The organism is Streptococcus sp. 27098_8_73 (genome assembly GCF_041432495.1).
Taxonomy (GTDB): Bacteria; Bacillota; Bacilli; order Lactobacillales; family Streptococcaceae; genus Streptococcus.
Window position 1 is genome coordinate 57,672 of sequence record NZ_JAPVZT010000004.1, and the last position, 115,343, is coordinate 173,014.

The 115,343-nt window shown below is 40.3% G+C and carries 113 protein-coding genes and 3 pseudogenes (2 of these 116 cut by a window edge); 88 read left to right on the forward strand and 28 right to left on the reverse strand.

Features of this window, described 5'->3' with window-relative positions:
* Positions 1–873 carry the 3' portion of a carbohydrate-binding domain-containing protein gene (locus tag O3651_RS03860; RefSeq protein WP_371609621.1) on the forward strand. It extends 378 nt beyond the left edge of the window, so only the last 873 of its 1,251 coding nucleotides appear in the window; the start codon falls outside the window, past its left edge; it ends in the stop codon at positions 871–873.
* A gap of 77 nt (positions 874–950) precedes the next feature.
* On the opposite strand, the gene O3651_RS03865 is transcribed toward O3651_RS03860, so the two are convergent.
* The 4 genes from O3651_RS03865 to O3651_RS03880 form a co-directional block, all read right to left on the reverse strand.
* Positions 951–1,904: a S66 peptidase family protein gene (locus tag O3651_RS03865; RefSeq protein WP_371609622.1), complete on the reverse strand. Its 954-nt coding sequence runs from the start codon at positions 1,902–1,904 to the stop codon at positions 951–953.
* 118 nt (positions 1,905–2,022) lie between these two features.
* Positions 2,023–2,922: a DUF4097 family beta strand repeat-containing protein gene (locus O3651_RS03870; RefSeq protein ID WP_313962766.1), complete on the reverse strand. Its 900-nt coding sequence runs from the start codon at positions 2,920–2,922 to the stop codon at positions 2,023–2,025.
* Positions 2,915–3,514, reverse strand: coding sequence for an HAAS domain-containing protein (locus O3651_RS03875; protein ID WP_313962765.1), 600 nt, complete (start codon positions 3,512–3,514; stop codon positions 2,915–2,917). The genes O3651_RS03870 and O3651_RS03875 overlap by 8 nt, the downstream gene beginning before the upstream one ends.
* Positions 3,501–3,827 carry a PadR family transcriptional regulator gene (locus tag O3651_RS03880; RefSeq protein ID WP_125379145.1) on the reverse strand — a complete coding sequence of 109 codons (327 nt, stop codon included), beginning with the start codon at positions 3,825–3,827 and terminating at the stop codon, positions 3,501–3,503. The genes O3651_RS03875 and O3651_RS03880 overlap by 14 nt, the downstream gene beginning before the upstream one ends.
* A gap of 266 nt (positions 3,828–4,093) precedes the next feature.
* On the opposite strand from O3651_RS03880, the gene O3651_RS03885 reads away from it, so the two are divergent.
* From O3651_RS03885 to esaA, 31 genes are all read left to right on the forward strand, one after another.
* A complete protein-coding gene (locus O3651_RS03885; RefSeq protein ID WP_005591428.1) occupies positions 4,094–4,225 on the forward strand; it encodes a teichoic acid D-Ala incorporation-associated protein DltX in 132 nt (43 codons plus the stop codon).
* Between the two features lie 22 nt (positions 4,226–4,247).
* The gene (gene dltA, locus O3651_RS03890; RefSeq protein ID WP_371609623.1) at positions 4,248–5,798 is read left to right on the forward strand and encodes a D-alanine--poly(phosphoribitol) ligase subunit DltA; all 1,551 of its coding nucleotides are present in this window, start codon (positions 4,248–4,250) and stop codon (positions 5,796–5,798) included.
* The gene (dltB, locus tag O3651_RS03895) at positions 5,795–7,039 is read left to right on the forward strand and encodes a D-alanyl-lipoteichoic acid biosynthesis protein DltB (RefSeq protein ID WP_371609624.1); all 1,245 of its coding nucleotides are present in this window, start codon (positions 5,795–5,797) and stop codon (positions 7,037–7,039) included. Before dltA ends, dltB begins: the two co-directional genes overlap by 4 nt.
* Positions 7,040–7,060: 21 nt before the next feature.
* The gene (gene dltC / locus O3651_RS03900) at positions 7,061–7,300 is read left to right on the forward strand and encodes a D-alanine--poly(phosphoribitol) ligase subunit DltC (RefSeq protein WP_005591431.1); all 240 of its coding nucleotides are present in this window, start codon (positions 7,061–7,063) and stop codon (positions 7,298–7,300) included.
* Entirely contained in the window at positions 7,293–8,564 is a 1,272-nt protein-coding gene (gene dltD, locus O3651_RS03905; protein WP_125370746.1) for a D-alanyl-lipoteichoic acid biosynthesis protein DltD, read from the forward strand. Before dltC ends, dltD begins: the two co-directional genes overlap by 8 nt.
* A gap of 24 nt (positions 8,565–8,588) precedes the next feature.
* Complete coding sequence (locus O3651_RS03910) at positions 8,589–9,068, forward strand: GNAT family N-acetyltransferase (protein WP_371609625.1); 480 nt, start codon at positions 8,589–8,591, stop codon at positions 9,066–9,068.
* Positions 9,069–9,772: 704 nt separating this feature from the next.
* Positions 9,773–10,063 (forward strand): WXG100 family type VII secretion target, encoded by a 291-nt coding sequence (locus tag O3651_RS03915; protein ID WP_061421940.1) that lies wholly within the window; start codon positions 9,773–9,775, stop codon positions 10,061–10,063.
* Between the two features lie 26 nt (positions 10,064–10,089).
* Positions 10,090–10,599 carry a type VII secretion protein EssA gene (locus O3651_RS03920; RefSeq protein WP_371609626.1) on the forward strand — a complete coding sequence of 170 codons (510 nt, stop codon included), beginning with the start codon at positions 10,090–10,092 and terminating at the stop codon, positions 10,597–10,599.
* Positions 10,562–10,813, forward strand: coding sequence for an EsaB/YukD family protein (locus tag O3651_RS03925; RefSeq protein WP_061421942.1), 252 nt, complete (start codon positions 10,562–10,564; stop codon positions 10,811–10,813). Before O3651_RS03920 ends, O3651_RS03925 begins: the two co-directional genes overlap by 38 nt.
* A 28-nt stretch (positions 10,814–10,841) precedes the next feature.
* Complete coding sequence (gene essB, locus O3651_RS03930) at positions 10,842–12,017, forward strand: type VII secretion protein EssB (protein ID WP_371609627.1); 1,176 nt, start codon at positions 10,842–10,844, stop codon at positions 12,015–12,017.
* A 3-nt stretch (positions 12,018–12,020) separates the two neighbouring features.
* Positions 12,021–16,460 carry a type VII secretion protein EssC gene (essC, locus tag O3651_RS03935; RefSeq protein WP_371609628.1) on the forward strand — a complete coding sequence of 1,480 codons (4,440 nt, stop codon included), beginning with the start codon at positions 12,021–12,023 and terminating at the stop codon, positions 16,458–16,460.
* Between the two features lie 133 nt (positions 16,461–16,593).
* The gene (locus O3651_RS03940) at positions 16,594–16,986 is read left to right on the forward strand and encodes a DUF5082 family protein (protein ID WP_371609629.1); all 393 of its coding nucleotides are present in this window, start codon (positions 16,594–16,596) and stop codon (positions 16,984–16,986) included.
* A gap of 9 nt (positions 16,987–16,995) precedes the next feature.
* A complete protein-coding gene (locus O3651_RS03945; RefSeq protein WP_371609630.1) occupies positions 16,996–17,280 on the forward strand; it encodes a variable surface protein mvspG in 285 nt (94 codons plus the stop codon).
* Complete coding sequence (locus tag O3651_RS03950; protein ID WP_061421947.1) at positions 17,277–17,930, forward strand: DUF4176 domain-containing protein; 654 nt, start codon at positions 17,277–17,279, stop codon at positions 17,928–17,930. Before O3651_RS03945 ends, O3651_RS03950 begins: the two co-directional genes overlap by 4 nt.
* Positions 17,920–19,344 (forward strand): T7SS effector LXG polymorphic toxin, encoded by a 1,425-nt coding sequence (locus O3651_RS03955; protein ID WP_371609631.1) that lies wholly within the window; start codon positions 17,920–17,922, stop codon positions 19,342–19,344. Before O3651_RS03950 ends, O3651_RS03955 begins: the two co-directional genes overlap by 11 nt.
* 565 nt (positions 19,345–19,909) lie before the next feature.
* Positions 19,910–20,452, forward strand: coding sequence for a hypothetical protein (locus tag O3651_RS03960; RefSeq protein ID WP_371609632.1), 543 nt, complete (start codon positions 19,910–19,912; stop codon positions 20,450–20,452).
* A gap of 577 nt (positions 20,453–21,029) precedes the next feature.
* Entirely contained in the window at positions 21,030–21,347 is a 318-nt protein-coding gene (locus O3651_RS03965; RefSeq protein WP_371609633.1) for a DUF4176 domain-containing protein, read from the forward strand.
* Positions 21,348–21,475: 128 nt separating this feature from the next.
* Positions 21,476–22,999 (forward strand): T7SS effector LXG polymorphic toxin, encoded by a 1,524-nt coding sequence (locus O3651_RS03970; protein WP_371609634.1) that lies wholly within the window; start codon positions 21,476–21,478, stop codon positions 22,997–22,999.
* Between the two features lies 1 nt (position 23,000).
* Complete coding sequence (locus O3651_RS03975) at positions 23,001–23,975, forward strand: hypothetical protein (protein WP_371609635.1); 975 nt, start codon at positions 23,001–23,003, stop codon at positions 23,973–23,975.
* Positions 23,972–24,424 (forward strand): hypothetical protein, encoded by a 453-nt coding sequence (locus O3651_RS03980; protein ID WP_371609636.1) that lies wholly within the window; start codon positions 23,972–23,974, stop codon positions 24,422–24,424. The genes O3651_RS03975 and O3651_RS03980 overlap by 4 nt, the downstream gene beginning before the upstream one ends.
* A complete protein-coding gene (locus tag O3651_RS03985) occupies positions 24,421–24,879 on the forward strand; it encodes a DUF5085 family protein (protein ID WP_125387141.1) in 459 nt (152 codons plus the stop codon). The genes O3651_RS03980 and O3651_RS03985 overlap by 4 nt, the downstream gene beginning before the upstream one ends.
* Before the next feature lie 95 nt (positions 24,880–24,974).
* On the forward strand, positions 24,975–25,313 hold the full coding sequence (locus tag O3651_RS03990) for a hypothetical protein (protein ID WP_371609637.1): 339 nt from the start codon (positions 24,975–24,977) through the stop codon (positions 25,311–25,313).
* Positions 25,314–25,321: 8 nt separating this feature from the next.
* Entirely contained in the window at positions 25,322–26,284 is a 963-nt protein-coding gene (locus O3651_RS03995; RefSeq protein WP_371609638.1) for a hypothetical protein, read from the forward strand.
* A complete protein-coding gene (locus O3651_RS04000; protein WP_371609639.1) occupies positions 26,281–26,895 on the forward strand; it encodes a hypothetical protein in 615 nt (204 codons plus the stop codon). The genes O3651_RS03995 and O3651_RS04000 overlap by 4 nt, the downstream gene beginning before the upstream one ends.
* A 49-nt stretch (positions 26,896–26,944) precedes the next feature.
* Positions 26,945–27,670, forward strand: coding sequence for a hypothetical protein (locus tag O3651_RS04005; protein WP_371609640.1), 726 nt, complete (start codon positions 26,945–26,947; stop codon positions 27,668–27,670).
* The gene (locus O3651_RS04010) at positions 27,663–28,091 is read left to right on the forward strand and encodes a hypothetical protein (protein ID WP_125389964.1); all 429 of its coding nucleotides are present in this window, start codon (positions 27,663–27,665) and stop codon (positions 28,089–28,091) included. The genes O3651_RS04005 and O3651_RS04010 overlap by 8 nt, the downstream gene beginning before the upstream one ends.
* Before the next feature lies 1 nt (position 28,092).
* Positions 28,093–28,563 (forward strand): DUF5085 family protein, encoded by a 471-nt coding sequence (locus O3651_RS04015; RefSeq protein ID WP_061421954.1) that lies wholly within the window; start codon positions 28,093–28,095, stop codon positions 28,561–28,563.
* A 175-nt stretch (positions 28,564–28,738) separates the two neighbouring features.
* Positions 28,739–29,416 carry a hypothetical protein gene (locus tag O3651_RS04020; protein ID WP_371609641.1) on the forward strand — a complete coding sequence of 226 codons (678 nt, stop codon included), beginning with the start codon at positions 28,739–28,741 and terminating at the stop codon, positions 29,414–29,416.
* 14 nt (positions 29,417–29,430) lie between these two features.
* The gene (locus O3651_RS04025) at positions 29,431–30,249 is read left to right on the forward strand and encodes a hypothetical protein (RefSeq protein WP_371609642.1); all 819 of its coding nucleotides are present in this window, start codon (positions 29,431–29,433) and stop codon (positions 30,247–30,249) included.
* The gene (locus O3651_RS04030) at positions 30,249–30,560 is read left to right on the forward strand and encodes a DUF4176 domain-containing protein (protein WP_371609643.1); all 312 of its coding nucleotides are present in this window, start codon (positions 30,249–30,251) and stop codon (positions 30,558–30,560) included. Before O3651_RS04025 ends, O3651_RS04030 begins: the two co-directional genes overlap by 1 nt.
* A 152-nt stretch (positions 30,561–30,712) precedes the next feature.
* Entirely contained in the window at positions 30,713–33,556 is a 2,844-nt protein-coding gene (gene esaA, locus O3651_RS04035; protein WP_371609644.1) for a type VII secretion protein EsaA, read from the forward strand.
* A gap of 172 nt (positions 33,557–33,728) precedes the next feature.
* On the opposite strand, the pseudogene O3651_RS04040 reads toward esaA, so the two are convergent.
* The 5 genes and pseudogenes from O3651_RS04040 to O3651_RS04060 form a co-directional block, all read right to left on the reverse strand.
* Positions 33,729–35,009: pseudogene (locus O3651_RS04040) on the reverse strand (ISL3 family transposase).
* Between the two features lie 133 nt (positions 35,010–35,142).
* Positions 35,143–35,970: a Cof-type HAD-IIB family hydrolase gene (locus tag O3651_RS04045; protein ID WP_371609645.1), complete on the reverse strand. Its 828-nt coding sequence runs from the start codon at positions 35,968–35,970 to the stop codon at positions 35,143–35,145.
* Between the two features lie 40 nt (positions 35,971–36,010).
* Positions 36,011–36,757 (reverse strand): DeoR/GlpR family DNA-binding transcription regulator, encoded by a 747-nt coding sequence (locus O3651_RS04050; RefSeq protein ID WP_371609646.1) that lies wholly within the window; start codon positions 36,755–36,757, stop codon positions 36,011–36,013.
* A 232-nt stretch (positions 36,758–36,989) separates the two neighbouring features.
* Positions 36,990–38,162, reverse strand: a complete 1,173-nt coding sequence (locus O3651_RS04055; RefSeq protein WP_371609647.1) for a CynX/NimT family MFS transporter — start codon at positions 38,160–38,162, stop codon at positions 36,990–36,992.
* A gap of 76 nt (positions 38,163–38,238) precedes the next feature.
* Entirely contained in the window at positions 38,239–38,760 is a 522-nt protein-coding gene (locus tag O3651_RS04060) for a TetR/AcrR family transcriptional regulator (protein ID WP_371609648.1), read from the reverse strand.
* 169 nt (positions 38,761–38,929) lie between these two features.
* Here O3651_RS04060 and O3651_RS04065 point away from each other — a divergent pair, with 169 nt between their 5' ends.
* The 4 genes from O3651_RS04065 (at position 38,930) to O3651_RS04080 (ending at position 41,416) form a co-directional block, all read left to right on the forward strand.
* Positions 38,930–39,790, forward strand: coding sequence for a cation diffusion facilitator family transporter (locus O3651_RS04065; RefSeq protein ID WP_371609649.1), 861 nt, complete (start codon positions 38,930–38,932; stop codon positions 39,788–39,790).
* A gap of 149 nt (positions 39,791–39,939) precedes the next feature.
* On the forward strand, positions 39,940–40,542 hold the full coding sequence (locus tag O3651_RS04070) for a DUF3796 domain-containing protein (protein ID WP_247950929.1): 603 nt from the start codon (positions 39,940–39,942) through the stop codon (positions 40,540–40,542).
* A gap of 2 nt (positions 40,543–40,544) precedes the next feature.
* A complete protein-coding gene (locus tag O3651_RS04075) occupies positions 40,545–40,772 on the forward strand; it encodes a helix-turn-helix transcriptional regulator (RefSeq protein WP_247950930.1) in 228 nt (75 codons plus the stop codon).
* Positions 40,769–41,416 carry a nucleoside triphosphate pyrophosphatase gene (locus tag O3651_RS04080; protein ID WP_371609650.1) on the forward strand — a complete coding sequence of 216 codons (648 nt, stop codon included), beginning with the start codon at positions 40,769–40,771 and terminating at the stop codon, positions 41,414–41,416. Before O3651_RS04075 ends, O3651_RS04080 begins: the two co-directional genes overlap by 4 nt.
* Positions 41,417–41,516: 100 nt before the next feature.
* Here the strand turns inward: O3651_RS04080 and O3651_RS04085 are convergent, their stop codons facing one another.
* Together O3651_RS04085 and O3651_RS04090 are read right to left on the reverse strand one after the other, a co-directional pair.
* Positions 41,517–42,689, reverse strand: coding sequence for a family 1 glycosylhydrolase (locus O3651_RS04085; RefSeq protein ID WP_371609651.1), 1,173 nt, complete (start codon positions 42,687–42,689; stop codon positions 41,517–41,519).
* Positions 42,690–42,729: 40 nt separating this feature from the next.
* Entirely contained in the window at positions 42,730–45,255 is a 2,526-nt protein-coding gene (locus O3651_RS04090) for a hypothetical protein (protein ID WP_371609652.1), read from the reverse strand.
* Between the two features lie 280 nt (positions 45,256–45,535).
* Here O3651_RS04090 and O3651_RS04095 point away from each other — a divergent pair, with 280 nt between their 5' ends.
* Together O3651_RS04095 and O3651_RS04100 are read left to right on the forward strand one after the other, a co-directional pair.
* Positions 45,536–46,054 carry an AAA family ATPase gene (locus tag O3651_RS04095; protein ID WP_311164891.1) on the forward strand — a complete coding sequence of 173 codons (519 nt, stop codon included), beginning with the start codon at positions 45,536–45,538 and terminating at the stop codon, positions 46,052–46,054.
* Between the two features lie 150 nt (positions 46,055–46,204).
* A complete protein-coding gene (locus tag O3651_RS04100; RefSeq protein WP_311164890.1) occupies positions 46,205–46,657 on the forward strand; it encodes a hypothetical protein in 453 nt (150 codons plus the stop codon).
* Positions 46,658–47,039: 382 nt separating this feature from the next.
* Here the strand turns inward: O3651_RS04100 and rpmG are convergent, their stop codons facing one another.
* On the reverse strand, positions 47,040–47,189 hold the full coding sequence (gene rpmG / locus O3651_RS04105; RefSeq protein WP_001265622.1) for a 50S ribosomal protein L33: 150 nt from the start codon (positions 47,187–47,189) through the stop codon (positions 47,040–47,042).
* 15 nt (positions 47,190–47,204) lie between these two features.
* Positions 47,205–47,387, reverse strand: coding sequence for a 50S ribosomal protein L32 (gene rpmF, locus O3651_RS04110; protein WP_000290416.1), 183 nt, complete (start codon positions 47,385–47,387; stop codon positions 47,205–47,207).
* A gap of 252 nt (positions 47,388–47,639) precedes the next feature.
* On the opposite strand from rpmF, the gene ilvD reads away from it, so the two are divergent.
* Positions 47,640–49,361, forward strand: coding sequence for a dihydroxy-acid dehydratase (gene ilvD, locus O3651_RS04115; protein WP_371259085.1), 1,722 nt, complete (start codon positions 47,640–47,642; stop codon positions 49,359–49,361).
* 79 nt (positions 49,362–49,440) lie between these two features.
* Here ilvD and O3651_RS04120 read toward each other — a convergent pair whose 3' ends face one another.
* Positions 49,441–49,782 (reverse strand): metal-sulfur cluster assembly factor, encoded by a 342-nt coding sequence (locus O3651_RS04120; RefSeq protein WP_005591447.1) that lies wholly within the window; start codon positions 49,780–49,782, stop codon positions 49,441–49,443.
* A 184-nt stretch (positions 49,783–49,966) separates the two neighbouring features.
* Between O3651_RS04120 and hisS the strand changes: the two genes are divergently transcribed.
* The 4 genes from hisS to O3651_RS04140 all read left to right on the forward strand — a co-directional run bounded on the left by hisS (position 49,967) and on the right by O3651_RS04140 (position 54,736).
* Positions 49,967–51,247, forward strand: a complete 1,281-nt coding sequence (gene hisS / locus O3651_RS04125; RefSeq protein WP_371609653.1) for a histidine--tRNA ligase — start codon at positions 49,967–49,969, stop codon at positions 51,245–51,247.
* A 432-nt stretch (positions 51,248–51,679) separates the two neighbouring features.
* Positions 51,680–51,892: a hypothetical protein gene (locus O3651_RS04130; protein ID WP_005591462.1), complete on the forward strand. Its 213-nt coding sequence runs from the start codon at positions 51,680–51,682 to the stop codon at positions 51,890–51,892.
* 167 nt (positions 51,893–52,059) lie between these two features.
* On the forward strand, positions 52,060–53,814 hold the full coding sequence (gene aspS, locus O3651_RS04135) for an aspartate--tRNA ligase (RefSeq protein WP_371609654.1): 1,755 nt from the start codon (positions 52,060–52,062) through the stop codon (positions 53,812–53,814).
* The gene (locus tag O3651_RS04140) at positions 53,801–54,736 is read left to right on the forward strand and encodes a YitT family protein (protein WP_149517650.1); all 936 of its coding nucleotides are present in this window, start codon (positions 53,801–53,803) and stop codon (positions 54,734–54,736) included. The genes aspS and O3651_RS04140 overlap by 14 nt, the downstream gene beginning before the upstream one ends.
* Positions 54,737–54,864: 128 nt before the next feature.
* Here the strand turns inward: O3651_RS04140 and pulA are convergent, their stop codons facing one another.
* The 6 genes from pulA to O3651_RS04170 all read right to left on the reverse strand — a co-directional run bounded on the left by pulA (position 54,865) and on the right by O3651_RS04170 (position 62,404).
* Positions 54,865–56,940 (reverse strand): type I pullulanase, encoded by a 2,076-nt coding sequence (gene pulA, locus O3651_RS04145; RefSeq protein ID WP_371609655.1) that lies wholly within the window; start codon positions 56,938–56,940, stop codon positions 54,865–54,867.
* 15 nt (positions 56,941–56,955) lie between these two features.
* Positions 56,956–57,939, reverse strand: a complete 984-nt coding sequence (locus O3651_RS04150) for a LacI family DNA-binding transcriptional regulator (RefSeq protein ID WP_285874230.1) — start codon at positions 57,937–57,939, stop codon at positions 56,956–56,958.
* A 9-nt stretch (positions 57,940–57,948) separates the two neighbouring features.
* Positions 57,949–58,761 carry a DUF1189 family protein gene (locus tag O3651_RS04155; protein WP_371609656.1) on the reverse strand — a complete coding sequence of 271 codons (813 nt, stop codon included), beginning with the start codon at positions 58,759–58,761 and terminating at the stop codon, positions 57,949–57,951.
* Between the two features lie 104 nt (positions 58,762–58,865).
* Positions 58,866–59,708, reverse strand: coding sequence for a sugar ABC transporter permease (locus O3651_RS04160; RefSeq protein ID WP_125379106.1), 843 nt, complete (start codon positions 59,706–59,708; stop codon positions 58,866–58,868).
* 1 nt (position 59,709) lies between these two features.
* Positions 59,710–60,999, reverse strand: coding sequence for a carbohydrate ABC transporter permease (locus tag O3651_RS04165; protein WP_125387170.1), 1,290 nt, complete (start codon positions 60,997–60,999; stop codon positions 59,710–59,712).
* 145 nt (positions 61,000–61,144) lie between these two features.
* Entirely contained in the window at positions 61,145–62,404 is a 1,260-nt protein-coding gene (locus tag O3651_RS04170) for an extracellular solute-binding protein (RefSeq protein ID WP_005591470.1), read from the reverse strand.
* Between the two features lie 317 nt (positions 62,405–62,721).
* Here O3651_RS04170 and malQ point away from each other — a divergent pair, with 317 nt between their 5' ends.
* From malQ to nrdI, 4 genes are all read left to right on the forward strand, one after another.
* A complete protein-coding gene (gene malQ, locus O3651_RS04175; protein WP_371609657.1) occupies positions 62,722–64,239 on the forward strand; it encodes a 4-alpha-glucanotransferase in 1,518 nt (505 codons plus the stop codon).
* Between the two features lie 39 nt (positions 64,240–64,278).
* Positions 64,279–66,540 (forward strand): glycogen/starch/alpha-glucan family phosphorylase, encoded by a 2,262-nt coding sequence (glgP, locus tag O3651_RS04180; protein ID WP_371609658.1) that lies wholly within the window; start codon positions 64,279–64,281, stop codon positions 66,538–66,540.
* Between the two features lie 192 nt (positions 66,541–66,732).
* Positions 66,733–67,251: a lantibiotic ABC transporter permease gene (locus tag O3651_RS04185; protein ID WP_371609659.1), complete on the forward strand. Its 519-nt coding sequence runs from the start codon at positions 66,733–66,735 to the stop codon at positions 67,249–67,251.
* A gap of 63 nt (positions 67,252–67,314) precedes the next feature.
* Positions 67,315–67,791, forward strand: coding sequence for a class Ib ribonucleoside-diphosphate reductase assembly flavoprotein NrdI (nrdI, locus tag O3651_RS04190; RefSeq protein ID WP_371595190.1), 477 nt, complete (start codon positions 67,315–67,317; stop codon positions 67,789–67,791).
* 50 nt (positions 67,792–67,841) lie between these two features.
* Here the strand turns inward: nrdI and O3651_RS04195 are convergent, their stop codons facing one another.
* Positions 67,842–68,105, reverse strand: coding sequence for a MarR family transcriptional regulator (locus O3651_RS04195; RefSeq protein ID WP_371609660.1), 264 nt, complete (start codon positions 68,103–68,105; stop codon positions 67,842–67,844).
* A 51-nt stretch (positions 68,106–68,156) separates the two neighbouring features.
* Positions 68,157–69,845, reverse strand: a complete 1,689-nt coding sequence (gene argS / locus O3651_RS04200; RefSeq protein ID WP_371609661.1) for an arginine--tRNA ligase — start codon at positions 69,843–69,845, stop codon at positions 68,157–68,159.
* A 125-nt stretch (positions 69,846–69,970) separates the two neighbouring features.
* Between argS and argR the strand changes: the two genes are divergently transcribed.
* Both argR and mutS read left to right on the forward strand, forming a co-directional pair.
* Entirely contained in the window at positions 69,971–70,411 is a 441-nt protein-coding gene (argR, locus tag O3651_RS04205) for an arginine repressor (RefSeq protein WP_045500171.1), read from the forward strand.
* Positions 70,412–70,484: 73 nt separating this feature from the next.
* On the forward strand, positions 70,485–73,034 hold the full coding sequence (gene mutS, locus O3651_RS04210) for a DNA mismatch repair protein MutS (protein ID WP_371609662.1): 2,550 nt from the start codon (positions 70,485–70,487) through the stop codon (positions 73,032–73,034).
* Positions 73,035–73,225: 191 nt separating this feature from the next.
* On the opposite strand, the gene O3651_RS04215 is transcribed toward mutS, so the two are convergent.
* Together O3651_RS04215 and O3651_RS04220 are read right to left on the reverse strand one after the other, a co-directional pair.
* A complete protein-coding gene (locus O3651_RS04215) occupies positions 73,226–73,696 on the reverse strand; it encodes a DUF3021 family protein (protein WP_005591479.1) in 471 nt (156 codons plus the stop codon).
* Positions 73,693–74,133, reverse strand: coding sequence for a LytTR family DNA-binding domain-containing protein (locus tag O3651_RS04220; RefSeq protein WP_371609663.1), 441 nt, complete (start codon positions 74,131–74,133; stop codon positions 73,693–73,695). The genes O3651_RS04215 and O3651_RS04220 overlap by 4 nt, the downstream gene beginning before the upstream one ends.
* Positions 74,134–74,317: 184 nt before the next feature.
* Between O3651_RS04220 and mutL the strand changes: the two genes are divergently transcribed.
* Positions 74,318–76,261, forward strand: a complete 1,944-nt coding sequence (mutL, locus tag O3651_RS04225) for a DNA mismatch repair endonuclease MutL (RefSeq protein ID WP_371609664.1) — start codon at positions 74,318–74,320, stop codon at positions 76,259–76,261.
* Positions 76,262–76,296: 35 nt separating this feature from the next.
* On the opposite strand, the pseudogene O3651_RS04230 reads toward mutL, so the two are convergent.
* Together O3651_RS04230 and O3651_RS04235 are read right to left on the reverse strand one after the other, a co-directional pair.
* A pseudogene (locus O3651_RS04230) lies at positions 76,297–76,829 on the reverse strand (RDD family protein).
* Positions 76,813–77,316, reverse strand: coding sequence for a helix-turn-helix domain-containing protein (locus tag O3651_RS04235; protein ID WP_371609665.1), 504 nt, complete (start codon positions 77,314–77,316; stop codon positions 76,813–76,815). The pseudogene O3651_RS04230 and the gene O3651_RS04235 overlap by 17 nt, the downstream one beginning before the upstream one ends.
* A gap of 169 nt (positions 77,317–77,485) precedes the next feature.
* On the opposite strand from O3651_RS04235, the gene ruvA reads away from it, so the two are divergent.
* The 4 genes from ruvA (at position 77,486) to O3651_RS04255 (ending at position 79,933) form a co-directional block, all read left to right on the forward strand.
* The gene (gene ruvA, locus O3651_RS04240; protein ID WP_371609666.1) at positions 77,486–78,076 is read left to right on the forward strand and encodes a Holliday junction branch migration protein RuvA; all 591 of its coding nucleotides are present in this window, start codon (positions 77,486–77,488) and stop codon (positions 78,074–78,076) included.
* A gap of 9 nt (positions 78,077–78,085) precedes the next feature.
* A complete protein-coding gene (locus O3651_RS04245) occupies positions 78,086–78,640 on the forward strand; it encodes a DNA-3-methyladenine glycosylase I (protein WP_371609667.1) in 555 nt (184 codons plus the stop codon).
* A gap of 4 nt (positions 78,641–78,644) precedes the next feature.
* Complete coding sequence (locus O3651_RS04250; RefSeq protein ID WP_371609668.1) at positions 78,645–79,304, forward strand: type II CAAX prenyl endopeptidase Rce1 family protein; 660 nt, start codon at positions 78,645–78,647, stop codon at positions 79,302–79,304.
* A gap of 71 nt (positions 79,305–79,375) precedes the next feature.
* Positions 79,376–79,933 (forward strand): GNAT family N-acetyltransferase, encoded by a 558-nt coding sequence (locus tag O3651_RS04255; RefSeq protein WP_223368470.1) that lies wholly within the window; start codon positions 79,376–79,378, stop codon positions 79,931–79,933.
* Positions 79,934–79,976: 43 nt separating this feature from the next.
* Here O3651_RS04255 and O3651_RS04260 read toward each other — a convergent pair whose 3' ends face one another.
* Complete coding sequence (locus O3651_RS04260) at positions 79,977–80,387, reverse strand: helix-turn-helix domain-containing protein (protein WP_223368469.1); 411 nt, start codon at positions 80,385–80,387, stop codon at positions 79,977–79,979.
* Between the two features lie 269 nt (positions 80,388–80,656).
* On the opposite strand from O3651_RS04260, the gene O3651_RS04265 reads away from it, so the two are divergent.
* The 33 genes from O3651_RS04265 (at position 80,657) to O3651_RS04425 (ending at position 112,129) form a co-directional block, all read left to right on the forward strand.
* Positions 80,657–81,913 carry a competence/damage-inducible protein A gene (locus tag O3651_RS04265; RefSeq protein WP_371609669.1) on the forward strand — a complete coding sequence of 419 codons (1,257 nt, stop codon included), beginning with the start codon at positions 80,657–80,659 and terminating at the stop codon, positions 81,911–81,913.
* A 58-nt stretch (positions 81,914–81,971) separates the two neighbouring features.
* Positions 81,972–83,120 (forward strand): recombinase RecA, encoded by a 1,149-nt coding sequence (recA, locus tag O3651_RS04270; protein WP_048763545.1) that lies wholly within the window; start codon positions 81,972–81,974, stop codon positions 83,118–83,120.
* Positions 83,121–83,205: 85 nt separating this feature from the next.
* Positions 83,206–83,604: a transcriptional regulator Spx gene (gene spx / locus O3651_RS04275; protein WP_223368467.1), complete on the forward strand. Its 399-nt coding sequence runs from the start codon at positions 83,206–83,208 to the stop codon at positions 83,602–83,604.
* Between the two features lie 107 nt (positions 83,605–83,711).
* Positions 83,712–84,278: an SP0191 family lipoprotein gene (locus O3651_RS04280; RefSeq protein WP_285874256.1), complete on the forward strand. Its 567-nt coding sequence runs from the start codon at positions 83,712–83,714 to the stop codon at positions 84,276–84,278.
* Between the two features lie 43 nt (positions 84,279–84,321).
* The gene (locus O3651_RS04285) at positions 84,322–84,879 is read left to right on the forward strand and encodes an SP0191 family lipoprotein (protein WP_045500214.1); all 558 of its coding nucleotides are present in this window, start codon (positions 84,322–84,324) and stop codon (positions 84,877–84,879) included.
* A 168-nt stretch (positions 84,880–85,047) separates the two neighbouring features.
* Positions 85,048–85,314 (forward strand): IreB family regulatory phosphoprotein, encoded by a 267-nt coding sequence (locus tag O3651_RS04290; RefSeq protein ID WP_005592119.1) that lies wholly within the window; start codon positions 85,048–85,050, stop codon positions 85,312–85,314.
* Positions 85,314–85,733 carry a Holliday junction resolvase RuvX gene (ruvX, locus tag O3651_RS04295; RefSeq protein WP_371609670.1) on the forward strand — a complete coding sequence of 140 codons (420 nt, stop codon included), beginning with the start codon at positions 85,314–85,316 and terminating at the stop codon, positions 85,731–85,733. Before O3651_RS04290 ends, ruvX begins: the two co-directional genes overlap by 1 nt.
* A 19-nt stretch (positions 85,734–85,752) precedes the next feature.
* Positions 85,753–86,064 (forward strand): DUF1292 domain-containing protein, encoded by a 312-nt coding sequence (locus O3651_RS04300; RefSeq protein ID WP_005591498.1) that lies wholly within the window; start codon positions 85,753–85,755, stop codon positions 86,062–86,064.
* 265 nt (positions 86,065–86,329) lie between these two features.
* Positions 86,330–87,562 carry a folylpolyglutamate synthase/dihydrofolate synthase family protein gene (locus tag O3651_RS04305; RefSeq protein WP_371609697.1) on the forward strand — a complete coding sequence of 411 codons (1,233 nt, stop codon included), beginning with the start codon at positions 86,330–86,332 and terminating at the stop codon, positions 87,560–87,562.
* Between the two features lie 60 nt (positions 87,563–87,622).
* Positions 87,623–88,120 carry an SP_0198 family lipoprotein gene (locus O3651_RS04310; RefSeq protein WP_371609671.1) on the forward strand — a complete coding sequence of 166 codons (498 nt, stop codon included), beginning with the start codon at positions 87,623–87,625 and terminating at the stop codon, positions 88,118–88,120.
* A gap of 181 nt (positions 88,121–88,301) precedes the next feature.
* Complete coding sequence (gene cls / locus O3651_RS04315; protein ID WP_371609672.1) at positions 88,302–89,837, forward strand: cardiolipin synthase; 1,536 nt, start codon at positions 88,302–88,304, stop codon at positions 89,835–89,837.
* 296 nt (positions 89,838–90,133) lie between these two features.
* Positions 90,134–90,280: a hypothetical protein gene (locus O3651_RS04320; protein ID WP_185761877.1), complete on the forward strand. Its 147-nt coding sequence runs from the start codon at positions 90,134–90,136 to the stop codon at positions 90,278–90,280.
* Between the two features lie 35 nt (positions 90,281–90,315).
* Positions 90,316–91,872, forward strand: a complete 1,557-nt coding sequence (locus O3651_RS04325; RefSeq protein ID WP_371609673.1) for a heme transporter CcmD — start codon at positions 90,316–90,318, stop codon at positions 91,870–91,872.
* Between the two features lie 121 nt (positions 91,873–91,993).
* Positions 91,994–94,189, forward strand: coding sequence for an anaerobic ribonucleoside-triphosphate reductase (nrdD, locus tag O3651_RS04330; RefSeq protein WP_371609698.1), 2,196 nt, complete (start codon positions 91,994–91,996; stop codon positions 94,187–94,189).
* A 1-nt stretch (position 94,190) separates the two neighbouring features.
* Positions 94,191–94,328: a hypothetical protein gene (locus tag O3651_RS04335; protein ID WP_239191042.1), complete on the forward strand. Its 138-nt coding sequence runs from the start codon at positions 94,191–94,193 to the stop codon at positions 94,326–94,328.
* Positions 94,329–94,383: 55 nt separating this feature from the next.
* Entirely contained in the window at positions 94,384–94,881 is a 498-nt protein-coding gene (locus O3651_RS04340) for a GNAT family N-acetyltransferase (protein ID WP_371609674.1), read from the forward strand.
* A gap of 9 nt (positions 94,882–94,890) precedes the next feature.
* The gene (locus O3651_RS04345) at positions 94,891–95,436 is read left to right on the forward strand and encodes a GNAT family N-acetyltransferase (RefSeq protein ID WP_371609675.1); all 546 of its coding nucleotides are present in this window, start codon (positions 94,891–94,893) and stop codon (positions 95,434–95,436) included.
* A complete protein-coding gene (gene nrdG / locus O3651_RS04350) occupies positions 95,402–96,001 on the forward strand; it encodes an anaerobic ribonucleoside-triphosphate reductase activating protein (protein WP_148878204.1) in 600 nt (199 codons plus the stop codon). Before O3651_RS04345 ends, nrdG begins: the two co-directional genes overlap by 35 nt.
* Before the next feature lie 332 nt (positions 96,002–96,333).
* Positions 96,334–97,791 carry an LCP family protein gene (locus O3651_RS04355; RefSeq protein WP_371609676.1) on the forward strand — a complete coding sequence of 486 codons (1,458 nt, stop codon included), beginning with the start codon at positions 96,334–96,336 and terminating at the stop codon, positions 97,789–97,791.
* A gap of 3 nt (positions 97,792–97,794) precedes the next feature.
* On the forward strand, positions 97,795–98,526 hold the full coding sequence (gene cps4B, locus O3651_RS04360; RefSeq protein ID WP_371609677.1) for a capsular polysaccharide biosynthesis protein Cps4B: 732 nt from the start codon (positions 97,795–97,797) through the stop codon (positions 98,524–98,526).
* A 28-nt stretch (positions 98,527–98,554) separates the two neighbouring features.
* Entirely contained in the window at positions 98,555–99,250 is a 696-nt protein-coding gene (locus O3651_RS04365) for a Wzz/FepE/Etk N-terminal domain-containing protein (protein WP_371609678.1), read from the forward strand.
* A gap of 8 nt (positions 99,251–99,258) precedes the next feature.
* Positions 99,259–99,972, forward strand: coding sequence for a tyrosine-protein kinase (locus tag O3651_RS04370; RefSeq protein ID WP_371609679.1), 714 nt, complete (start codon positions 99,259–99,261; stop codon positions 99,970–99,972).
* A 3-nt stretch (positions 99,973–99,975) separates the two neighbouring features.
* Positions 99,976–101,352 (forward strand): sugar transferase, encoded by a 1,377-nt coding sequence (locus O3651_RS04375; RefSeq protein WP_371609680.1) that lies wholly within the window; start codon positions 99,976–99,978, stop codon positions 101,350–101,352.
* The gene (locus O3651_RS04380) at positions 101,339–102,145 is read left to right on the forward strand and encodes a DUF4422 domain-containing protein (protein WP_371609681.1); all 807 of its coding nucleotides are present in this window, start codon (positions 101,339–101,341) and stop codon (positions 102,143–102,145) included. The genes O3651_RS04375 and O3651_RS04380 overlap by 14 nt, the downstream gene beginning before the upstream one ends.
* 8 nt (positions 102,146–102,153) lie before the next feature.
* Positions 102,154–103,341 (forward strand): polymerase, encoded by a 1,188-nt coding sequence (locus O3651_RS04385; RefSeq protein WP_371609682.1) that lies wholly within the window; start codon positions 102,154–102,156, stop codon positions 103,339–103,341.
* Positions 103,342–103,357: 16 nt separating this feature from the next.
* Entirely contained in the window at positions 103,358–104,350 is a 993-nt protein-coding gene (locus tag O3651_RS04390) for a glycosyltransferase (protein WP_125389914.1), read from the forward strand.
* Complete coding sequence (locus tag O3651_RS04395) at positions 104,340–105,278, forward strand: beta-1,6-N-acetylglucosaminyltransferase (protein ID WP_125389913.1); 939 nt, start codon at positions 104,340–104,342, stop codon at positions 105,276–105,278. The genes O3651_RS04390 and O3651_RS04395 overlap by 11 nt, the downstream gene beginning before the upstream one ends.
* Positions 105,278–106,423: a glycosyltransferase family 1 protein gene (locus O3651_RS04400; protein WP_371609683.1), complete on the forward strand. Its 1,146-nt coding sequence runs from the start codon at positions 105,278–105,280 to the stop codon at positions 106,421–106,423. Before O3651_RS04395 ends, O3651_RS04400 begins: the two co-directional genes overlap by 1 nt.
* Positions 106,401–107,441, forward strand: a complete 1,041-nt coding sequence (locus tag O3651_RS04405; RefSeq protein ID WP_371609684.1) for a sugar transferase — start codon at positions 106,401–106,403, stop codon at positions 107,439–107,441. The genes O3651_RS04400 and O3651_RS04405 overlap by 23 nt, the downstream gene beginning before the upstream one ends.
* 17 nt (positions 107,442–107,458) lie before the next feature.
* The gene (locus tag O3651_RS04410) at positions 107,459–108,448 is read left to right on the forward strand and encodes a Stealth CR1 domain-containing protein (protein ID WP_371609685.1); all 990 of its coding nucleotides are present in this window, start codon (positions 107,459–107,461) and stop codon (positions 108,446–108,448) included.
* A gap of 40 nt (positions 108,449–108,488) precedes the next feature.
* Positions 108,489–109,901: a flippase gene (locus tag O3651_RS04415; RefSeq protein ID WP_371609686.1), complete on the forward strand. Its 1,413-nt coding sequence runs from the start codon at positions 108,489–108,491 to the stop codon at positions 109,899–109,901.
* A gap of 11 nt (positions 109,902–109,912) precedes the next feature.
* Positions 109,913–111,013, forward strand: coding sequence for a UDP-galactopyranose mutase (gene glf / locus O3651_RS04420; protein ID WP_371609687.1), 1,101 nt, complete (start codon positions 109,913–109,915; stop codon positions 111,011–111,013).
* A gap of 72 nt (positions 111,014–111,085) precedes the next feature.
* Positions 111,086–112,129, forward strand: coding sequence for an acyltransferase family protein (locus O3651_RS04425; RefSeq protein ID WP_371609688.1), 1,044 nt, complete (start codon positions 111,086–111,088; stop codon positions 112,127–112,129).
* A 71-nt stretch (positions 112,130–112,200) separates the two neighbouring features.
* On the opposite strand, the pseudogene O3651_RS04430 reads toward O3651_RS04425, so the two are convergent.
* Positions 112,201–113,360 (reverse strand): annotated as a pseudogene (locus tag O3651_RS04430) (IS256 family transposase); the annotation flags it as partial.
* A gap of 159 nt (positions 113,361–113,519) precedes the next feature.
* Between O3651_RS04430 and O3651_RS04435 the strand changes: the two are divergent.
* Positions 113,520–115,343, forward strand: partial view of an SEC10/PgrA surface exclusion domain-containing protein gene (locus O3651_RS04435; protein WP_371609689.1) — the 5' portion only. The gene runs 1,101 nt beyond the window's last position; the window shows 1,824 of its 2,925 coding nt (coding positions 1–1,824); it begins with the start codon at positions 113,520–113,522; its stop codon lies beyond the right edge, outside the window.

A 115,343-nucleotide genomic window follows, 5' to 3' on the forward strand; every position in this document is an offset into this window, starting at 1 on the left:
GTGCAAATCGTTTTGGATGGTGTGACCATGACAGGGACGGATGCAGCGATTGTGGTAGAAAATGCGGATAAAACCTTCATTACCCTAGCTGAAGGCAGCAAGAATAGCATTTCTGACTCAGCCAATCACACCAATACTGACTACGATGCGGCCATTTACAGTAAGGACGACTTGACTTTCAACGGCTCAGGCAGTCTGACCATCGAAGGAAAATATGGTAACGCAGTCGAGTCTAATGATGACCTGCGCATCACAGGCGGGACTTATACGATTAAAGGTTACAAGAATGGTTTGTCAGCCAATGATGCCATCAACATCAAGGAGGCTAGTCTAGATATTACCGCGACGGAGGATGCGATCCACGCTGATAATGATGAGGACACTTCGCTCGGAAATCTCTATATCCAGTCTGGTACCATTACGATTAATGCTGGTGATGACGGCCTTCATGCTAGCAATGCAGCGGTGATTGACGGTGGCACCATCACAGTCAAGTCCAGTGTCGAAGCCCTAGAGGGAACAAATGTTACGATTAACGGCGGTACACTTGACCTTTATGCGACTGATGATGGGATCAATGCAGCTAGTACAGCGACTGGAGCTGAGATTTTCATCAAGATTACTGGTGGTGATATCAAGGTTGAGGTCGGCCAAGGCGATACAGACGCCCTTGATTCCAACGGCGATATCATCATGACAGGTGGAAACTTAGCTATCACGTCCACTGTGTCTGCCTTTGACTTTGATGGTAAGGCTACCTATACGGGCGGGACTATCACGGTCAATGGGCAAACCCGAACCGAAATCACAGCAGATGGCCCTGGTGACGGTGGTGCCCCAGGCGGACAAGGTGGCGGTCCCGGTGGACATTAAGCCCAATCATGACAGTTTAATGCAATAAGATCTAAATAGAGAAATCCCTCCTTCCAGCTGGAAGGAGGGATTCTTGTTTATTCGTCAATTCTGATAGACATCGTCTCCGTATCCACGGTCACTTGAGCACCGATGGTAATGGTAAAGAGTGGCTGAGTATGGGCAAAGTCCAAGTCGTAGAGGACGGGAATCGTCTTTAGAATTGGATGTTTATCCAAGATATAAAAGAGCAGCTCCTCTGTCATCTGGCATTCTTTTGGAAAGCGGCCGATGAGAAGGGCCTGCGGGTTGGGATAGGCCTGAAGGAGGGCAGCTAGATTGCGGTCAAACTCCACATAATTATCTTCCTCGGCCTCTTCAACAAAGAGGACGTAGTTTTCATCTGTCGGGGTATAGGGTGTCCCACGCAGAAGTGAGAAGGTAGAGAGATTGCCGCCGATAGCAGTGGCTTGGGCTTTTCCATGGTTGTAGACTTTCCACTCTGTCTCATGGAAGGTCAGCGGTGCATCTGGCAGATACCAAGCATTACTGCCCCATTTTTCACTAGGAGTCAATTCATAAGAAGTCTGGCTGACGGCCTTGAGCCAGCTCTCGGTCTGATAGTCCTGCAGGGCATCCATTTTAAAGCTGGAGTAGGACGGTCCCATGTAGGTTTTCATGCCGGTCTTACTATAGATAGCGTTGAGCAAGGCTGTTGTGTCTGAGTAGCCGCAGAAAATCTTAGGATTTTTAGCAATCAATTCAAAGTCCAGATAGGGCAGGAGTTCATTACAGTTGAAACCGCCGATAGTAGCCAGAATAGCATCAACGGAGTCATCTGCGAAGGCAGCATGGATGTCTGCCACTCGGCTTTCGATGGAGGCAGAGTCTAGCATATCATTTTCCAGATAATGCTCCGAAAAAGACACGGTAAATCCTAGCTTTTCCAAGCGCTCCTTGGCGGCTAGATTGGCCTCAAAGCCACCAAGGCGTTCGATTGACGACGAGGGACTGACGACCCGAATGTGCATGCCAGATGTAAGTTTTTTCATAGGGACCTCCTTATGATAATTTTTTATAGAGTATCATAACATAAAGGATATAGGAAGTAAAGGTAGGGTTAGAGAAAATAACCATAAAAAACGGAACCAATCAGGCTCCGTTCTATTTTTAATGACTAATCTCAATACTACCGGTGCTGGTGCTGGCGGTCAGCTTGGCTTGAGCCTGTTCATTGGTGTGGATGACTCGATCTCCGATAAAGTCCTCTTGGTCGTGGCTCGTCTGCATGTCCTTGGGCACTTCAATGTCACCTAGGTCTGTTTGCAGGTCCAGTGAGATGGCTTTGAAGGTCTCTTCGGTGAGATGGAGATCGATGGAGCCATTGTCGCTGGACATGTTGATATTGCCCTTGAGGGTTAGTTTATCACTAGTGATACTGCCGTTGGAGAGACTGATTTGAGTATCGGTCAGGCTGGTTTGGACTAGCTCGATGCTACCATTGTCATTTTCGATACTGCCAGTCTCAATCTGGCTATGACTGAGTTCGATTGAACCATTGCTGAGATCGGCTTTTAATTTTTTGATTGTCAGGTCATTGATTGATAGGCTGCCGTTAGCTAAACTGGCCTTAACCTGCTCCAAGTTCCTTCCCTTAGGTAGGCTTAGAGTGATTTGTTGAGTCCTTTCCAAATCTCCATTTATCAAGCCTAGTAAAGAGCGTAGGCTGCTGTTAATGTTGATAAAAAAGCTGGATTCCTTAATGTATAGACTACCGTTTTCAGCCTTGGTACTGATTTTTTCAGTTGTCTTGCCGTCTCCTTGATAATAGGTCAAGTGAACCTTATCATCGGGCGATTCTTCAATCACAACCGAGCGGTTGCTCAGGTCTAGATTTAAGGAATGGATATTGCCATAGGTTTCTTCTTGCTTGGCCATCTTGGTGCTAGCGGCTGAGCTCCTCACCAGATCCTGCAGACCACCACTGGCTAGACCGACCAATATCAGGCCTACTCCTAGTAGACAGGCGGCGACAGTAATACTGAGTATGGTTTTTCTTACTTTAGACATGACGGCCTCCTTTCCGTGCCAAGGCTTGGGCGAGTTTGACAAAACTCAGTTTGATAAAGCGAAGGATAGGACCAATGCTGAGATAGAAGAGTCCAGCCAGCCCCAAGGTTAAAAGGCTCATACCCAAACTAAGGGCAAAAGCAGGAATCGAAGTGGTCATGCCGAGAGTCAGGCTGTCCCAAATCAGACTCGCCCCCATGACAAACATAGCAAAAGCAAAGACGGCTATAACAAAAGCAAAGACACTGATGAGGAGGAAGAAAGTAAAAATCAAAGTCAAAGCCAAAATTAATAGAGGAATTGCTAGTGGAGCTGCCAAGATGGACAGAATAGCAATCTGGACGATCTGCTTGCTATTTTTGACGGAGCTAGCTTCTTGACTGTCTTCTTCTATTTTCTTGTCCAGAAGATTGATGATAATCTCGTGAGCCGCTTCTTTGGGACTACCAAGCTCAGCTATAGCTGCTGTCTCTCCCTCTGGACCGACCTCGTCAAAGTACTCGGTGAAGTAGTCCATGGCTTCTTGATAGTCTTTTGCTGGCAACTTTTTTAAATATTTTTCTAGCTGGGCTAGATATTCAGTTCTTGTCATGGCGAACACTCCCTTCGATAATGCCCTTAATCATGCTGGTATAAAGCTCCCATTCATTTTTGAGCCGAACCAGTTGTTTCTGACCTGTTGGGGTCAGAGAGTAATATTTTCGTTTTCGACCTTGATATTCCTGAGAGTAAGTCGCTAAATACTGACTCTTTTCCAATTTTTTCAGGATAGGATAAAGCGTGGACTCCTTGATATCGGCAATGAGCTTGATGGTTTGGCTAATCTCGTAGCCGTAGGAATCTTCTTTATCTAAAATCGCTAAAATCAGAAATTCTATCAGGGTAGAAGATGTAGGGAAATACATGCACTACCTCCTATATATAAAAATATTATATATAAAATTTCTACATATAGGATACCGCCCTTTGAACAAAAAGTCAAGTAATATATAGAAATTTTACTTATAGATATTGAAAAGGATTTCATCCTTGAAAGATAAGGGAAGTAACTCTTTTTCTCCTTATTTCCTTACAAGAACTTTACACAATTGATAGCTTTTATATTGAAATCTTTCTCTATAAAATGGTAAAATAATCTATGTCTATCTAAAAAAAGATAAGAGTGAATGAAATGACGAAATATAAGACGATTTATAAGTTTGTAGGGCAGACATTGCTATACTTTGTGATTTTCGTAGCCCTGCTTTATTTCTTTAGTTATCTTGGTCAAGGTCAAGGTGGCTTTATCTACAATGAATTTTAATGTAAGAGAGAGTACTATACACATGTCAAATACAGCAATTACAGATATGATTGAAGCGATTGAGCACTTTGCTCAGACGCAGCCAGATTTCCCTGTCTACAATGTCCTCGGACAAGTTCATACTTACGGGGATCTAAAGGCCGACTCCGATGCACTGGCAGCCAAGATTGATAGCTTGGGGCTGGCTCCCAAGTCACCCGTCGTGGTCTACGGTGGTCAGGAGTACGAAATGCTGGCTACTTTTGTGGCCTTGACCAAGGCAGGTCATGCCTATATTCCTATTGATAGTCATTCAGCCTTGGAGCGCGTGACGGCTATCGTGGAAGTAGCTGAACCAAGCTTGATTATCGCCATTGCAGATTTTCCGCTGGCGGATACAGATGCAGCCATTCTCAGTCTGGATCAGGTTAGAGCGGCTTACGCAGAAAAGACTGCCTATGAGCTGAGCCATCCAGTCAAGGGTGATGACAATTACTACATCATCTTTACTTCTGGTACGACTGGTAAACCTAAAGGTGTGCAAATCTCTCATGATAATCTGCTCAGCTTTACCAACTGGATGATTACAGACAAGGAATTTGCGACACCGAGCCGTCCGCAAATGCTGGCGCAACCGCCTTATTCTTTCGACTTGTCAGTTATGTACTGGGCACCGACTTTGGCACTAGGAGGAACTCTCTATGCCCTGCCGTCTAGTCTGACTCAGGACTTCAAGCAGCTATTTGAAGCGATTCTCAGCCTGCCTGTAGCAATCTGGACTTCTACACCGTCCTTTGCGGATATGGCCATGCTTTCGGAAGATTTTAACAGCCAAAAGATGCCAGGCATTACTCATTTTTACTTTGATGGGGAGGAGCTGACGGTCAAGACAGCTCAAAAATTGCGGGAGCGTTTCCCTGAGGCTCGTATTATCAATGCCTATGGTCCGACTGAGGCAACGGTGGCTCTGTCTGCAGTTGCCATCACGGATGAGATGCTAGCGACCCTCAAGCGTTTGCCAATCGGCTATACCAAGGCGGATTCACCAACCTTTGTCATTGATGAGAATGGGCAAAAATTGCCAAATGGTCAGCAGGGTGAAATTATTGTCTGCGGACCAGCCGTATCCAAGGGTTACCTCAACAATCCTGAAAAGACAGCTGAAGCCTTCTTTGAATTTGAAGGGCTGCCAGCCTATCATACAGGTGATGTGGGTACAATGACTGATGAAGGACTCCTACTCTACGGCGGTCGTATGGACTTCCAGATTAAGTTTAATGGCTATCGCATCGAGTTAGAGGACGTATCTCAAAACCTCAACAAATCCAAGTATATCGAGGCGGCAGTAGCAGTGCCACGTTATAATAAGGACCACAAGGTTCAAAACTTATTAGCCTACGTTATTTTGAAAGACGGTGTTGCAGAGCAATTTGACCGCGAAATCGATATTACCAAGGCTATCAAAGAGGATCTACAGGATATCATGATGTCTTATATGATGCCATCGAAGTTCCTCTATCGGGAATCTCTGCCCCTAACACCAAACGGCAAGATTGATATCAAGGGGCTGATTAGTGAGGTCAACAAGTCATGATGGATTTCTTGAAACAGCTTCCTCACCTGGAGCCTTACGGAGACCCACAGTATTTCCTTTATCTTATCTTGGCTGTTTTGCCAATCTTTATCGGACTTTTCTTTAAGAAACGCTTCCCAGTCTACGAAGCCTTAGTCAGCTTGGCCTTTATTGTCTTGATGCTGACGGGCCCTAGTCTGGCGCAGCTCTATGCCCTGCTCTTTTATGTCGTCTGGCAGACGGTCTGGGTTTATTCTTATAAATTCTACCGCAAAAAGCGGGACAGCAAGTGGATATTTTATTTGCATACAGCATTGGCGGTTCTGCCCTTATTCTGGGTTAAGGTCGAGCCAGCTATCAGTGGCCATCAATCACTCTTTGGCTTTCTGGGAATTTCCTATCTGACCTTCCGCTCAGTTGGGATGATTATTGAGCTGAGGGATGGTGTGCTGACTGATTTCAGCCTCTGGGAATTCCTCCGCTTTATGCTCTTTATGCCCACTTTTTCGAGTGGTCCCATTGATCGTTTTAAGCGTTTCAATGAAAATTATCTTCAAATTCCAGAGCGTGATGAGCTTCTAGATATGCTGGAGCAGTCGGTCAAGTATATCATGCTGGGCTTTCTCTATAAGTTTGTCCTGGCTCATATCTTTGGCCACATGATTTTAGGGCATGTCAAGACCTATGCCCTCTATACTGGCGGTTTCTTCAATCTAGGAACGCTAGGCGTCATGTATGTCTTTGGTCTGGATCTCTTCTTTGACTTTGCCGGTTATTCGATGTTTGCGCTAGCTATTTCCAATCTCATGGGAATCAAGAGCCCTATCAACTTTGACAAGCCTTTTGTTTCACGCGATTTGAAGGAATTTTGGAATCGCTGGCACATGAGTCTGTCCTTCTGGTTCCGTGACTTTGTCTTTATGCGCCTGGTCATGGTGCTTATGCGCAACAAGGTCTTTAAAAACCGCAATACGACTTCTAGTGTGGCCTATCTGATCAATATGTTGATCATGGGCTTCTGGCATGGTGTGACCTGGTATTATATCGCCTATGGTCTTTTCCACGGTCTGGGCTTGGTGGTCAATGACGCTTGGCTACGTAAGAAAAAGACCATCAATAAAGAGCGTAAAAGCAAGGGATTACCGGCCCTGCCTGACAACAAGTGGACCCAAGCGCTGGGGGTTATTATCACCTTCCATGTTGTCATGTTCTCATTCTTGATCTTCTCAGGATTTTTGAATGACCTTTGGTTTAAAAAATAAAATGTAAACGAGGAAACTATAATGGATGTAAAAGCAGAAGTAATTGAAATTATTGACGAATTATTTATGGAAGATGTTTCGGACATGATGGACGAGGATTTGTTTGATGCTGGTGTTTTGGACAGTATGGGAACAGTAGAGCTGATTGTTGAGCTGGAAAACCGTTTTGACATCCGTGTGCCAGTATCAGAATTTGGCCGCGATGACTGGAATACAGCCAATAAAATCGTTGAAGGCGTAACGGAGCTTCGTAATGCTTAAACGACTCTGGCTGATTCTGGGGCCAGTCTTCTGCGCCTTGGTCATGGTCGCCCTGCTCTTTTTCTTCTATCCGCTTGAGAAAAAGCATGATGTGGAAGCAGAGAAGCGGGCGGCTGTGACCCTTACAGCAGAAACGTTCAAAAGCCGTAGCAAAAAAATGACGGCCCTGACAGATCAAGATACCCGTTTTGTGCCCTACTTTGGCTCCAGCGAATGGCTGCGTTTTGACAGTATGCACCCAGCTGTTTTGGCTGAGAAGTATGACCGCAATTACCGACCTTATTTTCTAGGGCAGCGGGGGGCAGCTTCGCTCAACCAATATTTTGGGATGCAGCAGATGACCTCTGAGCTGGAAAATAAGACGGCTGTCTATGTCGTTTCTCCGCAATGGTTTACTAAAAAAGGCTATGATGCAGCAGCTTTTCAGCAGTATTTCAATAGCGACCAGCTAGCTGGTTTTCTTAGCTGGCAGGACGGTGGAGTAGGCGCTCAGTATGCAGCTCAGCGGCTTTTGCAGCTCTATCCCAACATTGCTATGGGGGATATTGTCAGGAAAGTGGCCGATGGAAGCCAACTGACTTCTTTTGAGCAGCAGTATATCAATACTATGAGCCGGATTTATCAGCGGGAGGATGCATTTTTCAGTACATTTGCTGCTGGTAATAATGGCAATTATGACACGAAGGTCTTGCCTCAGCTTTCCCGACTTCCAGATGAATTCTCCTATGAAGAATTGGAAAAACTGGCTACGGCAGATGCTGTCAAGCAGACCAATAACAATGATTTAGGCATTGATAACGACTTTTATAAGAAGCGTTTGGCTAGAAAAATCAAGAAGTTCAAAGGCTTCCAATCCAAACAGTCTTACGAAAAGTCTCCTGAGTACAATGATTTGCAGCTGGTTTTGGAACAATTTGCCAAATCCCATACGAATGTTATCTTTGTCATTCCACCGGTCAATGCCAAATGGATGGCCTATACTGGACTGAGCGAAGAGATGTACCAGCGGACAGTTGAGAAGATTAAGTTCCAGCTGGAGAGTCAAGGTTTTACAAATATTGCTGACTTTTCTAAGGACGGCGACAAGCCCTACTTCATGCAGGACACGATCCACATGGGCTGGAATGGCTGGCTGGCTTTCGACAAGGCTGTCGATCCTTTTGTGTCTAATCCTCAACCTGCTCCGAATTATCAGATCAATGAAAAATTCTTCAGTAAGGAGTGGGCTAATTACACGGGTAACTACGAGGAATTTGTCAAATAAGGTAATAGGCTGGAAGGAGGCGACATGATTCGCTTGGCGGAAATGCAGGATATCCCAGCGATTTTAGCAATTTTTGATCAGGCTAGGGAGTTTATGCGGACTATGGGAAATCCCAGTCAGTGGCCAGCTTCCTACCCGAATCGTCAGCTGGTAGAGGAAGATATTCGGGCAGGTCACTGCTATGTCTTTGAAGAGGCTGGGCAGGTTGTTGGAATCTTTGCGTTCATCATCGGACCAGATCCGACCTACCAAGAGATTGAAGGTGCTTGGCATTTTTCAGAGCCTTACGGTACAATCCACCGTATCGCTTCAAATGGACAAGTCAAGGGTCTGGCTTACCTGTGTTTTGACTTTTGCTTGCAGCAGATTTCCTATCTCCGCATTGATACGCATGAAGATAACCATCCGATGCAGGCAGCCATTCGCCGCTACGGTTTTAGCCAGTGTGGCACGATTTATTTGCCAGATGGTAGCCCTCGGCTTGCCTACGATTATCATCAATAAAAAATCTGCTTATTGGGATTATCGAGGATTCTTAATGAATTAATTAGTTCCATATGATTCTTTTCAATGTGTTATAGTCACAATTAGACTATAATTCGTATAGGATCTTTTGTTTATACTAAAATACTCCACAATACCTCTATGTTATAGAGATGATAGGTTCTATAGCTATAGCGCTTGATAGAAATGCAAAAATAGATGTGGATAAAATTGTGATTCATTTAATGAGAGTAGTGACAATAGACGACAGTTTAAATGGATTGTATAGTCTTTATAAGAATAAGTAATTTCTCATATGGAATTATCTCCTGATAATTGTTGCAATAAGTATTTATAATTCAAATATGCTGAATAGTTGGACAAATATGCTATTTACGTTAGCTTAGAAGGCGCCTAATATGTAAAGATTTTATAGGATACCATAAGGATGTTGATTTATGAGAAAAGGTAGGATGTGGCGTACTATTGCCTTAATGCCTTATATAAAATGAAAAGAAAGTTTCTACTGGAAGTATAAAGTGGTAAATAGATTCTACTGTCTAAGGATAGGTACGAAAAGAGACTTAAGAAATAATAGATATAGTTTAATTATTTAATAAGTAACATGGGAATCTGTTTTTAGCAGTACTTTGTACTTCAAAATTGACAAACTCTTATAAATATGATAAATTAAAGAAGTAATAAAAACACAAAAGGAGACACCTATGTCAGTTATTAGTTTAACCCCAGAACAGCTAAAAGAACAAGCACGTATTTATACTAGTGCTAAAGATCAGATTGAACAAGCAATTCAAACTGTTAATAAAACAAACGGTGAAATTGCATCACAGTGGAAAGGTCAAGCTTTTAATGCTTACCTCGAACAGTATAATCAACTATATACTCATGTTCAAAAATTTGAAGAACTTTTAGTAAGTATTAATCAACAATTGAACAACTATGCTCAAACTGTTGCTGAACGCGACCAACATGATGCGCAAAGTTTTGGTTTGTAAAAAGAATTGAGGGGCGTCAGGGAAACTTGACGCTTATTTTTGTTATGAAAAAAAAATCAAAATTACAGATTCTATTTATATGTTGTTTGTTACTACCTCAATTAGTGTTTGCAGATGATGGGAAGTTAAAGCTAGACACAGATATTATTACAAATGGTACTCAGGAAAATAATAATGCCAATCTAATCGAATCAAAGTATGCACCTAACTTGTTCTTAAATCGAACAAAAAAAGCGGTAGATGAAAGAAATCGGACAACTAAAGAGTTACTGCAAGAAGCAGAAATAAATAATTTTAAGCAAGAGAAAAGTTTTTCTATTTATGGATTAGATACACTTCAATTAAAAAAATCACTATTTACAGATTATAAATTAGCTGAAGGTTTTTCTGTAACTAAACATAATAACAAAAAAATTGGAAAAGGAGTATTTAATATATTGATTACTGTTTTTTTAATTTTTATGACTACTGCAGGAATATTTTTAGGAAGGAAATGGCATGGACTTAGGAAAAGTAGAGATAACAATAGAATATAAACAGAGAGAATTAGATATTAGAGTTTCAAAGTCTCTAACTTGGATAAATTTTAAGAAGATATTGAATAATAGAGTGATTAGAACAAAACTGGGGTTGCCAGTTGATGATCAATTTTGGTTTAAAGTAAAAAATAAACATATTCATATAGAAGGAAATGATATTTTAGCCAATTATCCTATTAGTAATGGAGATATACTAGAAATTATCGGTTAGAAAGAAGAATTAGGAAGGGTAGTAATATATGTTTGACGGGGATAAGCTAATTTTTTTGAAGGCGGAGAATAAAGTTACTGTTCAAGTTTCCTCTTCAGGATATGACAGAGAACGGCTAGATGCTATCAAAGAATACTGTCGTGTTGCGATAAGACAAGAAGATGTTTCGCTGTATTTAGATTATGAAATACCTGCATATTTTAAAACAGTTACAGAGGAGTTGTTATCATTAAAGACAGAATTGGAGCGATTTGCTCTAGCCCAAAAAATGACTTCTATAGAATTAGGAGAAAATAATTTTAAAATTCCTTATATACATCCAGAAAATATTGTTATTTTAGGTGGGAAAGTGAAGATGCTTCATCGAGGGATTGAGAAGTTATTGTCTCCACGGATATATGATGAAGAATTTTGTCTAGCATCCTACAAAGCATTGATGGTATCTATTTTAGTGCCAAAAGTAGATTTTGAGTTGGCTGTTAGTGGGTTAGATGCTGTTAAAGATAAAATTGCTCAGGATATTATTCCCTTAAGGACTTTGGAAGAAATCAATCAGTATGTTTCTGAAAAATATTATACATTGTCAAAAAAGAGTTCGATAGAGAATATTTTGGTCAATACTAAAAAATGGAAAGGTCTATTGATTGCTACTTCGGTTCTAGCTGTTGTTTCTGCGGTTCTTAGTTTCACAACTTATCAATCTATGTTCAAGGATGGACCTTTAAAATCTGCAGTCATCATGGCACAATCAAACTTTATGAGAAAAGATTTTTCTGAGACAGTCGAATCGCTAAAGGCTTATAGTGTAGATTCATTACCTAAAGAGGCGAAATACATTCTAGCAGCTAGTTATGTTCGTTTAGATAGTTTGAGTGATAAGCAAAAAGAAACAGTATTAAATACGATTACGGAATCTAGTGATGATACTATTTTGAATTATTGGATTTATTTGGGTCGTGGAAAATTTGAAAAGGCACTGGATGTAGCCCAGAATATTGGAGATACCCAACTTATTCTGCATGCTTATACAAATCTTTATGAATCAGTCAGGTCAAATGTAAATATGAATGGTTCAGAGAAACAGAAAAAATTGAGTGAATATGAGAAAAAAATAAAGGAATTATCCTCAGAAATTGGTGAAAAAAGTACGGATGACAGTAGTCACTCTAAAGATACTTCTTCATCAAAAGGAAATGGTGAGTAGTTGATGGAAGAAAATAAGAACGTATACTATCACCAGCTAGGTGATCAACTTTTCGAAGAGTATCATCCCCTCTACACGTTACTAATAGAAACGAGAGAACTCTTAACTGCTAATCTAGTAGATTCACAGTCTATTTTACTGAATGGTAGTGCATATAAATTGGAGAACCAGACTGTTTATCGAAATGGAGATATCTTAAAGTTAGGAGAGACAGTTTTTGGTGGGGAAAAAGTCACTTTATTAGAGTCTGAAAAAGAAATCTTTACGACCTATATTTTTCCTCCGACAGAGCTTTTCATGTGCAGTAGTCAGGAAGAAGCTGATTTGAAGATTAGTTCTTCAACAGTTTTGATTTTCTCCGATAAACAAGTACAGATTGAAATTGGTGATAAGCCAGTTTATCTTAATTATAAACTAATTGAAGAAAGTGGGTTATTTCCATTTGAAATAGGAGATATGATTGCTACTGCTCAGCATTTCATTGAAAAGCGAAAGTTACAATGGAAAATTTCTTCTCTCTACTCAATTCCTATTTTTAATCTAGAGAAAATATTAGTTGAAGAGTGTGCAAGCGAATATCCTCAAGATTTTCCAGCATATCGCAGAAGCCCTCGGATTAATCCCTCCATTTATAGTTCAAAAATTCATATTAATCAACCTCCTTTGCCGATAAAACCAGCCAAAAATTCATTAGTAAGAGCGATTGTCCCTGCACTTGGGATGTTCGCAATTACAGCTTTTAGTAGTTTTGTTTTCAAAGGTAACCCGTTGATGATGATTGGTATGGGTGGGTTTAGCCTGCTAACTGCTGGTACAACCATGAGCCAGTATTTTGAAGAAAGAAAAGATAATAAAGAGCAGGAGCGTATTCGGGTAGAAGATTATGAAAAATACTTGCTTAAGCAAGTTTCAGAATTAAATCGATATTATCAAGAAGAGGCAGCGATTCTAAGGTATAATCAACCAGAAATTCAAGTTTTAGCAGATATGATTGCTCGGTATGATTCTCGTATTTACGAACGCTTAGATTACAATGAGGATTTTTTGCAACTTTCTCTTGGGCTTGGTAATAAAGTAAGTCAGCTCCAATTGCAAACGAATTTTGATATTCAAAGTAAAGATGAGTCATCTAAATTTGCACAAAAGGTTCTTCAAAAATATCAGATGCAAAGACAGGTTCCTATTACTGTCAATATTGCACAAGCGACGGTCGGATTGATTGGTAATCAAGAAGTTACCAAGACAGCTATTTATAATTTGCTCTTGCAGTTGGCAATTTTTCATAGTTATTTAGATGTGAACTTTATTAATTTGGTTCATGAGCATGATTATGAGAAAGATTGGTCAGAATGGCGTTTTTTACCTCATTTCAAAATGCAGGAACGAAATATTCGAGGTTTTGTGCATGATGCTCGAAGTCGTGATGCAGTTTTAAATTCTTTTTATCGTATTATCCAAAAGCGCTCTCAGCTAAAAAAAGAGATGGGTGAGAAAGATGCACGATTTAAGCCTCACTATGTTTTAACCATTTTAGATGACTCACATCTTTTAGGGCATAGTTTAAACGAATATCTTGCAAAAGATTTGACAGAACTTGGTGTTACTGTTATTTGGGTAAAAGAAGCTCAGCGTTTATTGCCTGAAACAGTCACAACATTGATTGAATATAAAAATCAGAATGCTGGGCAGATTATCAATGACGGTCGAAATTACAGCGCTCAGACATTTTGTCCATATTCAGCTTTGCCGACTTACGAACAATGCGTTCGGACATTGGCAAATTTAGAACACCTTGAAGTTGAAAAAAATACGATTCCTAAGTCTGTTTCTTTCTTAGAGCTGTATAAGGTTAAAACAGTAGAAGAAATAGATTTAGGTTCGAATTGGCGAAGGGCTGATACTTCAAAGACATTGGCAGTTCCTTTAGGACTGCGTGGGAAAGATGATGTTGTTGAGTTGAACCTTCATGAGCGAGCTCATGGGCCGCACGGACTCGTGGCCGGAACCACGGGTTCAGGGAAATCAGAAATTCTTCAATCCTATATTCTATCTTTAGCAGTAAATTTCAGTCCAGAGGATGTTGGCTTCCTTACCATTGACTTTAAAGGTGGAGGAATGGCCAATCTTTTCAACAATCTTCCTCATATGCTTGGGGCAATTACGAATTTAGATGGGGCTTCAAGTGCACGTGCTTTAGCCTCTATTAAGGCGGAACTGCAAAAGCGTCAAAGATTGTTTAGTCAATTTGGAGTGAACCATATCAATGGTTATACTAAATTGTATAAAGAAGGACAGTTAGCTGCTGATAAGGATTCTTTTCCAAGCAAGCCTTTACCACATCTATTTCTTATCAGTGATGAATTTGCAGAGTTGAAACAGCATGAGCCAGAATTTATGACAGAACTTGTATCAACTGCTCGTATTGGACGCTCTCTTGGGGTTCACCTTATCCTCGCGACTCAAAAACCGTCAGGTGTTGTTAATGACCAAATATGGTCTAACTCGCGTTTTAAATTAGCCTTAAAAGTTTCAGATGCATCAGATTCGTCTGAAATTATAAAAACACCAGATGCAGCAAGTATCAAAGAACCAGGACGTGCTTATCTACAAGTTGGAAATAATGAAATATACGAATTATTCCAATCCGCTTGGAGTGGTGCAGCCTATGCTCCGCAGGGAGATGATAAAAAAGAGACGGTTGATGAACGGATTTGGCTGATTAATGATTTAGGACAATATGAGCTGCTATCTGAGGATTTATCAATTGATGAGGATTATACAACTACAGAGTCTGAAGAAATCACTGAGCTTGATGCACTTGTGAATTATATTTCTGAATTTACTAGTCATTTTTCTATTACTATGCCAGATAGACCTTGGCTGGAGCCATTGGAGACAAGGATTATATCACCAGAAACGGATGTGCATTGGACAGATAAAAAAGTTTTGGCGGTTCCTTTTGCTAAGATGGATATACCTACTGAGCAGAGACAAACTAATTTTAACTTTGACATAGAAAAGATGGGTCATACTGTCTTTTACGGTTCCCCTGGTTTTGGTAAGTCTGTTGCACTCCAAACCTTGGTGATGAATCTTGCTCGACTAAATACTCCAGAACAAGTCCATGTTAATTTGTTTGATTTTGGTACGAATGGTCTGCTACCGCTTAAGGAGTTACCTCATGTAGTTGATTTGACAAGATTTGATGAAGAAGAAAAACTAGTTAAGTTCTTAAAGAGAATTGATCATGAATTGAAAGCTCGCAAGGAGAAATTTGCGGCTTACAATGTAGCAAGTCTTTCTCAATATGAGCAGAAATCTGGTGAAAAGCTTCCGATAATTTTAACCATTTTTGATGGATTTGATTCTATAAAGGATACACCTTTAGAAGAGTCAATTGAAAATTTGGTTAATCGAATTCTACGTGAGGGAGCTAGTTTAGGCTGTTATGTGATTTTAACAGTCCTTCGTTCGAATAGTCTTAAAATTAGTATGTCAAGCAATATAACTTCACGGATGGCCTTCTTCATGGTAGATGAAGGGGCTGCTAAAGAAATAGTAGGTCGCGAAGCCCTCATTCAGCAAGAAATTTTCGGACGTGCTCAAATTAAAGAAGATATCCCTTATGCTATTCAGGTCTATTTACCTACGGGTGGTGACAATGATATTGAGCGCCTCTATCAGTTAGAAGAGGAAATTAAGACGATATCAAATATGTGGACGGGGGTACGTCCAGAGCCAATTCCAATGTTGCCAAATGAGATTACAATGGAAGATTTTGAGCAGGCAAAGGAAACACAGACTATGCTGCATCAAGTACAAGTTCCAATAGGTTATGATAAAGAAACAACAAAGATTGTTGGCTTTAATCCAGAAGAGCACGGCTACTTTGTGATTATGGATGATACGCCTCAGCAGACAGAAATGCTTGAAGTCATTATCATGAAGGCCCTTAAACAATTGGAAGGAAAAGCTCAACGCATCGTTTTTGATCTAGAGGGTCGATTTGCTAATCAGGCTGATTGTGACTCAGTTATCACATCAGAAGAATTTAGTGCAGTCATTACGGATATCGTTGGTGAAATAGAGCGCAGACTTCATGGAGGACATAAGATCCCAATGATTGTGTATATGCCAGATATACATATTCTTAACGAGAAAATGTTAATCTCATTTAATACTTTAGAATCTATTCTGAAAAATGCAGCTAAAGCAGGAGTTTATTTCATTTTCCACGGTCATCAAAAGACTATTGAAAATAAATTTGATGAGTTCAGTAAGCGATTGCGGTCAAATATGCCGGCAGGTATCTTTGGAACTAGATTTATGGATCAAGGGATGATCAAAGGGAAAACGAATTATAATGAGCCACTTCTGGAAGTAGATGAAGTTCATTTCTTTGTCGGAAGAGAAGTTTATCGGATCAAGTTGCCTAATAGATGATTATGTAAACATACCCATTAGCTTTTTAAAAGCGGGTATGTTTTTTTGTATTACCTAACCTTACTAGCTATTCTATTTTAAATATGATAAAATAAAAATGATATTTTATATTCATAGCAAAAGGAGAAATGAGATGAGCTCGTATTATAGAGATGTAGCTGCAAGATTTCGCAGGAGAGCCGCAGAAGCTCAAGCCGCTAAAACTGAAATTGATGGTAAAATCGCTAAGTTAAAAAATGCTAGTAGTAAATTATCAACAGAAATTCAATCTATAGGCAATAAAAGTAGATCACTTGGTCAGATAATTCCGTTGGATTCTACAAGTTTTAAGGGAAGTCGTCAAGAAGATTTTGAAGCACAATTTTATGCTCTAGGAACTCATATCTCTAATTTCTGTATTAGCCATAGCAATAATAAGACAGCTATTGATGATAAGATTCGCACTCTTCAGTCAGAGTCGGAAGGTTTGCAGTCTACGATTAATTCTTATTATCGGCAGGCTCGTATTTATGATTGTATGGAATAGGAGGTAGATATGAAACCAACAGGCGTAGATGAAGCTAGATGGAATAGTATTACTAAGGGTGTATCGTCCTCAACGACAAATATTGGTCGTATAAAGGATTTGACTTTCAAAAAAACAGATCTCACCCCTTTTACAACGTTTAATGAGGTGTTAGAGCACTTTAATAAATCAATCGTTAAGTTGAAAGATTTTACCCGAGCTGATGCTTCTAAGATGGAGCAAGCTGCGAAGAATAAAGTTCAGGATGACGCTCGAGAAGCAGGTGCTATTCAAGCTGGGGGGATGATGAAATGAAAGAAGAACAGCTATCTTTATTTAAGCAAGCTCTTAGTCGCATAGAGGTGACTGAACAGGCTAAAGAATTTTTATTCGCGGTTTCTATGACTCTCTCAGGACATACGGAAGTCTTTCGCAAGTGTTATTTGGCTTTTATGAATGGAGAGGACTCTTATCACTACCATCCGATGATTGGGGCTCCACTAGATTTTTTCTTTGAGGGTTCTGAAGTTCGAGTGAAGCGTCTCAAAGAAGAGGTTGTTCTTTCGCGAGGTCACTTTATCCAATATGCTTCGTATGTTGATCTTTGTTTTAGCCGTATCTATCCTTTAGGCAGTGTCGTAGAGTTGGATCGAGACCTTCTTCCACAAGATTTGGTTGCAGCCTTTGAGAGTGAGCAGATGGACTTTTTTGTTGTTCTTTCTGGTCGCAGAGTAGTGATGGAAACGGGAAGCTACATAGATTACATAGGATACACATGGCCTTTTGGGTTGCGATTTGATACGGCTCCCTTGTTTGTAAGCAATCTCTTCATCAAGCGAGTCGTATCGGAAGGATATACAGATATGACAGATGAGCGCTATTGTCAAGAAGCCTTTCGCAGAGAGTATTTCAATGAGGGCATTGTTTCTAGCGTATATGGAGAGGAGATAGTGAATGAAGATTGATTTATCTGAGGTACAGGCTCAGAAATCGGCCTTGAGTACATCTGTAGGTAGTATCAAGGGCGATCTAACCAAAGCCAGAAGCAGTTTATCCCAAGTTGTCTCTACAAATAGTCTCAAAGGTGTCGTTAAGGACACAATCAACCAAAAGGTTTCTAATTACCAGATTCCTTTGCTAGATAACTATACCAATGCTTTGGATAGTATAGTAAACCGCTATGATGGGATTATCAAGCTTTTTAAGGAGACGGTTGGTGAGACCAATGACAGTGCGATTATCAATACGGAGTATCTGGAGCGAGTCAAGCAGAGGATGAAAGACCCCATTGAAGGCTTGAGTAAGATTTCAACACGAACACAGAGTATTTATTCGGATATTAGTGATATTATCTCACTGAGTAATCCTAGCTTGGATGATGTCAATACGACCTATGCCAAAGCCCAAAAGAGCCTCGATGATACGATTAAGAACATGGAGACGTTTAATAACGTTATTCTGAAAACAGATACTTTTGATCTGATTGATATGCAAGATGGTCAACTTAAGACTTTATCTTCATACAGCAGTGTTTCATACACCAATCAAACAGCAAGAACTTTCTATAGAGGAGAATCTTTCAAAAACTCTGTGGAGGAAATTCATACTGCCTTACATAGTAATTCGCGTAGTAAGGTCAACTACCAAAACAAACTAGCTAAGCAGTTAGCGGAGTCTAAGTATAGTGGAACAGTAGCTTCGAACTATCAAAATTATTCTGATGTAATTTCAAATGATTTAAAAAATAATTTCGCCAGTGAGTCAATCATGAGTAGTATTGATGTATTTGGAGATAAGGGCTGGGTTAAATTATTGGAAAAGGCTCCTACTGTTGTGGGAGGGTTGATTAATGGTTTATATAAATTAAGCGATTCACTTGGAAGTTTTATTAACCTCGGAACTAATGGTATAGTTCCTCCTAATATATTTGATAATGTAAGTAATGTCGCGTCAGGATCTTTTATAAGTATAGGTAAAGGCATTGAATCTGTTGCTAAGTCGGGGCCAGAAATAGGCCAAGCGATGACATTTATCGGTCCTGCTATTGATTTTACTGCTCAGGTTTCAGCTGGTGAAAATGTTCCGAATGCTGTTGTTAAAACAGGGATTCATACTGCTGTGTCTGGTCTCGCTGTGAAAAGTGGAATGGCAATAGGTACGGCAATTATGCCAGGGGTAGGAACGGTTGTAGGTTTTTTAGCAGGCGTTGCAGTTGGGATTGTTGCTAACTCAGCAATAGATATGGCATATGATAATAGTATTGGGAAAGTAGTTACTGAGAATACTAATAATGTGATAAAAGCAGGTAAGGAAGTCATAGGTGGTGTTGGTAATGCTGTATCTGACTTTTTCAGTGGTCTTGGCACTGCATTCCAATGATAGGAGATTCTCTTGGGCGAAAATCAAATTATAAAGTTAAAGGATGTTGACTTTGTAGGAATTGGTAATTTTGAAGGAAAAACAATTTTTTTGATAAGAAAACAGGCAAGATGTTCTTAGAGTATTCTAAAACCAAGTTTAAAGTGTCTCCTGTCGCTTTCTTAACAGGAGCAACACTTATCCTTTATGTGATTGTAAGAGAATAACAAAAGTTCAGGTGTTCAGTGGTTTTTGGTTTCTTTCTAATGATCATTGTCTCAAAACTTCTCTACAGACCGGCTTTGAATGAAGAATTAATTATTAGACCTTTTGTTCTTTCAAATAAGGATATGATAAAATTTATTCAAAATGAGAAGAAAAATATAGTTAAGAGTCGTCTATGATATCATTGACATTTTTTATTCCAGTACTTTTTTCTATAGTTTATTTATTGACTTCTAGTTTTTTTGTTTTTAACAATTTTATTTTTTATATTCCCCCTATTGTTGTTAAATACGACGCCATTACAAAGATATCAAGTGGTTCATATGCTATATAAAAAATATTACGATTATGGTAATTAGACATGAAAAAAAACTTAAAAAATATGGTTCCAATAGGGACGTTTGACAAAAATCCAGTTTATTTTGATAAAAAAGATCTAACTTTATATAGAGTAAGGGAACGGAATTCTTTTCTTGAAACTGCTGGCAGTAGCTTGATCATGATTCTTTATGTAATAATCGGAAAAGTAAATTCCCAATACTATTTAACCATTCTGGGAAGATATAAATTTCTAATGATAGGTGTCCTGATTTCCTTTATAACAGCCTTTGTTGTTTGTTATGTGACGTTCTATCGTGAGAGGGAAGTGGAAAAACTACAATTAGAGGAAAAAGCAATGAGGGACTTTGTGTTAAGAGAGCGAAAGAATATTTTTTTAACCTATTTATCTCTTATTATATTTCCATTAATTATAGTATTTTTTGCACGCATCTTTATAGTATATGGAAATTTTGCGTGGGGAATTGTTGCAGTTTTACTAATGACTATATATTTTATGTTCTTTTATAATAAAGTATTTCAGAGAGGAAAAATCATAAATGGACTGTATAAAACTTATAATTGAGAAAGATAATTATGAAAAGGAGCACTAAGAATTCCATTATCCTAGGTTATATCAGGAAAAATCTGTCTACTATAACAATGAAAATTATCAACTTTTATATCCAACAAAGGATAAAACCAATGGAGAAACTGCCATTACTGGTTACAGTTCAATTGCTCTTGTTTTATATATTGTTTTAAGAAGTATAAGTAAAAATGGGAAAGTACCAACAGATTTTCGTATACTGTCTTTAATCTTTACTTATACTATAATTAGTATTGGTAGCAGTCTATTACTTTATTATGTTTTAAATTGTGTCATTGAGTTAGAAGAATTTCAAATTGATTAAAAAAACTATCAAAACTTTCTAAAGCAAGAAAAAAGGAATGTTTTAATATTATATATAACGATAATCTGTTTTTTGTTCATAGGAATAGTGACTGCTATAATTTTCATAAGTTTAGGTAAATATATTAGTCTTGTATTAACTTTATTATCATATTTTAATTGTGTACACTATCTTAAATACAAAACTTATTAAACGTTGCATTATATGAAGACGTTTATACAAATAATTAAGTAATAAGGAGATTTATTAATGAATAATAAAATATTGCCGATTGGGAGTGTGATTCAGCTTCATAACGGAGAAGTGAAATTAATGATTCTATCTCGTTTTCCACTCTATAATAATCAAGGAACAATTGGTTATTTCGATTATTCGGCATGCCTATATCCAAATGGAAATACAGATAATCAATGTTACTTTTTTAATAAAGAAGATATAAGTAAAGTTTGGTTTGAAGGTTATGTTGACGATCAAGAGAAAAGTGCTCAACAATTTTTTGAAAAAGAACAAAAAAATATTAAATATCCTCATTTGACTTTAAATAAATTGGATGAGAAGTCAATTTAGTGATAAAATTTAGAAATATAAGGGGATAAGATGGACTACGGATAGAAGGCTATTCAAAAGATTCCGTTGAAGGTTGAGGTAAGACTTTCGTACAAACGCAAGGTAATTACATGCAGAGGAGATAGTGAATGAAGATTGATTTATCTGAGGTACAAGCTCAGAAATCGGCCTTGAGTACATCTGTAGGTAGTATCAAGGGCGATCTAACCAAAGCCAGAAGCAGTTTATCCCAAGTTGTCTCTACAGATAGTCTCAAAGGTGTCGTTAAGGACACAATCAACCAAAAGGTTTCTAATTACCAGATTCCTTTGCTAGATAACTATACCAATGCTTTGGATAGTATAGTAAACCGCTATGATGGGATTATCAAGCTTTTTAAGGAGACGGTTGGTGAGACCAATGACAGTGCGATTATCAATACGGAGTATCTGGAGCGAGTCAAGCAGAGGATGAAAGACCCCATTGAAGGCTTGAGTAAGATTTCAACACGAACACAGAGTATTTATTCGGATATTAGTGATATTATCTCACTGAGTAATCCTAGCTTGGATGATGTCAATACGACCTATGCCAAAGCCCAAAAGAGCCTCGATGATACGATTAAGAACATGGAGACGTTTAATAACGTTATTCTGAAAACAGATACTTTTGATCTGATTGATATGCAAGATGGTCAACTTAAGGCTTTGTCTTCATACAGCAGTGTTTCATACACCAATCAAACAGCAAGAACTTTCTACAGAGGAGAATCTTTCAAAAACTCTGTGGAGGAAATTCATACTGCCTTACATAGTAATTCGCGTAGTAAGGTCAACTACCAAAACAAACTAGCTAAGCAGTTAGCGGAGTCTAAGTATAGTGGAACAGTAGCTTCGACTCAACAAAAAGATATTGCTGCAATGCAGATTGGTGAAACCTTTGGTCTTTCTCAACCAAAAAGCGAGGAAGTTGCAGATTATATCAAGACATTGGGAGAAGCTGTCATTACTTATCGAGGCTCCAAAATTTTTCTTAATGGTGTTGAAATAACGATGGATAGCCAAGGAAGAATGAGATGGGGAAATAAGTTTATTTTCAAATCTTCTACTAACAATTTATACAGGCATGGTCGCAATTTCCAAAATACTTCAGGAATTGATCTAGAAAATTACCACTATTCAGGTAATTTGCAAGGTGTTGCTCGTATGAAAGAAATGGGTAAAGCGGGCTGGAGCGGTTTCAAAGAGTCTCTTAATCCATTAAATGATGCTAAAGGCTGGAAAGAAGTAGGGAAAGTTGGCAAAGCGTTTAAATTAGCTGGAGGAATTTTAACAGCTATAAATATCTATAATAATTTTAGGGAGAATGTGGATATGTCTGATGGTATCTCGGCCAAAGAAGCGCGAGATTTCTTGATTGATACAGCCGTAGATATTGGATCAGGGGCTGCAGCTGCAGGCATGGGTGCGGCTATTGGTTCAGCATTTTTACCTCCTTTAGGAACCGTAGTAGGTGCAGTTGCAGGGATTGGATTTAACTATCTTTTTAATAATGTTAAATCCAGAGAAACAGGCAATAGTTTGGTTGATACGATAAAAGATTTTGGGAAGGGTATAGGAGATAGTATAGGAAATGGTATAGGTAATGTAGTAAGTTCTATGTTTGGAGGTTAAAGTGAAAGAAAAAACAGTGACAGAAGTTGAAGAATTAAATAAAGCATATTTTAAAAGCTTAGCGAATACTCGGGCATCAGCAAGTATGATGTTGATTTCATTTACAGGAGCAGTCATCTTTGGAGTAGAGCTATATACAATTGATTTTGGTTTGCAAAAGTCATCGAACATATTTTTTAATTTTATTTTATTATATTCGGTCTATCTTATAGTGGCAACTGTGATTCCACTAGGGATGAGTTTTATTTATCGTAAACAAATTTTATCAACTATTTTATTACTATTATCATATATAGGAATTTTCTTATCGTTAATGCTAACGTGTTATATTCTGTTTACAGTTAATAATAATGGCTTTCAAGAGTTTAATGAATCATCAATACCAGTAATTTTGTTTTTAGTAACCTCTACAGTTTGTGGATTTATTTATCAATATTTTTGGTTGATGCGACAACTGAAAAACGGTTTTTCTGCAAGTCGAACGGTGAGAAATTACTTTGCTAAATCTAGTGCCTACAGTCAAGAATCTATTCTCATTATTTTTATGTTAGTGTTGTTAACTAGTGCTTTTGTAGGGAAGTTTGCCATGGTTTTAGGTATTACAAGTACACTCCTTTACTGTTATGCTTTCCCCCAATTGATTATTGAAGTTGTCTATCTTTTATATCTAAAAACTCAAAGCAAGGAGTATTGGGAAGATGTACCTAAGAAACAAGAGACTTTTCGAAATTTATTTAAGTATTTCAGTTTGAAGAAAGCAAAGATTAGAATTTCTCTTGAGATTTTGCTTTGTGCAATATTCCTAGGTATTATGTATAATATAGGCTATTTTAATCCTAGTTCATACACTCCCCGTTGGCTTATTTGGCTTGGGAGAATATTTATACTTTTGATAGGACTGGATATTTTGGGGAGCTTTATTCTATCTATGATGAAAAGATTAAAAACTGGATTTAAAAAAGGAAAGAAACAATGAAATTTAAAAGAAAAGAATTAAGCCTGCAGAATTTAATTGGTTTTGGGGTAGAGTTAGATCCTCAAGCTACTTTCTTTGATCGTTTGATTTCAGATTCGAAGGAATTTAAAATACAAATGATACAAAATGGCTTTTATACAGATGGACCAATGTTTTATGCTTATAATCCTCAAAAAGCTGAACAAGATGTTCTTGTATTTACAACAGTTGGGAATAAACTTGAGATAAGGGGAGAAAATACTTCGGGTATTTTCTTTCAGGAGTCGTTAAATTTCACAACAGATTTTTATTATCGTCATTACAATCAAGAAGATCCTATCCCTTATAAAGAAATTGAAAAAGAAATTTCTGTATCAGGATTTAAGTTGGTAAATATTTTTCATGCTGTATTGGACTTATATGGTGATTATGTATTGGATTTATATTGTGAGGTTGAGAGAGAAAGATGAATTTACCAGAAGATGTCGTAAAAGTTCACAAAATTGCATTTCAGAACGTCGTAAGAAAGAGACTATCATTTCATTATAGCGAATTAGAAAAACATTTGGAACAATTTGTGTCAGGAATTGTAGATGCGGGCTACCAGTTAAAAGGCCCGTTTTTCTACAGTTTAAATAATGTTCCTTTAAATGAGATAGTAGATATTGAAATGTTTATGCCTGTGTCGAATGATATATTTCACTTAGAAGGTTATAAATTTTCAACTTATTTTGAACTTAATAACTTGTTGAAAACAGTTGTCAGAGGAGATTTTTCTTCAATGACAGAAGTAGGATTTGCAAAATTAGTAGTTTCAATTGAAGTAAATGGTCTGGAGATAGCAACCCCTTTTTATCATGTGCTTCCAAAAGACGGTTTACAATATCTAGAGTTGTTAGTTGGCTATACTGATAAGGTCTTATAAAAATTTTTGATATTGAAGGCTTAGGTAAGATTTCGACACGAACACAGAGTATTTATTCGGATATTAGTGATATTATCTCACTGAGTAATCCTAGCTTGGATGATGTCAATACGACCTATGCCAAAGCCCAAAAGAGCCTCGATGATACGATTAAGAACATGGAGACGTTTAATAACGTTATTCTGAATACAGATACTTTTGATCTGATTGATATGCAAGATGGTCAACTTAAGACTTTATCTGCATACAGCCGTACTTCATACACCAATCAAACAGCAAGAAATTACTACAAGAAAACGCAATTTAGAAATTCCGTTTCTGAAATTAACACAGCTCTCCATAGCAACTCACAAAATGTAAAGTATCAAAATGCTCTTGCAAAACAACTTGCCGAGTCTAAATATAGTGGGAAGGTACGGCGAATGAAGACCTAATAGATTCGGTGCTTAATTCCTATAAAAATATCACAAAAAATGATTTATATAAAGAAGTTAAAAGTTATAAAAAACATTTGAAATCTATTTTGCCGGCTCTGTATGCGGCTTATCGTTTTAGTCGAGATAAACGAGGAAATACCATCATTCTTAAAGAGGCAACAAAATTTGGTAAGTTGTTAGATGAATACTTTAAGCTTGGAAAAAGTCTGAATAAGAGTAATAAATATAAAAATGGTGAATTAACTAAGACTTTTAAATCCCTGATGGAGAAGTTAGGGAAAACACGTTACAATGAGGAACTAAGCAAAGTATTCAAATCCTTTACTGATACCACTAAGATGAGGCACAAATTTGCGAAGGTGACGAAAAGTATTGCGAAGACGAGTGGTAGCTTGTTTAAGGAGGGATTTATCAAAGAAGTAACTTTTAACAGAGCTGGAAAAGCCTTGTGGAATGCTAGCAAAGCAGGAGGGGTAAAAGGTTTAGTTCAGTCTGCTAAGGAGGGGTTAAGAAACTATAAAGAAGGATTTAAAACAGCTTCTAAGTTTGGTAAGTTCTTAAAAGGAGCAGCAGTTGTTGGTGTTGCCTTAGATGTTGTCGATACTTTTTCGAAAATACATGATAATTCTCAGAATGCTAAACGTCAGGGTCTTAGAGGTAATGAAGTTAAAGCAAGTGTGGCAACAGGTTTTGTGATAGATGCGGCCAAGGCGGCAGGGACAACTGTTGCAGCAACAGCTGCAGCGAGTGCAGGAGCTGCTGGTGTAGGCGCGGTTGTGACGGGAGTAGCTGCAGTCTTTGGAGCAGCGGTGACAGCTCCTGCGTGGTTAACAGGGGCTGCGGCAATAGGAACAGCAGCTCTTGTTGGATGGGGGCTTAGCGAGCTGGATAAACGCTTTAAAATTACAGATAACCTTAAAAAAGGTGCCAATAGTCTAATTAAAGGCATGAGAGGATGGTTTAAATGAAGAAACGATTTCATAGAACATTGATAGATATATTAAATAATGCTAAGGGACCTGTTCCGATGTGGGGGACACTAACCCAAGTATTTGTTATATTTCCTTTGATAATGTTCATGTTCTTTATGGCAGCAAATAGCCTTGTAAATCAATATGTTTTCAATTCTATAAATATCATAGCAGTAGTTTTAGAGTTATCTTCTTTTATAATTATTTTAATGTCAAAGTTACAAAGTAATTTTGCAACGGGACTAATTACCTATATTATGGGTGTTGTTACATATATAACTGCTCCCTTTGCTGTAATAGGACTAGGTGGAGGAGAACAATTCCTTTTATTTCAGTTATTTGTAATACTTTTATATCCAATAATAATTTTTCTTCTTATGCTATTATTAGGTGGTGTTGATGGTCAGCAAGTGCTGAAACAAAAAGTTATTAGTGTAATTTTTGGTATCCCAGGAGCTATTATTGTAATTTCAGTGGTCTTACTTATTTTAATAGGGAACCCTGCTGCTTCTTGGTTATTATTTGGATTACAATTGCTATTTTCACCTCTCCTATTTCTGTCGTGGGGGTATATACTTTATCCATTAAGACATAGGTCAGATGTATAAAGTTTTAAGGTGTCAATAGCCTGATAAAAGGTATGAGAGGATGGTTTAAATGATACTGGAACGAATAAAAAAAACTTTTGAATTTCAACGAAGCAAAATACAAGGACCAGTTCCTCTTTGGGGGGTATTAAATGGGATTTTTATTTTGTATCCCTTGGTATTTACAGGATTTTGGCTTGCAGGATTAAATATTTTAAAAAATCCTGCCTTATATCAAGGTTTGATTATTACAGGGATTGTTGTTTGGATTTTAAATCTGGTATTTTTACTGGATCTTAGACGAGGAATTTTAACTAGTTTTGGAACCTATCTCATGTATCTGACTGGTCATATTTATGCTATTATTACTTTTAATAGTTTGAGTGGGGATCATAGTTTTATCGGTTTAAAGTTATCCCTCCCTCTTATCCAATCCATTATTGTTATAGTCGTCATGAGCTGTTTGGTCAATTTAGACTCTGAAGAAGTTATCTCGCAGAAAGCCAGCAAATTTATGCTTAATTTTGTTATCGCTCCTCCACTTATTTTATCGTGTGTCTGTATATTTTTAGCGATGATTGGATATGATTATTTTATGGGATGGGGAATGTCTTTATTATCAATGGCTTTTGGACAAGCTGTGTACTTACCTTGGTTTCATATTATCTATGCCTACCAACACCGCAATGATGTCGAAAAAACAACTCCCATCAAACATATAGAAGTGTCCTCGGATATGATCCAAGATAAGGAGTTTGATAGAGATAGATTTAGAAAGGAAAAGAAACATGATTAAAGAAACCCAGATTCAAATGACACACTTGATGAAGGATCAAGTTCAGATCCATCCAGATGAGCTACTAGAACTATTTGCACATACAGAGCTTCTTCCATATACTGAAGGGATTTATAAGGATGGCCCAACTATCTTTGAGATGATTCCAACTCAGTTTGATGAGGAACGACAAGATGTGACGGTGTATATTCCAGTTATTTCGGAAACGGCCTCCACTAGCCAATTAACTTATCTTCCGAGCTTGAGCATAGATGGTATTAGTCAGCGCGTACTATTCGCAGAAGGCTTAGATGAGAGACTTTATGAGATGAAAAACTATATCCGTGAGAAGGGCTGGGAGTTGCAAGATAAGTTGTATCTCGTTTTGATCCCTGTTTACGATGATTTGTTTGTGGATTTGATTATCCCAGTGGAGAAGTAAGATGGCAGATATTACATACGGAACCAATCAATTTTTAATGTTAAGTAATGTCTTAAGTGTAGATTACAATATTGTTGGTGATGAAATTTCAGTTGCCTTTCAAGATATGATTAATACGGCAGTGGCTGCGGGTTACACTCCTAAGAGCAATCCCTTTTATTCTTGTCCCCATGTAGGAGAATTAGAAGATGGTACTTACAACATTACAGTTTATCTTCCAGTTTATGAGGATTATCTAGGATACGATGAATTACTAGAAGGGACTGCCTATAACAGTTATTTTCTAGTTCCACGAATGGTAGGAGCACGAGTGACTGGTGAGGAAGCTGTTGATTTTGATAAGGCACTCCATGGTTTAACCAATCTATTGATGCAAGAAGAATTAGAGGAATGTACACCAATTTTTTATATTTCGAGCAAGATCAATGGGGTCTTGTATACTGATATACTAGTAGGTGTTCGAGCTAGCTGATGAAAAATCCTGAGACTCCTCTCAGGATTTTTTGGTTGACACAAAAGAAAGCTAGAAAAAATGCTTCTTTTCGGCTATAATGATGAAAGATGGATCAAGTGATTACTAGAGGTACACACTTGGCCGTTCAATCTCTTTGGTTTCATATTCTAATGGCGGTAAGAAGCCGAAAGAGTTGATTCGCTTTCTTGAAGGTCATCAGGTTACTTTCGAGAAAGAAATTACTGTTTATGACACAGGGGTTCAATATTTTAAGAGTAAAATTACTTTTACGGCGCAAACTAAAAAGGATTCTGTTATCACTTTTAAAGGAAAATACAAGAATGGGAAGACTAGTGTTACTGGTGATATGGCTTTTGGTGGCTTGACGACTGATCCTTTTCAAGGCAAGTATGATTATAAGTACAGTAACAAAGTCGCATTTGGAGATTTTTATTTAAGCAGTGGTTTTAATACCTCAGGCAAGTTAGACTCAGACTTTAATGACCTTAACCCTAGTTTATCAATGACTTTTGGTTATAAGAACCACTCTTTTGAGGTTGGGAACAAGGCGGAAGATGGGTACCGAGTTTCTTATGTAAAGGAGACTGCTACAGTGAAGCAGGACTTCGCAACATTGACAGTCACTGATGAAATTGGACAGAGGAATGTTGATCACTTTTCTCAATTTGTTAATGCTACTGGAGAAGTGGTAGGGAATGCTTTTAATTGGGTGGTTGAGCATCCTGTTGAAACAGTAGGGATTACTATTTTAGCAGTAGGAGCGTTTGTTGCATATACTACAGGGATTGGAGAAGCAGTTTCAGCGATTGCAGCTTTATTTGGAGGTCTTTTGGCCATTCCTAGTAAATAAGTGAGGAATATTTTATGAAAAAAATTATTGATAGCATTTTGAGTTGGCCAGTTGAAAAAATAGAATTCATTTTTTTAAAAATTATTTGGAAATATTGTTTTTTTATACTAATATTTTCAACAATAATTTTCTATATCTATCTTTTTAATCATCCATCTACGCTGTTTACAAAGGGAATAACATTTTTACTTATAATCATTTTGTTTGTTATTCTATTCTCAAAAATTTTGCTAGATCTTAGTTTGTTTGAGCTATTGAATAATAATATTGAGTTGAATAAATATTTGGATATAATTAACAAAGCCCATTTAAGTTCTTACAATAAGAAAACACAACTCTTATCTAAGTTATTAGCGAGTGCGACAGTTTCTTTTCATAAAGGAAATTTTCAAGAAAGCCTGCTTTATTTGGATGAAATAAAGAATAGTAATTTGAAAAAAAGAAATAGTTTTTATTACATATTTAGCGGCTATTACTATAAAATATTGGATTTAGTGCATTCTAAAAGATTGTCTGAAGCACAAGAATTGTTAAAAGAAATGGATACATTATCAGGTTCATATAAATCTCAAATGAAGCAAAAGATAAAAGATATTTCATTTTTGCAAGCAACCTTTGATATTATTTGTGAGAAAAAAACGAATGATTATTTTGATACGACAGAACCTCAAAACAAACTGTCTAAAATTATGTTTTCTTATTACGGTGCGCTCAACGCCCAGTTAAAAGGCGATGAATCCCGTGCACGTAGTCTATTTGAAAGCATCTCTAGTGAAAATCCTGAGCTCTTCTATGTTCAGGAAGCGAAGAAGTATTTAGAAGGAGTAGAATAATGTCAAAACGTACTGCATTACCGATTGGGAGTGTTGTCCGAGTAAAGGATGGCACAGAACCGTTTATGATCATCAATCAGTGCCCAGTTACAGAAAAAGACGGTGCGCAAGGTTACTTTGACTTTGGAGCTGTCACTCTGCCACTTGGCTTAGTGAATCAAAATATTATCTTTTTCAATAAAGAAGATATAGATGAAGTGCTGTTTATTGGCTATATTGACCGTCGGTTTCAGGAGTTTCTGTCTCGCTATGACGAAGAAGTTGGTAAGATTTCTTATGACAGATTTACAGTAGAAGAGTTTAAAAAATAGAGTAGGAATCCCGAGAGTTTTCTCTTGGGATTTTTTATAGACTGATAAAATGCGCTTAGATCGTTAATTATTTGTAAGTAATTGATAATAAGTATTTGAAAAAACATGCTAATATTGCTATACTAGAAGAGTACAATTTAAAGGAGAATAATATGAAAAAAGTCATAATTGCTGTCAGCTTATTTATTAGCTTGTTGACAGTTTCATCAATCACCTTTATTCATTTTAAAAATCAAGAAGTTTCAGTAACTAATAAAGTGAATGATCGCAAACTAAACATTGCTTTGGTTAACGAAGATATGGGAGGAAAGCTACAAGGAGAGAGCTATAACTTCGGAAGCGATTTTACGACCCTCTTGTCTAAAGATTCAACTAATCAATGGACTGTTATGTCAAGAAATATTGCTGAAAATCGATTTGAAGATGGGTCGATAGATGTTATTGTTTATATTGAGCAGCAGTTTTCTGAAAAAATTGTTCAATTAGAAAGTTTTAACCCAAGCAAAGCTAAGATTACGTACAAAACAAAATCTAATTTAGATTCAGCCAAGGCAAAAAATGTTGAGCTTAAAGTTGGAGAATATCTCAATCTGATTAATCAGAATGTCATTAAAATGTATTTCTCTAGCGTTATCAATAATCTAGATGATGCCAAAAGAAATGTTGAGAACGTTGTTAACGAGCAATCAGGTGCATATACAAAAATTTCTCAGACTATTTATCCTTATTCAAGCGATGCTATGCAATCTATTGTAGGAGTTGCAGATTTTACTACATCTTTGCAAAAGAACAATAATTCATTTGAAGAAGCCCAAAAGCAGTTTTCTGATTCGGTTGTATCGCTGCTAGATACCACTGGAACAGACTTAAATAAGCAAGTGACAGAAGTGAAAAGTCACTTTGATGCCAAAAAGGAGGTAGATGCAAAGAACATTTCGGAAATACTTGAAATATTAAAGGCACAACAGAAGGAAAATGATATACAAGCTAGTATATTTAATCAGAAAATTTTAGAAGATCTGAATAAACTAGGCCCTCTATCTGTGTCACTTGACAATTCAACGGACTTGAAATTGAATGAAGAATCGAAATCGGAATCAGAACTTGATAAGCTTGCTAATCTTGTAAAAGACTACAATCGTACAGTGGGTGATTACAAAAATAATATTGAAGCTAGAAAAAAAGAATTAGAAGAGAGAGTCACAGAGCTTAAAGAAGAGCGGAAAACCATATCTAATAACTATTTTGGTCAGGAACTTCCTAAGGATAAACTGAATGATGATAAATTTTTAATAGCACAGGCTAAAAAAGTCTTAGCTAATCAGATTGATAATAGTTTGAGAAAGAATAATTTACCAAAAGAGTTTACCAATATGATTAATAATGAGTTAGCTGGAACGAATATTGATCCTGCTAGCTACGAACCTTTATTTGATAAGCTTAAGACTATAAATGCATTATCAGATGCCGAAATAAATACATATAAAGCTCAGATGAGCCTACTAGCAGATTATGCTCGAATTAATGGTGCAACAACAAATCAAGCACCTGCATTCGAATTTGTAAAGGTAACAAATGATCAGTTGATACAAAAAAATGGTGATATTCCAATCACGGTGCAACTTCCTCAACCAACAATTAAAACCTCTTCTCCCGCAGTAACACCTGGAAGTAGTTCCTCTGTAGCTCCTAGCGGCTCATCTCAGACAGCTTCAGGGGCAAGCAGTGGCACTGCAGTTACAACAAACTCTGTTAGTGGACAAACCGTAGCTTCTTCAACAAGTGGCACAGTACAGTATGAAACTCCAAAGGCACAAGTCTTTATTACAGATATTGCTACTAATACTTCTGACTTATCTCTGACTTTAGATGGGGGAGCACAAGAAATTAGTGATGCAGCTCCTCATCAGTTAAGGATATCTTATAGTTTTACGCCTAAATATGGTGAGAATACCATCTCCTTTACTTTACACATTGGTGATACTAAAATTCCGATTACTAAAACTATATATGTAAGTAACAAGGAGGAAGAATATGAGCTTGTCAAAAAAGATTTGAAGACGATTTTACAATATTTAGGGAGAATTGAACGAGCTTCTTCTATGGTGCAGGCAATCTATGGAGTACCTAGTAATTTAGGAAATATGACAGTCAATATCGCTTCTCCTGATTCAACCTCAGTTTACTCAATGTATGGGAATATTAGTCGCAACGATATTGCCAGTCAATTACTTGATACGCAAGTTGAGAGTTTCAAAGAATCTGGTAAGAAATTATTAGAAGAGATTGATTTAACCATTTCTAAACAAGAAAAAAGTTTGACAGACATGCCTAAGCTAGGGGCAACTGAAGATAAAGATGAAAACTTATACCTTCCCAATAACTATTTTAAAGATAGATTAACTGCTTTGTCAGATTGGTATACTAACGCTAAAGGCTCCCTCGAATCTGAATATCAAAGCTGGAAAGATCTTCAGACGAAACAATCCACAAACATAGTTAATAAGGAGACTGCTAATGGAGTAGCTTTGGAAAATAGTGAGAAAGCTTCAAATCAAATTTATACTTCAATTGAGGCTCTAGTGACTACTACTCAAAATAGCGCTAAAGAGACTTCTAAAAATCATGAAGCGCTTGGAACAATTAAACCACAATTTGAACATCTTTTAAGTCAAGTTCAGGCTGTAAAAGAGAATATTGATAAAACAGCATCTACAACAAATGAATTAATTGTAAATGAAGCAACAGTTATTCAAGAGAATCGGCTTTATTCAAATAACTTTAAAGAATTGATGAAGAATGCTCGAAATGGTGGCATAACGAATCAAAATGTTATGAATTTCTTGTCTCAACCAATTGAAGTTAAAAAGGAATCTAAGACGATTGCCATCTCACCAGAAAATAATCAGTTTTGGATTATTCTTGCTATTATTGGATCAAGTGTATTTTCTATTTTAATTACTTTTTGGTTGACAAAAGCAAAGTATAAAAACTAATCGTTCTATTTTATAAAATTACATTAGTTGAATTGGTTTTTATGAAAGGCTTGAATAGAGGTAAACTCATGAAATAGTGTACAGTGATAATGTTCTATATATCTTTAACTGAAGAATATTATTAACAGTGATTATTTCGGCTCTTTGTCAACTGTAGTGGGTTGTTGAAAAGTTACAACCTGGAGAGGACCAAATTGGTCCTCTCCTTTTTGATATCCAAAGCGATGAGGATTCTAGTTCTAAAATTGTCAAAGTTCCGAAAGCCAAAAGCGTTGCGCTTGATGACTTTGATGAGGTTGTTGGTAGCCTCCAATTTTGCATTTGAGTAGGGGAGTTCCAGTGCGTTGATAATTTTATCTTTCTCTTTCAAAAAGGTCTTAAAAACAGTTTGAAAGATAGGATTTACACAAGAAATTGTGTCTTCAATGAGTCTAAAGAAATATTCAGATTGTTTCTCTTGAAAATGAAAAAGCAAGAGTTGGTTGATTTCATAATGTTCTCTAAGTTCTTGATAGTAAGAGAGCAGCTTTTCCAGAATCTCTTTGTTGGTCAATGCGTACGAAAAGTCGGACGATAAAAGCGTTTATGACTTAGTTTGCGACTATCTTGTTGGATGAGTTTCCAGTAACGTTTCAGCGCCTTATATTCGTACGATTTTCGATCCAACTGCTTCATGATTTGAACACGAACACGAGTCATAGCACGGCTGAGATGTTGTACAATGTGAAAGCGATCGAGGATGATTTTAGAGCATGGAAATAGATTTCTGGCAATATCGTAATAGGGGCTAAACATGTCCATGGTAATGATTTTGACTCGACTTCTCACTTGTCTAGAATAACGAAAGAAATGATTGCGAATCGTCCCTTGTGTCCGCCCATTTAGGATAGCTATAATCTTTCTTAAATCAAAATCCTGTGCAGTGAAGCTCATCTTACCTTTCTTGAAGCCAGCTGAAACAGTCTATCCTCAGACTGTTTCATTCCCAAGACATGTGTTCTGGAAGCCAGTTGAAATTAGTCTTGAACTTGAATTCTTTCAATTTACGAATGACTGTCGAAGTAGATACAGATAGACTCTCTGAGGTGGCCGTCATAGAGACTTTCTCGATCAATTTTTGAGCGATTTTCTGGTTAACGATGGTTGCAATTTGGTGATTCTTCTTGACTAAGGAAGTTTCTGCGACAGCCATTTTTCTGCAATCCTGACAGCGGAATCGCCGTTTTCTCAACCGAATCAGCGTTTTGTATCCCGCACATTCTAGGTAAGGAATTTTCGATTCTTTCTGGAAGTCATATTTAGCCATTTGTCCTTGGCAGTGAGGGCATTTAGGTGCAGGATAATCTAGCTTAGCGATAATTTCCTTGTGTGTTCCAGCATCTAGAACATCCAAAATCGTAATGTTAGGGTCTTTAATTTCGAGTAAGTTTGTGATAAAATTTAATTGTTCCATAAGAGGCTTTCTAATGATGGCTTGGTCGCTTTTCATTATAGATCTTATGGGACTTTTTTTCTACAACAAAAGAGGCTTCATAACTCTTACAGTGGTTTACCCACTACAGAAATTATAGAGCCATTTTTTTGCATTATAGTAAAACATACTTTTCAATAGCTTTTGCGACACCGTTCTGGTTGTTGCTTTTAGTGATGGCTGTTGCCTCGAGTTTAACTGCTTCAGGGGCATTGCCCATGGCAACTCCCAGACCAGCCAGTCGCAGCATCGGAAGGTCATTGAAGTTATCTCCAATTGTCATGACCTGTTCCAGCGGAATCTGGTAGTGTTTGGCCACTTCCAGAAGGGCTTGCTCTTTTGACACTTCTTTATGTGTGACTTCCAAATAGTTGTCCTTGGACAGGTAGAAGGCTGTATTTGGAAAATCCATCGTTTGCAAGTAGGCATGGAGCTGCTGGATAACAGCTGCATCATCAATCAACAGCAACTTATGGGCTGGAATGAGCACATCTAGAACAGGCAGCAGAACATTTTGAATAAAAGGCTGCTCACCTGTAATCTCAGCTTCAATCTGCACCCACCTATCCAAACGGTCAGCAATCCAATCTTTGCCAGAGTAGAGATTGATGGAAACACTAGGAAACTTAGTTTTTACCAGTTCCAGAAAAGTGCGGATTTCTTTTTTATCCAATGGATGCTCGATAATGGTCTCGTAATCTTGTGGATCACCCTTGATGACCAGAGCACCGTTGTAGCAGGCTAGAGGATTATCACCCAGCCCCAGCTTACGAGCAATTGGCTCCATGCCCAGAGGAGAGCGGGCAGAGGCTAGGACAAAGGGGATGTTTTCTTTGTTCAGCAAGGGAATCTGCTCCCTCAGTTGCGGATCTACTTGGTGCTGGTCATCGAGAATTGTACCGTCAATGTCGCTGACAATCAAACGAATATCTTGCTTGGTCATGGTTCTTCCTCCATAAGCTATAAAATGAAATCTTGTCGAGCTAGTAAATAACGGTGACTTTCCCAGCCAGAAGAGCCTCTAGCTCAGAGCTAGGTCTTTGATCGGTAACCCAGTAGTCAAAATCGCTGATATTTCCTAAAATATAGGTTACTTCTTTATTAACTTTGGCCTGCTCGGCCAGCAGAATCTTTGTCTTGGCCTGCTTGAGAGCTAACTTCTTCAGATAGGCATCTTCCTGATCTTCAAAGCTGATTTGGCCATTTTTCAGCCCTGCAGCTCCGATAAAAGCTAGATCAAAAGAAATATCTCTGAGCAGCTCGGCTTCATTGAGGGCGTAGTAAAAACGATTTCTCGGATAGAACTTTCCACCTAAAAGATGGAAATCAATCTGCTCTTGACCACTCAGCATGATGGCATTATCCAAAGAATGAGAAAAAATCGTCATCGGTTGCTGAACTTGCTGAGCCAGCTTGAGAACCACCGTTGATACATCAAAGAAATTGACTTGATTGGGTTTGAGAAAGTCCAGAGCCTTGTGAGCAATGGCCTTTTTTTCTTGGTTTAGTTGGCCGACACGGTCGTTGAAAGAAGGAATTTGCCGACTATTTTCCAAAGGAATAATCCCGCCATGGGTGCGCTGGACTAGTTTTCGCTCGCTCAAAATTGAGAAATCACGGCGAATAGTGTCCTTTGAAACCTGAAAATAGTCTACCATGTCCTTGGCTGCCAGTTGTCCTTTGTCCTCTAAAAGTTCCAGCATTTTTGAAAGCCGCTGTTCTTGATACATCTTTCTCATCCTTTCTGCTTCTTTATAAGTTCATTATAATCTATTGTTTAAGTATATGCAAGTGTTTATAATGAAATGTAAGTTATTTTGTCGAATATAAAAAAGTCGTTTAAAAGTTATGTTATAATCAAAAAAATCAAGCAGGTAAGATGAGGAAAGATGATTTTAAGTGAATTTCGGAAATTACAAGAAACTTGGCAGTAAAAAAACTCCTGATGAAGAATCAGAAGTTTTATAGAATCTTATCAAATTTTTCTATGTAAAAGAGGCTCATAGTCATAATGACGGTCAGTCCGAGGAGGATGAGGATGGCTGGTGTCCAAGAATGGAATAAATCAAAACTGTAGCCAAAGAGGCTCGGGCCGAAGGCAGCTAGGATGTATCCTCCAGTTTGAGCCAGTCCAGATAGTTGAGCCGTTTGCGCAGGTGTAGAGGTCTTGAGGGAGAAGGTCACCATGAGATAGGGGAAGAGGGCGCTGACAGACATACCAATGAGCAGATTAAGAATCAGCCAATAAGCAAAGGAATCTGTCCGAATCAAGAGCATGGTAATGCCGATCAGACCTGCCGCAGAAACCAGGCTAATCATGACCAGACGTTGACGAGCTTTCAAGCGCGCTGTCAAGCTAGGAATTGTCATTGAAAAGGGCAGGCTAATCAGAGAAAAGATGGCTGCTAGTAAGCCTGTCGTATCAGTAGAAAGACCAGCTTGTTGTCCTAAAGTTGGCAACCAAGTCATGCTGGTATAAAAGAGTAGTGACTGTAAGCCACCAAATAAAATTAAGGCCCAGACTCTTGGATTTTTTAGAAGAGCTCCTTGCTCTTGCTTTCCTTGCTGTTTAGCCGCCAAGCAATGGCTATATTTGACATTGGGCAGCCAAACCAGGAGAATCACAAAGCAAATCAAGGTTGATATCCAAATGAGACCTTGCCAAGAGCTCATTTGAACGATGGGAACAGCCAGAGCAGACAGAATCGTGATCGACAGTCCCATCGATGTGATATAGAGAGTTGTCAAAAGACCGACACGATGCGGCTGATTGGCCTGAATCAAGCTCGGAAGAAGGACGTTTAAGATAGCAATAGCCGCTCCTAAAATAATAGTTCCCGTATAAAGTAAGGGAAGATTAAATACGCGAATCAGCGAGCCTAGAGTTAGCACGAGTAACACAAGAGCAAACAGTTTTTCCAAGCTCATCTTTTGCGCCAAGCGCGGAGCAAAGACTGAGCAGAGGGCAAACATAATCAAAGGCAGACTGGTCAAGAGGCCTAGGGAACTAACTGGAACCTGTAGCCCCTCAGCAATATCTGTCAGAACGATAGGTAAAACAGTAAAAGGAGCCCGTAGTGCTATCCCGATCATCACTATACCTGGAATTAAAAATGGTGAGTGTTCTTTTTTCATAAATAGTCAATCTCCTTTCGTACGTCAAGGAACGATTATACCATATCTTTTCAGAAAATGATAGGCGAATTGCGGCTTAGTCCATCAAGTCCAGAAAATAGTGAGAAATCGTTTCTTCGTCAACCTGATTTCGTTGCTGCAACCACCAGCTGACCGTATCCACAAAAGTTGATGTCACATAATTTTTTAAAAAGTTGTCCGGCAGATGGCTTTTTTTCTGCAATAATGTCTGCTCAATCATGGGAAAGAGATAGCGCTCTAGCTCGATTTTCAAGCGGTTGATGAAATAAGTATTTTTAGCTAGGAGAAGGGTGGCTATCCGATCCTGATTTTTCCGAAAGTGATGGAAAATATGGGCGGTCGCTTCAAACAAATCGCGTCCTTCAGATCGCTCGATAAAGGTATGCTGAAAGAGATCTTGGCAGAGTTCCTCCAGCAGGGTTTCCTTGGTCTCAAAGTGGCTATAGAAGGTGGAGCGGCCTACATCTGCTAGGTCAATGATTTCCTGAACAGTGATGCTTTCGTAGCTTTTCTGATTGAGCAGGCTGATAAAGGCTTGGTAAATGGCTGCGCGTGATTTTTTTACTCGTCTATCCATGGAAATTCCGTACAAAAAGAGCTTTTTGTCTGCTAAGAGACAAAGGGCATGAACTGGCTCTTGTTTCCTTTCTGATAATAGTGGATAATATAATTGAACAGAGTGTTCGGTATTGATTAGATTATACCATAAATTGTATCCGTTTAAGCAAATATATAAGGAGGTTGTGATGAAATCCAGTAAAAATATGACAATCGCTTTTCTCTTGAACTTTTCTTTTGCCATTATTGAATTTATCTTTGGGCTTCTCTTTCATTCTAGCGCTGTCTTAGCGGATGCAATTCACGACACAGGAGATGCTTTGGCTATTGGCCTATCGACTCTTTTTGAGAAGATTTCCACAAAAAAAGAAGACCGCAACTATACCCTAGGATATAAACGCTACAGCCTGCTGGGGGCCCTCTTGACCTCAGTGATTTTGCTGATTGGTTCGACCTTGGTAATCGTGGAAAATGTCCCTAAATTATTCGCTCCTGAGAAGGTAAATTATGATGGCATGTTGGTTTTGGGAATTGTCGCCATTGTCGTCAATACAGCAGCCAGCCGAGTAGTCAGCCATGGTCACAGTCACAATGAATCCATTCTTAGCTTGCATTTTCTTGAGGATATCTTGGGTTGGCTAGCAGTTGTCGGAGTGTCTATTATTCTGCGCTTCACCAACTGGTATTTCCTGGATCCGCTGCTTTCTCTCGTCATCGCAGGCTTTATTCTCAGCAAGGCTCTGCCAAAATTTTGGGAGAATATCCAGATCTTCCTAGACCATGTGCCCAGCGATGTGGATCTCAGTCAGCTTTATCAGGAAATAGCGGTGCTGGAAAATGTGCGAGCCATTACCCAGCTCAATGTATGGACAACGGATGGTTTAGAAAAATATGCCATGCTTCATATCTGTCTGGAAAATCCCAATTTGCTGGCTGAAACGCAGGCTGTCCTGCGCCAAAAGCTTCTGGCTTATGGCATTGCCAAAGTAACCATTCAGACCGATGAAAGCTTGCAAGAGCACCAAGAACATTGTGTTGGTAAAGAATAAGCCAGCTCCCCAGAGAAATTCTGGGGCTTTTGTTTGCGGAAATAAAAAAATTCTCAAATAGCACATAAATGCTTGTCTTTTATTCTTGTGTGTGATATATTTATAACATAAAGGTGTTAAATATTTCTAACAAACTAAAGGAGTCTATCATGAAAAAAAGTCAAAAAATGGGTGGCCTCATTTTGATGATTGCCACCGCTCTCTTTATTGATTTCACTGTTTTCCTTGCTCCCAGCAATCTCAGCTGGCCAGCCAAGTGGATGATTGTCGGTTTAGTAAGTTTAGGTCAGCTCGTGAGTATCTGGTCTTGGTTTCACATGAAACCATGGCCTAAGAAGATGAAAGAAGTTCAAGAAAAGCAGGTCTATGATCTGACCATGAAATTTTATAATCTACTAACGCTTACGGCAACCTCTATCTATACTGTCGGAATCTGGTTGTGGACTCCGAGCACCAATCCGCCTATTATAAAGTATATTGCCTTGGGAGGCCTCCTGGCTATCCAGTTTCTCTTTCTTCTATTTTTTGCCTTGAAAAAGGTCAAGGAGAGAGCAGATGAGCGCTTTTATGCCAATCTGGCAAGAGCAGCGACTTTGATGTTTGTCATCTGCATAGCAACTTTACTGGTGCTTGCAGGGATTAGTGCTAATGTAGGATCTATCACGGTCAATGCCGGAATATTCTTCATCATGATTGGTGTCTTGGTTTTACTCTTTGGATTTGTCTTCTTTTTATTTGAAAAGAGAGGTTAAAAATGGCCAAGGAAAGCAATATTATCACCAATCTCAAATCTGTCCGCGAATCTAGAGGCATGACCCAGCAGGAGTTAGCTGACCGCATTGGAATGCGGCGCGAAACGATCTTGCATTTGGAAAATAATCGCTACAATCCCTCGCTAGAGATGGCTTTAAAAATCTCTCAGGTTTTTGATTTGCGAGTGGAAGAACTCTTTCAATTAAAGGACATAGGAGGACAATCATGAAGACGGTTTTTGACTACCAAAGGGAAGGTGAAAAAGGAGAGATTCGCCGCTTTGTCCTGCTGTCTACATCGCCCAGACGCAAGGAGTTGTTGAGCTTTTTGAATCCAGAGATTCAGGCTGTAGAAGTGGACGAGCGAGCTATTGAAGAGCATTGTATGGCAAGCATCGATGATCAGGACTTTCTGACCAAGGCAGCCAAGATTTGTTGTGAGATTTCCAAGGCTAAGTCTGATTTGGACTTGGAAGCCGATACTCTTTATATTTCGGCTGACACTATCGTTGTGGTAGATAGTCAGATTTACAATAAACCACAGGATTTAGCTGAAGCCGGCCAGATGTTTCGCTCTTACTTTGGCAAGAGCCACCATGTAGTGACCTCGGTCTGCCTACGTATGCAGGGTTTTCTAGAAGTCTTTTACACTGTGGCGCAGGTGGACTTTGTGGATTATTACCCAGAATTAGAGGCTGTCATTGAGGCCTATCTGCATAAAAAGCGTCCGCTGGATAAGGCAGGTGCTTACGGCTTTCAGGAGCTGGATCCTCGCTTTATCCGCTCAATTACAGGCGATATGCACACCATCATCGGCCTGCCTGTCGCTGAGACCAGCTATCGGATTTATAGGGATAGTAAAGGAAAAAATTAGGTTTTTGATTTCTATCCTAAAACATCAAAAAATCTCCCCACAAGTAGCTATCCACTTTCTTAGGGAGATTTTTTCTATGTTTTGAACTTGGGACTGGATCCTAGATGTTTACATCGCTCCAGCTAAATGGTGTGTAGCCAAGCAGCTCAATCCCGTCAATTTCAACGGATTTAATAATTTCTTGAACGTTGTCTTGAATGTTCTTAGCTAATTGCGGGTGGTCAGAGATCTCAGAACAAGTCTCAATGACCAACAGAGGCTTGTGGTAGCGCTCGTATAGCTCAGACATGGCAATCCGAAGAAGGACAGGTTGTGCAAGGCAAGTTTCTACATTTTTGCGGACATATTTGTTGGTAAACAAATCTTGGATATTTTCCGCCGCATAATGTGAGAAGGCAATGAAGTCCACGATGCCTTCTCTTAAGGCGAAGACATCCTCTTCTGTAATGCCCAGATCCAGCTGATTTCGCTCAATGTAGCGAAGGAAGTGATTTGGATAGTGTCCCTTGGTCTGCACATCTGTAAAAATGTAGTTTTTACGTCTGTTCAGCTCATGGCCCAAGGCATCAGTAGCTGAGTGATTTTCTTGGTGGGAGTCACTATTGATGGTAATCAAGCTACCAAATTGGAAGGTTGGATTGATGGTTTGACCGAGCTTAACCACGTTTGCGGATGCGATTAGCTGATGGTGAGCAGCCAGCCAAATTTGTTGTTCCTGGTTTTCCGTGCTGTCAAAGTGTAGCCCAGCGCCTAAGAATGGCAAATAAGACAGAGCGCTCATTTCTTTAAAGGTAATCCAGTAAGTGACTTTTTCTTTAAAGTGGGTCAAAACGGCTTCGCAATATTTTTCGTACATGGCAATCATTTGCCGACTTTTCCATGCGCCGTATTTTTCATACAAATGAAGCGGGAAATCGAAATGAGACAAGCTTACAATTGGTTCGATGTCATTTTCTAGCAGTGCATCAATAATTGACTCATAGAAAGCAAGGACCTTAGCATCGGGTCTCCGCTCTTCTCCAGTTGGGAAGAGGCGAGTCCATGAAAAGGACAGCTGGTAGGTATTGAAGCCCATTGTTTTAATTTTTTCAATGTCTGCCAGATAATCCTGTTTGCTGGAGCCTTGTTTGAACAAATCGTAGGCTCCTAGGGGGATTGTTCGATAGTCAACTGTTCCGTCCATGACAGAGAGACGATAGTCTTCACCATACCGGGGAAGGATGTCGGTGATTCCTAGACTTTTACCATTACTTGATAGAATATTTCTAATCATATTAGTTCCTTTCAGTATTCATTCGCTGCTTGTTCTGAGCTTATTTTTTCTGTCTCTTAGTAATCATGGCCAAGGTTGATAGATTCTGTGTGACAGTAGTAAACTCAGAAGCCATGCTTTGCGATTGATATACGGCAGCAGACAGACTGATCGAATGGGCTCTCTCTGCACTGATTGATTGTTCAATAATCATTCTTTGTGATTGCGACTCAGCGATAGATAGACTGATTGAACGCTCTCTTTCCACGCTCATTGATTGCTCAATAGCGATACTTTGTGATTGTGATTCAGCCACAGACAGGCTACGTGACTGTTCTTGCTCTAGACTGATAGACTGCTCAATAATCTTACTTTGGGCTTCAGATTGGGCAAGGTAAATGCTGAAAGAGTTATCCTGTTCGACGCTGATTGATTGTTCAACGGCTCTGCTGAGGATTTTAGATTCTGCAGTAGATAAACTAAATGATTGTTCTTGCTCCAAGCTGGTAGACTGCTCAATAGTATCTCTTTTTGCTCTAGATTCCGCAGCTGCCAAACTGTATGAATATTCCTGTTCCAGATTGCGAGATTGTTCCACCGCCGCATGTTGTGATTGTGATTCCGCGATAGACAGGCTGCGTGACTGTTCTTGTTCCAAGCTGATAGACTGCTCTACGGCCACGCTTTTCGCTTCGGATTCCGCCATAGACAGGTTAGTAGATACTTCATTTTCTAGGCTGATAGACTGTTCAATAGCGATGCTTTGAATTTCATTTTCAGTAACAGATAGGCTTAGTGATGCCTCGTTCTCCGCGCTAATAGATTGTTCAATTGCCCGACTTAAGGCTTGGGATTCCGCTACAGACAGGCTGATAGACGCTGCATTTTCTGCACTAATTGATAACTCGATCGCTTTACTTAGTGCTTCAGACTCTACGATAGATAAGCTCGTAGACACTTCGTTTTCCGTCATAATAGACTGTTCAATAGCTCTATCTAAGACTTGGGATTCCTCGACAGACAAGCTGGTAGATGCTTCGATTTCCGCGCTGATCGATTCTTGGATGGCAATGCTTTGAGACACAGACTCCGCCACGGACAAGCTGGTAGATGCTTCGATTTCCGCGCTGATGGATTCTTGGACTGCAATGCTTTGCGAAACGGACTCTGCTACAGATAGGCTAGTAGATGCTTCCAATTCCGCGCTGATCGATTCTTGAATTGCAATGCTTTGCGACACAGATTCCGCCACGGACAAGCTCAGCGACGTTTCCAATTCTGCGCTGATTGATTCTTGAATCGCGATGCTTTGAGAAATAGACTCAGCAGCAGATAGGCTTAGCGATGCTTCGATTTCTGCGCTGATCGATTCTTGGATGGCAATGCTTTGAGAAATAGACTCAGCAGCAGATAAGCTTAGCGACGCTTCGATTTCTGCGCTGATAGATTCTTGGATCGCAATGCTTTGTGACACCGATTCCGCCACAGACAGGCTCTTAGACGCTTGGATTTCCGCGCTGATCGATTCTTGAATCGCGATACTTTGAGAAACGGACTCTGCTACAGACAAGCTTAGCGATGCTTCCAATTCCGCGCTGATAGATTCTTGGATGGCAACGTTCTGAGAAATAGACTCGGCTACGGACAAGCTGGTAGAAGCTTCCAATTCAGCGCTGATTGATTTTTGGATGGCAATGCTTTGCGCCACAGACTCCGCCACGGACAAGCTGGTAGATGCTTCGAATTCCGCGCTGATTGATTCTTGGATAGCAATACTTTGCGAAACAGACTCTGCTACAGATAAGCTGGTAGACGCTTCGATTTCTGCGCTGATTGATTTTTGGATGGCAATGCTTTGCGCCACAGACTCAGCAGCAGATAAGCTCAGCGATGCTTCGTTGTCCGCACTGAGAGACTCTTCAGCGGCCATGCTTTGCGATACAGATTCCGCCACGGACAAGCTAGTAGACGCCTCGTTGTCCGCACTGAGAGACTCTTCAGCGGCCATGCTTTGAGATACTGACTCAAAAATTGATAAGCTCAGTGACGCTCTATTTTCTTCAAGGATTGATTGCTCGAAGGCATAACTTTGCGCAATTGACAAGCTAGCAGAAGTATCCGTTTCTTTGCTGTCAGATTGCCCAACTTCCAAACTGTGTGTCTGTGATTCGGTTACTTCCAAACTACGAGATGCCTTTTTACTTTCTATACTTAATGATAGAGATATTGAATCAGCAGTGCTCTTCAAGCCCCTCTTTTTCATAGAATCTGAAGAAATACTTGTCTCAGCAGATTCTGTAGTGCTAGCTGCCTGGCTTTTCGCTGCCATTTTTTCTTGCTCCAGACTAGCTTCACTTTCTACAGCTGGAGATTCGTCTACTTCTTCTCCACCGATATTCATAACATCCAAGCGGTCGTAGTATTGGATCGACTCCAAAGCTTTCTCAATGAGGAAATTTTCTCTATCTTCTGGGTTCACATTGACTTGTGGGTTACTTCCTTCGTTGTTATTGACCGCAGAAGTGGATGATTCGTCCTCTTCTCCTTTTATAAGACGCTTAAAGCCACCTAAAAAATTACGAAACATACCTTTGTTCTCATCATTATTTGGCATGGACATACTCTCCCTAATTTTAGTAATAATACTATTATAAAGGCTAGTAGAGCATCTGTCAAAATTTATTGCATTAAAATGAAGATTTTCAAAAGTAAGGGTTTTCTTGGAATTTTATAAGAGTTTTTCGCCGAATTTTATCCATCTTTGCTCTCTTTTTTGAAGGATTTGAAGTCGATAGAAATAATATTTTAGAAATGCTATAATATGAGCAGTTATTCTCAGAATCGTTAGAATTGATAGAGGTATTAGGTTGGAAAATTGTGTTTATATTGTTTCTGGGCCTCCAGGCGTTGGAAAAAGCACAGTCAGCAAAGAATTAGCCTACTCTTTTGACAAAAGTGCGGTGATAGAAGGCGACATGATCTACTTGATGATTAAAAGTGGCCTAGTAGCTCCTTGGGAAGATGGTGGCTACTACATGGATTTATTCTGGGATAATGTCATCAGTCTGACCGATAATTTCATAGCCCGAGGCATTACAGTCATCATAGAATACGTCATATTTGAGGAACAACTGAAGAAAATTGCAGAGTTCTTAAAGACAAGACAGATAAACTTAAAATACTGTGTATTGCTGGCAGAAGAAGAAACGCTTAGAGACCGAGATTCTTCTAGAGAAGAAATTGAAAGAACGGGCGATTTATCTATCCAGTCAAGAAATGAGTTTTTAACTAAAAATATTGAGAAAAATCATTTGCTGTATACAGATGACTTGGACGTCCAAGAAACAGCACATATTATAAAAACTTCAGATAGATTTTTGGTTTAGAGAGGAACTATATACAATTGTTTTTGATATAAATTCAACCTACTAAGCTATGATTATTTGAACAAACATAAATTTGAAGACTGTAAAATGTGATATAATCTTTATAAGATAGTTTTTTGAGAACTATTTTTTAATAAAGGAGGCAGGAAGATGACAGAAGTAATAACAATAGTATATCGCCTAGGTAGTCGCGGAGAAATGTCAGCAGATGATGTTCTTGATGCACACTTGTTTCATGCAAAGAGCAATGATAATCGAGTACTATTCACTGTACCAACACAAAATAATACAAAAGTTGGGAAAAAACGTAAAGATATTGATAATATTATCCTTACTTTGAAAGATGGTTCAAAAGCCTTATTTGCAGAATTAGATGATTATGGCTCTTATCCTTGTAAGTACCCAGATCCTATATATAAACTTCCATATCAGTGGAATCCTTCCCAAGAAATAGATCAAGGTTATACTTGGTTTGCTTTAAGAGGAGTAAAAGAAATATCGAAAGAAGAATTAGATTCTTATAAAACTATGAATGAAAACGAATATCCAATTTTACAAAGCCTATCTGGAGCTCCGTGTCGTGTTTATGGAACTAAAAAATAGAAAAATACATATGAATCTTCTTACTAGATGTAGGAAGATTTTTATATTCTACGGATAACTTAAAAAACTAAAGTAGATAGTTTAGCAGGACATTCAAAAATGTGTTAGGTAAGTCAAACTTGGGCGTGCCTACGATTACTCCTCCTTTGATATCAATACCCAAAATTTAATTTCAGGAAGTTTATCACATTAGACACTAACAAATGTTAGTGTTCTAATGTTGCTTAAAAACCGTTGATTTAAAAGAAAATATAGATAATAATTCATGTATGAAAAGTGAAGATAATATTTGTTATTGTCTTTTTTGTTGCCAAATTGTTTCCAAAAAGAAAAATCAATGGCGAAAACCATTGATTTTAAACTGTTTTTACTAATTAAACTTTTATTTAACCTCTGTAAACACAACGTGTTTGCGAAGTTTTGGTGAGTATTTCTTCAATTGAAGACGGTCTGGAGTGTTACGTTTGTTTTTAGAAGTAAGGTACAAGCGTTCACCAGATTCTTTGTGTTCAAGTGTAATATTTACGCGCATGGTATCTCCCTTCTATTATTCAGCTGCAGCAGCTTTAGCGATTTTACGTCCTTTGTAGTATCCTTTAAGTGATACGCGGTGAGAACGTGAGTAATCCCCAGTAGTTTCGTCAAAGTTTACAGATGGAGCTGTTACTTTGTAGTGTGTACGACGTTTGTTTTTCTTCGCTTTTGAAGTGCGACGTGCAGGTACTGCCATTGTTTGTTTCTCCTTTTAGAATGTAATTCGATGCAATCTCATGATTTTCATCAACTTTAACAGTATAACAAAACTTTTTTGTAAAGTAAAGTTACTTGACAGAAATTTTTGATTTTCTTTTGGATAATAGTAGGGCTTTTTAGCCGTTGCATCTATATTTTAGATTATTATTCCAATATTCTGAAAATTTAAAAATTTTCTTCTGTCCAACAGAGCATAAGTGTGGTATAATAAAGCACAAAGATGACTACAATGAAAGGGAAAGACATGACAGATAAGCTAGATACACGCCACAGAAGTAAGATTTATGATAGTATGGTCAAATCTCCTAACCGCGCCATGCTTCGTGCAACAGGGATGACGGACAAGGACTTTGAGACTCCGATTGTCGGAGTGATTTCGACTTGGGCTGAAAATACGCCTTGTAATATTCACTTGCATGATTTTGGTAAACTAGCCAAGGAAGGAGTAAAAGAACAGGGGGCTTGGCCTGTTCAGTTCGGTACGATTACTGTAGCAGACGGGATTGCCATGGGAACACCGGGCATGCGCTTCTCTCTGACTTCACGCGACATCATCGCAGACTCTATCGAAGCTGCCATGGGCGGACATAATGTGGATGCCTTCGTCGCTATCGGCGGCTGTGATAAGAATATGCCTGGCTCTATGATTGCCATTGCCAACATGGATATTCCAGCCATTTTTGCTTATGGTGGAACTATTGCACCGGGAAATCTTGACGGAAAAGACATTGACTTGGTTTCAGTCTTTGAAGGCATCGGGAAGTGGAACCATGGTGATTTGACTGCTGAGGAAGTGCGCCGCATCGAGTGTAATGCCTGCCCTGGCCCTGGTGGCTGTGGCGGTATGTATACGGCAAATACTATGGCGACAGCTATTGAAGTTCTAGGTATGAGCTTGCCAGGTTCTTCTTCTCACCCAGCAGAATCTCAAGATAAGAAGGATGATATCGTGGAAGCTGGCCGAGCTGTTGTCCGGATGCTGGAAATGGGGCTCAAGCCGTCTGACATTCTGACTCGCGAAGCCTTTGAAGATGCGATCACAGTGACCATGGCTTTGGGCGGCTCTACCAATGCTACTCTGCACTTGTTGGCCATTGCCCATGCGGCCAATGTGGAGCTGACCTTGGATGATTTCAATGTCATTCAAGAGCGCGTGCCGCATTTGGCGGATTTGAAACCATCCGGCCAGTATGTCTTCCAAGACCTATACAATGTCGGTGGTGTGCCTGCCGTTATGAAATATCTTTTGGCGAACGGCTTCTTGCACGGTGATCGCATCACTTGTACAGGTAAGACGGTGGCGGAAAACTTGGCTGACTTTGCTGACTTGACGCCAGGTCAGAAGGTCATCATGCCGCTTGAAAATCCAAAACGTGCGGACGGTCCATTGATTATCCTGCATGGTAATCTAGCTCCAGACGGCGCGGTTGCCAAGGTATCAGGTGTTAAAGTGCGCCGCCACGTCGGGCCTGCTAAGGTCTTTGACTCAGAAGAAGCTGCTATTGATGCAGTGCTGGCCGATGAAGTAGTCGATGGCGATGTAGTCGTGGTTCGCTACGTTGGTCCAAAGGGTGGCCCTGGTATGCCAGAAATGCTGTCACTTTCTTCTATCATCGTAGGGAAAGGTCAAGGAGATAAGGTGGCACTCTTGACAGACGGTCGCTTCTCAGGTGGTACCTACGGTCTCGTTGTCGGACACATTGCTCCAGAAGCTCAGGATGGTGGCCCGATTGCCTACCTTCGCACAGGCGATATGGTCACGGTTGACCAAGATACCAAGGAAATTTCCATGGCAGTTTCTGAAGAAGAACTTGAAAAACGCAAAGCAGAAACAACTATTCCACCGCTTTATAGCCGCGGGGTACTTGGTAAATATGCCCATATGGTATCCTCTGCTGCTAAAGGTGCTGTTACCGACTTCTGGAAGCCAGAAGAAACAGGGAAGAAATAGCCTATATATGACAAAAGAACCCGCTAGTTTTTCTAGCGGGTTTGCTATTTTATTTAATGCAGATGAACTAGGCATCTTTTTATCTAGGACTAATCCCTAACGCAATCCGTCCAAAGCGACTGATGCGCGTGATTTTCCACGCGGGCGACCAAGTGACTTCAACGGAGACAGTTTCGATGCCCTCGATTTGCTTCAGGGACTCGACGATTTCAATGGGAACGGTCTCGGTACAGTCGCAGGCTGTGTCTGTGAAGGTCATGACAATCTTGCAGTGGCCAGTTTCATCAAGATTGATTTCATAGATGAGCCCGAGATTGTAGACATCAAGCTCGACTTCTGGATCGTAAATCGTTTCAAGTTTTTTAATTAATTCTTCTTGGATAGCTGCTGCTCGGTCATTGATTTTGATATCGTCTCTCATCTTCGGTCCTTCTTTTTCTATAGAATGGTGGTCTTATTTTCTCATAATTCTGACAATTTTTCAAGAAATTCTGGCGAATGAAAACGGATTTAGTCTCTCGGAGGGAATTTTTCTGCTCTAACTCCTCAAAACATCTGATTTATGGTAAAATAATAGATATTATATAGTTGCAGAGGATTAGAAAATGAAATTACAAAAACCTAAAGGAACTCAGGATATTCTCCCTCAGGAATCTGCTAAATGGCAGTATCTGGAGGAGTTTGCTCGTAAGACGTTTAAAAAATACAACTATGCGGAAATTCGGACACCGATTTTTGAGCACTATGAGGTCATCAGTCGTTCTGTTGGAGATACGACAGACATCGTGACCAAGGAAATGTATGATTTCTACGATAAAGGGGACCGTCATATTACGCTACGGCCAGAAGGAACTGCGCCAGTCGTTCGTTCTTATGTCGAAAACAAGCTCTTTGCGCCAGAGGTTCAAAAGCCAGTTAAGCTTTATTATATGGGCTCTATGTTCCGCTATGAGCGGCCTCAGGCTGGTCGCTTGCGCGAATTTCACCAAATCGGAGTGGAGTGCTTTGGCTCTGAAAATCCAGCGACAGATGCAGAAACGATTGCTATGGCTGCTCAGTTTTTCAAGGAAATTGGAATTGGACAGGTGACGCTGCAGCTGAATAGTTTGGGCAATGCAGCAAGTCGAGCTGCCTATCGTCAGGCCTTGATTGATTATTTGACTCCGCTGAAAGACAGTCTTTCTAGGGATAGTCAGCGTCGTTTGGAGGAAAATCCGCTGCGGGTGCTGGATTCGAAGGAAAAAGAAGATAAGGCAGCCGTTGCGCAGGCACCTTCGATTTTGGACTTTTTGGATGAGGAGAGTCAGGAGCATTTTGCGGCTGTCCGGTCAATGCTAGAGTCTTTGGACGTTCCCTATGTCATTAACACCAATATGGTGCGCGGTCTGGACTACTACAATCACACGATTTTTGAGTTTACGACTGATGTGGCAGGCAGTGAACTGACTATCTGTGCGGGCGGTCGCTATGATGGTCTGGTTGACTACTTCGGTGGACCAGAAACCCCTGCCTTTGGTTTTGGTATGGGAATGGAGCGTCTCCTCTTGGTTTTAGAAAAACAGGGAGCAACTCTGCCGCTTGAGACAGGCTTGGATGCCTATATTGCCGTTCTAGGTGAAGCTGCCAATCGCAGCGCTTTGGAATTAGTGCAAGCCCTCCGCAATCAAGGATTTGCGGCCGAGCGAGACTATTTGGATCGCAAGCTCAAGGCACAGTTTAAGTCAGCAGATGCTTTTGGAGCCAAGACCATCATTACTTTAGGCGAAAGTGAAATCGAAAGCGGCCAAGTCACTGTGAAGAATAATGAAACTCGTCAAGAAGTGGTGGTTGGACTGGATCAAGTTCAAGAAAACTATCAGGCTGTTCTCGAAAAATTAGGTTGTTAATATATTTTTAGATTTAAATAACCAATTTATTAAAGCTGAAAAACTAAGCTGAATCCAGTAAATCAAATTACAATTAGGCTTTAAATTATCTGTAGATTATTAGTATTTATACAAAAATGTATTTATTTTTATCTAAATACTTGAAATTATAGATATTAATTATTAGGACTGCATTGCTGTTATTCGTTTTAAGGTTTGAGTTGTAAAATTAAAGCATAATCTTAGGAGCAATAATATAGTAAGATTGCCCCAGTTATGCTGGAAATTTTTGAGGTTCCGTACGGCGCGGATTTATGCTGACTCTATGAAGAGGAAGTGTATGTTGGATTTTATGGTTTGGTGAAAGATAGGGGACTACGATCGAAGAAATTGTTGATATAAGTATCGTTTGTATCTCGTCTATGCTATAATAGTCTATAGAAAGTCGAGGGAATGATGAAGAAAATATTATTAGTGGTTGTAGTGCAGGGAGTGGCCTTATTTGTGATAACGGGTCTGCTCTGTTATTTTATGCGAGGGGATTTTTTCTTCCGTGCTTTGGCGCCGATTTTTGGTCTGGCAGCTGGAGCCTTTCGCTTCTTGACAGCCATGGTGACAAAAACGCTGGCTCCCAGTCTTTATGAGGATGGGAAGAAAAAGGAATAATCTATATAGCATTAGCAGGTCTGGGGATATTGGCTCCAGGCTTTTTTATAAAAGTGGGCAATGTAAATGAAGGTTTTTAATTTTTTTCAGAAAAAGGACAGGTAGGGGGGCTTTCCTAGGCTCTTTGTGGTAAAATAGTAACAGAATTAAAATTTTGGAGAGTAAAGATGAAACGTTCAATGTATGCGGGACGTGTTCGTAGTGAGCATGTCGATCAGGAAATTACTTTGAAAGGTTGGGTTGCCCGCCGTCGCGATTTGGGAGGCTTGATTTTTATTGATCTGCGTGACCGTGAAGGGATTATGCAGCTAGTTATTAATCCTGAGAGTGTTTCAGATGAGGTCATGAAGACAGCTGAGAGTCTGCGCAGCGAGTTTGTCATTGAAGTGACTGGTAAGGTAGCCGCGCGTGAGCAGGCCAATGACAAGCTGGCTACAGGAAGTGTAGAGCTTCACGTGGACAGTCTGACGGTATTGAATACTGCTAAAACAACTCCTTTTGAGATTAAGGATGGGATTGAAGCCAATGATGATACGCGCTTGCGCTACCGTTATTTGGATCTGCGTCGTCCAGAAATGCTAGAAAATCTCAAGTTGCGTGCCAAAGTGACTCATTCCATCCGCAATTATTTGGATGAGCTGGAGTTTATCGATGTAGAGACACCGTTTTTGACCAAGTCAACGCCTGAAGGAGCGCGTGACTATTTGGTACCGAGCCGGGTTAACCAAGGTCATTTCTATGCCTTGCCTCAAAGTCCACAGATTACCAAGCAGCTTTTGATGAATGCTGGTTTTGACCGTTATTATCAGATTGTCAAATGTTTCCGAGACGAGGACTTACGTGGAGACCGTCAACCAGAGTTTACACAGGTGGACTTGGAAACTTCTTTCCTATCTGAGCAAGAAATCCAAGACATCACAGAAGGTTTGATTGCCCGTGTCATGAAGGAAACCAAGGGAATTGAAGTGACCTTACCTTTCCCGCGTATGAAATATGACGATGCCATGGCTCTCTATGGTAGCGACAAGCCAGATACTCGCTTTGACATGTTATTGCAGGACTTGACAGAGCTTGTCAAGGGTGTTGACTTCAAAGTCTTTTCTGAGGCACCGGCTGTCAAGGCGATTGTAGTGAAAAATGCTGCTGACAAATACTCGCGTAAAGACATTGATAAGCTGACAGAGCAAGCTAAGCAGCATGGAGCAAAGGGACTTGCTTGGATCAAATTTGCTGGTGGAGAACTAGCTGGTCCTGTTGCTAAGTTCTTGACAGACCTGTCAAGTGAGTTGACAACTGCTTTACAATTAGAAGAAAACGACTTGGTTCTCTTTGTGGCAGATACTTTGGATGTTGCCAACGCAGCTCTAGGGGCTCTTCGTGTCCGCCTAGGCAAGGAATTAGGTTTGATTGACCCTGCTAAGTTTAACTACTTGTGGGTAGTAGATTGGCCAATGTTTGAGTGGTCTGAAGAAGAAGGCCGCTATATGAGTGCTCACCATCCATTCACCCTGCCTCAAAAAGATTCTGAGCAGGAGCTGGAAGGAGACCTAAGCAAGGTTCGTGCGGTTGCCTATGATATCGTACTCAATGGCTATGAACTAGGTGGTGGTAGCCTACGGATCAACCAAAAAGAACTGCAGGAACGTATGTTTAAGGCTTTAGGCTTTTCAACTGAAGAAGCGCAAGACCAGTTCGGCTTCCTTCTAGAAGCTATGGATTATGGTTTCCCACCACATGGAGGTCTGGCTTTGGGTCTCGATCGCTTCGTTATGCTTTTGGCTGGTGAAGAAAATATCCGTGAAGTCATTGCTTTCCCTAAGAACAACAAGGCTTCTGACCCAATGACGCAAGCACCAAGCTTGGTTGCTCCTGCACAATTAGAGGAATTAAGTTTACAAATAGAATCACATGAAAAAGACTAGTTTGCGGAAACTTTTTCGCTATTATCTTCATCGCTTTGCCTATCATGTCAAGTTGCTAGAAGTTCTGAAAAGTATTTCGCGTGAAAAATATGATGAGAAATTTTCGGCCTCTCTGGTATATGGATTTCTCTCAGCAGTAGCGGTTAATTTCTTCTTTCAGCCGGGCCATGTCTACTCAAGTGGTGCAACGGGCTTGGCGCAGATTGTCTCGGCTTTGAGTGGTCGCTTTATCGGCTTTACCATTCCAGTTTCCATTACTTTTTATGCGATCAATATTCCACTGATGATTTTGGCTTGGTACCAAATCGGGCATAAATTTACTGTTTTTACGTTTATCACTGTTTCGATGAGCTCGCTTTTTATCCATTTTGTGCCAGAAGTGACATTGACGACCAATCCCATTATCAATGCCTTGTTTGGGGGAGTTGTCATGGGGACAGGGATCGGCTTTGCCCTCAAGTCAAGTATTTCAAGTGGAGGGACAGATATTGTTAGCTTGACCATTCGCAAGAAAACAGGCCGTAATGTAGGCAGTATCTCCCTGATTGTCAATGGTATTATTATGCTGATTGCCGGTCTGACCTTTGGTTGGGAATACGCTCTCTACTCAATGATTACCATCTTTGTATCCAGCCGTGTAACGGACGCTGTCTTTACCAAGCAAAAGCGGATGCAGGCCATGATTATCACCAGTCATCCTGACGAGGTGATTAACAAGATTCACCACAAGCTCCACCGCGGTGCGACCATTATCAATGGAGCGGAGGGAACTTACAATCACGAGCAAAAGGCGGTGCTGATTACAGTCATTACGCGTGCTGAGTTTAGCGAATTTAAATACATCATGAAGCAGACAGATCCGACAGCCTTTGTCTCCGTATCTGACAACGTACATATTTTAGGAAGATTTGTAGAAGAGTAGTCTCGATTATCGACATTGTTAGCGGATCTTACTCAAACGCAATGCTTCCATTTATACATAAAAAAGGAACAAGTTCAGCTGGATGTCTTTCCATCCCAAAAGAACCTGTTCCTTTTTATATTTTTACTTTATTTCAGAACCAAGACTTGCTTAGCAGGAACTGTATAAGAGTCTGCTAGCGGGGCGATTGGTTTTTTAGCGTTAATGTGCGGATACTGAAGATGGATGCTTTGCTTGGTTTTATTTTCATAAGTCGCTGCTTCAGTACCAAAGTTAATCAAGATGGTCAGCGCTTGCTTATCTTTTTGAATCTTATATTCAACGAGGCTAGGGCTGAGCCATTTGACCTGACAAGCTTTTTGGATAGCAGAGCTAGTTGCCAGAGTCAGAAGTGGGTGAGCCTTTCTAAAGGCAATGAGTTGCTTCAAAAATTCAATGTCTTCTGTATAGTGAAGAGAGCGCAGCCAGTCTAGCTTGTTGATCTCATCAGGCAGATTGTAGGTGTTGTCAATCAGATTCTTGGTCCGATAAAATTCCTGGCCGCTGTGGAGGAAAGGAACCCCTTGTGCTAAGAGGACGATGTGCAGTGCTAGACGAGAGTTGGCTAAGCGCTGGCGGAGGCTGATATTTGGATTTTGAATATCAAAATAATCAAATACCGTTGCGTTGTCATGGCATTCTACATAGTTGATCGCCTGATGAGGCGCTAGGAAATGAGGCTCTCCTGTCAGGCCGACATTGGCTGTCAGGACATTTTCTAGCCAGCTGGTTGCATGCTCTTTGTCCAGTCGGCTACCTTGGACGATGGTTTGCTTGATCGTATCACGGAAATGATCGCTGAAGAATCCATACGCAGGTAGTTGTTCAGCGTTGAACTGATGAGCCAGAAGGTCACTATCAAGACCAGTAGGCATCTGCCAACCTTCTCCGTAAAGGTAGATGTTGGGATGGATAGCTTTTAGTTCTTGAGCGATTTGCTTCATGGTGGTTATGTCGAGAATGCCCATCAAGTCAAAGCGGAAACCGTCAAAGCCGTAGAGGCTAACCCATTGCTGGACGGATTGTTGGATATAATGGCGCACCATAGCTTTTTCGCTGGCTACATCATTTCCGCAGAAGGTGCCATTTGTCCGTAGGCCTTGCTCATCGAGACGATAGAAGTAGCCTGGCACAATCTTTTCAAAAGCATAGTTATCTGCTTCATAGACGTGATTATAGACAACATCCATGATGACGCTCATATCAGCCTTGTGGTAGGCTGCAATCGCGTCTTGTAGTTCAAAGATACGGCTATAGGGATTGTGTGGGTCGCTTGACAAGCCACCTTCAGTAACATTATACTGGACGGGATCATAGCCCCAATTATAAACGAGTTCGGGGTGTTTTTCGTCAACGCTACCAAAGTCATAGACAGGCATAAGCTGAACGTGTGTAATGCCTAAATCTTGCAAGTATTTGAGACCAAAAGTATGACCGTGTACGGTTGGAGATTCGGATAGAGAAGCGAATTTACCAGGCTGTGAAAAACCAGCTTCCTTTTGCATGGAGAAATCACGCACGCTCATTTCATAGATAACGGCTTCTGTTGGTTTTACTTGGCTGGCAGCGCGCTGAATAGGTTTGCTAATCTTTTTGCGGTCAATGACATAACTATGGCCAGAGTTGGCATCTGAAGAGAGGGCGTAGGGGTCATGTACCTCTATCCATTTTCCATTCACCTTGTGGATATAATAGTAGGCCTTGCCTTCTAAGTCCCCAAGGACCTGCGTATGCCAGACGCCCCTATCTTGCCTTTGGAGAGGAATAATCTGCTCTTCCAGATGCAGCAAGACTTTTTCTGAAATAGGAGCCCAAAGTTTGAAATCTGTTGCCTGAGGACTATAGCTAGCACCCAAATCTCTTCCTTGGTAGCTAAATAATTCATCAAAAATTGGTTTCTGGACAATGTGGCGATACTGGAGAATGGTGTGATTGCGATCCTGATCATAGACTGTGTAGGACTCGGTCAAATCAATCGGATCATTGGCTGAAAGAGTATAGATAATCTGATGTTCTTGATTCTCAATTTTTTTGATGGTCAAAGGACTGGAGCTATGCTTGTCCTCTAGAGTGAAGTGGATAGAATAAGCGTCAAAGGACTTTTCCAATTCGATAGTGATGCTATTTTCATCATCTAAGTAGGCTTGGAAAATACGATAAACCATGAAATTTCTCCTTAACTAACGAGTAAGAATGCTGTGGGAGATGACTTGGCGATAGCAAGTATGCTTGTCATCCTTATTATCTTTAATGATTTGGAGCAAGGTTCGGAAAGATTCCCTCCCTAACTCGAGGGTATTGATATCAATATAGGCATCCACGTCGATGCGTGGCTTGATAGAGTCAAAAGTGATAATCGGGAAACGGTAGTCAATGTCTTTGAGATAGTGGAGAGCCCCTTCGGCAACCATACTATCCGATGTCACAAAGGCCTCAATTTCCTGAATAGGCATCTTTTCCATAATCTTATAACTGCTATCTTCCAAGAGGAAACCGAAAGAAAACTTGACGATGTTTTCATCGAGAGGGATGCCTGCTTCTTCCAGGGCTTGTTTGTAGCCAGCAAAGCGGTCTTGGGACACGACGAGCTCTTTATTACCAGCCAGAAAGGCAATTTTTTTATAACCTTGATCTAGGAAATATTTGGTTGCATCGTAGCCAGCCTTGATATTATCATTATCGACCAAAGAAACAAATGGTGACACTGCTTTCCCTAAAATCAAGAAAGGAAACTGATTTTTAATCGCAAAGTCAACCAGCGGATCGTTTGGCTTAGAATAGAGAAAAATCAAACCATCGACGCGTTTTCCGAAAATCATTTGTTTAATATTTTCTAAACGACGCTCTTCGTCCTGTCCGGTGCTAATCTGAATGGCATAGTCATGTTCAGATGCGATGCGCGAAATCCCCCGCAAGACAGTTGGAAAGAATGGGTTTTGGAAAAAAACATCCGAATCATCGGGCAGCACCAGACCGATGACTTGGGTAGACTGACTGACCAGACTTCTAGCGTTGAGATTTGGATGATAGTCCAGCTCCTTCATAGCAGCGCGGACGCGTTTTTTTGTTTCATCACTGATGGTAGACTTGTTTTGTACGACGCGTGTCACCGTCGAGGGAGACACACCCGCTAGTTTCGCTACTTCTTTAATCGTAACGCGCATAATAACCTCCTAATTTCTGAAATCCTCATCACGGAAATGTGTTTTGTAGAAAATAATCACCAAATAAAGAACAAACAAGATATTTTGGACGGTGATAATCGTAGGCAGGCTTTGCCCAAATAAACCGCAGATAAGGCCGATAATCGTTGGTAATCCTAGGCAGTTGAGGATAAAGTGATAGCATTCTTTAAAGGTTTTAAAAGAAAATAGCCGTGATTTCTTGGTCAGATAGAGCAGGAAGGAGGCACCGAGCGCCAGAAAGGTAAAGTTGATGCTAAAGAGGAAGCCTGCGGAGAGGACTAGAAAGAGGCTGATCACCAAGCGGTTTTGCTGGAACCAGTCTTTAGAAATAGCTTTAGTCAGGGCTTCTTTGCTTTTCAGAGCCTTCTGGTCAATGGCTTGGTAGCGGATATTGGCCAGTTCTTTTCTTTCTTTAGTGATTTTGAGATTTTCTTTGTCGAAGTAAAGGGTCAGCTCCTTGCCTAATTTGAGCTCATCGTGATGGCCGATAATGACAGTCCCAGCGGTATTGTGATGAATGCCTTCAGGATTTTCAGTGGTCAGCACATGGTCTTTCATCTGGGCATGATGGTCAAAGTCAATCATCACGTCTTCATCCAGAGTGTCAAAAGCCTTATCGACAAAAGTATCCAGAGCATAGCTCGTCAAAGACGCTGTCTGAATGGCCACGGGAATCAAAGACAGAGAAATCAAAAAGATGCTGGTAAAGATGAGCTGGAACCAGCTAAGCATGCGACGATTGGCGAAAGTTTTTCTAAAACCAATCAAGCTCGAAAAATAATTAAAAGGATAAGGTAACATAGCTGCCTCTTTCTAACATTATAATCAGGTGGTGGCCAATAAAGAACTTATTGGCTGCCATATAACTATAATTGTCTTTAAATCAAAAACAGGGTGGGACAAGATTATCCCTTGTCTCCACCACTTGTTAAACCAGATACAAAATTCTTTTGCAGGAAGAAGAAGAGAATACAGATTGGAAGGGCAGTGAGAATCGCACCGGCAGCAAAGAAGGCAATTTTTTGATTCTTGACATCGCTGACGAAGGTACGAAGACCAACTGCAACCGTATAAAATTCTTTTTCACGAAGAAGGAAGCTAGAGAGGATATAGTCTCCGAAAGGTCCCATGAAGGCCCAGAGAGCTTGCACAGCAATCATTGGACGAACGAGAGGCAGGATAATCTGCCAGAAACGTCTGAAATGACCAGCACCGTCTAATTTAGCTGACTCATCCAGAGACATAGGAACGGTATCGAAGTATCCTTTCATCAACCAAGCATTCATTGGAATACCACCACCCACATAAAGGAAGATGAGGAACCAGCTTTGGTTGAGGGCATTGAGCATCAGCGCCATAACGAAGAAGGCGGTCAGAGCTGCAATAGTTGGCACCATTTGGATAATCAAGAAGAAAACCAAACTTTGCTTTCTTGCGATGAAATTGTAACGGCTGTATGCATAACCTGCAAGTACAACTATACTGGTTTGGACAATCATTGTCAAGACGGCAATGATAATAGTGTTAAAGTACCAAGTACCATATAGAGTCTCTGAGAAGAGACGAGAGAAGTTTTCCAGACTGAAGTTGATGTCTGTGTCTAGCTTGAAGGCCACGACATTCCCCGTCTTGAAAGCAGACATGATCGTGATCAAGAGCGGGTAGAGAATGATAATGGAAAGCACTACAAGGTAGAGATAGGTCAAACTGTGGTTGATAAAACGTTTAAATTTAACAGAACTATTCATCTTATACATCCTCCATATCAAATGCGTGTAGTTTCTTGAAGGCAATCATAGAGATAGAGATGACGATGATGGAGATGATGAGGGTAACGGCCGCCGCCATTGAATATTGCGGTGCTGTACCTGTGGTCAAACGATAAATCCAAGAGATCAGGATATCAGTTGAACCAGCTCCTCCACCGACACTACCAGGACCACCTGCATTGAAGAGGTAGATGATTGAGAAGTTATTAAAGTTAAAGGTGTATTGACTGATCAAAGTTGGTGCCGCAACTGCCAAGATCATTGGGAAAGTGATGTTGCGGAATTTTTGCCAAGCATTGGCTCCGTCGATGTAGGCTGCTTCATAAAGGTCATTTGGAATAGACTGCAAAATACCCAAGGTCAGGACGTAGATATAAGGGAATCCAAGCCAACCTTGCATCATGATAAGGGCAATCTTAGTCCAAGTCGGATCAGTCTTCCACGGAATCAGATGTCCATTTAAGAAAGGAAGAACCTTGCCGAGAAGTGGGATAACCTGAGTATTGATGGCCCCGATACTATCGTTGAACATATTTGAGAAAGTTAGGATAGTGATAAAGGCTGGAACTGCCCAAGGAAGCAAGAAGATAACACCGAAGATGCGTTTTCCTTTAATGAATGGCTGGTTGGCAATGATAGCGGTGAAAATACCGATTACGATTTGTAAAGTAGAGGCTGCCAGTGCCCAGATGATAGTCCAAGTCAAGACAGAACCAAAGGCCGCACGGAAGGTGCTCAATTGCCAAATGTTAGCAAAGTTGGTAAAGCCAACCCAATCCAAGAGTTTATTTGGTGGCAAGTGTTTGAAATCATAGTTTGTAAAGGCGATCAAGAGTGTTACCAATACAGGGAAAATGATAGCAAAGGTCATTGCCAGATAAGAAGGGATGATGAGTAAGTAAGGGAAGCCATTTTCATAGATTCCATCAAACATTTCCTTCAAGGTAGTGTGAACAGGATAATCATTGTTCCACTGTTTAGCAACCGTCCGAGCATCCTTCAAGTTAAATCCATAGAAAATCAGGAAAAAAGCTACAAGGATGAGGTGGAAGGCACCACGGATCAGCATGAAGAGTGAGTTGTCCCCACGGACTTCACCAAGAGTGATGAGATTTTCAATTTCTGGTAGGGCAATAGCTGCGAAATAAGCTAAAAATGCAACTGTAACCCCAAGAAAGATGTATCCTTTGGCTTTTTGATCATTATAGATTTGCCCCAACCCTGGAATGAGGGAGCGCAACATGGCTTGTTTGGGATCTTTTTTTGTCATTGTAGTCTCCTTAGATACGAGAAAGATTGAGGAATTGCAGTAAGTACAAGTCCTAATCTGAGTTTTTCTTATTAGAAGATAGAATAAATCCTCATTCTATCAAACAAGGGGTAGGGAAAATTCCCACCCCTTTATTTAAACTTGCTTATTTGTTGCCGAATTTTTGATCGATAGTTTCTTTGATCAATTTAACAGCATCTTCAGCTGAAGTTTTAGCATCTTTCTTGCCGCTTACAGCATCGAAGAGCATGTTCTTAGCTGGATCCCAAACAGTACTCATTTCAGAGATGTTTGGCATTGGTTCTGCAGATTTGAACTGTTTAACAACCGCATCTGTCAATTCATCTTTCTTGCTTACAGCGTATTCACGTGCTTCTGTGTTAGCAGGAACTTCGTTTGTTGCATCGTAAAGAGCTTTTTGTTGTGCAGTTGATGCAAGGAAGTTAACGAATTTTTGTGCGCCGTCAACGTTCTTAGAACCAGCAGGGATGACCCAAGCTTTACCACCACCAAAGGCTTTGTATTCTTTGCCGTTTGGAAGTGTTGGGATAGTTGCTACACCGTAGTTTACTTTAGCTTCTTTAAGAGATGCAGCTTTCCAAGGACCGTCGATGATTGCTGCAGTTTTTCCACCTTGGAATTGAGTTTGGATCAAGTTAGGAGCACCTTCTGTATCTTGCATACCTTTAGGCCATTTTGCATACCAAGTTTTAGCGTACTCAATTCCTTTGATAGCACCTTCGTTAGCCAAACCTACATCTTTAGGATCTGTACCATCTTTACCGAAGACATAAGCACCGTTTCCAGAAAGGAGACCGTAAGCATAGTAGAAGTTTGTCCAGTCAGCAAGGAAGGCAGTTGTTTTACCGTCTTCTCCTTCAAAAGCGTACTTGCTATCTTTAGCCAATTCTTCAAGTTCAGCAAATGTTGTAGGAGCTTTTTGGATCAGGTCTTTGTTATAGTACATTACTAAGGTCTCGATAACAGCAGGAGCACCGTAAGTAGTACCGTCGATTGATACCAAAGATTTAGTAGTATCGTCAGCTTTTGCATCTTTACCCAACTCAACTTCTGAAAGTTGTCCGTCAGCACCTAGGCTTCCTACGCGGTCGTATGGTGCCATCATGACATCTGGAGATTTACCAGATTGGTTGTCAAGTGAAAGGTTATCAAGACCTGTAAGAGCATCACCAGTTTTGATAGTGACCTTTGTTCCGGTTTCTTTTTCGTAAGCTTTGGCAGCTTCTTCCATGTAGCTCTTGTAGCCTGGGTCTACATATGCAGTGAGCTCATTACTTGCAGCAGTTTCTTTTTTAGAAGATTTGCTACCGCAGGCTGTCAAAATAAAACCTGCTAAAGCAACAGTACCGAGAACAGCAACGCTCTTCAACATTTTGTTTTTCATGATTATTCCTCCTAAAGAATAAAAATATAATATCATCTAAGAACACGCTTGCATAGCGCAAACGTTTTCTTGAACTTAAAATAATTTTAGCACAAAAGGTAAACGCTTGCAAGCGTTTTTAAGAAAATTTTAAAAAATTTTTAAGGAAAGAATGTTAATTTAGATGATATATAAGGAAAGAAAATGGAAATCTATGGTATAATAAATAAAAAAGTTTTTTAAAAAGCTTGCACTTGAAAAAAAAATAGGTTATAATTCAAGCAGCGCAAACGTTTTCGCTAAATAAAGTAGGAAACAAGCATGAAAAAATTTTTGAGGTGTTACATATGAAAGCGAGACAAAGTGGTGTATTGATGCACATTTCCTCTTTGCCAGGCAAGTACGGGATTGGTTCTTTTGGCCAGTCTGCTTATGATTTTGTGGATTTCTTAGTTAGAACGAAGCAACGTTATTGGCAAATCTTGCCTTTGGGAACGACTAGTTACGGGGACTCCCCTTACCAATCTTTCTCAGCCTTTGCAGGGAATACTCACTTTATTGATTTGGATTTCTTGATTGACGAAGGCCTGTTGGCAGAAGAAGATCTAAAAGGTGTTGATTTTGGTGATGATCCAAAAGCTGTAGATTATGCAAAAGTATTTGAAGCACGTCGTCCTCTTTTGGAAAAAGCGGTTGCTCGTTTCCTTAAAGTTGGCGATCTTGACAAATTCCGTCACTTTGTTGCAGAAAATGCAGCTTGGTTGGAGCTTTTTGCGGAATACATGGCTGTTAAAGAGCATTTTGATCTGAAAGCTTGGACAGAATGGCCAGATGAAGCGATTCGTCGTCGCCAACCAGAAAGTTTGGCTAGCTATCGTGAGAAATTGGCAGACAAACTGGAATACCATCGTGTAACTCAATATCTCTTCTTTAAACAATGGTTGGAACTCAAGCAATATGCCAATGACCATCACATCGAAATCGTTGGAGACATGCCCATCTATGTAGCTGCTGACAGTGCAGATGTCTGGGCTCAGCCTCACTTCTTCAAGACAGATAAGCAAGGTCGCCCAGTTAAGGTTGCTGGCTGCCCACCAGATGAATTTTCAGAGACTGGCCAATTGTGGGGTAACCCAATTTATAATTGGGATGCCATGGATAAAGATGGCTATGCTTGGTGGATTGAGCGCCTGCGCGAAAGCTTCAAGATTTATGACATTGTTCGGATCGACCACTTCCGTGGCTTTGAGTCTTATTGGGAAGTGCCTGCTGAGTCTGACACAGCGGCTACTGGTCACTGGGTTAAAGGTCCAGGTTATAAGCTGTTTGCCGCAGTGAAAGAAGCTTTAGGTGATTTGAACATCATTGCAGAAGACCTTGGATTCATGACGGATGAAGTCATTGAATTGCGTGAACGAACTGGCTTCCCAGGTATGAAGATTCTGCAATTCGCTTTCAATCCAGATGATGAAAGCATTGATAGTCCACACTTGGCGCCACATAACTCTGTGATGTACACTGGTACTCACGACAATAATACTGTATTGGGCTGGTATAAGGATGAGATCGATGATCCAACCCGTGAATACATGGCTCAGTACACCAACCGCAAAGAATACGAAACGGTGCCACATGCAATGCTTCGTACAATCTTTGCTTCCGTTAGCTACATGGCTATCGCAACGATGCAAGATTTGCTAGAGCTAGATGGCTCTGCCCGCATGAATCTGCCTTCTACAATTGGTGGCAACTGGGCATGGCGGATGACAGCTGAAGAGCTAAACCCGATTGTGGAAGGTCAGCTTTATCATTTGACTAAGGTCTACCGTCGTCTGAATACGGACTTGCTTTCATAAGACAATAAATTTCAATATTTTCTAATACTAGGAGAAATCATGTCAAACTTACAAACATATATCCAAAAAACTTATCAAAAGAAAATTGCTGATTGTAGCAATGAAGAGCTTTATTTGGCTCTCTTGAACTACACAAAATTAGCGAGCGCTCAAAAGCCAGTTAATACTGGTAAAAAGAAACTCTACTACATCTCTGCTGAGTTTCTGATTGGTAAACTCTTGTCAAACAACTTGATTAACCTTGGCCTTTACGACGATGTGAAAAAAGAACTTGCCACTGCCGGTAAAGACTTGATCGAAGTTGAAGAAGTAGAATTGGAACCATCTCTTGGTAATGGTGGTTTGGGCCGTTTGGCAGCCTGCTTCTTGGACTCTATCGCAACCTTGGGTCTTAATGGTGACGGTGTTGGACTAAACTACCACTTTGGTCTTTTCCAACAAGTCCTTAAAAACAATGAACAAACAACTATTCCAAATTTCTGGTTGACTGAGCAAAACTGGTTGGTTCGCTCAAGCCGTAGCTACCAAGTGCCATTTGCACACTTCACCTTGACATCAACTCTTTACGATATTGATGTTCCTGGTTACAAGACAGCTACTAAAAACCGTTTGCGTTTGTTTGACTTGGATTCAGTTGATTCTTCCATCATCAAAGAGGGAATCGAATTTGACAAGACAGATATCGCTCACAACTTGACTCTTTTCCTTTATCCAGATGATAGCGACAAGCAAGGTGAATTGCTCCGTATTTTCCAACAATACTTCATGGTTTCAAACGGTGCACAATTGATCATCGACGAAGCGATCGAAAAAGGAAGCAACTTGCATGACCTTGCAGACTATGCAGTTGTACAAATCAACGACACTCACCCATCACTGGTTATTCCTGAATTGATCCGTCTCTTGACTGCGCGTGGTATCGAGCTTGATGAAGCGATCTCAATCGTTCGTAGCATGACTGCCTACACAAACCACACTATCCTTGCTGAAGCCCTTGAAAAATGGCCTCTTGAATTCTTGCAAGAAGTGGTTCCTCACTTGGTACCAATCATCAAAGAATTGGATCGTCGTGTCAAAGCAGAATACAAAGATCCAGCTGTTCAAATCATTGACGAGAGCGGCCGTGTTCACATGGCATACATGGATATCCACTATGGATACAGCGTTAACGGGGTTGCAGCACTCCACACTGAAATCTTGAAGAACTCTGAGTTGAAAGCATTCTACGATATTTATCCAGAGAAATTCAACAACAAGACAAACGGTATCACATTCCGTCGTTGGCTCATGCACGCTAACCCACGTTTGTCTAGCTACTTAGATGAACTTCTTGGTCGCGATTGGCACCATGATGCCGCTAAGTTGGAAGGTCTACTTGACTTTGCTGGCAAGCAAGAAGTGAAAGAAAAGCTGGAAGGCATTAAGTCTCACAATAAGCGTAAATTGGCTCGTCACTTGAAGGAAGCTCAAGGTGTGGAAATCAATCCAGATTCTATCTTTGATATCCAAATCAAGCGTCTACACGAGTACAAACGCCAACAAATGAATGCTTTATATGTGATCCACAAATATTTGGACATCAAGGCTGGTAACATTCCTGCTCGCCCAATCACTGTCTTCTTTGGTGGTAAGGCAGCTCCTGCTTATACAATTGCCCAAGACATCATTCACTTGATCCTTTGCTTGTCAGAAATCATCGCGAATGACCCAGCAGTGGCACCACACTTGCAAGTGGTTATGGTTGAGAACTATAACGTTACAGCATCAAGCTTCTTGATTGCAGCTGGTGATATTTCTGAGCAAATCTCACTTGCTTCTAAAGAAGCTTCAGGTACTGGTAACATGAAATTCATGCTCAACGGCGCTTTGACACTTGGTACTATGGATGGTGCTAACGTGGAAATCGCTGAGTTGGTTGGCAAAGACAACATCTATATCTTTGGTGAAGATTCAGAAACAGTTATCGACCTTTACGCAAAAGCAGCTTACAAATCAAGCGAATTTTACGCTCGTCCAGCTATCAAACCGTTGGTTGACTTTATCATCAGCGATGCTGTTCTTGCAGTAGGTAAGAAAGAACGTTTGGAACGTCTTTACAATGAATTGATTAACAAAGACTGGTTCATGACGCTTCTTGACTTGGAAGACTACATCAAAGTTAAAGAGCAAATGCTTGCTGATTACGAAGATCGCGATGCATGGTTGGATAAAGTGATCGTTAACATTGCAAAAGCTGGCTTCTTCTCAGCAGACCGTACAATCCAACAATACAATGACGAAGTATGGCATTTGGATAACTAATAATTGAATACCTTAAAAAGCCTAGACAGTCCTGTCTTGGCTTTTCTCTTGTTAGAAGACTAGAGTAAGTAGCCTTGGAGGATAAGCTTTTCTAGTAGATAGAGCTTTTAAAATCGTAGCAGACCTTGTCTCTTGTCAGTCTTTTCTTTTGGGTGTATAATAAGAAAAAGTATTTCTTTACAGGAGGTTATTATGAAAAAGAAACCAATTTATCTCTATGTCTTACTGGGATTAGAAACAGTAGGCACTTTGTGGGAGCTTATTTCGAAGTTCTCCTCTTCAAATGATGCCGTGGAAACCTTACTAAAGGGGATCAATGAGCCAGCAAAATCTCAGTATGCAGCTTACTTTAGCAAGAGCGCTGAACTGTCCGGTTCGCTAATAAATAATATTTTCTTTTATGTTGGCTTGCTTCTTTTGATTGCAGCTTGGTTCTTCGTTTTTAAGAAAGATATTTTTAAAGCAAATCTTATTTACATCGCGAACGTTCTTATTGGCTTGATTGGAACAGCGTATGGTTATGTGGTAGCAAAAGGGATTGCAGCTTCTTCCTTCTCGGATCCAACTTTACTTTCAACTCAGATACTGGGGTTGAATATGAGTGTCGGGTTCTCTGTCGTTCTTAGCCTCATCTTCCTTTCGATTGTTGTCTTTAAGCTTATCAAGCAGCAAAAGGAAGTTGAAACTGTAGAAGTAGCTGAAGAGAATTAAGATTTGGCAAATAACATTTACTGCTGATAAGCTAGATGAGCGGATAAATGTTATTTTTTTGGAATGGAGCAAATAAACATGAAAGTTTCCTTAGTTTATATCAGCTTGAGTGGCAATACAGAGAGTTTTGTCCGTCGTTTGAGCGACTATTTGTTAGAGCAGCATCCGAGTTTAGAGATTGAGAAAATTCACATCAAAGACTTAGTGAAAGAGGGGCATCCGTTCTTTGAAATGGCCAATCCCTTCATCACTTTTCTACCGACCTATCTGGAAGGTGGTAATGGTGTGGATAATGGCGATGTCGAAATTCTCACGACGGATGTAGCCGATTTTATTGCCTATGGGCAAAATGCTAGCAAGTGTTTTGGAGTTATCGGAAGTGGCAACCGTAACTTTAATAATCAGTACTGCCTGACTGCTAAGCAATACAGCCAACGTTTTGGCTTCCCGGTTTTAGCTGATTTTGAAATGCGTGGTATGCTAGGCGATATTAAAAAGGTCGCTGGCATTATCGAGGAATTGTACGGAATAAAAGCATAAGTAAAAAGCCGTTCAGTCAACAGTTGTTGACCGAGCGGCTTTTGTTTGTATTATTGGTTTGCTTGCTCGCCGGTGATAGTTTCGACCAGCTCTTTTGAATATAAAATTCCTAAACGGTAGTTTTTGTTAACGTAAGCAATAAGGTCATTTTGGTTTTCACTAGTGGCCATTTTTTTTTGGAGTTCTTGTCGAAAATGATCACTTTTTAGGAGTTCCTGCTGCAGCAAAATCTGCAACTTTACCTTTTCTCTTTTGTTGTACAAAAAGAGAATGACCAAGCTAAGGGCAACTAAAATATAAGCAGTTTCATTCATAAAATATCTCTTCCTAAGAAAACCTCCCAAAACTGGAAGGTTTGTGTAGGGTTACATTTTTTCTGGTGCTTCTACACCAAGCATGCGGAGAGCTTCCTTCAGTACAACAGCAGTGGCGTAGCTAAGAGCTAGACGGCTGTCACGTTCCGGAGTTTCATCCAAGATGCGAGTGTGAGCATAGTATTTATTGAAGGCTTGAGCTAGGCTGATCGCGTATTTGGCAATCAGAGATGGCTCAAAGTTATCAGATGCACGTTTAACTACGCGAGCGAAGTCTTGGATCAGTTTGATAATTTCCCAGCTTTCAGCATCGTTGAGGTTGTAGTTGGCATCAAGACTTAGCTTGAAGTCTGCTTTGCGCAGGATAGACTGGATACGTGCATAGGCATATTGTACATACGGTCCAGTTTCACCCTCAAAGGAAACCATTGCTTCCAAATCAAAGTCGTAACCATTGCGGCGGTCAGTTTTAAGGTCGTAGAATTTAACGGCACCGACACCAACTGCATGGGCAACAGCTTCTTTGTTTTCCAGATTTGGATTTTTTTCTTCAATTTGAGCTTTGGCACGGCTGATTGCTTCTTGCAGAGTTGGTTCCAGAAGGATGATGTTTCCTTTACGTGTTGAAAGTTTTTGGCGATTCTTCGTAACCAGACCAAAGTCCACGTGGATCATATCATCGCTCCAGTCAAATCCCATCTTCTTAAGGACGGCCTTGAGCTGACGGAAGTGGTTTGATTGTTCTTGACCAACGACATAAACATTCTTGACGAAGTTGTAAGTGCGTGCACGGTACATAGCAGTGGCAATATCACGGGTGATGTAAAGCGTAGCACCGTCTGATTTTTTAATCATAGCTGGTGGAAGGTTGACATCATCCAAGTCCACAATGCTAGCGCCTTTTGATTCTTTCAGGAGACCCTTATCTTCCAGAATTTTCACGGCCTCGTCCATCTTGTCATTGTAGAAAGCTTCACCATTTAAGCTATCGAATTCAACGCCGAGCAATTCATAGATGCGGTTAAATTCAACGAGACTTTCGTCACGGAACCATTGCCAAAGTTCTGTTGCTTCTGGATCGCCATCTTCCAGTTTCTTGAACCAAAGGCGACCTTCTTCATCCAAGGCTGGATCGTTTTCGATTTCAGCATTGATGCGGACGTAAAGTTGCAAGAGCTCATCGATTGGGTTGGCTTCAACGGCTTCCTTGTTGCCCCATTTCTTGTAGGCAACCATGAGGAGACCGAATTGTTTGCCCCAGTCACCCAAGTGGTTGATCTTGATGGTATTGTAGCCCATCTTGCGAAAGATATTGGATAAGGCATCTCCGATAACAGTTGAGCGCAAGTGACCGACAGAGAAAGGTTTTGCAATGTTAGGGCTGGAAAGGTCGATTGTGATATTTCCGCCCTGACCTTCGTTCTGTTGACCATAGTCAGCGCCTTCCTTGATGACTTCTTTGATGACTTGATCAGAGATTTTAGCTTTGTTGAGGAAGAAGTTGACATAAGGTCCAGTTGCGACAACTTTTTCAAAATGACTTGGGTCGATCTTTTCAGCAATATCCGCAGCGATAGCTTGAGGAGCCTTGCGTTCTACTTTTGCAAGTGAGAAAGCTGGGAAGGCAATGTCTCCAAGATCGGAACTTTTCGGTTGCTCTAGTAGGTTAGAGATAGCGCTTTGGTCCAAGCTGTCAATAACTTTGGCCAACTCGCTAGCGATTAATTGTTTATTATCCATATTTGCTCCTTTGGGTCTTTTGTTACTATTCTATCATATTTTATGAGGAATCTTCAATTTTTTTGGTATAAGATAGATTTTTTGATATAATTGAGAGTATAAATATTCAGTCAATGAGGTCGAGTATGAGAAAGAGTGAGCGTCATCAGCTTATTAAATGGATGATCAAGGAAGAAAAGTTAGGAACACAAAAGGATATTCAAAAAAGACTGGAAGATGAGGGGATATTTGTAACCCAAACAACCCTCTCGCGGGATTTAAGAGAGATTGGCTTGACCAAGCTGAAGAAAGACGGACAAGTTTACTATGTGCTGGCTCATGAAGCAGAGGAGTTGGACCTAGCTGGATTTCTGGCCAGTCATGTTCAAGCTGTTTCTAGAGCGGAGTTTACGCTGGTTTTCCGTACAGGACTGGGCGAAGCGACGGTCTTGGCAAATGTGGTAGATGGTTCTCTGGATAGTCGGATTTTAGGAACTGTTGCAGGTGCCAATACCTTGCTTGTGATTTGTCGGGATCAAGAAGCGGCTAGAGAAATCGAGACGAGTGTCAAAGAAGGCATGGAATAGCTTGATAGCTTAGAATTGACGGAGAGGTTTGAGACGGAAGTCCTGACCTCGTTTGTTTTTAGAAAGGATAGAGATGGCAGTAGAAAAGTTATCGCCAGGCATGCAGCAGTATTTGGATATCAAAAAGGACTATCCAGATGCTTTCTTGCTCTTTCGGATGGGGGATTTCTATGAGTTGTTTTATGATGATGCGGTCAATGCGGCCCAGATTTTAGAGATTTCTCTCACAAGCCGCAATAAAAATGCTGAAAATCCAATTCCCATGGCCGGAGTTCCCTATCATTCGGCGCAGCAGTATATTGATGTTTTGGTCGAATCAGGCTATAAGGTAGCGATTGCGGAGCAGATGGAAGATCCCAAAGAAGCCAAGGGGGTTGTTAAGCGGGAGGTCGTTCAGGTTATCACACCGGGAACGGTAGTGGACTCCACTAAGCCGGACTCTGCGAATAACTTTCTGGTGGCTCTGGATTACTCAGGCGGCCTCTATGGTCTGGCTTATATGGACTTGGTGACCGGTGAGTTTCAGGTGACCAGTCTAGAGGACTTTGCCTTGGTCTGCGGGGAAATCCGCAATTTGAAGGCTAGGGAAGTGGTGCTGGGCTATGCCTTGCCAGAAGCTGAGGAGCAGATCTTGGCAGGACAGATGAACCTCTTGCTGTCCTATGTGCAGATGGCCTTGGACGATGTTCGGCTGCTGGGAGAGGAACTGTTTCCGATGGAGCGTCAGGCAGCAGGGAAATTGCTGGAGTATGTGCACCGGACCCAGATGAGAGAGCTCAATCATTTGAAGAAGGCCCAGCATTATGAAATCAAGGACTTTCTGCAAATGGACTATGCCACCAAGGCGAGTTTGGATTTGACAGAAAATGCTCGCTCGGGCAAGAAGCACGGCAGTCTTTATTGGCTGATGGACGAGACTAAGACGGCCATGGGCGGCCGTATGCTGCGCTCTTGGATCCAGCGTCCGCTCATTGATGAAGCGCGAATTACCCAGCGGCAGAATGTCGTCGAGGTTTTTCTGGATCATTTCTTTGAGCGGAGTGATTTGACGGAGAGCCTCAAGGGAGTCTATGATATCGAGCGCCTTGCTAGTCGGGTTTCTTTTGGCAAGACCAATCCTAAGGATCTGCTGCAGCTGGCAGCAACATTGGGCAATGTGCCTCAGATTAAGGCTATTTTGCAAGGAATCGGCAGTCCGCATCTAGCTCGTTTGATTGAGGGCTTGGATCCTATTCCAGAGTTGGCGGGCTTGATTAGCTCAGCTATTTCGCCGGATGCACCCCATATCATCACCGAGGGCAATATCATTCGGACCGGTTTTGACGAGACCTTGGATCAGTATCGACTTGTGCTACGGGAAGGGACTGGATGGATTGCAGAGCTGGAAGTCAAAGAACGTGCTAACAGCGGCATCAGCAATCTGAAGATTGATTACAACAAAAAAGATGGTTATTATTTCCATGTGACCAATTCTCAGCTTGCTCATGTTCCCAGTCATTTCTTCCGCAAGGCGACCCTGAAAAATTCGGAGCGTTTCGGAACGGAGGAGTTGGCACGAATTGAGGGAGAGATGTTGGAGGCGCGTGAAAAATCTGCTAATTTGGAATACGAGATTTTCATGCGGATTCGCGAGGAAGCTGGCAAATACATCCAGCGCTTGCAGGCCTTGGCACAAACGCTGGCAGCTGTAGATGTCCTGCAAAGCTTTGCTACGGTGGCAGAACAGCAGCATTTGGTACGCCCTGTCTTTACTGCGGAGCGCCGTCTGCAGATTGAAAAAGGTCGGCATGCTGTTGTGGAAAAGGTCATGGGTGCCCAAAGCTACATTCCAAATAGTATTCTGCTGGACCAGGAAACGGATATCCAGCTGATTACCGGGCCTAATATGAGCGGGAAATCGACTTATATGCGCCAACTGGCGATCATCGTCATTATGGCACAGATGGGCTCTTATGTGCCCGCTCAGTCTGCCAGTCTGCCGCTATTCGATGCGATTTTCACTCGCATTGGTGCAGCGGATGATCTGGTGTCTGGCCAGTCCACCTTTATGGTGGAGATGATGGAGGCCAATCGGGCCATTCGACAAGCTAGCGAGCGTTCACTCATTCTCTTTGATGAGCTGGGACGTGGAACGGCTACTTATGATGGGATGGCGCTGGCTCAGGCTATTATCGAGCATATTCATCACTATACTGGAGCCAAGACCCTCTTTGCCACCCACTATCATGAGCTGACAGCCTTAGAGGATAGCTTGGAGCATTTGGAAAATGTCCATGTGGCAACCTTGGAGAAGGACGGACAGGTGACTTTCCTGCATAAGATTGAGCCGGGTCCAGCTGACAAGTCCTACGGAATCCATGTAGCGAAGATTGCCGGACTTCCTGAGAAATTGTTGGAGCGGGCAGACAGCATTTTGAGTCATTTGGAAAGTCAGGATACCGGACTAGGAACAGAGCTTCCTACCGAATCCAGACAAACACGGTCGCAAGTAGCAGAGCAGATGTCTCTTTTGGCAGAAGGGCCGGAAAATCCAGTCCTGACTGAACTCCGAGACTTGGACATCTACAATATGACTCCCCTGGAAGTCATGGCAGCAGTGGCCGAGCTCAAGAAGAAGTTGTAAAAATAAAGAGGCTGGGACAAAAGTCCTAACCTCTCAATTGTCTTTGGATTGTCGAGCAAGACGCAGTGGTTGAGTGGGCTCTACTACGCTGATTTCATCAGCTTTTACAGCCCTACTCAACTGTGCGGAGGTGGGACGACGAAATCGAATTCTAACGAATTACCGATTTCTGTCCCACTCTCTTTTTATTCTCACGATTTGCTAGACAAACCGCTATTGATTTTTTGAATGTTGCGGTAGGTGCGGTAGTAGATGGCACCTGAAATGATTAGATAAATGAGGGTGAATTCCCCGACGGCAGTCAGTGTCAGACTGAGTATTTTTTCTCTTGGGAAAAATCCAGCTAGATTAGCCAAAAGTGCAAAGGTCAGAATCATCACGCCAAAGTGGCTAACGATGGAGCGCAGAATGCTCCAGTCTCTTTGGAAGAAGCTTCCACTCCATCTGAAAATAGCTCCCATGATAAACCAGATAAGCAGGCAGTAGAGCATGATAAGGGAAACATGGACATGCTGGCTCAAAAAGAAGTGACCGATAGGCGAGTCAGGGTGCAGCGGTAGATAAGCTGGATTGTAAAAATAAGAAACAATCATGGAGAAGAAGAGACCGATGAAAATCCCTCCAATCCCTCCGAAAAAGAGTTTTTTAAGACGAGTTTTCATAATTGCAACCTTTCTTTAATGGATTTGAGATAACGGCGGGACGAGTAAGTCTGATCGCCGTTTTTCAGAAATATTTGAATCAGACCATTTGGAGTCAGCTTGAGGTGGCTGATTTGTCGGCTATTGATAATTTCCGACTGAGAAATCTGCAGGAAATAGTCCGGTAGGACCTGCAGCAATTGATAAAGAACTTGTTGAGCTCGATAGCCGTCTTTTGCTGTTCGGACTCGGACCTGACGATTTTCTGTATAGATTCGGTGGATTTCCTTAGCATCCAGCAAATAGATTTCGTCCTCTTTCTTGACATGAATCTTGTCCACTTTGCCTAGATCTTGAACAAAGTGGACCAATTCCTGAATACTTTCTGTCATGAGGCGAGCCTCAATGCTGACGAAGTCTTCGGTGACTTGAGAATCTATTCTTAGCTTAACTTTCATAACTTCCTCCTTTCACCTTTATTAAACCGCAACATGGCAGAGAAAACAAGCCCTTTTGTCTATGTGGCAGCTATTTGTGTCTATATGGTTGGGCTTGCGAGCAGAGTGGTTGAGAAAAGGCTGTCCTCTGCTAGAAAGAGCCCAATGTGTTATAATAGATAGCAGAACAGATACGGAGAAAAAGATGTCAAAAATTATCGAACTTCCAGAAATTCTAGCCAATCAGATTGCGGCCGGTGAAGTCATTGAGCGACCTAGCAGCGTGGTCAAGGAGCTAGTGGAAAATTCAATTGATGCGGGTGCAAGTCAGATTACCATCGAAATCGAGGAGGCCGGACTCAAGACTATCCAGGTAACGGATAATGGTGAGGGTATAGACCACGAAGATGTCCCTCTGGCTCTTCGACGCCATGCTACTAGTAAAATCAAGAAGCAGGCGGATCTCTTTCGGATTCGGACACTGGGTTTTCGGGGCGAGGCTATTCCTTCCATTGCTTCTGTCTCACGTTTTACTATTGAGACAGCGACGGAAGCCGGCCAGCACGGAACTTTGCTGGTTGCTCAGGGTGGCGAGATTGAAGAGCATGTGCCTACCAGCAGTCCGGTGGGAACGAAAATCAAGATAGAAGATCTCTTCTTCAATACTCCGGCCCGGCTCAAGTATATGAAGAGCCAGCAGGCTGAGCTGTCCCATATCGTTGATGTGATTAATCGGCTCAGTCTGGCCCATCCGGAAGTAGCTTTCACCCTTATCAGTGACGGCCGCGAAATGACACGGACTGCCGGCAGTGGCAATCTGCGTCAGGCTATTGCAGGAATCTATGGTTTGGCAACAGCTAAGAAAATGGTGGAAATCTCTGCATCGGATTTGGATTTTGAAGTGAGCGGCTATGTCAGTCTTCCTGAGTTGACTCGCGCCAATCGGAATTATATTACGATCCTTATCAACGGCCGCTATATTAAGAATTTCCTGCTCAATCGTGCTATTTTGGACGGCTACGGCAGCAAGCTTATGGTAGGACGATTTCCACTTGCGGTCATCAATATTCAGATTGACCCCTATCTGGCCGATGTCAATGTCCATCCGACCAAGCAAGAGGTGCGGATTTCTAAAGAGCGGGAACTCATGACCTTGATTTCACAAGCCATTGCGACTAGTCTCAAGGAGCAGGATCTTATCCCAGATGCTTTGGAAAATCTAGCCAAATCAACTGTTAAGCGTGCCAATAAGCCTGAGCAGACCAGCCTTCCCCTTAAAGAAAATCGCCTCTACTACGATAAGGAGCAGAATGACTTCTTCCTCAAGCCACAGGTGGCCGAGCAACAGCTATCCTTTGAAGAGTCAGCAAAGCCTGTTCATGAAGCGACAGATGAAAAAGCAGAACCGCAACCGACTTCGGTCAAATTCGCAGAGAGAAAGCTGGCCAGCTATGATCAACTAGACCATCCCGAGCTAGACCAGGCTAGTCTGGAGCGGGCTGTGGATAAGTTGGAACAGGAAGAGAAGTCAAGCTTCCCAGAGTTAGAATATTTCGGCCAGATGCATGGCACCTATCTCTTTGCTCAGGGCAAGGGCGGTCTTTACATTATTGACCAGCATGCAGCCCAAGAGCGGGTCAAGTATGAGTATTATCGGGAGAAGATTGGAGATGTGGACAATAGCCAGCAGCAGCTCTTAGTGCCCTATATCTTTGAATTTCCAGCAGACGATATGCTGCGAATCAAGCAGCGGATGGAGCTGTTAGAAGATGCTGGCATCTTTTTAGAAGAGTACGGAGCCAACCAGTTTATCCTCCGTGAGCATCCCATTTGGTTCAAGGAAGAGGAGATTGAGGCCGGCATCTATGAAATGTGTGATATGCTTCTCCTTACCAAGGAAGTTTCCATCAAAAAATATCGAGCAGAACTAGCCATTATGATGAGCTGCAAACGCTCCATCAAGGCCAATCATAGTCTGGATGACTACTCTGCGCGTGACTTGCTCTTTCAGCTGTCCCAGTGTGAAAATCCTTACAACTGTCCACACGGCCGGCCGGTCTTGGTCAACTTTACCAAGTCGGATATGGAAAAAATGTTCCGCCGCATTCAGGAAAACCACACTAGCCTGCGGGAGTTGGGGAAATACTAAACTCTATAGAAGATCAAACAGCCCTAGTCATGGAACTAGAGCTGTTTTGAATTTTTGAGCTGAACTTGTGTTTCAGCAAGTAAATCAGCTGGATGGCGTTTGTCCTTGCGAAGCAGTCCCATCAGCAGAAAGATTAAGAAGAGAATCCCTGCTGAAGTTGACAAGAAAATTGACAGAGCATCTGCTTGATAAGCACTACGGACAGCTCCCAGATGCCCCAGCTGCCAAGGGAAAAACTTGATAGCAGAGCGCAAAAGGCTGTGAGCAAAGCTCCTATGCTTGTAAACCAACTGTAAACCTGCCCAGCGCTTGCCAAAACTGCCTTTTCGATAGTCTAGCCAAAGTCTAGCCAAGCAAAGATAACTGTTAGGGTCAGGACTGAGGTAGAAAAAGCCAGAAGCTGGCTCTGGGATTCAGTGAATGTAGGAATGCCCCCTAGAACCAGATTGTAAAAGCCCATAGCTAGTAAAAAAAGAGCAATGAGGTAGCCCGAGATGAAGAGCCAGTCTCCAATCAGCTCTTTCATACAAGTTTTGACAGGTATGGGATTGTCAGTTTTTAGTTTCATCTTTAGCATCTTCTTTTTTAGAATCATCAAATCCGATAACCTTGTCCAGATACTTTTCCTTCATTTTTAGCGCTTTGTTAATAGCCATTGCGGATGCGACTAAGAGGAAGAAGGCCAACCAGACCAGGCCAGTGAATTTTGCTGGAAAGATAGAACCTGCGGAAAAGAGATAAATAGCCAAGGCTAATACAAAAATATACAAAACATGCCAGAAGCCATAAGATTTCACTTGCTTATAGTAGCGGTCTTTTTCGTCTTCTGAGAGGACGGGTTTTATTTCCGGTTTGTCACTTTCTTCTAAAAGCAGATAATCTGTCGTCACCTGGAAAATCTTGCTCAGTTCTACAATTTTTTCCAGCTCTGGCAATGCTTGGCCGGACTCCCACTTGGAAATGCTCTGGCGAGAGACATTGATTTGTTCAGCTAGTTTTTCTTGTGACCAGCCTTTTTCTTTTCTTAGTTCAAATAATTTATCAGCGAGTTTCATCGTGACGGCCTCCTTTTCTTTGCTAACTCTATCCTAACAGCTTTTCCTTATCTTGAGAATACAGTTTCCTGTACATTTTGTCAACCAATGGTTGCACTTCTGTTTGCAGTTTCCAGACAGAAAATATGATATACTAGATAGGCAAAATGATACAAAAAGAAGGAAGATTATGTACGAATATTTTAAAGGAATCATCAGTAAAATCACAGCCAAGTACATTGTGTTGGAAGTCAATTCTATAGGCTATATTCTTCATGTGGCCAACCCCTATGCTTACTCAGGGCAACTTCATCAGGAAGCCAAGGTCTATGTTCACCAAGTAGTGAGAGAAGACGCGGAGCTCCTGTACGGTTTTGCGACCGAGGAGGAGAAGCAGCTCTTTCTCAGCTTGATTTCAGTCTCAGGTATTGGCCCAGTGTCTGCCCTAGCTATTATTGCGGCGGATGATAATGCTGGCTTAGTGCAAGCCATTGAGCAAAAAAATATCACCTATCTGACCAAGTTTCCTAAGATTGGCAAGAAGACGGCCCAGCAGATGGTGCTGGACTTAGAAGGCAAGGTAGTGGCGGCAGATGGTCAAGCAGAAAGCAAGGCACCCGTCCAGACTGTGGATAATCAGGAGCTGGAAGAAGCCATGGAAGCCATGCTGGCTCTGGGCTACAAAGCTGCGGAACTTAAGAAAATCAAGAAATTCTTTGAAGGCACGACGGATACTGCAGAAAACTATATCAAGTCAGCTCTTAAGATGTTGGTTAAGTAGGAGGAAGATATGACTAAACGCTGCGGCTGGGTAAAGATGAACAACCCTTTATATGTGGCCTATCATGATGAGGAGTGGGGCAAACCCCTCCATGATGATCAGAAATTATTTGAATTGCTCTGTATGGAGACCTATCAGGCTGGACTTTCTTGGGAGACCATTCTGAATAAACGTCAGGCTTTTCGGGAAGTTTTTCATTTCTATGATGCCCAGAAAATTGCTCAGATGACGGATGCGGATCTGGATGATTTGTTGGGCAATCCCGACATCATCCGTAACAAGATGAAAATTTATGCAACTAGGGCTAATGCCCAAGCTTTTTTGGCTGTTCAAAAGCAGTTTGGCTCTTTTAATGACTATATCTGGTCCTTTGTAGATTTCAAAACGATTGACAATGAAATTTTGGACTACGAGGAAGCGCCAGCCAAGACAGAGCTGTCAGAAACTATGTCCAAGGCGCTGAAAAAGCAAGGCTTCAAATTTGTCGGTCCAGTTTGTGTCTATTCATTCTTAGAAGCAGCTGGCCTTATCAATGACCATGAAAAGAATTGTGATTGGAAGTAGAACAATGAAAACAAGAAAATTTCTCCTCATTTTTATCACCCTCTATACGATCTTCTTTCTAGGTAGAGGCTTGCAGTTGATTGGAATAAATTGGCTGATTTATCCAGTTTATTTCCTTTTATTTATCTTGGGAATCTTAGCTTATCGGGAAGAATTAAAGGAGCAGTTGGCCTTGATTCTGACTAAGAAGAAGGAATTTCTAAAAACGATCTCCTTGTATATGTTCTTTGTTTTCCTCCTGTCCATTGCCTGCAACCAGCTTTCAGTTCTGATTAAACAGAGTCTGGGCTTGCCATTGCAGGGGCAGAATGATGCCAGTATTCAAGGTGCCTTGTTGAAAAATCCCTTTCTAATCTCGGTTTTCGGTTCCTTTATCGGGCCGTTCGTTGAAGAGTTTTTCTTCCGCCGCTTTTTCTTAGGTACCTTCTTGGCAAAATTCTCTAACTGGCTCGGTATTGTGTTGACAACCATTCTATTTGCCACTCTTCATATGCACAGCTGGGCCTTATCAGAGTGGGTGACAGCTATTTCCTATATTGACGGAGGTCTTCTTTTCTCGCTCTTGTATCTGAGAAAGGACAAAAATATCTGGTATCCAATTGCCCTTCATTGTTGCAACAATATCATTGCTTTTGTGATTACAATTTTTTCAATAAGCCAGTAGACTGCTAAGTCAATAAAAAGAAGATATTGTGCTCTAGTCATTTTTTAGATTATTCAGAAAGGAAATGAAGGATGGATAATAGAGCCTTAGTATATTTGGCAGAGAATCCTATCTTGGAGACGGAGCGTCTCCTCTTACGTCCTATGACTATGGATGATTTGTTGGATTATCATGAATATACTTCAGATGGAGAATTATTAAAATATGATTATCCAGAGCACCAAAGCATAGAAGAGAGCCGAGAGAGCCTTGTCTTATATAATTTAAGTGCTCCTTTGGGCCGCTACGGTATCGAGTTGAAATCTGAAGGTAAATTAATTGGCAATATCTCTCTTCGAATAGATACGGAACAAGAAACGGCGGAAATAGGCTATACAGTCAATGCTGACTATCACAGAAAAGGTTACGCAACTGAAGCAGCCTTAGCCTTGAAAGAATTGGCTCAGAACATGCCGGGGGTAAAGATATTTCTTGCCCACACGACTAAGCCCAATCTTGCTAGTCAAGGAGTTTTAGAAAAAATTGGGATGACACTGATGTGGGAAAAGGAGGGAGTGAGCCTTCGCGGAGAGCCAACCATCCGTCTCCGCTATGAAAGTCAGTTAAAGAATGACGAAAAAAAGGCCTAGACAAGATAGTTGTCTAAGCCTTTTCTGTAGAGTGTGAATATTATTACTCCTCCTTCTGCATCCAAATCTTTTCCTTGATAAAGATGCGCAGCTCGAAGAAAAGCATAAAGAGAGTGGAAATGAGGAAGCCAGCCATAAAGATATGGTGTAAATAGGCAAAGATGGCAATTTCAACCAAAGCGGAGAAGAGGTAGAAAATGACCAAATAGTGCCATTTCTTGGCCTTGCTGTCTTCGATAACCTTTTTCTCCAAATGCTCATCCTCCTTGATGAGCTGATCTAGACTGAGATCAAACTCCCGACTGATAGCGATGAGATTGCTAATATCAGGGATTCCTTTTCCACTTTCCCAGCGGGCAATGGCAGAGCGAGAAACCTTGAGTCTTTCCGCCAAAGCCTCCTGAGTGAGTTGATTTTGTTGACGAATGTCTTTGAGAACTTGTGAAATTTTCATGATGATTCCCTTTCTAATAACATAAATAATTTTTCTTTCCATCCTTTTCATGTTTATTATAAAAAGAAAAGTCTCCTTTGCCAATAGTATCTGCCTAACAATCCAGTTATTCTCCATAACAAACAGATTTTTAAAAGTTATCCACAGGATGTTGACAACTTTGTCAATCAAGTTGACAGCTCTTTTTATTTCCTGAAAAGAAAATCAACTTTTTTACTCTTTTTTGTGATAAAATAAAGCCAATTCCGAATAGTAAGGTAGGAGGTTCTATGAAAGCAGAAATTATTGCTGTGGGCACCGAGATTCTGACGGGTCAGATTGTCAATACCAATGCCCAATTTTTATCTGAAAAACTGGCGAGTCTGGGAGTTGATGTCTATTTTCAGACAGCAGTAGGGGACAATGAAAACCGTCTCCTCTCTGTCCTAGAAATTGCCAAAGAGCGCAGTGATTTAATTATCCTGACAGGAGGCTTGGGGCCAACAGAGGATGATTTGACCAAGCAGACCTTGGCTAAGTTTGTAGGCCGAGAGTTGAGCTTCGACCCAGCGGCTGTGGAAAAGTTGGATCGTTTTTTTGCTAGCCGACCAGACTATGCCCGAACGCCCAACAATGAGCGTCAGGCCCAGCTGGTTACAGGCTCGACTCCGCTACCAAATGCGACTGGCTTAGCTGTCGGAGGATTGTTAGAAGCAGACGGAGTGACCTATGTAGTCCTGCCTGGCCCGCCTAGCGAGCTCAAACCTATGGTCAATAACGAGCTGGTTCCCCTCTTATCCACAGGTCAAAAACTGTATTCACGGGTGCTGCGCTTCTTCGGAATTGGCGAGAGTCAGCTGGTGACTATTTTGGCTGAAATGATTGATCAACAAAGTGATCCGACCATTGCACCTTATGCAAAGACGGGCGAAGTGACCTTGCGACTGTCCACCAAGGCATTGAGTCAGGCAGAAGCGGATACTAAGTTTGAGGCTGTGGAAAAGTCTATTTTGGCCTATCAGACTTTTGAGGGACAGACTTTGTCTGAGATTTTCTATGGTTACGGGGATGACAATTCCTTGGCACAGGTGGCTTTTGACTTGCTCAAGAGTCAAACGAAGACGATTTCGGCGGCGGAGAGTTTGACAGCAGGCCTCTTTCAAGCGACCTTGGCTGATTTTGCTGGAGCTTCCGCTATTTTTTCAGGTGGCTTTGTCACCTATAGCATGGAAGAAAAGAGCCGGATGCTGGATATTCCACTGGGAGAGCTGGAGAAGCATGGTGTCGTTTCAGCTTTTACGGCTGGGAAAATGGCAGAGCAGGCTAGAAAGTTGACTCAGAGTGACTTGGCTGTCAGTCTGACAGGTGTGGCAGGTCCAGATTCACTGGAAGGCCATCCAGCTGGGACAGTTTTTATCGGCTTAGCGAGTGAATCAGGAACGGAAATTATTGAGGCCAATATTGCTGGTCGTAGCCGACGGGATGTGCGTAAGATTGCTGTTATGCATGCCTTCAACCTCGTACGAAAAACTTTATTAAAGAACTGATTTTTGGTATAATAAACAGATGGCCAAAAGACATTTTAGAAAAAAATAGGAGAAATAAATGGCAAAAAAACAGAAAAATTTGGATGAAATCACAAAGAAATTTGGAGATGAACGCCAAAAAGCTTTGGATAACGCTCTGAAGAATATTGAAAAAGACTTCGGTAAGGGAGCTATTATGCGTCTGGGCGAGCGAGCGGAGCAAAAGGTTCAAGTCATGAGTTCAGGCTCTCTGGCTTTGGATATCGCCCTTGGTGCGGGTGGTTATCCTAAGGGGCGGATTATTGAGATTTACGGTCCAGAGTCTTCCGGTAAGACAACCGTTGCTCTTCACGCAGTGGCTCAAGCTCAAAAAGAAGGCGGCATCGCAGCCTTTATCGATGCGGAGCACGCTTTGGATCCATCCTATGCTGCAGCTTTGGGCGTAAACATTGATGAATTGCTGCTGTCACAACCAGACTCAGGGGAGCAAGGTCTTGAAATTGCAGGAAAATTGATTGACTCTGGTGCAGTTGATTTGGTCGTTATCGACTCAGTTGCAGCTCTGGTACCTCGTGCGGAAATCGATGGGGATATCGGTGACAGCCACGTTGGTCTGCAGGCTCGGATGATGAGCCAGGCGATGCGCAAATTGTCTGCTTCTATCAACAAAACCAAGACGATTGCCATCTTTATCAACCAACTTCGTGAAAAAGTTGGTGTTATGTTTGGAAATCCTGAAACAACACCAGGTGGACGTGCTTTGAAGTTCTACGCTTCTGTTCGTCTGGATGTCCGTGGCAATACCCAAATCAAGGGTACGGGTGATGCGAAGGATACCAATGTCGGTAAGGAAACTAAAATCAAGGTCGTTAAAAACAAGGTAGCTCCACCATTCAAGGAAGCCTTTGTGGAAATCATGTACGGAGAAGGTATTTCTAAGACAGGCGAGCTGATTAAGATTGCGACTGACTTGGATATCATCAAAAAAGCGGGTGCTTGGTATTCTTACAATGATGAAAAAATCGGTCAAGGATCTGAAAATGCGAAGAAATATTTGGCAGATCATCCAGAAGTCTTTGACGAAATCGACCGCCAAGTCCGTGTACGTTACGGCTTGATTGAAGATGATGAGCCAGCAGAAGCAGTGAAGGGTAAGGCTGAAGCTCCTCTTGAAAAATTAGAAGAAGTGACTCTTGATCTAGACGATGCCTTTGACATTGAGGAATAATGTTTCAAAATAGGTTGCAAGACCGATGGTTTTTGTGGTATAATATACTACGATAGTAGTATCGTGTAGCGAAAGGAGTACTTGCATGATCACAATTTATACGGTTTCAAGTTGTACTAGCTGCAAAAAAGCAAAGACCTGGCTAAACGCCCATCAATTGACTTACAAGGAGCAAAACCTTGGTAAGGAAGGAATTACCAAAGGAGAAATTCTTGATATTTTAGCAAAAACTGAAAATGGCATTGCCAGCATTGTATCTTCAAAAAACCGTTATGCAAAAGGACTCGGTGTTGATATTGAAGATTTGAGTGTAAACGAAGTTATTGATATTATCATGGAAACACCGCGGATTCTGAAAAGTCCGATTTTGGTGGATGACAAGCGTCTCCAAGTTGGTTACAAGGAAGATGATATCCGTGCCTTCTTACCTCGTGCAGTGCGCAATGTTGAGAATACAGAAGCTCGCTTACGAGCAGCTCTATAATTTAGATAAAGAAAGGCGCCTTTTAGGCTGCCTTTTTCTGTCTCATTACCTAAAAATGATTGACAAGCGGTTAAACTATGATACAATATCTCTGAGGAGGACAGAACGTGAAGAAATTTTTACTAATTTTTGGCTTAGCAGCTGTGATATTGACTGGCTGCGCTCATAAGAAAGCGGACAAGCCAAAGGGGAAAAAAGAGGAAATTACAACTAATCTTCCCATTATCAGTCAGGCTGAAAAACAGGAAGTCATCACCAAGAAACTAGTTTTCCCCAAAGATGAGCAAGGAATTCAATCTAGTCAAATTATCACTTATCAAGGGAAACGTTTTATCAAGGTGATTATGGAGAGAATTACTCCAACGGATGATAGTATCAAAAATGCGATTAAAGAAGTGGGGCTGGAGGAGACTCAACGGCTCTTGGATGAATCAATGCAAAAGGATACGGACTATACTCAGGCAAAAACTGTTGCTGGTTTTACCGGAACCGTTCAGATTCTTAATGAAAATGAACTGAAAATCACGTCAACTTACGATTTTGACAATTTGGATATTGAAAAGGCACTCACTTTAAATTATTTTAAAAATAGCAATCTAAAAGAAATGACAAAGATGCCACCTGAAGAATATATCAATAATTTATTGATGAACGGGGCTGAGGAGCAACAGTAAGGAAGCTTCTTGTCAATCATAGAAAACCAAAAAGGAGAAAGAAATGAAAAAATCAGTAGTACTTTTAATGGCTAGTTTGGCGGTGTTGACAGCCTGTGGACAACAATCACATAGTGGAAAAGCTGGTAGCAATCAGTCTGTCCAAAGCAAGGCAAAAGATAAATCGGTTACCAAGTCTTATCAGTTAAATCAAAAGGTACAAGGGCTCGATCAAACGATGACCTTGACAGTTACCTACGCGGGCAAGAAGTATGAAAAAGTTAATATTGCTATTTCACAAAATTTGCCAGAAGAAGCTAAATCTGCCTTAGCTGGTCAAGACTTGTCCTCTCTGCAAGAAGAGGTGAGCAAGAGCTTCAAGCAAAGTTCAGGAGTGGATAAACTTGAACAAGTAAAAGGTATTCAAGTGAATGTTAAAGTGACTGAAAAAGGCACTGTTGATATTGATTTTATTATTGATCCGACAAATCTTGATTATGATGCGGCTTCTAAAGTACCGACCTATGGGCCAATCTTTAGCCAAATGAAGTCTCAGACTCCAGAAGAATTTATCAAGTCCTTCCAAGATGAAGGGGGTAAGGAAATTAGCAATCCGTCCTAATATTTTTGATGAAAACTAGTCTTTGAAAAAGGGCTAGTTTTTTGATGGGAAGGAACGGTAAATAGTTGAAAAAATGTCGAAAAAGTAGAAAATTTACATGGATTAAGTTTGTGAAACTGCTGTAATTATGCTATAATGATGGTATTCTTAAAGAAAGAGGGTGTAATTGTGGGATTTACAGACGAAACTGTACGTTTTAATCTTGATGATTCAAACAAAAAAGAAATTAGCGAGACTTTGACCGATGTCTACAAGTCACTCAATGATAAGGGCTACAATCCAATCAATCAAATCGTAGGTTACGTGCTGAGTGGAGATCCTGCTTATGTGCCTCGTTATAATAATGCTCGAAATCAGATTCGTAAATACGAACGCGATGAAATCGTAGAGGAACTGGTGCGTTATTATCTGAAAGGGCAAGGCATTGACCTCTGATGAGAATTATGGGACTAGATGTCGGCTCGAAAACAGTGGGCGTCGCAATTAGCGATCCGCTTGGCTTCACCGCTCAGGGACTTGAAATCATTCAGATTGATGAAGAGAAAGAGCAGTTCGGTTTTGAGCGTTTGACGGAGCTTGTCGAGCAATATAAGGTGGACAAGTTTGTGCTTGGCCTCCCTAAAAATATGAACAATACCAGCGGTCCACGAGTGGAAGCGAGTAAGGCTTATGGCGAGAAGATTGGCCAGCTTTTCCAAATCCTGGTCGAGTATCAGGACGAGCGTCTGACGACGGTGGCTGCTGAGCGCATGCTAATTGAACAGGCGGATGTCAGCCGCAGCAAGCGCAAAAAAGTGATTGATAAATTGGCGGCTCAGCTAATTTTACAAAATTATTTAGATAGAAACTTTTAGAAAGAATTGAGGAAACATTATGGCACACGATCATAATCATGACCACGAACAGGCACAGCCTGAATTGATTACCTTGGTAGATGAGCAAGGGAACGAGAATTTATTTGAAATTCTTCTGACCATTGATGGTAAGGAAGAGTTTGGAAAAAATTACGTACTTTTAGTACCAGTAAATGCTGAAGAAGATGAGAACGGCGAAGTTGAAATCCAAGCTTACTCATTTACAGAAAATGAAGACGGAACAGAAGGCGAATTGGAACCAATCCCAGAAGATTCTGATGCAGAGTGGGATATGATTGAAGAAGTCTTCAACAGCTTTATGGAGGAGTAAAAAGGTCCGGGGGACCTTTTTAGCCCGAGCTTGAAAGCGAGAAAGGTCTGGGAGACCTTTTTAGCCCGAGCTTGGAAACCAGAAAGCGAGGGAGGTTCGGGGGACCTTTTTAGCCTGAGCATAGAAATTAGGAAGCCAGCCAGTTGGAGAACTTATCACGGCTTGGCCACAGCTAGTTTCTTTACGAAGAATAGAAAAGAAGAGAGAAGCGAGTGGTGATTCACATTTGAAGTCCGCTTCGCTTCTCTTTTTATGTAGGAAAATGATGAATGAAATTGAAAAATGGTTGAACGGTCGTATTGGCCTAAACTTTCGTTCAGGTCTGGAGCGGATGCAGAGAGCGGTAGATTTGCTGGGGAATCCTGAAGGGGCCTACCCCGTCATTCATGTGACGGGAACGAACGGCAAGGGATCTACCATTGCTTTTATGCGGAATTTATTTGCCGATCAGGGAAAAAAGGTAGCTAGCTTTACATCTCCGCATATGGTCAGCGTCCATGACCGCATTTGTATCAATGGTCTGCCGATTTCGGATGCTGATTTTGTTCGCTTAGGGCGGCAGATTCAGGAGATGGAGAGAGAATTGGTCAAGACTCATGACCAGCTATCCTATTTTGAAATCTTGACCTTGCTGGCCTTTCTTTATTTCAGAGAGGAGCAGGTTGATCTGGCTCTCATCGAAGTGGGGATTGGCGGACTTTTGGATACGACCAATGTCTTGGATGGGCAAGTTGCAGTGGTGACATCGGTGGGCTTGGATCATCAGGAAACGTTAGGGCAGACCCTCACAGCGATTGCGGAGCAGAAGGCTGGCATCTTCAAAAAAGGTCGTTCTGCAGTCATCGGTCCCTTGCCAGAGGAGGCTCGTCAGGTCTGTGAGCAGCGGGCAGCAAGCTTGGACTTGGATTTGTATGAATACGGGCGAAATTTTTCGTTTTCTGATGGTTCTTTTAAGAATAAAGACCTGATTTTATCGCATTTGGTCTTGGGATTACAAGGTGCTTACCAAGAAGAAAATGCAGCGCTGGCTTTGCAGGCCCTTCTGCTTTTTATGAAACAAATGGGCTGGGAAATTGATTTTTCTTTGCTTCCTTCATCTTTGCAAAAGACCCATTGGGCGGGGCGGCTAGAGGAAATTAGCCCGAATATCTATCTGGATGGTGCCCATAATTTGCCAGCTTTGGTGCGTTTGGTCGAGTTTATCAAGGGGCAGAAGGGCAAGACATGCAGCCTGCTGTTTGGAGCTTTAAAGCGCAAGGATTATAGCGGTATGCTGGCCTATTTGCAGGAGGCTCTGCCGGAGGTTCAGGTCACGGTGACCAGCTTTGACTACGGGGAATCTGTGGGGCAGGCAGAAGCTGCGGACTTTGATTATGTGGCGAATTATAGAGCCTTTATTGAGAATTTCAAACAAGAGCAGACGGCCGACCAAGTTCTTTTTGTAACGGGCTCACTTTATTTTATTGCAGAGGTTCGAGCCTACCTCCAGAGTGTATAAGTTGACCATAGAAAGCCCTGTTTGGTAAAATAGAAGTGGAACAAAGAAAGGAGAAACAAAATGAAAGTTTCAAAAAAATTAGTTCTTTCAGCCCTCACGGCTATGACCGCTTTTGTATTGGTAGCTTGTGGCAATTCTGGTCAAAATCCATCTAATCAGGCTGCTCAATCTCAAGCGAGTTCCTCTGTTTCTCAGTCATCTGAGACAGTGTCATCAAATAGCAAGGCAAGTAGCAATACAAACAGTAGCTCAAATACTAGTAGTTCAGAGGCTTCTACCTCCAGTCAAACGGCAGCTAGTGACTTAGATGGGACCTATAAGGCCACTCATGAAGGCGATACCTTAACCCTAGAAGTTTCTGGAAATAAAGGGACCTTGACTAAAGTCGAACGCGACGGTGAGCAGGAAATTGAACAGGTGCAAGTTGATCCAACCAATCAAACCATGATCGTTGGAGATGACGTTAAGCGTTATCGAGTAGAGGGAAAACAATTGACTCTGGAAGATTTATCGCAGAAAAACGATGATGACGACACAATCGTCTTCACCAAGCAATAAATTTCAAAAAGGAATATCCTACAAAAGGCTGGACAGATGCTCCAGCTTTTTGTGTGTTTGGATAATGGAGTGCTAGGGCTTTCTTTAATCTTGGACTAGAGACTATTTTCTTTGAAAAAATTTTGAAATTGCTGCTAATTATTGTTATACTAGATACAATGTGAGATGAGGGAGGATTAGGATGAATCTAGGCAAGTTTCGTTTGCTGATGTCCAAGTATGGTTTCAGCATCATTATCATGTTACTGGAATTATTTCTTGTTTTTGCGGCCTTTTTCTATTTTAATCAGTTGGTGCCTAATTGGTTGTCAGCCCTTGTCATTGTTTCTTTATATATTGGGACTATCTTGGCGATTGTCAATCGGAATATGCCTCCCGAAAGCAAGGTGACTTGGCTCTTGTTTGCAGTTGTGCCCGTTTTTGGCTTCTTGCTTTATCTGATGATTGGTGAGCGGCGCCTTTCCAAAAAAGAAATTCAGCAGCTGGAAAAAATGGACTCAATGAAGTTTCGAGAGGACAACAGCTATGACCTGCGAGTCGAGCTCAAGCAGGAAAATAAATCAGCCTTTGGTATTGTCAAGTCTTTGCTGAGTATGGATCACAATGCTGATGTTTACGATGGCACGGCTTCGCAGTATTTCTCCCTTGGTGAAAAGATGTTTGAGGCCATGCTGGATGATTTGCGCTTAGCCAAGAAATTCATTTTTCTTGAATTTTATATCATTGATCCAGGTTTGATGTGGAATCGTGTCCTTGAGATTTTAGTAGATAAAGTCCAGCAGGGAGTTGAAGTCAAGCTGCTCTACGATGATATTGGCTGTATGGCGACCCTTTCGGGAGATTATACGAAAAGGCTGCGCAAGATGGGAATTGCTGCCCATAAGTTTAATAAGGTGATTCCGCGGATGACGGTAGCCTATAACAATCGTGATCACCGCAAGATTTTGGTGGTGGATGGGCAAGTCGGCTATACAGGCGGAATCAATCTGGCGGACGAGTACATCAACCATATCGTACGCTTCGGGCATTGGAAAGATGGTGGTGTCCGTCTGGAAGGGCGAGCAGTAAAGGCTTTGACACGCCTTTTCCTAATGAATTGGTACATCAATCGCGGGGAAATTACGGACTTTGACCGTTACCATTTTGATAGCCAGCGAGTGGAAGGTAAGGGGCTTTACATCCCTTACGGGAGCGGGCCCAAGCCGATTTACAAGGAACAGGTGGGCAAGGCTGTCTATCAGAATATCATCAACCAAGCCATCGATTATGTCTATATCACGACCCCTTATTTGATTATTGACTATGATTTGACAGAGGATATCAAAAATGCAGCCATGAGAGGGGTGGATGTTCGTATTGTGACGCCATTTATTCCTGATAAGAAGCTGATTCAGATAGTCACTCGTGGTGCCTATCCAGACTTGTTGGAGGCTGGTGTTAAGATTTATGAGTACACTCCTGGTTTCATCCACAGTAAGAACGTTATTTCGGATGATGAGTTAGCCGTGGTCGGAACCATTAATTTTGACTACCGTAGTCTGGTGCATCATTATGAAAATGCCGTTCTTATGTATCAGACAGAAACGATTGCGGATATTAAGCAGGATTTTGAAGATTTGTTTGATGTTTCCAAAGAAATTTCTTTTGAAACCCTCCAGAATAGCTGGTACCAGCGTTTACTGAAGGAAATCATGCAATTATTTGCTCCGCTACTTTAAAGAGAGTGGGACAGAAATCGGTAATTCGTTAGAATTCGATTTCGTCGTCCCACCTCCGCACAGTTGAGTAGGGCTGTAAAAGCTGATGAAATCAGCGTAGTAGAGCCCACTCAACCCCTGCGTCTTGCTTGACAATCCAAAGACAATTGAGAGGCTAGGACTTTTGTCCCAGCCCCTTTTTTCTGTTTTTTGCTGAGAGGATTTGCTTAAGAAGCTATAAATGACACTTTCTTGGGACGCTCGCCTTTATTTTACGAATAGTAAATAGGGGATAGCGAATCAAAGGAGGATTATAGATGGAAATAGCAAAAATAATTTATCGGCTTTCTTGTCCAGAAGAGCGGCTAGTTTACCTAAGATTCCGCGATTTGGAGCGCTTGGCAAAGAAGAGACAGGAGGAGAAAGGGGGCCAAGATAAGGCTGACAGAAAGAGTGCTTTTTGATATACTATAGAGTATGGAAATCAAGGAGAACTTTTATGAACGATAGAAATCAGCAGGAAAACGTGGAAATTTTAGTATCTATGTCCGCAGAAACCTGGCAAAATACGAGTGAGAGACGGCGGCTAGAGAAAATAATCGAGCCAGTTCCTTCTTTAAAACTATTTTTTTGGAGTATCTTGGTCAGTTTGACCAGTGCCATCAATCCTCTACTAACCAACTTAGCCACCAATTTGCAATCACAAAATCTATATGCTGGCTGGGCCTTGACTCAGGGAGAAGTTGCCTATGCAAATATATATGGAACCAGCGGTCTTCTCTACTACTTGGTAAGCTGGTTGGGGAATTTATTTTTGGGTCAGCTATTGTTTTTACTTTTCCAAGTAGTGGCTTTGACCTTGGCAGGAATATATCTCTTCCAGACAATTTCACAAATAACGGTTAGAAGTGGTCTAGCTCGCCAGATTACAATTCTGTTCTATTTGTTTGTGCTGACACTGGGATTTGGCGGAACTTATTCTATTATTTTTGCTTTTCCATTTATCTTTCGGAGTTTGTACCATCTTGTGAAATACTTACAAGGGCGTGTACGCGATGAGTCCTTTATTCGTTTTGGGATGGTTGGAGCCTTGGCTTTTCTAATCGAGCCAGCTTTTAGCCTGCTCTTTTACTCATTGACGACGCTGTTTTTGCTTGTGTACAATATCGCTGACAAGCGAAAAGCGCGTGGCTTTTATCAGTTGCTGGCAGGTCTATTAGGTTTTTCTTTAGTCTTTTATCCACTGGGCTACTATACAGTTTTGAATGGTTCTTTTGGTGTAGCGATTAGCCAAGCTACTTATGTTCTAGAGGCTTTTCGTCTTAATGGCAGCTATATATTCGATCATTTGCTCTATTATGGTTTGCTTTTCCTAGGATTAGGTTTTGCAACAGCGTTGATGACGGCTTTTGCTTTCAAAGAAGAACCAACTGCTGCACGTGGCATGCGCTTTATTGGGCTACTAGGCCTTCCTATCAGCTTTGTTGGAGTTCTAGGCCTGCCAGAGAAGGGCGCTTATCAATTGTTGACGACTCTGCCTTTTGCTTTACTGTTACTAGCCTTGTGGCTGGATACAGGTGGAGACAGGGATGGACATGAAAGACGCCACCGTAAGCCTACCCAGACTTCTGGCTGGAATCGTTACTTGGGCAAGCAACTCTTTTTGCCTTTGCTTGCGATGCTTTATCTCGTAGCTTATCCATTTGTAAATGAGTATATTCTATCCAACGGAGTTTCAGCAGAGAGAAATCTGGCTGCCCAACATATTCGTGAAAACAGCACTAGCAAGGATAGCATTTATGCTTGGGACAATACAGCTAGCCTCTATAAAAAAGCGCAGCGTTTATCCGCTGTTTCTCTACTGAGTCCGTCGCTTTATACAGGAACGGAGGAAAATCGCATTTTCTTGCGTAATGCTTTAAACGAGGCGAGTCCGAAGTTTATCTTAGTCAATAAAGATGTGGAACTCTTTTCGGATGTGAAAAAGAAAATTTCTCAAGATTATGAAGAAGTGAACCTAAAACTCAATCACTTCAAGCTTTATCAAATCAAGTAATCAAATCAATATGTTGTGTTTAAAATAAAAAAATAACAATTTTAACACAACATATTGATTTTTCATTTTGGAGTGATATAATGTTTGGTAGATGATTAATTGAGAAGAGGAAGTGTTTGTGATGATTTTAAGAGAAGCAAAATTTGATACAGCGCCCACCATCTACGTTGAGAAGCGAGACGGCCGGAGAGTAGCTTTTGATGTGACTAAGATCTATAAGGCTATGGTACGAGCGGCTCAGGACCTTGGTCCCATGACGCCTATGCTGGAAGCTAAGCTCGAAACCATCACAGACCGTGTTGTGGCAGAAATCAGCAGTCGCTTCGCTAAGTATGTCAAAATCTATGAGATTCAGAACATCGTTGAGCATGAACTTTTGAATGCCAAGGAATATGCCATTGCGGAGAACTACATCACTTACCGCACCCAACGGGACTTTGAGCGCTCAAAAGCGACAGACATCAACTTTACCATTGACAAGCTCCTCAACAAAGATCGTACGGTGGTCAATGAGAATGCTAATAAGGACAGCGATGTTTTCAATACCCAACGGGATTTGACGGCTGGGATTGTCGGCAAATCCATCGGCCTTAAGATGCTGCCGCCTCATGTGGCCAATGCCCACCAGAAGGGGGACATCCACTACCATGATTTGGACTACAGCCCTTATACGCCAATGACGAACTGCTGTCTGATTGACTTTGACGGCATGTTGAAAAATGGCTTCAAGATTGGCAATGCAGAAGTAGAGAGTCCCAAGTCTATTCAGACTGCGACAGCGCAAATCTCGCAAATCATTGCCAATGTAGCTTCCAGCCAGTATGGTGGCTGTTCGGCCGACCGAATTGATGAAGTCTTGGCGCCCTATGCTGAGCTTAATTACCAAAAGCACCTCAAGGATGCGGAGCAATGGGTTTTGCCGGATAAGCGGGAAGAGTACGCCTGGGCGAAGACCAAGAAGGACATCTACGATGCCATGCAGTCGCTAGAGTATGAGATCAATACTCTCTTTACCTCTAACGGTCAAACTCCTTTTACTTCGCTGGGCTTTGGTCTGGGCACCAATCGTTTTGAGCGGGAAATTCAGAAGGCTATTCTCAATATCCGTATCAAGGGACTGGGAAGCGAGCACCGTACAGCGATTTTCCCTAAGCTGATTTTTACCCTTAAGCGTGGGCTCAATCTCGAGCCAGGGACGCCTAACTATGACATCAAAGAACTGGCTCTGGAGTGTGCCACTAAGCGCATGTATCCAGATGTCCTTTCCTATGACAAGATTATCGACTTGACCGGATCGTTCAAGGTACCAATGGGCTGCCGTTCGTTCCTACAAGGCTGGAAGGATGAAAATGGTCAGGAAGTCAACTCCGGCCGTATGAATCTAGGTGTCGTGACTGTCAATCTGCCGCGAATTGCGCTTGAATCCGAGGGGGACTTAGATAAATTCTGGGAAATCTTTAACGAGCGTATGAATATTGCTGAGGACGCTTTGGTCTACCGAGTGGAGCGGACCAAGGAAGCCAGTCCAGCCAATGCACCGATTCTCTATCAGTATGGGGCTTTTGGCAAACGCTTGGGCAAGTACGATCAGGTAGACCAACTCTTTACCCACCGTCGTGCAACGGTTTCCCTAGGCTATATCGGTCTGTATGAAGTGGCAGCAGTCTTTTATGGAGGTGATTGGGAGACCAATCCAGAAGCTAAGGACTTTACAGTTGCCATTGTCAAAGATATGAAGCGTCGGGTGGAAGAGTGGTCCGAGCAGTATGACTATCATTTTTCTGTTTACTCGACACCATCTGAAAGCCTGACCGACCGTTTCTGCCGTTTGGATACAGAGAAGTTTGGCATCGTTCCGGATATTACTGACAAGGAATACTATACGAACTCCTTCCACTACGATGTGCGCAAGAATCCAACGCCCTTTGAAAAGCTGGACTTTGAGAAGATTTACCCTGAAGTGGGAGCCTCAGGCGGCTTTATCCACTACTGTGAATACCCTGTTCTTCAGCAAAATCCCAAGGCGCTGGAAGCTGTCTGGGACTATGCCTATGACCGGGTCGGCTATTTGGGAACCAATACGCCGATTGACCGCTGTTACAAGTGTAACTTTGAGGGGGATTTCACGCCGACCGAGCGGGGCTTCACCTGTCCAAACTGTGGCAACAGCGATCCCAAGACGGTTGATGTAGTCAAGCGGACCTGCGGTTACTTAGGAAATCCGCAAGCCCGTCCAATGGTCAATGGCCGCCACAAGGAAATATCAGCTCGGGTCAAGCACATGAATGGCTCGACTATTAAGTATGAGGGAGATTAAGATGGGAAAGTATCAATTGGATGACAAAGGAAAGGCTCAGGTGCAGCGTTTCCATGAAAAATATTCGCGGGGAGGCAATGGCAAAAAAGAGCGATTGGCCAAACTGCGTCAGCAATTTTTAGAAAAAAACAAGAAATAATAGAAGTCAGAGTGGGGCGCAAGGCGGTCTCACTCTCTTCGTATCAGGAGGATCTATGGAGCTTAGACGACCGAAACTAGAAGACAAGGAAAAGATTTTAGAGATGCTGGCTGACTTTGAAGCGGCTGGTAGCCGACAGGACGGCTTCTTTGGCGGAGCGGATTTTGTTTATGAGGACTGGCTGGAGACGATTCAGCTAGCTGAAGCAGGGCTAGGCTTGCCGCAAGGTTTTGTGCCTTACGTCCAACTAATCTCTTTTGCTGCGGATGGTCAGGTAGTGGGCTTTCTCAATCTGCGCTTGCGGCTCAATGACCATTTGCTCCAAGAAGGCGGGCATATCGGCTATAGTATCCGTCCGTCTGCGCGTGGGAAAGGATTGGCCAAAGAGCAGTTGCGGCAAGGTTTGCAAGTAGCTAAAGGTAAAAATATCAAACGTGCTTTAGTGACTTGTGATTGTGACAATGCTGCCAGTCGGGCAGTGATTCTGGCTAATGGCGGAGCTTTAGAGGATATTCGAGCTGGAAAAGAGCGCTATTGGATTGATTTAGATTGAGGGAAGTTTATGAAGTTACGACGACCAACTTTGGAAGATAAAGATGCAATTTTAGAGATGATTGCGGAGTTTGATGCTGCAAAATCCTACATGCACGGTGGCATGGGCTCCACTTGGAAACGAGCAAAGGATTATGAAGATTGGTTGCGAATTGTAGGGCGGCAAGAGGACGCTGGAAATCTACCAGCAGGCTGGATTCCTGCCATCCAATTTTTGTCCTTTGATGCGACCGGCTTGCCTCTGGGCTTTTTGGCCCTACGCTTGTCCTTGAATGACAAATTATTTGTGGAAGGTGGGCATATTGGCTATTCTATCCGGCCCAGCAAACGCAGAAAGGGCTTGGCCAAGTTGCAGCTAGAGCTAGGGCTAGCAGAGGCTCGCAAGCAAGGACTGGAACGAGTGCTGATTACCTGCGATGAAGACAACGAAGCCAGCCGCCGTACCATTCTCTCTGCTGGCGGTGTTTACGAAAATACAATCGACAGAAGTCAGCGTTATTGGATTGATTTGGAGGATGAAGATGAACAATCCCAAACCTCAAGAATGGAAAAGTGAGGAGCTGAGTAAAGGGCGAATCATTGACTATAAGGCCTTTAACTTTGTGGATGGCGAAGGTGTCCGCAACTCCCTCTATGTCAGTGGCTGTATGTTTCACTGTGAAGGCTGCTATAATGCGGCTACTTGGTCTTTCAACGCTGGCATTCCTTATACGCAAGAGCTGGAGGAGCAGATTATGAAAGACTTGGCGGAGCCTTATGTGCAGGGACTGACCCTTCTAGGCGGCGAGCCATTTCTCAACACAGGCATTCTCTTGCCCTTGGTCAAGCGGATTCGGAGAGAGCTTCCGAACAAGGATATCTGGTCTTGGACGGGCTACACCTGGGAGGAGATGATGCTGGAAACGGAGGACAAGCTGGAGCTGCTGAGTCTGATTGACATCTTGGTGGACGGCCGTTTTGATATCACGAAGAAAAATCTCATGCTACAATTTCGTGGTTCCTCTAATCAACGCATCATTGATGTGCAGAAGTCCCTTCAGTCAGGACAGGTAGTCATCTGGGACAAGCTCAATGATGGTTTGCAAGCTTATGAGCAAGTGGACCGAGATGGCTTGTTATAATCGTCTAGATTGGAGCAAAACTTTCAGCATAAAAATAGGACTTTTGGTTCAATTTTGTCTACAATTTTTCAAATATGCTTACTATATGCCAGTAGCTCTCTGAATTTCATGAGCGGAGATCTATCTTATCTACCAGAATAAGGTAGTGTCAATGCCTTGGTATCGCTTTATTTTTCTGTGTTTTGGCTTGAATTCGATTTCAAAGTTGAAGTCGTTGACAAAAAAATAGGATTTTTTTACAATTATATAATATTCTTAAGAAATTCTTAAAAAAGCCATGTTTTTATGCTATAATAGACTAGAGTAATTTCGCACAGAAAGTAGTAAGGTGAATGTATCAGAGATCAAAAAAATCTAAAAAGAAAAGCGATCGATTAAAAATAGTTAACAGCACCCTCTTGGGTGTCTATACTTTGTTAGCGGCTTTCTTGATTTTCACAATTTTCCGCTATCATTTTCTAGCTTTTCGCTATGTGAATGTTTTAGTAACAGTCCTCATCCTAGCAGTAGCGGTCCTATCAGGCTTCCTCATTTTAAAGGGAAAGGCAGGGAAGGCGACTAGCGCCCTCCTGATACTAGCTCTACTTGTGGGTTCAGTATCTATGTATGCTGTGAAAGGTTTGGTCGACTTGTCAGCAGGTGTCAACTCTACTTCCAACTACTCTGAGTATGAGATGAGTATCGTGGTGCCGGCAGATAGTGATGTTAAGGACCTCAAGCAGTTGACAAATGTCTTGGCGCCATCAGGCAATGACCAAGACAATGTCCAAGCGCTGATGAAAAATATCAGTCAAACACAAGGACATGAGCTAACAGTGGATACAGCTTCTTCTTATCTAGCTGCCTATAAGTCACTGACTTCTGGTGAAGCCAAGGCCATGGTCTTGAATAGTGTCTTTGAAGATACCATTCGTGGAGAAGACCCTGACTATGCTTCTAAGATTAAAAAAATCTACACTCACAAGATGAGCAAGAAGATTGATACAGCTATCGGCAAGCAAGATCCAAATGCAGAAGTCTTCAATATCTATGTCAGCGGTATTGACACTTATGGGCCGATTTCTTCTGTGTCACGCTCGGATGTCAATATTATCATGACAGTCAATCGTAAGACCAAGAAAGTCTTACTGACGACGACGCCTCGGGATGCCTATGTTCCAATTGCGGACGGTGGCCTCAATCAGCCAGATAAGCTGACTCACGCGGGTATATACGGCGTAGACGCTTCAGTTCACACCTTGGAAAACCTCTACGGCATTGATTTGAATTATTACGTGCGCCTGAATTTCACCTCCTTCCTCAAGTTGATTGACTTGCTGGGCGGAATTGATATTGAAAACGATCAGGAGTTTACTAGCCTGCACGGCAATTACCATTTCCCTGTAGGCAAGATCCATCTGAACTCTGACCAAGCCCTAGGCTTCGTCCGTGAGCGTTATTCACTAAATGGTGGAGATAATGATCGCGGTAAGAACCAAGAAAAAGTCATTGCGGCAGTCATTAAAAAGCTGACTTCGACAGATGCACTGAAGAATTACAACGCCATTCTTTCAGGATTGCAGGATTCTGTCCAGACCGATATGAGCTTGGAAACGATGATGAATTTGATCAATACTCAGTTAGAGTCAGGTGGAAGTTATAATGTGACTTCTCAGGCCTTGACCGGAACTGGAAATACAGGTCTGCCTTCTTATGCCATGCCAGAAGCCAATCTCTACATGATGGAAATTGATCAAAATAGCTTGGCAGCGGCCAAAGCAGCGATCCAAGAAGTGATGGAAGGGAAGTAAAGCATGATTGATATTCACTCGCATATCATTTTTGATGTGGATGACGGTCCTAAGACACTGGAGGATAGCCGACGTCTGCTAGAAGAGAGCTATCGTCAGGGCGTTCGTACCATTATTTCTACTTCTCATCGCCGAAAGGGCATGTTTGAAACACCTGAGGAAAAGATTGCAGCAAACTTCAAGCAAGTGCAGGACTTAGCCAAGCAAGTTGCTGACGACTTGACCGTGCTATATGGAGCTGAGATTTACTATACTAGTGACATCTTGCAAAAGCTGGAAGAGGGGACATTTCCCAGTCTAGGCGACACCAAGTATGTCTTGATCGAGTTTAGTATGAATACACCCTATAAGGATATTCACTCAGCCTTGGGCAATGTTATCCGCCTCGGCATGACTCCGGTGGTGGCCCATATCGAGCGCTATCACTGTCTGGAAAACGACGAAGATAGGGTCAGCGAATTGATCAATATGGGCTGCTATATGCAGGTCAACAGTTCAAATGTTTTGAAACCCAAGCTCTTTGGTGATCGTTACAAATTTATGAAAAAGCGTGTTCAGTTCTTTCTAGAACGGGACTTGGTTCATTTCGTTGCCAGCGATATGCACAATCTTGATGACAGACCGCCTTATATGCAAAAGGCCTATCAGATTGTCGCGAAAAAATACGGCGCTGAGCGTGCGGAAGAACTCTTTAAGACAAACCAAGAAATCTTATTAAGTAACGAGTTTATTTAATCAATCAAACTCTGGAGAAAGTAAATACATGAATCAAGAAAATCAAATGATCGAAATCGATGTGTTGTTTCTGTTGAAGACACTTTGGAAACGGAAGTTTTTAATCATCTTAACTGCCTTATTGACGGGAATTTTAGCCCTAGGTTACAGTGTTTTTATTGCTAAGCCTACTTATAAGAGTACGACACGTATCTACGTTGTCAATCGCCAGCAGGGCGACAATCCTGCTTTGACCAACCAAGACCTGCAGGCAGGTTCGTATCTGGTAAAGGACTACAAGGAAATCATCTTGTCTCAGGATGTCTTGGCATCCGTCATTTCAGAATTGAAATTGTCAGGTTCACCATCTGACTTGGCGTCTAAGGTGACGGTGACTGTACCGACAGATACTCGGATTGTGTCTATTACAGTGACGCATGCGGATCCAGCAGAAGCCAGCCGTATCGCTAATACCTTGCGTGAAGTTGCTGCTGAGAAAATCATCGCTGTTACCAAGGTCTCTGATGTTACAACGCTGGAAGAAGCAGAAACACCGAAAACACCGTCTTCTCCAAACATTCGTCGCAATACCATCATTGGAGTGCTTGCGGGTGGTGTCTTGATGGTCCTTGTAGTAGTGAGCGTGGAAATCCTTGATGACCGTGTCAAGAAGCCAGAAGATATCGAAGAAACTTTGAGAATGACTTTGCTTGGTGTCATTCCAGATATGAGTAAGGTAGGTTAGGAGATACAATGCCAATATTAGAGTTAGCAAAAAAGAAAAAACTTTCTATTTCGAGGGTAGAGGAGTATTACAATGCTCTTCGAACCAATATCCAACTTAGTGGCGAGAACATCAAGGTGATTGCTGTGAGTTCTACCTTCCCAGGAGAGGGAAAGACGACAACATCAACCAATCTGGCTCTGACCTTTGCTAAGGCGGGTTACAAGACTCTTTTGATTGATGCGGATATTCGAAATTCTAAGATGCTTGGTGGTGTTTTTAGGAGTAGTGAGAAAATCACAGGCCTAACAGAGTACCTGTCTGGAAATACAGACTTATCGCAAGGATTGTGTGAAACGGATGAGGAAAATCTCTTTGTTATCACTTCAGGGCAAGCCTCACCAAATCCAACGGCACTTGTGCAGAGCGAAAAATTTGAGGTAATGATGGATGTTCTCCGTCGTCATTATGATTATATTATTGTGGACACTCCTCCTATTGGTATGGTCATAGATGCGACTCTTATTTCCAAGTTTTGTGATGCAAGCATGTTAGTAGTTGCTAGTAATGTAGTGAAACGGAAAATGGTTCAAAAGTCTAAGACCCAGCTGGAGCAGTCCTCTACTCCTTTCCTTGGTGTAATCTTAAATAAATATAATGTCGAAGCAGATAAATACGGTTTCTATGGTTCCTACGGAAACTATGGAGATCGTTTGAGAGAAGAAAAGAAAAGCGAGAAGTAATGTATGTTTAGAAAGCAAAGGGAAATTCAAGAGTTAGGAGTAGCTGTATTAGAACTGCTAGTGTCTATGCTGGCGGCCGTTTTAGTGAGCTTTATTTCTAATTCTGATTTGACGAGGACAAGTGTCTTTATCCTCTCTTTGCTTCATATCCTTGCTTTTTATATTAGTAATTATTTTCATCACTTTTTCCGTAGAGGTTACTTTGTAGAGTTTATCCAAACTTTAAAATATAGTGGCTTCTATGCTCTCTTTGTTACTTTTTCTTCCTTTATCATGGAGGAACATTTTTCTATCTCGCGCCGGGGGCTGATTTATTTCATCTTACTAAATGGTCTATTAGTTTATGCGGCCAATATTTTGTTCAAAAACTACTATTCTTCTATTCATGCTAGATCAAAGAACAGTACGAAAGTTTTTGTCATTACTACAAGCGCTAGGGTAGGAAAATTTTTTGCTCAAATTGAAAAAGCACAAGACTTTGCTGGTCAGATAGTGGCAGTAACAGTAGTGGATGATCCTTCTTTTACAAGCTCTGTTTTTGATGTGGTGCTGGAAAAAGATATGATTGAGTACGCAACCCGGTCGGTAGTGGATGAGGTTTTTATCAACCTACCTAGTGACCTCTATCGCTTGGAAGATTTGATTTCTCAGTTTGAGCATATGGGAATCGACGTTAATGTTAATATCAATGCCCTAGATTTCCCAACCAATGGCGAGAAGCGCATTCGCAATGTGGCTGGTTTTAATATTGTTACGTTTTCAACCCGCTTCTATAGTTATTACCATGTCCTTTTGAAACGACTTCTGGATATTGTTGGTGCCCTATTTGGTTTATTGATCTGTGGGATAGCCGCTATTTTCCTAGTGCCTCAGATCAAAAAAGATGGTGGTCCAGCTATTTTCTCTCAAGATCGAGTTGGGAAAAATGGTCGTATCTTTAAATTTTATAAATTCCGGTCCATGGCTGTGGATGCTGAAGAGCGCAAAAAAGAGCTGATGGCGCAAAATACGATGTCAGATGGTATGTTTAAGGTCGATAATGACCCTCGCATTACTCCGATTGGACACTTTATCCGCAAGACAAGTCTGGATGAGTTGCCTCAGTTTTGGAATGTCCTCAAAGGCGATATGAGTCTGGTCGGTACGCGTCCTCCTACTGTGGATGAGTATGAGAAATACACGCCTGAACAGAAAAAACGTTTGAGTTTCAAACCAGGTATCACAGGCCTCTGGCAAGTCAGTGGCCGCAGTGAAATCACGAATTTTGATGATGTTGTAAAGCTAGATGTGTCCTATATTGATGATTGGACCATCTGGTCAGATATTAAAATTTTACTAAAGACTATTAAAGTCGTACTAATGAAAGATGGAGCGAAATAGAGTGATAGATGTAAAAATCATTGTGGCAACACATAAAGAGGTTAAAATGCCTCAAGACGGTAGTCTATACTTTCCAATCCATGTTGGGAGCGAGGGTAAACCAGATATTGGTTTTATAGGTGATAATACCGGCGATAATATATCCTCTCTAAACCCATTTTATTGTGAGTTGACGGGACTTTATTGGGCATGGAAGAATCTTGATTACGATTACTTAGGTTTAGTCCATTATCGTCGTTACTTTACAAATAAATCTCAAGCATATAATGAAAATATAAATATGGATGATGTCATTTTGTCTCGTTCTAACATTGAAACATTATTAGAGAAATCCGATATAATAGTTCCAAAGAAACGAAAGTATTATATTGAAACTCTTTATTCTCATTATGACCATACTCTTAACGGAGAACATCTGGATCTTGCTAGGAAAATTATTGAGAAAAAGAGTCCAGAATATCTTTCCTCATTTGATAAAGTTATGAAACAGAGAAGCGGTTATATGTTTAATATGTTTATTATGAAAAAAGAACTATTAGACGACTATTTACCGTGGCTTTTCTTAATTCTAGATACTATGTACGAACAGATGGACTTAACGAATTATACCCCATTTGAGTCACGCTTATTTGGGCGCGTTAGTGAGCTGTTGTTTAATGTTTGGTTAGATAAAAAAGGAACAACGCCTGAAGAAGTACCATTTATGTATATGGAGAAAATAGATTTGTTTGAAAAAGGGAAATCTTTCTTAATGGCTAAATTTTTCGGAAAGAAGTATGGACAGAGTTTCTAGGAGGGAATATGAAAATCACTATCAAAAGATATTCACTGCCGGAAATTTTAGGACTAGTAGCATTAGCTATATTCCTCTTATTTTCGCTATTGAATGTAAGTCTTTACGCTCAGTTTATATCCCCTATGCTATATAATGTTGCGATCTTTTTGATAATTTTGTTAATGCTCTTGAAAGAATTTATATCTGGGAGTAATAGCTTTGAGTCTCTATTGGGTTTGCTAGGGGGAGCTACGCTCTACTTTATCATAGGGAGTGTAACGAGCTATACTTCGTTTATGGTCTTAGGGTTATCTCTGATATATAGCTTGAGGGATATCCCTTTTTCAAAAGTAGTCAAAGTAGCTTTTATCATTAGTATTGCTATGTTGTTCCTTGTGATATTGACTAGTAAGCTAGGTTTAATTCCTGATTACATCGAGTTTTCAGCAACTAGAGTTCGGCACTATCTTGGCTTTAGATATTCGCTATTTCCATCGACAATTATGCTGAATATCATAGCCATATCTTTTTTTTTAAAGCAAGAAACAGTGTCGTATCAGCGTCTTCTCATATTATTTTTAGTTTCAATGTACCTATATTTAGAAACTGATTCACGACTGGCTTTTATAAGTTCTTGTTTGTTACTATTAGCTAATTTAGCCATGAAGCTAATCCCGACTGTTATTGAGAAAATTAGTCTTTTATTAAAGCTTTTCACGCTTACCTATTTTGTTAATGCCTATTTAAGTTATTGGATTTCAAAAAATTACTTAAGTACCTCAAATGCTTTCTTAAATCATTTCTTCCATCAAGCAAATCAATTCCTAGGGGGGCGTATTTATTTATCAAATCGTTCGTTAAGTTTATATGGTTATGGGATGCTTGGGCAGAGAATTGCTTGGGTCGGGAATGGTTTGAGTATGCAAGGAGAGCGTAGTACGGATGCATATTTATATGTAGATAATCTATATATTCAGATTCTTCAACATTTTGGGCTGATAGCTTTAATTATTATTTTAACTTTACTGACTGCAACTTTAGTAAAGCTTTTGAAAAAGGGACAAATTGTCTTAAGTATTATTCTAATTTCCCTGAGTTTCCATGCTTTGATTGACGATTTGATATTGAATATCTATTATAATATTTTTTGGATTTTAATCGGTTCGTTAATCTATAGAAAATATAGATACTCAGAAAGTGAGATAATAATGTAAAGGAGAAATAACTCTTATGCCAACTGTTAGTTTGGTTATTCCAGTTTATAATGTTGAATCATATTTAGAACGTTGCCTAGAATCTGTAAAGAATCAAACATATAAAAATATAGAAATTATTTTGGTCAATGATGGCTCGACTGATGGATCAGGGGAAATTTGTAAAAAGTTTGTTAGCAAGGAAATTAGAGCAAAGGTTATCCACCAAAAGAATGCAGGGTTGTCTGAGGCGCGAAATACTGGCTTGAAATATATATCAGGTGATTTTGTCATGTTTGTAGATTCGGATGATTGGCTAGAATTGGATGCCGTCGAATTTTTGTTGGAACAAGCTATAAAACAAAATGCAGATATGGTTGTTGGTGGGGTATATAGGACTTCAGATGTTGTGAATCATCAAAAAAGTTTCCATACTTCAGAATTATTAACACAAGAAGAATACGCAAAACGATATTTTAAGATTGAAAGTCAGACTATTGAATATTACGTTTGGAATAAATTGTATAGAAGAAAAGTTGTCGAAGGAATTGAATTTCCCTTAGGTTTCTTTGCAGAAGATGTTCCGACAACGTTCCGATACATTTTAAATTCTCAAACAATAGTTGTTACTGATAAAATTGTATACAATTATTTTATCAATAACTCAGGTTTGACAGCTAAATTCACGTCTAAACATTTTGATGTTTTAAAGGGTTGGGATTTAGTATGCCAGTATGCTAAAGCAAGTAATAATGATAGGTATAAAGAATGGGCTCAAATTAATCGTTATAGAGCAGACCTAGCTCTTTTAACAGAAATAGCTCTTTCTTTAGATTATAAAAATATTCGTATAGTACATAAAGTTCAAATAAAGTCTATGATAGACGAATTGAAGAAAAATAAGAAAATTTTACTAAGACAGGCCATTCCTGTTAGTAGAAAAATACTGATCATACTTTTTACAACTTCGTACAACTTATTTGCAAATGCAATAAATACTATGATAAGGATAAAAAATTATGGTGCATAAGCACGCATATCTAATACTAGCACACAGTCAATTTAAACAACTAGCATTTTTAGTTTCTTTATTGGATCATCAAAATAACGATATTTTTATTCATGTTGATAAAAAATCAAATTTTAATGACTCTCATAAGAGTTTTATTGAATCTAGTGCCAATCTATCAAATGTTTATTTTACAGAAAGAGTTGCAGTTAGTTGGGGTGGATATTCACAAATTGAAGCTGAAATGCTTTTATTTAAAGCAGCGTCTAGGAGAGAATCTTATTATTTTTATCATTTAATAAGTGGTGTAGACTTACCATTGAGTTCTCAACAGAGAATCCATAATTTCTTTGATGATTATCCAAATTATTCCTTCCTTACTTTTATGAATATAGAGGAGAACGGTGAGGATATAAATAGATTTAAATATTATCACTTTTTTGAGAGTTTTACCTATCGCACTTTACCTGGTGCCATAGGTAAGCTTGCATTCAAGATTTATCGTAATTTAGAGGTATGGATTCAAAAACTACTCAGAGTTGATCGGTATAAATTATTTAATGTTAGTCCTATGAAAGCCAGTCAGTGGGTCTCATTACCAAGCGATATTGTGCAATTATTGATAGATAGAGAAGCAGATATTGAGAAGATGTTTAGGAAATCTTTTCTCAATGACGAAGTGTTTTTACCAATGATTTTAAATAAAGAACGAACAGACTATAGTGTGTTCGATTCATCAATTAACCATGGCTATAAAGAAGAGTTTCAAGGTAACTTACGCTATATTAATTGGTGGGATGGAAAACCATATACATGGACTGATAGTGAAAAAGATTTACATGAATTGAGAGATGCTGCACAAAAGGGATACCTATTTTCAAGAAAATTTGATATTGAGAAATATCCGCAAACGAAGAAACTGGTTATTGAGTTAACAAAGGAGATGTAATGGTCTATAAAATTTTAATGACAGGAATGTCTCCTGTTCTTGCTGGTACTGAAACATTTATAATGAACTATTATCGTCATCTTGATCCATCTAAGTTTCAAGTCGATTTTATTAAAAGAACTAGAGAACCGATTGTATTTGAAGACGAGATTATTTCAAAAGGATCAAGAGTGTATTATTTACCTCGTAAAGGAAAAAATCCTCTTAAATATATGAGAGAATTAAGAGAATTTTTTGCTACGGAAGGAAAAAAATATGATGCGATTTGGTATAATGCGATGGCAATTCCCAATCTCGATCTGTTAAAATATGCAAAAAAATATGGTATAAAAACTCGAATCATCCATAGTCATAGTTCAATGTTCAAGGGGAATAAAGTAAGACAAATTTTACACAATCTGAATCGTTCGAAATTGCCTCAAATAGCTACTCATTTTTTTGCCTGTTCAGGGATAGCTGCGGATTATATGTTCATCGATAAAATCCGATCAGGTGCGCAAATTATACAAAATGCTATTGAAGTAGATAACTTTTCATTTTCAGAAAAGGATAGACTTGATCTTAGAACAGAGTTAGGATGGAATGATTGTAGAGTTATTGGGAATGTCGGCCGACTAGATATCCAAAAAAACCAACCATTCTTAATAGATGTTTTTTATGAAGCTTACAAGAAAAATCCTAATCTTCGCTTAGTAATTATTGGTAAAGTTGCAGGTGCAAATTCAACCGTAGATTTAATCAAAGAAAAGATAAAATCTTATGGAATTGAAGATGAAGTTTTGTTGGCAGGAAGTCAGAAGGATATGAAGAGATGGTTAAGCTCCTTAGATTTATTTGTTTTGCCTTCAATATTTGAGGGGTTGCCTCTATCTGCTGTAGAAGCTCAAGCAAATGGATTGCCGGTTTTGGTGAGTGATGCAGTTACGACAGAATTGAAAATATTAGATTCAATCCGTTACCTATCTCTAGATGCCTCGATTACTGTTTGGGCAAAAGCTATACTTGAGTTATTGGAAAAACCTAGAGCCACTGAGTCTGAGATTGAGAAGATGTTTAAATTAAAAGGATTTGAAATTGAAACTCAAACATTAACCTTACAGAATATACTCTTAGGAGAAATGAATGAAAAAGTATCAGATTGTTGAATCGTATGGGACACACATGCACGCTGGTAGTAAAGCCACTAATGATTGTGTTAATATTTTGGAGGAAATAGGATTCGAAAAAATAGAAATTGTACGCCATAAGCCTGAGGATAAATCACCTGTTTCTAAAATAATAAGACAACTTTCTTTTTATAAACAGTGGAATAAGGTTTTAAATAAATTGTCCGAAGGAGATGTTTTATTATTACAACATCCCTATCGCAGAAATCACTTTGGTAGAACTCCAAGTCTTTTAAAATTGAAGGAAAAACAAGTGAAAATAATTTCATTGGTTCATGATGTTGAATTGATCAGAGGAATTTATGATGATCCATTTTATCAGAAAGAGTTTGATGAAATGCTATCTTTTGCTGATTCAATCATTGTTCATAATGAAGAAATGAAAGATTGGTTTGTTAAGTATGGAGTAGATGAAAAGAGACTAGTTATTTTAGAAATATTTGATTATTTAAATGATAAGAGCGTATCATCATTAATTGAATATTCAAAAACAGTTACAGTAGCTGGGAATCTATCACCTGATAAAAGTCCATATTTGTATCAGTTGGATAAGGTTCCTAGCATTCGTTTTCAATTGATGGGGATTGGATATCATCCTACAGAAGATGTTTCTAATGTTTCTTATTTAGGTGCTTTTGCTCCAGAAGAAGTTCCTAATCATTTAAATGGTGGATTTGGATTAGTATGGGATGGAGAAAGTTTAGATACTTGCGATGGAGTGACAGGAAATTATTTAAGATATAATAATCCTCATAAGTTATCTTTGTATCTTTCTTCGGGATTGCCCGTTATTGTATGGAAAGATTCAGCAGAAGCAAACTTTGTTGAAAAAAATGGAGTTGGTTTAGCAGTTAATAGTCTATTTGAATTATCTGAAAGACTGGAAAAACTCAGTCAGGATGAATATCTGCAACTAGTCACTAATGCTAAAAACATTATGAAAAAGCTTAAAGAAGGATATTATTTAAAATCTGCAGTAAATAAGATAATTGAATAAATTCTTTGGAGAAACATATGAATAATAAAATAGATCTTGTGATTACTTGGGTTGATGGTACAGACCCTGAATGGTTACAAGAAAAGAGGTTATACGAATCTGGTGCTCAATGGTCAGAATCAAATAATGCAAATCGTTACAGACCATCAGAGAATTTCAAGTACTGGTTTCGGGCAGTTGAACGCTATGCAGGTTGGATTAACCGAATTTTCTTTATAACTTACGGGCATGTACCAGAATGGTTGAATACAAAGAATCCAAAATTAAAAATTGTAAAACATAGTGATTATATACCTCTGGAATATCTTCCGACTTATAATTCTAATGTGATTGAATTGAATTTACATAGAATCGAAGAGTTAAGTGAGAACTTTATACTGTTAAATGATGATATGTATTTTGCTGCTCCTACTACAGCAGATGATTTCTTTAAAGAAAATCTTCCAAAAGATTTCGGTATTTACTTACCTATAATTCCACGTGAAAGTTTCAATCATATTGAGTTAAATAATACAATTCTGATGAATAAACATTTTCAACGGAAAAGGAAACCATTTTCAGAATGGCACAAGTTTTATAGTTTAAGATTAGGAAAGTATTTAGTTGGTAATATTTTCAGTATTTTTTATTCGGGGATTTTAGGATATAAAAATTATCATATTGGTTTGTCACATTTGAAATCGACCTTTAATTTAGTCTGGGAAAAGGAAATGAATTTGTTGGAGGAGGTTAGTTCCCATAGGTTTAGACAATTATCAGATATTAGTCATTATGTCATGTCTCACTGGAATGTGGAATCAGGTAAGTTTATGCCTCAATCGATTCATTTTGGGAAGTACTTTGATATTTGGGAAGTTGAACAAATACAGCAAGCTATTCAAAATGAGAAATACAAAATTATTTGTATCAACGATACGGATGAAGATGGGAAATTTTCTGAATATGATCAAAAAATACATCAAGCATTTCAATCTAAATTCCCTGATAAATCAAGTTTTGAATTGTAAATTTGCAGATTAATAAAAATATGTTTAGAAGTAAAAAATAATGAAAGTTCTAAAAAATTACGCATATAATCTCTCATATCAATTATTGGTTATTATTCTACCAATAATAACCACACCTTATGTTACTAGAGTCTTTAGCTCAGATGATTTGGGGATATATGGCTATTTTAATTCTATTGTTACCTATTTCATCTTGTTAGCGACTTTAGGGGTTGCTAACTATGGGACTAAGGAGATTTCAGGTAACCGAAAGGAAATCAAAAAAAATTTCTGGGGTATATATACCCTACAATTTGGTGCAGCATTATTATCGATTCTCTTATATATTCTCTTGTGCATGGGGATCTCTACAATGCAAAATCCAGTGGCGTATATATTGGGATTGAGTTTGGTTTCTAAAGGCCTAGATATTTCATGGCTATTTCAAGGGTTAGAAGATTTTCGTAAGATTACGGCAAGGAATATCACAGTGAAGCTTGTTGGTGTAAGTGCTATTTTCTTGTTTATAAAATCAGCGAGTGATTTATATTTGTATGTTTTTCTTCTAACAGCATTTGAATTGTTAGGTCAGTTAAGTATGTGGGTCCCAGCCCGTGAATTTATTGGAAAACCACATTTTGATTTAGGATACGCCAAACATCATTTGAAGCCTATTATTTTGCTATTCTTACCGCAGATTGCCATCTCGCTTTATGTTACTTTGGATCGTACGATGTTAGGAGCGCTAGCTTCTACGAGAGATGTGGGAATTTATGATCAAGCATTGAAATTGGTGAATATTTTATTGACCTTAGTAACTTCACTAGGGAGTGTCATGTTGCCACGAGTATCTAGTCTATTATCAAAGGGTGATCATAAAGCTGTGAACAAGATGCATGAGCTAGCTTTCTTGATTTATAATTTAGTTATTTTTCCAATTATAGCTGGAATCTTAATTGTTAATGATGATTTTGTTCAATTTTTCCTTGGGAAGGACTTTCAAGATGCACGCTATGCAATTTCTATTATGATTTTCCGCATGTTCTTTATCGGTTGGACCAATATTATGGGAATTCAAATTTTGATTCCACACAATAAAAATAAGGAATTTATGGTTTCAACAACTGTGCCTGCAATTCTCAGTGTTGGTTTGAATTTGTTATTTCTTCCTAAACTTGGTTATGTAGGAGCAGCAATAGTTTCAGTCTTGACAGAGTCTCTTGTATGGGGAATCCAATTGTTTTTCACCCGCGTATATCTCAAAGAAGTTCCTATTATTGGATCTATGGCCAAAATTATCCTAGCATCAGCTATTATGTTTGGCATTTTGCTAGGTTCAAAAACATTTATACATTTTTCGCCGACTATAAATGTTCTAGCATTTGCAGTGCTTGGTGGAATCATTTATCTTTTTACAATTCTATCTATGAAAGTAATAGATGTGAAAGAATTAAAACAAATCATTAAAAAATAATGGAGTTAACTATGTACGATTATCTTATTGTCGGAGCTGGTTTGTCTGGAGCAATCTTCGCATACGAGGCTACAAAACGTGGTAAAAAAGTAAAAGTGATTGATAAACGCGATCATATTGGTGGAAATATCTACTGTGAAAATATAGAAGGTATTAATGTCCATAAATATGGTGCCCATATCTTCCATACTTCTAATAAAAAAGTTTGGGACTATGTCAATCAATTCGCTGAGTTTAATAACTATATCAACTCACCTGTCGCAAACTATAAAGGAAGTCTCTATAACCTTCCTTTCAATATGAATACCTTCTATGCTATGTGGGGGACAAAAACTCCACAGGAAGTGAAAGATAAAATTGCTGAGCAGACAGCTGATATGAAGGATGTTGAGCCGAAAAATCTGGAAGAACAAGCTATCAAGCTGATTGGTCCGGATATCTATGAAAAATTGATCAAGGGCTATACTGAAAAGCAGTGGGGTCGCTCAGCGACAGAACTGCCTCCATTTATCATTAAACGCCTTCCAGTTCGTCTAACATTTGATAATAACTATTTTAATGACCGTTATCAAGGGATTCCTATTGGTGGTTATAATGTGATTATCGAAAACATGCTTAAAGATGTAGAAGTTGAACTTGGAGTAGATTTCTTTGCTCACCGTGAAGAGTTGGAAGCATCTGCTAAGAAAGTTGTCTTCACAGGAATGATCGACCAATATTTTGACTACAAACACGGAGAGTTAGAATACCGTAGCCTTCGATTTGAACATGAGACTTTGGACGAGGAAAATTATCAAGGGAATGCTGTAGTGAACTATACAGAGCGTGAGATTCCTTATACTCGTATTATCGAACATAAGCATTTTGAATATGGAACGCAGCCAAAGACAGTTATCACGCGTGAATATCCGGCTGACTGGAAACGTGGAGATGAACCCTACTATCCGATTAACGATGAAAAAAATAATGCGATGTTTGCTAAGTACCAAGAGGAAGCTTCAAAGAATGATAAGGTTATCTTCTGTGGGCGTTTAGCGGACTATAAATATTATGATATGCATGTGGTTATTGAGCGAGCACTTAATGTAGTAGAAGAAGAGTTTGGTAGCTAAAGATTTGATGTTAAAATGAGGAAATACTTCTTTTCCTCATTTTATTAATCTTAATAGGAGATAGAGAAAGAAATGAATGCTTACAGTCAACAGAATCCTAAACGTATCGAATGGATAGATTTTGGGAAAGGTTTAACAGTTTTAATGGTTGTCTTTGGACATGTTGTTTTAGGATTATTTGAATCTAAACGATTTGAGGATAGCAATCAATGGTTATTATTTGTGACGCAGGTTTTTTATTTGTTCCATATTCCGGTATTCTATGCCTTGTCAGGATTTTTCTTTAAACCAGTTGCGGACTTGAAGAGCTATGTGAAATTTGTAAAACAAAAAACAATTATCTTAGGAATTCCGTATTTGTTTTATTCAATTGTACAGTTTATCCTTCAAAAAATAGGTGGTGCAACGGTAAGAAATGCAGCTTCTTTTTGGGATTTAGTAAATATTTATCAAACACCACTTGGTGTATCCTGGTATCTCTATGTTCTTTGGTGGATTTACCTAGTCGTTGCCTTCCTTTCTATTTGGATAAAATCCTACCGTCATTTATTTATCATTAGCATTGTTGCTTATTTTATTTCTATTTTTACACCTGTAAATATCTATGTGGTGCAGAAAATTTTCCTATGGACTTTTTTCTTTTTGTTAGGGTCATGGATAAGACACTCAGGTGTTGGAACTTTTTTGACAAATAGATGGAAATCGATTAGCTGTGTGACACTTGTCGCCATAACAGTATTTTTAACTTATTGGCAGTTATCTGCACCTACCTTCTATATTTCATATGACAGACCTGGATTAAATGGACTCATTTTTCCAGTGTCTGTAATTCTAGCCATGGCTTCTTATCCGATTTTGAATACGGTAAAAGGTTTTGGTGAATATTTCCGAAAGATAGGAAAAGATAGTTTAGTAATTTATCTGTTACATGCCCCAATAGTTTCTGTAACTAGAATAACTTTATTGAAGTTAGGTGTTGGGAATGTCTTCCTTCATGTAATTTTGGGACTCTTAATGGGTTGGTTTGGTTCGATTATCATACTTTATGTAGCTAAAAAAATACCTTATGGAGATTTTGTATTTTACCCAATGAAATATTTAAAAAAACAAAAATAGAGAATAATGTAGTGTAATATAGATTCTGTCAATAATTTTGCGTAAACACTTAAGTAGAGCTGAGGAATGTTAATTAATAGGCTTTCCAGCGTGCCAGAACATTGCCCAATTCCTCTATATATTCGATATTCGTTAACTTTGCCTGAATTGTAATCTTCAAACAAGGTCACCAAATAATGCTCCAGAGTTTTCTCATTAGGGGAAAATCTTCTTCGTTTGGTATTTGATTTCCTTGTTGAGTGATTCAATGAGATTGGTTGAGTAGATATTAAACCAAATCTGATGGGGAAACTGATAAAGAGTTAAAAGAACGTCCATTAACTCTAGATTCTCCCTTGCTTTCCCGTATTTGGGTTTCCATTCGATGATAAAGGTATCTAGGGCTTATTCTGCCTCTTTCGGTGTATTCAAACGATAAATCCTCTTATACTGTATCAGAATAACTGCTTTATCGGTTCGTTTCACTTTACTAGCTAGATTGCGACTGACATGAATCAACCGATACTGTTACTTGGCTAATGGATAGGCCTTCCTATAATCTGGTCAAGTCCCTTAAATCCATTTATCGCCACAGGGGAAACTAGCTAGCTCCCGTATTTGTGAATCTTATCCAGAAGATCTGACTAAGAAGCATTGTTTTTATTTGGGGCAATCTCGTAACCTAGAATAGTTTTCGGTCCTTATGGTGTGGTTACAAGTGCCATCTTTACTGATATTTTCTCGTCTTAATGGAAGGTAAGTTCCGTCAAGAAATAAGACAGATAATTAGCTTCTAATGTTCGGTCATGAAAAACAGCCACATTCTCCTAAGTTGCTTTTGAGATGTTGGAAATCGTGGTTGGACTATAGTGATGACCGTACATGCGCTTTAGGATATCGCTGATCTCCCGAGTCGTTATCCCTATCTGATAAAGTTTAATAATTATATTTTATAAATAATCATCACGCTGTCCATAAGCTGGTATTAAAGCTGGACTAAAATTCCCATTTCGATCTCTAGGGATGGTCAGATGAATCTTGCCATATTTAGTTTTAAAATTTTTTTGAATAAGCTCCATTACGACTGCTACCGATATTATAAACTTCTCATCATAAAGTTCATATCTCAAAAGGTGGATGATTCTGCTTGAAGTAGATCATTCATAGCTGTTTCAATGGAAGAACGGAAAAATTCGTTGATATTTTGTTTTTGGGCTAGGGAGTGAAGCGACTCTGTGGTAAACGGGGACATAGGAATAAATTTCTTTCTAGTAATATTTCACTATTTTACTATAACGGATTTATTCCTTTTTACCCTATTGTACTATATGAATAAATAAGTTGAAAAGAATCAAAAAAATGATATAATTAATATTGATTATACATAAAATTTCTAGGAGACTATAAACTAATGGATAAAAAAATTAAAACAGCATTGGTGTCAACTGCGGCGGCTTTTATGGCATTATCTGCTCAACAAGTAAGTGCAGATGAAACAAGCAATCAACCAGTTGGTAACGAGGCTACTGAATCAGAATCTCTGAAGCAAGTTACTGATACGCAAGTTTCAGATGCTGAGAAAAAAGTAACAGAGACTAAAGAAATAATCGAGCAAAAAGAAATTAGCTTAAAGCAGGCAGAAGCTGATGCAAAACAAGCGATAGAGAATGAAAAAGCTGCGGCGGAGATAGCAAAAGAAGCAACTCCAGCAAACATCCAAAAAGCTAAAGTTGATGCTACGAAAGCTAGTATTGATACTGATATCGCTAAGGCTGATATAAATGCAAAAAAAGCTACTCGAGATGCTCTTGCTAAAGATGTAGCAACAAAACAATCAGAAATCGAAAAAGCGAATGCAGATGTACAAGCTGCTACTAAAAAAGTACAAGACTTAGAAAATGGAGTTCCTTCTCTAGTTGCAGCTGAAGAGGCTAAAGCAAAAGCTGCTATTGAAAGAGCAGAAGCTGAAAAAGCAAAAGAAGCTGCGGAGAAAGCAAAAGATACAGCTAAAGCAGCTGATGAAGCTGCAGCTAAGAATCTGGCTGTTAAAGAAAACGATTTAACTATAAAAAAACAAGCTTTAGCAGAAAAAGAAAAAGCACTTAAAGATCTTGGAGAAGCTCCACAAGGATACGATTTCTCTGATGTTAAATTTAACTTAGGAGCTGATTTTGCAGCTGCATTAAACGAACGTGCTAAATTAATGGGTGAAAATGATCCAAATAACACTGGTGATGGACGTGCCAACGAACTTAGCACAAGAAATCAAGCTGAAGTAACTGCTAATGCTGAAAAATTAAAACAATTAGCAAAAACTAATATGGCTAAAAATACCTACACTAATACAACTGACAAACGTGAAGTTGATATTTGGAACTTAACAGCTGATCAAAAGAGAGAGATTAACTTATTCGGTCTTCACATTGTTAACCAAATCCGCGAACAACTAGGAAATCCTAAAGTTAAAACAACTGTAGGTATGGAAAAATTCGCAAATGAAGCTGCTGATGCACGTAACAAAAAATATGCAAAAGTTACAGAAACTTACGCTAAACCTGACTACGATGGAATTAATGTTGCAGCAAAAGCAAATGGTTTGTCGTACAAAACTGGTGAGAATCAAAACCAAAGTGATATAATTTTTGCAAATGCAAAAACATTCCAAAAAACAGAAGATAGTGAAGTATTCAAATCGGCTCAAAATCTAAATACTTTAATGCAAAATAGTACACGTAGACCTAAAATGACAATGGGTCAATTAAAAGAATACATCTTCGAAGCATATAATAGTAAAATGTTCACTAATAACGAAGACTATACAGGGGCAAATTCTCACCGTGCATGGGAAAATGCTTTATCTATTGGTGGAAGCATTGCATTCCGTAAAGATGGAAAAGGAAACAAATTAGGACGCAAAGCTTCTGAGTACAATGCAACAAGTGTAACTGCATCTGTTAGATTCAATCCAAACCCGTATGTAAATCAACGGAAAGAGTACAGATACTTCACTAATCTTGAAATCTTCGTTCACAATTTCCAAACAGCTGGAGAGAACAAAGCTGTAGGACAAGAAAGAAATAGTATTGTAACTGATCCTAGTAAATTCGATGCGACTGAAATTAAAAATGATCCAACAGCTGCAAAAGAATATAGTGCGAAAAAGCAAGCAGCTGAAAAAGCAGTTAATGATGCTAAAGCTGATGTTACTAAAGCACAAAACAACTTAGAGACTGCG

Coding starts and splice junctions, on each gene's coding strand:
- O3651_RS03960 (WP_371609632.1), top strand. CDS start 19,910: ATGAAAAAAAACTTAAAAAATATGGTTCCAATAGGGACGTTTGACAAA.
- mutS (WP_371609662.1), top strand. CDS start 70,485: ATGGCAGTAGAAAAGTTATCGCCAGGCATGCAGCAGTATTTGGATATC.
- dltA (WP_371609623.1), top strand. CDS start 4,248: ATGTCAAATACAGCAATTACAGATATGATTGAAGCGATTGAGCACTTT.
- recA (WP_048763545.1), top strand. CDS start 81,972: ATGGCAAAAAAACAGAAAAATTTGGATGAAATCACAAAGAAATTTGGA.
- O3651_RS04010 (WP_125389964.1), top strand. CDS start 27,663: ATGATTAAAGAAACCCAGATTCAAATGACACACTTGATGAAGGATCAA.
- O3651_RS04185 (WP_371609659.1), top strand. CDS start 66,733: ATGAAAAAGAAACCAATTTATCTCTATGTCTTACTGGGATTAGAAACA.
- dltC (WP_005591431.1), top strand. CDS start 7,061: ATGGATGTAAAAGCAGAAGTAATTGAAATTATTGACGAATTATTTATG.
- O3651_RS03870 (WP_313962766.1), bottom strand. CDS start 2,922: ATGTCTAAAGTAAGAAAAACCATACTCAGTATTACTGTCGCCGCCTGT.
- O3651_RS04250 (WP_371609668.1), top strand. CDS start 78,645: ATGAAAACAAGAAAATTTCTCCTCATTTTTATCACCCTCTATACGATC.
- O3651_RS04060 (WP_371609648.1), bottom strand. CDS start 38,760: ATGGATAGACGAGTAAAAAAATCACGCGCAGCCATTTACCAAGCCTTT.
- O3651_RS04120 (WP_005591447.1), bottom strand. CDS start 49,782: ATGAGAGACGATATCAAAATCAATGACCGAGCAGCAGCTATCCAAGAA.
- O3651_RS04385 (WP_371609682.1), top strand. CDS start 102,154: ATGAAAATCACTATCAAAAGATATTCACTGCCGGAAATTTTAGGACTA.
- cps4B (WP_371609677.1), top strand. CDS start 97,795: ATGATTGATATTCACTCGCATATCATTTTTGATGTGGATGACGGTCCT.
- O3651_RS03980 (WP_371609636.1), top strand. CDS start 23,972: ATGAAATTTAAAAGAAAAGAATTAAGCCTGCAGAATTTAATTGGTTTT.
- O3651_RS04000 (WP_371609639.1), top strand. CDS start 26,281: ATGAAGAAACGATTTCATAGAACATTGATAGATATATTAAATAATGCT.
- cls (WP_371609672.1), top strand. CDS start 88,302: ATGAATCTAGGCAAGTTTCGTTTGCTGATGTCCAAGTATGGTTTCAGC.
- O3651_RS04065 (WP_371609649.1), top strand. CDS start 38,930: ATGAAATCCAGTAAAAATATGACAATCGCTTTTCTCTTGAACTTTTCT.
- O3651_RS04410 (WP_371609685.1), top strand. CDS start 107,459: ATGAATAATAAAATAGATCTTGTGATTACTTGGGTTGATGGTACAGAC.
- O3651_RS04100 (WP_311164890.1), top strand. CDS start 46,205: ATGACAGAAGTAATAACAATAGTATATCGCCTAGGTAGTCGCGGAGAA.
- essC (WP_371609628.1), top strand. CDS start 12,021: ATGGAAGAAAATAAGAACGTATACTATCACCAGCTAGGTGATCAACTT.
- O3651_RS04365 (WP_371609678.1), top strand. CDS start 98,555: ATGAATCAAGAAAATCAAATGATCGAAATCGATGTGTTGTTTCTGTTG.
- O3651_RS03910 (WP_371609625.1), top strand. CDS start 8,589: ATGATTCGCTTGGCGGAAATGCAGGATATCCCAGCGATTTTAGCAATT.
- O3651_RS04085 (WP_371609651.1), bottom strand. CDS start 42,689: ATGATTAGAAATATTCTATCAAGTAATGGTAAAAGTCTAGGAATCACC.
- nrdG (WP_148878204.1), top strand. CDS start 95,402: ATGAACAATCCCAAACCTCAAGAATGGAAAAGTGAGGAGCTGAGTAAA.
- O3651_RS03875 (WP_313962765.1), bottom strand. CDS start 3,514: ATGACAAGAACTGAATATCTAGCCCAGCTAGAAAAATATTTAAAAAAG.
- O3651_RS03965 (WP_371609633.1), top strand. CDS start 21,030: ATGAATAATAAAATATTGCCGATTGGGAGTGTGATTCAGCTTCATAAC.
- glf (WP_371609687.1), top strand. CDS start 109,913: ATGTACGATTATCTTATTGTCGGAGCTGGTTTGTCTGGAGCAATCTTC.
- O3651_RS03885 (WP_005591428.1), top strand. CDS start 4,094: ATGACGAAATATAAGACGATTTATAAGTTTGTAGGGCAGACATTGCTA.
- O3651_RS04265 (WP_371609669.1), top strand. CDS start 80,657: ATGAAAGCAGAAATTATTGCTGTGGGCACCGAGATTCTGACGGGTCAG.
- O3651_RS04310 (WP_371609671.1), top strand. CDS start 87,623: ATGAAAGTTTCAAAAAAATTAGTTCTTTCAGCCCTCACGGCTATGACC.
- O3651_RS04080 (WP_371609650.1), top strand. CDS start 40,769: ATGAAGACGGTTTTTGACTACCAAAGGGAAGGTGAAAAAGGAGAGATT.
- O3651_RS04070 (WP_247950929.1), top strand. CDS start 39,940: ATGAAAAAAAGTCAAAAAATGGGTGGCCTCATTTTGATGATTGCCACC.
- O3651_RS03915 (WP_061421940.1), top strand. CDS start 9,773: ATGTCAGTTATTAGTTTAACCCCAGAACAGCTAAAAGAACAAGCACGT.
- O3651_RS04375 (WP_371609680.1), top strand. CDS start 99,976: ATGTTTAGAAAGCAAAGGGAAATTCAAGAGTTAGGAGTAGCTGTATTA.
- O3651_RS04255 (WP_223368470.1), top strand. CDS start 79,376: ATGGATAATAGAGCCTTAGTATATTTGGCAGAGAATCCTATCTTGGAG.
- O3651_RS03955 (WP_371609631.1), top strand. CDS start 17,920: ATGAAGATTGATTTATCTGAGGTACAGGCTCAGAAATCGGCCTTGAGT.
- pulA (WP_371609655.1), bottom strand. CDS start 56,940: ATGGTTTATCGTATTTTCCAAGCCTACTTAGATGATGAAAATAGCATC.
- O3651_RS04220 (WP_371609663.1), bottom strand. CDS start 74,133: ATGAAAGTTAAGCTAAGAATAGATTCTCAAGTCACCGAAGACTTCGTC.
- O3651_RS04355 (WP_371609676.1), top strand. CDS start 96,334: ATGTATCAGAGATCAAAAAAATCTAAAAAGAAAAGCGATCGATTAAAA.
- O3651_RS04340 (WP_371609674.1), top strand. CDS start 94,384: ATGGAGCTTAGACGACCGAAACTAGAAGACAAGGAAAAGATTTTAGAG.
- O3651_RS04245 (WP_371609667.1), top strand. CDS start 78,086: ATGACTAAACGCTGCGGCTGGGTAAAGATGAACAACCCTTTATATGTG.
- O3651_RS04090 (WP_371609652.1), bottom strand. CDS start 45,255: ATGTTTCGTAATTTTTTAGGTGGCTTTAAGCGTCTTATAAAAGGAGAA.
- O3651_RS04335 (WP_239191042.1), top strand. CDS start 94,191: ATGGGAAAGTATCAATTGGATGACAAAGGAAAGGCTCAGGTGCAGCGT.
- rpmG (WP_001265622.1), bottom strand. CDS start 47,189: ATGCGCGTAAATATTACACTTGAACACAAAGAATCTGGTGAACGCTTG.
- O3651_RS04415 (WP_371609686.1), top strand. CDS start 108,489: ATGAAAGTTCTAAAAAATTACGCATATAATCTCTCATATCAATTATTG.
- O3651_RS04370 (WP_371609679.1), top strand. CDS start 99,259: ATGCCAATATTAGAGTTAGCAAAAAAGAAAAAACTTTCTATTTCGAGG.
- O3651_RS04165 (WP_125387170.1), bottom strand. CDS start 60,999: ATGACAAAAAAAGATCCCAAACAAGCCATGTTGCGCTCCCTCATTCCA.
- dltB (WP_371609624.1), top strand. CDS start 5,795: ATGATGGATTTCTTGAAACAGCTTCCTCACCTGGAGCCTTACGGAGAC.
- O3651_RS04325 (WP_371609673.1), top strand. CDS start 90,316: ATGAACGATAGAAATCAGCAGGAAAACGTGGAAATTTTAGTATCTATG.
- esaA (WP_371609644.1), top strand. CDS start 30,713: ATGAAAAAAGTCATAATTGCTGTCAGCTTATTTATTAGCTTGTTGACA.
- O3651_RS04155 (WP_371609656.1), bottom strand. CDS start 58,761: ATGTTACCTTATCCTTTTAATTATTTTTCGAGCTTGATTGGTTTTAGA.
- O3651_RS03945 (WP_371609630.1), top strand. CDS start 16,996: ATGAAACCAACAGGCGTAGATGAAGCTAGATGGAATAGTATTACTAAG.
- O3651_RS04260 (WP_223368469.1), bottom strand. CDS start 80,387: ATGAAAATTTCACAAGTTCTCAAAGACATTCGTCAACAAAATCAACTC.
- O3651_RS03865 (WP_371609622.1), bottom strand. CDS start 1,904: ATGAAAAAACTTACATCTGGCATGCACATTCGGGTCGTCAGTCCCTCG.
- O3651_RS03970 (WP_371609634.1), top strand. CDS start 21,476: ATGAAGATTGATTTATCTGAGGTACAAGCTCAGAAATCGGCCTTGAGT.
- ruvA (WP_371609666.1), top strand. CDS start 77,486: ATGTACGAATATTTTAAAGGAATCATCAGTAAAATCACAGCCAAGTAC.
- nrdD (WP_371609698.1), top strand. CDS start 91,994: ATGATTTTAAGAGAAGCAAAATTTGATACAGCGCCCACCATCTACGTT.
- O3651_RS04050 (WP_371609646.1), bottom strand. CDS start 36,757: ATGTATCAAGAACAGCGGCTTTCAAAAATGCTGGAACTTTTAGAGGAC.
- dltD (WP_125370746.1), top strand. CDS start 7,293: ATGCTTAAACGACTCTGGCTGATTCTGGGGCCAGTCTTCTGCGCCTTG.
- O3651_RS04380 (WP_371609681.1), top strand. CDS start 101,339: ATGGAGCGAAATAGAGTGATAGATGTAAAAATCATTGTGGCAACACAT.
- O3651_RS04005 (WP_371609640.1), top strand. CDS start 26,945: ATGATACTGGAACGAATAAAAAAAACTTTTGAATTTCAACGAAGCAAA.
- O3651_RS04025 (WP_371609642.1), top strand. CDS start 29,431: ATGAAAAAAATTATTGATAGCATTTTGAGTTGGCCAGTTGAAAAAATA.
- O3651_RS03940 (WP_371609629.1), top strand. CDS start 16,594: ATGAGCTCGTATTATAGAGATGTAGCTGCAAGATTTCGCAGGAGAGCC.
- O3651_RS04395 (WP_125389913.1), top strand. CDS start 104,340: ATGGTGCATAAGCACGCATATCTAATACTAGCACACAGTCAATTTAAA.
- O3651_RS04075 (WP_247950930.1), top strand. CDS start 40,545: ATGGCCAAGGAAAGCAATATTATCACCAATCTCAAATCTGTCCGCGAA.
- O3651_RS04215 (WP_005591479.1), bottom strand. CDS start 73,696: ATGAAAACTCGTCTTAAAAAACTCTTTTTCGGAGGGATTGGAGGGATT.
- O3651_RS04320 (WP_185761877.1), top strand. CDS start 90,134: ATGGAAATAGCAAAAATAATTTATCGGCTTTCTTGTCCAGAAGAGCGG.
- nrdI (WP_371595190.1), top strand. CDS start 67,315: ATGGAGCAAATAAACATGAAAGTTTCCTTAGTTTATATCAGCTTGAGT.
- hisS (WP_371609653.1), top strand. CDS start 49,967: ATGAAATTACAAAAACCTAAAGGAACTCAGGATATTCTCCCTCAGGAA.
- O3651_RS04030 (WP_371609643.1), top strand. CDS start 30,249: ATGTCAAAACGTACTGCATTACCGATTGGGAGTGTTGTCCGAGTAAAG.
- O3651_RS03925 (WP_061421942.1), top strand. CDS start 10,562: ATGGACTTAGGAAAAGTAGAGATAACAATAGAATATAAACAGAGAGAA.
- O3651_RS04150 (WP_285874230.1), bottom strand. CDS start 57,939: ATGCGCGTTACGATTAAAGAAGTAGCGAAACTAGCGGGTGTGTCTCCC.
- O3651_RS04285 (WP_045500214.1), top strand. CDS start 84,322: ATGAAAAAATCAGTAGTACTTTTAATGGCTAGTTTGGCGGTGTTGACA.
- mutL (WP_371609664.1), top strand. CDS start 74,318: ATGTCAAAAATTATCGAACTTCCAGAAATTCTAGCCAATCAGATTGCG.
- O3651_RS04160 (WP_125379106.1), bottom strand. CDS start 59,708: ATGAATAGTTCTGTTAAATTTAAACGTTTTATCAACCACAGTTTGACC.
- essB (WP_371609627.1), top strand. CDS start 10,842: ATGTTTGACGGGGATAAGCTAATTTTTTTGAAGGCGGAGAATAAAGTT.
- O3651_RS04235 (WP_371609665.1), bottom strand. CDS start 77,316: ATGAAACTCGCTGATAAATTATTTGAACTAAGAAAAGAAAAAGGCTGG.
- O3651_RS03950 (WP_061421947.1), top strand. CDS start 17,277: ATGAAAGAAGAACAGCTATCTTTATTTAAGCAAGCTCTTAGTCGCATA.
- O3651_RS04170 (WP_005591470.1), bottom strand. CDS start 62,404: ATGAAAAACAAAATGTTGAAGAGCGTTGCTGTTCTCGGTACTGTTGCT.
- ruvX (WP_371609670.1), top strand. CDS start 85,314: ATGAGAATTATGGGACTAGATGTCGGCTCGAAAACAGTGGGCGTCGCA.
- spx (WP_223368467.1), top strand. CDS start 83,206: ATGATCACAATTTATACGGTTTCAAGTTGTACTAGCTGCAAAAAAGCA.
- O3651_RS04015 (WP_061421954.1), top strand. CDS start 28,093: ATGGCAGATATTACATACGGAACCAATCAATTTTTAATGTTAAGTAAT.
- ilvD (WP_371259085.1), top strand. CDS start 47,640: ATGAAAGGGAAAGACATGACAGATAAGCTAGATACACGCCACAGAAGT.
- O3651_RS04425 (WP_371609688.1), top strand. CDS start 111,086: ATGAATGCTTACAGTCAACAGAATCCTAAACGTATCGAATGGATAGAT.
- O3651_RS03880 (WP_125379145.1), bottom strand. CDS start 3,827: ATGTATTTCCCTACATCTTCTACCCTGATAGAATTTCTGATTTTAGCG.
- O3651_RS04300 (WP_005591498.1), top strand. CDS start 85,753: ATGGCACACGATCATAATCATGACCACGAACAGGCACAGCCTGAATTG.
- O3651_RS04390 (WP_125389914.1), top strand. CDS start 103,358: ATGCCAACTGTTAGTTTGGTTATTCCAGTTTATAATGTTGAATCATAT.
- O3651_RS04045 (WP_371609645.1), bottom strand. CDS start 35,970: ATGACCAAGCAAGATATTCGTTTGATTGTCAGCGACATTGACGGTACA.
- aspS (WP_371609654.1), top strand. CDS start 52,060: ATGAAACGTTCAATGTATGCGGGACGTGTTCGTAGTGAGCATGTCGAT.
- O3651_RS04405 (WP_371609684.1), top strand. CDS start 106,401: ATGAAAAAGTATCAGATTGTTGAATCGTATGGGACACACATGCACGCT.
- O3651_RS04055 (WP_371609647.1), bottom strand. CDS start 38,162: ATGAAAAAAGAACACTCACCATTTTTAATTCCAGGTATAGTGATGATC.
- O3651_RS04400 (WP_371609683.1), top strand. CDS start 105,278: ATGGTCTATAAAATTTTAATGACAGGAATGTCTCCTGTTCTTGCTGGT.
- O3651_RS04140 (WP_149517650.1), top strand. CDS start 53,801: ATGAAAAAGACTAGTTTGCGGAAACTTTTTCGCTATTATCTTCATCGC.
- O3651_RS03985 (WP_125387141.1), top strand. CDS start 24,421: ATGAATTTACCAGAAGATGTCGTAAAAGTTCACAAAATTGCATTTCAG.
- O3651_RS04195 (WP_371609660.1), bottom strand. CDS start 68,105: ATGAATGAAACTGCTTATATTTTAGTTGCCCTTAGCTTGGTCATTCTC.
- O3651_RS04345 (WP_371609675.1), top strand. CDS start 94,891: ATGAAGTTACGACGACCAACTTTGGAAGATAAAGATGCAATTTTAGAG.
- O3651_RS04305 (WP_371609697.1), top strand. CDS start 86,330: ATGAATGAAATTGAAAAATGGTTGAACGGTCGTATTGGCCTAAACTTT.
- argS (WP_371609661.1), bottom strand. CDS start 69,845: ATGGATAATAAACAATTAATCGCTAGCGAGTTGGCCAAAGTTATTGAC.
- rpmF (WP_000290416.1), bottom strand. CDS start 47,387: ATGGCAGTACCTGCACGTCGCACTTCAAAAGCGAAGAAAAACAAACGT.
- O3651_RS04130 (WP_005591462.1), top strand. CDS start 51,680: ATGATGAAGAAAATATTATTAGTGGTTGTAGTGCAGGGAGTGGCCTTA.
- glgP (WP_371609658.1), top strand. CDS start 64,279: ATGTCAAACTTACAAACATATATCCAAAAAACTTATCAAAAGAAAATT.
- argR (WP_045500171.1), top strand. CDS start 69,971: ATGAGAAAGAGTGAGCGTCATCAGCTTATTAAATGGATGATCAAGGAA.